Genomic DNA, 114,314 nt, shown 5'->3' with positions numbered 1-114,314 from the left:
ATCTCGGTGATGCTGATTCCGGCGTGGATCGCGGTGTTGTGGGTGGCATTCAAGATGAAGAAGGCGCGCCAGGCTAACTGAGTGGGCTTCTTCGTGGGCAAGCCCGCCCCCACAGGACCGCGCACAGACTGGTTCGAGCGCTGTACCTGTGGGGGTATTTTATCCGCGACTCAGTGTTGGCGGCGCCAGGCGCGAAGCGTCGTGTACAGCAGCACGAGCGCGAGCGCCGGGAGTACGTAGAAAAGCATCAGTCTTTCAAGGCGCCCAGCCAGCGGCAGCCCGGTGGTAAAGGTCACCACGTGCAGGCCGTAGGCCAGGTACAGGCAGAGGAACACTAGGCCTTCGGCTCGGGTGACCCGGTAACCTGAATAGAACACTGGCAGGCACAGCGCGGCGACGCCGAGCATCACCGGCAGGTCGAAGTCCAGCGCGTTGGGTGAGATCGACAGCGGCTCGGGGGCCACCAGGGCAGTCGTTCCCAGCACTGCGAGTAGGTTGAACAGGTTGCTGCCGATCACCGTGCCCACCGCGATCTCGCGCTCACCGCGCAAGGCGGCGATCAGCGCAGCCGCCAGCTCCGGCAACGAGGTGCACACCGCCACGACGGTCAAGCCGATCACCCGTTCGGACAATCCCAGGTCGGTGGCCACTTCCACCGCTGCCTCCAGCAGCAGATGCCCCGCCAGGCTGAGCAGGATGAACCCCAGCAGCACTTGCCCCAGCGTGCCGCTCCAGAAGCGCCAGGCATGCACATGGGCGGCGGGCGCGGCGGGGTAGGTGCGCGCATAGTGGCGCGACTGGTGCCAGAGCATCAGCAGGTAGCCTGCAAGGCCTAGCAGCAGCATTGCACCCTCGAAGCGGCCCAGCAGGCCATTGCTGGCCAGCAGGTAGACCAGCGCGCTGGCCGCGATCATCAGTGGAATATCCAGGCGCACCAGCTGGCGTGATACGCGCAGCGGAATGATCAGCGCTGCCAGCCCGAGAATCACCAGGACGTTGAAGATATTGCTGCCGATCACGCTGCCCACTGCTACGTCTGGCGCGCCCTGATAGGCGGCTTGCAGGCTCACGGTGAGCTGCGGGGCGGTGCTGCCGAAGGCGACCAGGCTCAGGCCGATGATCAGCGGGCGTACGTGCAGGCGGGTGGCCAGGCGCAGGGCGGCGCGCACCAGCAGTTCGGCGCCGATGATCAGCAGCAACAGGCCAGTGCCCAGTTGCAGCAGGCTGAAGGTGGGGAGAGTGGCCAGGTCGAAAATGGCAGGGGCTCCAGTTGGATCAGTCAGACAGACCTTGTACCCGTACGCGCGCGGTTCCGCTACGCAGCATGCCGATTTTTTCTGCGGCAGCACGTGACAGGTCGATCAGCCGGCCGCGGGTATGGGGTCCCCGGTCGTTGATCCGCACCACGACACTGCGTTGGTTGGCGAGGTTGGTGACCAGCAGCCGGGTGCCGAACGGCAGGCTGCGGTGGGCGGCGGTCAGGCCATGCTGGTTGAAGGGTTCGCCGCTGGCGGTGCGCTTGCCGTGGTGGCGTGCGCCGTAATACGAGGCAGTGCCGGTTTCGTCGTAGCCGCGCGGGTCGATGTCATGGCTGGCACAGCCGGCCAAGGTAGAGAAAAGAGCCAGGGTGGCAAGGGACCGTTTTAGCAAGACGGGTGATCTCCAGGGCGGCCATTCGCGGGCAAGCCCGCTCCACAAGAAAGTCGCTGCCAGTGAATGCGCCGCTGTACCTGTGGGAGCGGGCTTGCCCGCGAACGAGGGCAGAGCCCTCGCAGGATTGCAGGGGTGAAACAATCACCCTTCGAGCTTGGCCTTGAGCAATTGGTTCACTTGCCCTGGGTTGGCCTTGCCTTTGGAGGCTTTCATCGCCTGGCCGACGAAGAAGCCGAACATCTTGCCGCGTTTGGCCTCATCGGCGGCGCGGTACTGTTCGACCTGCTCGGCGTTGGCGGCGAGCATCTCGTCGAGCATCTTGTCGATTGCGCCGGTGTCGGTGACCTGCTTGAGGCCTTTGCTTTCGATGATGCTGTCGGCATCGCCTTCACCGGCAGCCATGGCCTCGAACACGGTCTTGGCGATCTTGCCGCTGATGGTGTTGTCGCGAATACGTACCAGCATGCCGCCCAGATGCTCGGCGCTGACCGGCGACTGGTCGATCTCCAGGCCCAGCTTGTTCAGCAGGCTGCCCAGCTCGACCATGACCCAGTTGGCGGCCAGCTTGGCGTCGCCGCCAATCGTCACGACCTGCTCGAAGTAATCGGCCTGTTCGCGGCTGGAGGCCAGCACGTTGGCGTCGTAGGCCGACAGGCCGTATTGGCTCTGGAAGCGCTCGACCTTCTGCGTCGGCAGCTCCGGCAGTGCGGCGCGCACGGTTTCGAGGAAGCCGGGTTCGATGACCACCGGCAGCAGGTCCGGGTCGGGGAAGTAACGGTAGTCGTTGGCTTCCTCCTTGCTGCGCATGGAGCGGGTTTCGTCCTTGTTCGGGTCGTACAGGCGGGTTTCCTGGACCACCTTGCCGCCGTCCTCGATCAGGTCGATCTGGCGCTGGATCTCGCTGTTGATCGCACGTTCGATGAAGCGGAACGAGTTGACGTTCTTGATCTCGCAGCGGGTGCCGAACTCTGCTTGGCCTTTCGGGCGTACCGAGACGTTGCAGTCGCAACGCAGCGAGCCTTCGGCCATGTTGCCGTCGCAGATGCCCAGGTAACGCACCAGGGCGTGGATCGCCTTGACGTAGGCCACCGCTTCCTTGGCGCTGCGCATGTCCGGCTCGGAGACGATCTCCAGCAGCGGGGTACCTGCGCGGTTAAGGTCGATGCCGGTAGCGCCGTTGAAGTCTTCGTGCAGGCTTTTGCCGGCGTCTTCTTCAAGGTGCGCGCGGGTCACGCCGATGCGCTTGAGGGTGCCATCTTCCAGGGCGATGTCCAGGTGGCCCTTGCCGACGATCGGCAGGTCCATCTGGCTGATCTGGTAGCCCTTGGGCAGGTCGGGATAGAAGTAGTTCTTGCGCGCGAACACGTTGCGCGGGCCGATCTCGGCATCGATCGCCAGGCCGAACATACACGCCATGCGCACGGCCTCCTGGTTGAGCACCGGCAGCACGCCGGGCATGCCCAGGTCGACCAGGCTGGCCTGGGTGTTCGGCTCGGAACCGAAGGTGGTGGCGCTGCCGGAGAAAATCTTCGACTGGGTGGCGAGCTGGGTATGAATCTCCAGCCCGATCACAACTTCCCATTGCATGTGTGAATTCCTCAGAAGCCGTTGGGGGCGCGGGTGTGCCAGTCGGTGACTTGCTGGTACCGGTGCGCGACGTTGAGCAGGCGGCCTTCCTGGAAATACGGGGCCAGCAGTTGCACGCCCACCGGCAGGCCATCGACGAAGCCGGCCGGCATCGACAGGCCCGGCAGGCCTGCCAGGTTGGCGGTGATGGTGTAGACGTCTTCCAGGTACGCGGCGACCGGGTCGGCGTTCTTCGAGCCGAGCTTCCAGGCCGGGTTTGGCGTGGTTGGGCCGAGGATCAGGTCGACATCGTTGAATGCGGCCATGAAGTCGTTCTTGATCAGGCGGCGGATCTGTTGGGCCTTGACGTAGTAGGCGTCGTAGTAGCCGGCCGACAGCGCATAGGTGCCGACCATGATGCGCCGCTGCACTTCAACTCCGAAACCTTCGCCACGCGAGCGTTTGTACAGGTCGGTGAGGTCCTTGGGCTCCGCGCAGCGGTGGCCGAAACGCACGCCGTCGAAACGCGACAGGTTGGAGGAGGCTTCGGCGGGGGCGATCACGTAGTAAGCAGGAATTGCGTGCTGCATGTTCGGCAGGCTGATCTGCTTGACCACCGCGCCGAGCTTTTCCAGCTCCTTGACGCTGGCCTGGACCAGTTCGGCGATACGTGGGTCGAGACCGGCGCCGAAGTATTCCTTCGGCAGACCGATGCGCAGGCCTTGCAGCGAGCCGTTGAGCGTGGCGCTGTAGTCCGGTACCGGCTCATCGACGCAGGTAGAGTCCTTGGCGTCGAAACCGGCCATGCCTTGCAGCAGCAGGGCGCAGTCTTCGGCGCTGCGGGCCATCGGGCCGCCCTGGTCGAGGCTGGAGGCGTAGGCGATCATGCCCCAGCGCGAGACGCGACCGTAGGTCGGCTTCAGGCCGGTGAGGTTGGTCAGTGCGGCGGGCTGGCGGATCGAACCACCAGTATCGGTACCGGTGGCCACCGGCAGCAGGCGCGCTGCGACCGCCGCTGCCGAACCGCCTGACGAGCCGCCCGGTACGTGTTCGAGGCTCCATGGGTTCTTGACCGCACCGTAGTGGCTGGACTCATTGGCCGAGCCCATGGCGAACTCGTCCATGTTGGTTTTGCCCAGGGTGACCATGCCGGCTTCGGCCAGTTTGGCGACCACGGTGGCGTCGTACGGGGCGGTGAAACTGTCGAGCATCTTCGAGCCGCAGCTGGTGCGCACGCCCGTGGTGCAGAACAGGTCCTTGTGGGCGATCGGTGCGCCCAGCAGCGCGCCGGTTTCGCCGGCAGCGCGGCGGGCGTCGGCGGCACGCGCCTGTTCCAGGGCCTGTTGCTCGGTGACGGTGATGAAGCTGTTGAGCTGTGGATCGAGCTGCTTGATGCGCGACAGCAGCGCGCCGGTCAGCTCTTCGGAAGAGAACGACTTGTCGGCGAGGCCGCGGGCGATCTCGGCGAGAGACAGTTGGTGCATGGCGGACGCTTTCCCTTAATCGATGACTTTCGGAACCAGGTACAGACCGTTCTCGGTCGACGGGGCGACGGCTTGGTAGCGGTCGCGCTGGTTGCTTTCGGTGACCTGGTCGGGACGCAGACGTTGGGTGGTTTCCAGCGGGTGGGCGAGGGGTTCGATGCCGCTCGTGTCGACAGCCTGCATCTGGTCGACCAGCCCGAGAATACTGTTCAAGGCGTCGGTAATGCGTGGCAGTTCGCTGTCATCCAGACCCAGGCGGGCCAGATGGGCGATCTTTTCCACGTCGGAGCGTTGAAGCGCCATGGGGATCTCCAGGAGAAACGAAAAAGCGCAATGGCTGCGCAATTGAGGAACATGACGGGATTCTGGCGGTCAAAGGGCCGCGATCATCGGCAGGCATGCTCGGAAAAACAGCCAATTTAACATATTGGCTCCTTGCCCAAAATCCCTGCCATTGTTAGAGTTTGCCGCACTTTTTTACCCACGCTTTCCCCAGGGTCACTTTCCCATGTTCAAGAAACTGCGTGGCATGTTTTCCAGCGATCTGTCCATCGACCTGGGTACTGCCAACACCCTTATTTACGTGCGTGAGCGCGGTATCGTCCTGAATGAGCCCTCGGTTGTTGCCATCCGTACCCACGGCAACCAGAAAAGCGTCGTCGCTGTCGGTACCGAAGCCAAGCGCATGCTCGGCCGCACGCCAGGCAACATTGCCGCCATTCGTCCGATGAAGGACGGCGTGATCGCCGACTTCAGCGTTTGTGAAAAAATGCTGCAGTACTTCATCAACAAAGTGCACGAAAACAGCTTCCTGCAGCCCAGCCCGCGCGTGCTGATCTGCGTGCCGTGCAAATCCACCCAGGTGGAGCGCCGTGCCATCCGTGAATCGGCCCTCGGTGCCGGTGCTCGCGAAGTGTTCCTGATCGAAGAGCCCATGGCCGCTGCCATCGGCGCTGGCCTGCCGGTCGAAGAAGCCCGTGGCTCGATGGTCGTGGACATCGGTGGCGGTACTACCGAAATCGCCCTGATCTCGCTCAACGGCGTGGTCTATGCCGAATCCGTACGGGTTGGTGGCGACCGTTTCGACGAAGCCATCGTCACCTACGTGCGCCGTAACTACGGCAGCCTGATCGGCGAATCCACCGCCGAGCGCATCAAGCAGGAAATCGGCACCGCTTATCCAGGCGGCGAAGTCCGCGAAGTGGATGTGCGTGGCCGTAACCTGGCCGAAGGCGTACCGCGTGCCTTCACCCTGAACTCCAACGAAGTGCTCGAAGCCCTGCAAGAGTCGCTGGCAACCATCGTCCAGGCGGTCAAGAGCGCCCTGGAGCAATCGCCGCCAGAGCTGGCCTCGGACATCGCCGAGCGCGGCCTGGTGCTGACCGGTGGTGGTGCCTTGCTGCGTGACCTGGACAAGCTGCTGGCCCAGGAAACCGGCCTGCCGGTGATCGTCGCCGAAGACCCGCTGACGTGCGTCGCGCGTGGCGGTGGCCGTGCGCTGGAAATGATGGACAAGCACGCCATGGACCTGCTCTCCAGCGAGTGATCGCGGTTGCAGTGCAGCGCTCTGGTTTACAGGTAGCACGTGCAGTGCTACCTGTATGCGCTTAGGCGGCGCCGCCTGTGGCGCCGTTTCCGTCAATCCGCAGACAGGCCGGTGCATTGCCCCATGTCCCATGACCTCCTGAATCGTCGTCCACGAGGAACGGCCCATTAAACCGCTTTTCTCCAAAGGCCCCTCGTTGGGCGTTCGCCTGCTGGTGCTGGTGGTGATGTCGATCGCGCTGATGGTGGTCGACTCGCGCTTCGACCTGCTCAAGCCGGTGCGCAGCCAGATGGGGCTGGTGTTGATGGAATCCTACTGGATCACCGACTTGCCCCAGCGCATGTGGCAGGGGGTCGCTGGCCAGTTCGGCAGCCGCACCGAGCTGATCGCCGAGAACGAGAAACTCAAGACCGAAGCCCTGCTGTTGCAGGGGCGCTTGCAGAAGCTGGCGGCCCTGACCGAGCAGAACGTGCGCCTGCGCGAGTTGCTCAACTCCTCGGCGCTGGTCAACGAGAAGGTCGAGGTGGCCGAACTGATCGGCGTCGACCCCAACCCCTTTACCCACCGCATCCTGATCAACAAGGGCGAGCGCGACGGCGTGTTCCTTGGCCAGCCGGTGCTCGATGCGCGCGGCCTGATGGGCCAGGTGGTCGAACTGATGCCGTATACCTCGCGGGTGCTGCTGCTCACCGACTCCACCCACAGTATCCCGGTACAGGTCAACCGCAACGGCCTGCGCGCCATCGCCAGTGGTACTGGCAATCCTGAACGCCTTGAATTGCGCCATGTGGCCGACACGGCTGACATCAAGGAAGGCGACCTGCTGGTCAGCTCCGGCATGGGCCAGCGTTTCCCGGCAGGTTACCCGGTGGCCACGGTCAATGAAGTGATCCACGATTCCGGGCAGCCGTTCGCCATCGTGCGCGCGATCCCGACGGCTGCGCTCAACCGCAGCCGCTACATGCTGCTGGTGTTCAGCGACCGGCGCACGCCTGAGGAGCGCGCCACCGAGGCCGCCATCGCCCAGGAAGAAGCCGACCGTCAGGGTGCCAGCCACGGCCAGGCGCCGACCAGCCCGGCACCTACGCCTGGCGCTGCTGGCGCGCAGCCTGCGCCGGCCACTGCACCTGCGAGCGTCCCGGCGCCTGCCGCACACGGTAGTTCCGCACCGGCGCAGCCGGCCGCCGCGCCAGCCCAACCCCGGAGACAATAAATGGCCAGCACCCGTAGCAGAAACGGCTGGGCCATCTGGCTGTCCTTCGCCATTGGCCTGTTGCTCAGTGTCTCGCCCATGCCGCAGTTCATGGAAGTGTTCCGTCCCATGTGGCTTGCCCTGCTGCTGGCCTTCTGGACTCTCGCGGTGCCGGGCAAGGTGGGCATGACCACCGCCTTCGTGCTGGGCCTGGCCGAGGACGTGCTGTATGGCACGCTGTTGGGGCAGAACGCCTTGATCCTGACCCTGATCACCTTCCTGGTGCTGTCGTTGCAGCAGCGCCTGCGCATGTTCCCGATGTGGCAGCAGAGCCTGGTGATCCTGGTGATCTTCGGCATTGCCCAACTGATCCAACTGTGGCTCAGTGCCCTGACTGGCAACCGCTTGCCCACGCTTGCGCTGGTCTGGTCGGCGGTGATCAGCGCCTTGCTCTGGCCCTGGGTGAGTTACGCCCTGCGCGGTCTGCGCGTGCGCCTGCACATTCATTGACGGCCCATCGCCAACGACAGGGAGATGTCCGCATGCCCCAGCTTTACCTGGCCTCCGGCTCGCCACGTCGGCGCGAACTGCTGACCCAGATCGGCGTGCCGTTCACTGTGGTCAGTGCCCCCATCGACGAAACCCCGCTGCCCGGCGAGGCGCCAACTGCGTATGTCGAGCGTCTGGCCCAGGCCAAGGCGGTCGCCGGCTTTGCCCATACCGATGGCGCTGGCGTGGTGCTAGGGGCGGACACCACGGTGGTGCTTGACGGTGTGATTCTTGGCAAGCCAGAAAACCGCGAGCAGGCCCTGGCCATGCTTGGCGATCTGTCCAAGCGTGAGCATCAGGTGCTCACTGCCGTGGCGCTGACCGACGGCCAGCGCAGTGTCAGTCGTTGCGTCAGTACCACGGTGCGTTTTCGCACCATCTCCTTCGAAGAAGCCTTGCGCTATTGGGACAGCGGCGAGCCTGTCGACAAGGCCGGTGGCTACGCCATCCAGGGCCTGGGCGCGGTATTCGTCAGTGCCATCGAGGGCAGCTACTCGGCGGTGGTCGGCCTGCCCTTGAGCGAGACCGCCGAAATGCTGGAGCAATTCGCCATTGCCGTCTGGCAGTCGCACGAGGACCCAGCAACGCGCTAGCCAGCGCCGCCACCGCGATCCATCATTACCCAAGACCTTTGACGAGAGCCTGCCATGAGTGAAGAGATTCTGATCAACATCACCCCGATGGAATCACGCGTGGCGGTGGTGGAGAACGGCGTCCTGCAGGAAGTGCACGTCGAGCGCACCCAGCGTCGCGGTATCGTCGGCAACATCTACAAGGGCAAGGTCGTGCGGGTGTTGCCGGGTATGCAGGCGGCATTCGTCGATATTGGCCTCGAACGCGCCGCGTTCATCCACGCCTCGGAGATCTCTCAACGCGAAGGCTCGGCGGTGGAGACCATCACCGCGCTGGTGCACGAGGGCCAAGCGCTGGTGGTGCAGGTGACCAAGGATCCTATCGGTACCAAGGGCGCGCGCCTGACCACCCAGCTGTCTATTCCGTCGCGTTACCTGGTGTACATGCCGCGTAGCAGCCATGTCGGCATTTCGCTGAAAATCGAAGAAGAAGCCGAGCGTGAACGCCTCAAGCAGGTCGTCACCGACTGCATGGCCAAGGAAGACATGAAGGATGCCGGCGGCTTCATCCTGCGCACGGCCGCCGAAGGTGCACGGGCCGAAGACATTCTTCAGGATATCCGCTACCTGCGCCGGCTGTGGGAGCAGATCGGCGCGCAGATCAAGACCTGTGGCGCGCCTACGCTGATCTACGAAGACCTGGGCCTTGCCCAGCGCACTTTGCGTGACCTGGTCAACCCGAAGATCGAGAAGATCCGCATCGATTCGCGGGAGAACTTCCAGAAGACCACGCAGTTCGTCGCCGAACTGATGCCGGAAATCGCTGACCGCCTCGAACACTACCCTGGCGAGCGACCGATCTTCGACCTGTATGGCGTCGAGGACGAAATTCAGCGCGCCTTGGAGCGTAAGGTGCCGCTCAAGTCCGGCGGTTACCTTGTGGTCGATCCCGCTGAAGCGATGACCACCATCGATGTCAATACCGGTGCCTTCGTCGGGCATCGCAACCTTGAAGAAACCATCTTCAAGACCAACCTCGAGGCGGCGACCGCCATTGCCCGGCAACTGCGCCTGCGCAACATCGGCGGGATCATCATCATCGACTTCATCGACATGGAAGACGAAGAGCATCAGCGCCAGGTGCTGCGCACCTTGGAAAAACAGCTCGAACGTGACCATGCCAAGACCAACATCATCGGCATCACCGAGTTGGGCCTGGTGCAGATGACCCGCAAGCGCACCCGCGAAAGCCTCGAGCAAGTCCTTTGCGAACCCTGCGCGGCGTGCCAGGGGCGCGGCAAGCTGAAGACCCCAGAGACTATTTGTTACGAAATCTTCCGCGAAATCCTCCGCGAAGCCCGCGCCTACCAGGCCGAAGGCTATCGTGTGCTGGCCAACCAGAAGGTGGTAGACCGGTTGCTTGACGAAGAGTCGGGTAATGTCGCCGAATTGGAAGCCTTCATCGGGCGAACTATCCGCTTTCAGGTCGAGTCCATGTACTCTCAGGAACAATATGATGTGGTGCTGCTCTGACGCTTGAGAAAAGCCGTTGCCCCAAGGACAGGCTGGCAAAGCGCTATTCACCGGCCATAGTTAAGGGACGACTTGGAGGGCCATGGCCATGGAACGTCTGATCCGCGTTCTGGGCGCCTTGACCCGCTGGGGGCTGGCAACGTGCGCCCTGCTGGCGGTGCTGGTGGCGCTGTATGTCAGTCTCGGCCGGCAACTGATACCCCTGGTCGCCGAATACCGTGCGGACGTTGAACTCAAGGCTGAACAGGCGTTGGGCCTGTCCGTGCACGTCGGGGCCCTGGAGGGGCGCTGGAGCGGGCTGGCCCCAGTGCTGCGAGTGCGCGACCTGCAACTGGGCGAAGGAGCCGATGCGCTACGCCTGGATGAGGTCAAGCTGGTGCCGGACCTGTGGGCCAGCCTCAAGGCCCGCGAGGTGCGCCTGGCGCGCATTCAACTGGGCGGCTTGCAATTGATTCTGCGCGAAGACGAGCAGGGCGCATGGGCCCTGGAGGGCCTGCCGCGCAAGGACGACAGCCCGATGGATCCAAGCGAGGCGCTGCAACGCCTGCGCCAATTGGGGCGTATTGATGTGTTCGACAGCCAGGTCACCTTGCACGCCTGGCAGCGTGATCCGTTGACCCTCACCTACGTCAGCCTCGGCTTGCAGGCTGGCGCCTCGCGCCAGAACCTCGATCTGCGCGCCACCTTGCCCGACGGCCAGCCGCTGGCGCTTAACCTGCGCAGTCGCGCCACGCCCAATGACTGGCGCGACGGCAGCGTGCAGGCCTACCTGAGCCTACCTCAGAGCGATTGGGCACGCTGGCTGCCACCGCGTCTACTGGGGGCGTGGCAGGCCGATACCCTACGCGCGGGTGGCGAGTTCTGGGTTGACTGGCGCAAGGGTCGCCTGGAACAGGCGGTGGTTCGTCTGAACGCCCCGCAACTCAAAGGCGCTTACGCGACACGCAAGGCGGTGACGTTGCAGGACCTGGCACTCAATGCCTGGTTCCAGCGGCGTGGCGAAGGTTTCGAGGTGGCCTTGGATTCGCTTGCCGCAAGCTTCGGCAAGGTCCGTTGGGAGTCGCACCTGCAACTGGCGCAGCGCCCAGGCGATACGCCGGCTGAGACGTCGTGGCTGATCCAGGCCGACCGCCTCGACCTGACGCCGCTGACGCCGCTGATCCATGCGCTGGCGCCGTTGCCGGACAAGCTGATGGGCGTGGTCGATGCCCTGAAGGTCACGGGCGGTCTGCGCAACGTACGCGTCGAGCTTCGGCCCGAAGCCGAAGGTGATCAGCGTGTGCAGTTCGCTGCCAACCTGGATAACGTCGGCTTCGACGCCTACCACGGTGCGCCGGCTGCCGGGAATGTCAGCGGTGCCATCAGCGGCGACTTGGGGCACGGTGAACTGCGCCTGGATAGCGACGCGTTCATGCTGCATCTGTACCCGATCTTCGGTAAACCCTGGCATTACCAGAAAGCCAATGCACGCCTGACCTGGACCCTCGACCAACAGACCTTCACGCTGGTCGCACCGTACATCAAGGTGTTGGGCGAGGAGGGCAAGATTGCCGCCGATTTCCTCATCCGTCTGCACCTGGAGCCAGGCCACGAGGACTACATGGACCTGCGTGTCGGCCTTACCGAGGGTGACGGTCGCTACACCGCCAAGTATTTGCCTGAGGTGCTCAGCCCGGCCTTGGACACGTGGTTGCGCAGCGCTATCGTCAAGGGCGATGTCGAGCAGGGATACTTCCAGTACCAGGGCTCGCTCAACCACGGTGCACCGCCCCACGCCCGCGACATCAGCCTGTATTTCAAGGTCCACGACGCGGCGTTGGACTTCCAGCCCGGCTGGCCGTTGGTGCAGCAAGTCGACGGCGAGGTGTTCATCGAGGACACCGGGGTGCGTGTCAATGCCAGTCGTGGTGTGCTGCTCGACACCCAGGTCAGCGATGTACGCGTCGCCATCCCGCATGTCGAGGCGGGCGAACATAGCCATCTGTTCCTCGACGCCGACTTCGACGGCAGCCTGGGCGATGGCCTGAAGATCCTCAAAGAGGCGCCGATCGGCACTGCCGAGACCTTCGCCAGCTGGGAAGGTGAGGGCCCGCTCAACGGCAAGGTCAAGCTGGACATCCCGCTGGCGCGCGGCGAGCGTCCCAAGATACTGGTGGACTTCGCCACCGAAGGGGCGACGCTCAAGGTCGCGCCACCGAGTCTTGAACTCAGCCAGCTCAAGGGCGATTTCAGCTTCGATTTCGACAAGGGTCTGAGCGCCAAGGGCGTTACCCTGCAGGCGTTTGGCAAGCCGGTCACCGCGCAGATCGCCGCCGAGGGCTCAGGCGGGCAGATCCAGAGCCGCATCAGCGCCAACGGTCAGGTGGCGGTCAAGGCACTGACTGACTGGTTGAAGGTCCAGCAGGCGCTACCGGTGTCGGGGGAAATCCCCTATCAGTTGCAACTCATTTTGGGCGGGCGTGATAGCCGGTTGACCGTCGATTCGTCGCTCAAGGGCGTGGTCGTCGATCTGCCGGCGCCGTTCGGCAAGGCCGGCGCCGACGCCCGTGACAGCCGTTTCAGCATGACCTTGCAAGGCCCCGAGCGGCGCATCGACGCAGGCTACGGCGCGCTTGCGCGCTTTGCCTATGCGGCCCCTGCCGACAAGCTCGGCCAGGGCCGTGGGGAGCTGATGCTGGGCAGCGACGAGCCTAGCCTGCCGAGCGGGCAGGGCCTGCGCGTGCGCGGTCGGCTCGATGTACTGGACCTTGCCCCCTGGCAGCAGCAGGTGGCGCGCTTGGCCGGTAACGACCCTGGCGGCAGTGCCCGGCAGAACCTGCAAAGCGTGGATCTAAGCATCGGCCAGCTCAAGGCATACAGTATCGAGCTTAACCAGGCTGTGGTGCGCCTGGCGCGCGGTGGCCCGGCCTGGGACCTGCGCCTGGACAGCAAGGAAGTGATCGGCAACGCGCACATCCCCGATGCCAAGGGCGCGGCCATGAGCATTCGCCTGCAAACCTTGCGTCTGCCACCGGCAGACCCTGCCCAAGGCACGGATGACAACGCCGCCGACCCGTTGGCTGATGTCGATCCGCGCAAAGTGCCAGCGCTGGACCTGAGCATCGACAAGCTGTTGCGCGGCGACGACCTGTACGGCAGGGTCGCGGTCAAGTTGCGCCAGACGCCACGCGGTCTGGCCCTGGATGATATCAACCTGAATCTCAAGGGCCTGCACATCGATGGCAGCGGCGGCTGGGAAGGCGAGGTGGGCAGGACCACGAGCTGGTACAAGGGCCGCCTGGACGGCAAGGACCTGGGGGATGTACTCAAGGCCTGGGGCTTCGCCCCCACCGTTACCAGCCGGGATTTCCGCATGGATGTCGACGGCCGCTGGCCGGGATCGCCAGCCTGGGTCAATCTCAACCGCTTCTCTGGCAACCTCGATGCGGCGCTGCGTTCGGGCCAGTTCGTCGAGGTTGAGGGCAGTGCCCAGGCCTTGCGCGTCTTCGGTTTGCTCAATTTCAACTCGATCGGACGGCGCCTGCGTCTGGACTTCAGCGACCTGTTCAGCAAAGGCCTGGCCTATGATCGGGTCAAGGGCCTGCTGGTGGCCAGCGAAGGGGTCTACGTGACCCGCGAGCCAATCACGGTTACGGGGCCTTCGAGCAACTTCGAGCTGGACGGCACCCTCGATTTCGTTCGCGACCGCATCGATGCCAACTTGTTGGTGACCTTGCCGGTCACCAACAACCTGCCCTTGGCGGCGTTGATCGTCGGCGCGCCGGCGGTCGGTGGTGCGCTGTTCCTGGTGGATCGTCTGATCGGTGACCGGGTGTCGCGCTTCGCCAGCGTGCACTATCGGGTCGAAGGGCCGGTCAAAGAGCCTAAAATCACTTTTGTGAAACCTTTCGACAAATAATCCCGGGGTGGCAATGACGTCAGCAGTGATCCAGATGGTCAGCCAGGACGCTATCCTGGCCAACCTGCAACGCGCCAGTGCCTTGCTTGAACAGGCCGCCGCGGGTGGTGCGCGCCTGGCGGTGCTGCCGGAGAACTTCGCGGCGATGGGCCGGCGTGATGCCGCGGCCATTGGCCGGGCCGAGGCGCTGGGCGAGGGGCCGATACTGCCGTGGTTGAAACGTACCGCCCGTGACCTCAAGTTATGGATTGTCGCCGGGACCTTGCCGTTGCCACCGCTCGGCCGGCCAGAGGCCAAGTCCCACGCCTGTTCGCTGTTGGTGGACGAGCATGGCGAGGTCGCCGCGCGCTACGACAAGCTGCACTTGTTCGATGTGGACGTGGCTGACAACCGTGGTCGCTATCGTGAGTCCGACGACTACGCCCACGGTAATCAGGTGGTGGTAGCCGATACGCCCGTGGGGCGAGTCGGTCTGTCGGTGTGTTATGACCTGCGTTTTCCTGAACTGTACAGCGCGCTGCGTGCAGCCGGCGCCGAACTGATCACTGCGCCGGCGGCCTTCACTGCGGTGACCGGGGCTGCGCACTGGGAGGTGCTGATTCGCGCGCGCGCCATCGAAACCCAGTGCTACTTGCTCGCCGCGGCCCAGGGTGGGTTGCACCCCGGCCCCCGTGAAACCCATGGCCAGGCGGCGATCGTCGACCCTTGGGGGCGGATCGTGGCCCAACAGGCGCGGGGCGAAGCGGTATTGCTTGCCACCCGCGACCGTGACGAACAAGCGTCCATCCGGGCGCGTATGCCGGTGGTCAGCCATCGGCGCTTTTTCTCGCAGGACGCCTTGCGGCCTGCACAGACCTCGGAGTGACTATGAGCCAGATGTTAACCACCGTCAGCGAGCAGCTCCTGGCCCCCGGTGGCCTTGGGTTGGAAAGCCTGCAGGCTGTGCTGGGCGAACTGGCAGGCCCCGGTATCGACGCCGCCGACCTGTATTTCCAGGGCCAAGTCTCGGAGACCTGGGCGCTGGAGGATGGCATTGTCAAGGAAGGCAGTTTCAACCTCGACCAAGGGGTGGGCGTGCGCGCCCAGTCTGGCGAGAAAACCGGTTTTGCCTACAGCAACGCAATCAACCTCGAAGCCCTGACCTCCGCCGCCCGCGCCGCTCGCTCGATCTCCCGTGCCGGCCAGCATGGCACCGTTCAGGCGTTCCGTAGTCAGGACGTGGTTGCCCTTTATGGGCAGGACAACCCGCTGGATGTGCTGACCCGCGCCGAGAAGGTCGAACTGCTCAAGCGCGTCGACAGCGCCACGCGCGCGCTGGACCCGCGTATCCAGCAGGTCAGCGTGAGCATGGCCGGGGTTTGGGAGCGCATTCTGGTCGCCGCTGCCGATGGCAGCCTGGCGGCCGATGTGCGCCCGCTGGTGCGCTTCAACGTCAGCGTGATCGTCGAGCAGAACGGCCGTCGCGAGCGCGGCGGGCAGGGCGGTGGCGGGCGTACCGACTACCGCTATTTCACCGAGGATCGGGTGATGGGCTATGCCCGCGAGGCGCTGCGCCAGGCGCTGGTCAACCTCGAGGCGATTCCGGCCCCGGCCGGTACGCTGCCGGTGGTGCTCGGCCCAGGTTGGTCCGGCGTGCTGCTGCACGAGGCGGTCGGCCACGGCCTGGAAGGCGATTTCAACCGCAAGGGCAGCTCGGCTTTCAGTGGCCGAATCGGTGAGCAGGTGGCCTCCAAGCTGTGCACCATCGTCGATGACGGCACCCTGGAAGGTCGCCGTGGCTCGCTGAGCGTGGACGACGAAGGCACGCCGACCGAGTGCACCACGCTGATCGAGAACGGCGTGCTCAAAGGCTACATGCAGGACAAGCTGAACGCGCGTCTGATGGGCATGGCGGTCACCGGCAACGGCCGGCGCGAATCCTATGCGCATTTGCCGATGCCGCGCATGACCAATACCTACATGCGTGCGGGCGACAGCGACCCGCAGGAGATCATCGCCTCGGTCAAGAAGGGGATCTACTGCGCCAACCTGGGCGGCGGCCAGGTGGATATCACCAGCGGTAAATTCGTGTTCTCCACCAGCGAGGCCTACCTGATCGAAGACGGCAAGATCACCGCACCGGTCAAGGGCGCGACGTTGATCGGCAATGGGCCGGAAGCGATGAGCCGGGTGTCGATGGTTGGCAACGACCTGGCGCTGGACAGCGGCGTGGGCACGTGTGGCAAGGATGGGCAGTCGGTGCCGGTGGGCGTGGGCCAGCCGACGCTCAAGCTGGATGCGATTACCGTCGGTGGGACGGGGGCTTGAGTGCGATGGGGACCGCTTTGCGGTCCTTTCCGGCAGGTCCGGCGTGCCGGCAAGGCCGCTCCTACAGGTGTGCATGATCCCTGTAGGGGCGGCTGCATGCCGCCGCGATGGCCTGACTGCGATGGCTTCAGCGCAAGCCGCGCTGGGCCTCGTCGAGATCGCGAATGTACTTGAACACTTTGCGCGCAGCGGCTGGCGGCTTGTTCCGCGCTTTTTCATGCTGGGCATGGCGGATCAGCGAGCGCAGGTGCTGGCGGTCGGTCTCGGGGAACTCGTTGACGAAACGTTCGAGGTCCTCGTCGTTACCGTCGATCAAGCGGTCGCGCCAGCGTTCCAGGTTATGGAAGCGCTCGTTGTACTGGCGGCTGGAGCTGTCGATCTGCTCGAGCACGGCATGAATGGCGTCCAGGTCCTGCACGCGCATCAGCTTGCCGACGAACGACATGTGGCGTTTGCGGGCACCATGGGCAGTATGCCGAGAGGCCTCGTCCAGCGCCTTGCGCAGTTCGTCGGTCAGCGGCAGGCGGGCAAGGGTGTCGGCCTTGAGGGTAGTCAGGCGTTCACCGAGTTCGACCAGCGCATGCAGCTCGCGCTTGATCTGGGTTTTGCTTTTTTCGCCATCGAAGGCGTCGTCGTAAGAATCAACCATGGGGGCAGTCCGCAGGAAATCGCCGCCATGATAACCAGTCGGGGGCCGCTTGTCCGGCCCGGTCGTAGAATGACCCAAGCCGTACGCAGAATTTTCAGTGGAGAGAACCATGAGTGCAGTCCAGAGCGTAGGCCCCAAGGACCTGCCGGCGTTGCAGGAACAGGTCGAAGCGATCGTCGCCGAGGCGCGCCGTCAAGGCGCCAGTGCCTGCGAAGTGGCGGTATCGCTGGAGCAGGGCCTGTCCACTTCGGTGCGTCAGCGTGAAGTCGAGACGGTCGAGTTCAATCGCGACCAGGGCTTTGGCATCACCCTCTACGTTGGCCAGCGCAAGGGCTCGGCGAGCACCTCGGCCAGCGGCCCGGAGGCCATCCGTGAAACCGTCGCGGCCGCCTTGGCGATCGCCAAGCACACCTCCGAGGACGATTGTTCCGGCCTGGCCGACGCGGCGTTGATGGCCCGCGAGTTTCCCGATCTCGACCTGTACCACGATTGGGACATCGAGCCTGAGAAGGCCATCGAGATGGCGCTGTCCTGCGAGGCGGCGGCGTTCGACGCCGATCCGCGCATCCTCAACGCCGATGGAACCACCCTCAACACCCACCAGGGCGTGCGTGTGTATGGCAACAGCCATGGCTTTATCGGGGGCTATGCCTCTACCCGGCATAGCCTGAGCTGCGTGATGATCGCCGAAGGCGATGGGCAGATGCAGCGCGACTACTGGTACGACGTCAACCGCCAGGGCCCACTGCTGGCCGACCCGCGCAGCATCGGCCAGCGCGCCGCCCAGCGCGCCGCGAGCCGTCTGGGCGCGCGTCCGGTGCCGACCTGCGAGGTGCCAGTGCTGTTCTCTGCCGAGCTTGCCGGTGGGTTGTTCGGCAGCTTCCTGTCGGCGATTTCTGGCGGCAACCTGTACCGCAAGTCGTCGTTCCTCGAGGGCACCCTCGGCCAGCGCCTGTTCCCCAGCTGGCTGACCCTCGATGAGCGCCCGCACATTCCACGTGCGCTGGGCAGTGCCTCCTTCGACGGCGACGGCCTGGCCACTTATGCCAAGCCGTTCGTCGACAAAGGCGAGCTGGTTTCCTACATCCTCGGCACCTACTCGGGGCGCAAGCTGGGGCTGCCGAGTACCGCCAACGCCGGTGGCGTGCACAACCTGTTCGTCACTCATGGCGTCGAAGATCAGGCGGCGCTGATCCGCCGCATGGGCCGTGGCCTGCTGGTTACCGAGCTGATGGGGCATGGGCTCAACATGGTCACCGGAGATTACTCGCGAGGAGCCGCAGGCTTCTGGATCGAGAACGGTGAGATTCAGCACGCCGTCCAGGAAGTGACTATCGCCGGCAATATGAAAGACATGTTCCAGCAGATTGTCGCCATCGGCAGCGATATCGAAACGCGTAGCAACATCCATAGCGGTTCGGTACTGATCGAACGCATGATGGTGGCAGGCAGCTGATACGGCCTGCGCCGACGCCAATCTTTTACCTCGCACAGAAAACCCGGCCATCGCGCCGGGTTTTTTGTTTGTCGCCTTAGGCTTGAAGTGATTCTATTTATCAATTAATAATGAATATCATTATCTAGCAGCGCGGCGATCGATCGTTCATGAAATCCGTCCTCCACGAACTGCCCTACCTGGAAAATTGGCGTTGGCTGAGCCGTCGCATTCGTTGCGCACTCGAACCCGACGAGCCGCGCCTGATCGAGCACTACCTGGCCGAAGGCCGTTACCTGGTGTGCTGCACCGAGACCTCGCCATGGACGGTGGCGCTGACGTCATTCCGTCTGCTGCTCGATACCGCCTGCGACCGCATGCTGCCCTGGCACTGGCGCTGCCTGTGCCTGGATCAGGCCTGGCGCCCGCTGTTGGACCTGCGCAATCTCGATCGCCGGGAGCACAACCAGCGCTGGCAACCCTATGCCATGCAGCTCGCCAACTGCGTGCTGCTGCCGTCGATTTCTTCCGATGAACTGATGCAAGGATTTGAAGATGAGTGAGACCCGTATCGAGCGTGACAGCATGGGTGAACTGCAAGTGCCGGCCCAGGCCTTGTACGGCGCCCAGACCCAGCGCGCGGTCGACAACTTCCCGGTCAGCGGCAAGCCCATGCCGGTCCAGTTCATTCGCGCCCTGTTGCTGGCCAAGGCCGCAGCCGCCAAGACCAACGTTGCGCTGGAGCAGATCAGCGCCGGGCAGGGCGATGCGATCGTCAAGGCGGTGGAGCAATTGCTTGGCGAAGACTTCATCCAGCACTTTCCTGTGGATGTGTTCCAGACAGGCTCCGGCACCAGTTCGAACATGAACGCCAACGAGGTTATCGCGACCCTGGCCAGCCGCGTGCTGGGCGAGCCGATCAACCCCAACGACCACGTCAACTGTGGTCAGAGCAGCAACGACATCATTCCCACCAGCGTCCATGTCAGCGCGGCCCTGGCCTTGCACGAGCAACTGCTGCCGGCGCTGGGTCATCTGGTCGAGGTGATCGATGCCAAGGCTGTCGAAGTGCATCAGTACATCAAGACCGGCCGTACCCACCTGATGGACGCCATGCCGGTGCGCATGAGCCAGGTGCTTGGTGGCTGGGCGGCGCAGATCAGGGCTGCCCGTGCGCATCTCGAAGCCACCTTGCCGGCCTTGCAGGCACTGGCCCAGGGCGGCACCGCCGTGGGCACCGGTATCAACGCCCATCCCCAGTTCGCCGCAGGTTTCGCGCGTGAGCTGAGCAGCCTGACCCTCATCGAGTTCACCCCAGGCCAGAACCTGTTCGCCCTGATCGGCTCCCAGGACACCGCCGTAGCGCTGTCTGGCCAACTCAAGACCACCGCCGTGGCACTGATGAAGATCGCCAACGACCTGCGCTGGATGAACTCCGGCCCGCTGGCTGGTCTGGGTGAGATCGAGTTGCAAGGTTTGCAGCCGGGTTCCTCGATCATGCCGGGCAAGGTCAACCCGGTGATCCCGGAGGCCGCCGCCATGGTTGCCGCGCAGGTGATCGGCAACGATGCAACCATCGCCGTGGCCGGGCAGTCGGGCAATTTCGAGCTGAACGTAATGCTGCCGGTGATCGCGCGCAATCTGCTGGAAAGCATCGAGCTGATGGCCAATGTCAGCCGCCTGCTGGCCGACAAGGCCATCGCCACCTTCAAGGTCAACGAAGCCAAGCTCAAGCAAGCGCTGTCGCGCAATCCGATTCTGGTTACCGCGCTGAACCCGATCATCGGCTACCTCAAGGCAGCGGAAATCGCCAAGACCGCTTACCAGCAAGAACGTCCGATCATCGACGTGGCGCTGGAGCACACCGACCTGTCCCGTGACCAGCTCGAAACCCTGCTGGACCCGGAAAAACTCACCGCCGGCGGCATCTGAGCCAAAACCGCCCAGGAGGCCCGTCATGCAGCACTGGAGACGCACCACGCAAACCGCCAACCGCTTGTTCGAGCAAGGCGAGCTGGTCGATGCCCGAGAACATTACCTGCAAGCGCTGGCACTGGCCCAGGTGCTGTTCGAGCGCTGGCATGACGTCGATGAGGCGGTGGCCGCGTTGGTCATCGCCCACCACAACCTGGCTGACTTGCACCTGCGCCTGAACCAGCCGCACGAGAGCGCGGACTACCTGTGCGCCGCCCACCAGCGGCTGCTCCAGGCCAGCCAGCAGGCGCGCCTGCCCCAGGCGCTGCGCGATGCCGCGCTACGCCACAGCACGCGCACCTACACCCAATTGCTGAGTTTCATCGCCGAGTACGGCCAGTACCCGCGCACCGAACGCTTGCTCAATCGTCAGGCGCCGGCTGCCAGCGAACTGCTCGCACGTACGGACTTCCCTGAACGCACACCCGCCTACGGAATTCACTGACATGCCACACACCTTGCCTGCACTGACCTACGCCTACGATGCGCTCGAACCGCACATCGACACCGCGACCATGGAAATTCACCACACCAAGCACCACCAGACTTACGTGAACGGCTTGAATGCCGCCGTCGAAGGGACCGAGTGGGCCGATTGGCCGGCCGAGAAGCTGGTCGCGGCGGTGAAGTCGCTGCCTGAGCACCTGCGCGGGGCGGTGATCAACCACGGCGGTGGTCATGCTAACCACACGTTGTTCTGGACCGTGATGTCGCCCACCGGCGGTGGCCAGCCGCAAGGCGAGTTGGCCAAGGCCATCGAGGCCAAGCTCGGTGGCTTCGATACGTTCAAGGAGGCATTCACCAAGGCTGCGTTGACCCGTTTCGGCAGCGGCTGGGCCTGGCTCAGTGTCACGCCAGGGAAGCAGTTGGTGGTGGAAAGCAGCGGTAACCAGGACAGCCCGCTGATGCACGGCAATACGCCGATCCTGGGGCTCGATGTGTGGGAGCACGCCTACTACCTCAAGTACCAGAACCGTCGTCCAGAATACATTGGCGCCTTCTACAACGTGGTCGACTGGGCTGAAGTCGAACGTCGCTACCTGCAAGCCTTGAAGTGAGTCGGACCGGTATGCGCAGTGCCGTGATGTCTGTCAGCAGTGTGCGCCTGTTCCGCCAGGCGCTTGGGACCCTGCTGTTGCTGGTCGGCAGCGCCTTGCTGCTGGCTCGCGGCATTGCCTGGCTCGATCTCGAACCCCGCATGCTACGGGCGCTGGAGGGCGGTGCACTGTGCGCGCTGGGCACGGCGTTGGGTGCGGTACCGGTTTTGGTTGTTCGCAGCATGCCGGTGGCATTGGCCGATACCCTGTTGGGCTTCGGCGCCGGGGTGATGCTGGCGGCCACCGCCTTTTCCCTGATCATTCCCGGGCTCGACGCCGCGCAGAGCATCGGCTTTAGCCCGTGGGGCGCTGGGGTGTTGATCAGCAGCGGTTTGCTGTTCGGTGCGCTGTGCCTGTTCCTGATCGACCTGAAAGTCTCCGGGGCCTCGCCTGAGGCGTTGGTGGGCTCGGCGCGGCAGCCGGTGATCGCCGCGCGGATCTGGCTGTTCGTCATTGCCATCATTGCCCATAACATCCCTGAAGGCATGGCAATTGGCGTGTCAGCAGGTGGCGGCATGGCCGATGCCGACAGCCTGGCCATTGGCATCGCCTTGCAGGATGTGCCCGAGGGACTGGTGATCGCGCTAGTGCTGGCAGGTGCGGGTATGCCGCGTTTCAAGGCATTTCTGGTTGGTGCTGCGTCCGGCTTGGTCGAGCCGCTGGCTGCGGTCGTTTGCGCATGGCTTGTGAGCATCGCCCAATTGCTGTTGCCGCTGGGGCTTGCCTGCGCTGCCGGCGCCATGTTGCTGGTGGTAACCCAGGAAATCATCCCGGAATCGCGCAGCAACGGGCACCACCGCCTGGCCAGCCTTGGGTTGTGCGTGGGGTTTTGCCTGATGATGGTGATGGATACGGCGATGTCTTGATGCGGCGCCTTCGAACGATACCGAAAACTTGGGGCCGGTTTGCGGCCCTTTCCGGCCGGTCCGGCAAGGCCTCTACAGGACTGTGCGTTGTCTTGAGCGGCCTGGCGGATTACTCGCCTTCGTCGAAGAAGTTCTCGATCAGCGCGACCAGCGCGTCCATCGCTTCGACATCCTGTTCGCCTTCGGTGAACAGGTGCACCGGGGTGCCCTTGCCTGCGGCGAGCATCATCACGGCCATGATGCTTTTACCGTCCACCAGCTTGTCCGGTGCGCGGCCTACCCGCACCTGGCAGGGGAACCGCCCGGCCACGCCGACGAACTTGGCAGCCGCGCGGGCGTGCAGGCCCAGCTTGTTGATGATGGTGATTTCGCGGGCGGGCATCGTGGGGTGGATCCTGTAGGCTAGAGGTCGCGGTGGCGGACCTGGACGTTTTTCAGGGTAGGCTGGAGCAATTGGCCAAGCCGTTCGGTGATATACACCGAGCGATGATGGCCGCCAGTGCAGCCGATGGCGATGGTGACGTAGGCGCGGTTGCTGGCCGCAAAGCGCGGCAGCCACTTGAGCAGGTAGCTGGAGATGTCCTGGAACATTTCCTCGACGTCCGGTTGGGCGGCCAGGTAGTCGATCACCGGTTGTTCGAGGCCTGAATGGTCACGCAGTTCCGGCTTCCAGTAGGGGTTGGGCAGGCAGCGCACATCGAACACCAGGTCCGCGTCCACCGGCATGCCGCGCTTGAAACCGAACGATTCCACCAGAAATGCGGTGCCTGGCTCAGGTTGGTTCAGCAGGCGCAGCTTGATCGAGTCGCGCAGTTGGTACAGGTTGAGGCTGGTAGTGTCGATCTTGAGGTCGGCAAGGTCGGCAATCGGGCCCAGCAACTCGCTTTCCACGCGGATCGCCTCGGCCAGCGAGCGGCTCTGGTTGGTCAGCGGGTGGCGGCGACGGGTTTCCGAGAAGCGCTTGAGCAGGGTGTCTTCATCAGCATCGAGGTACAACACATCGCACTGGATGTGCCGGGCGCGTGCATCTTCGAGCAGTTCCGGGAAGCGTGACAGGTGGCTAGGCAGGTTACGCGCATCGATCGAGACGGCAACCTTGGGTTGCAGTAACTCGGTGTTGATCAGCGCGTTCTCCGCCAACTGCGGCAATAACCCTGCGGGCAGGTTATCGATGCAGTAGTAGCCGTTGTCTTCCAGCACGTCGAGTGCGGTGCTCTTACCGGAGCCGGAGCGACCGCTGACGATGATCAGGCGCATGGTCAATGCTCGTTCTGTACGTCCAGGACGACCTGGAACAGGGCCTCGCTGCTGTCGGCGGCACGCAAGCGATCGCGGACCTCCTTGCGATCGAGCATGCTGGCGATTTGGCGCAGCAGTTCAAGGTGCGCATCGGTGGCGGCTTCCGGGACCAGCAGAACGAACAGCAGGTCGACCGGCGCACCGTCGATGGCGTCGTAATCGATAGGGGCTTCGAGGTGCAGCAGTGCGCTCACCGGCGCAGTGCAGCCTTCCAGCCGGCAGTGGGGAATGGCGATGCCGTTACCGAAGCCGGTGGAGCCCAGTTTTTCGCGAGCGACCAGCTTTTCGAAGACGTCCTGCATCTCCAATTCGGGCACTTGCTCGGCAATCACGGTGGCGACCTTTTCCAGGGCGCGCTTCTTACTGCCGCCCGGCACGTTCACGAGGGAACGGCCGGGGGTCAGAATGGATTCAAGTCGGATCATGGATGAGGGGGATCAGCGGGCGGCTGCGCCTTGCAGCAGACTTTGCTGTTTTTCCTTGTGTTTTTTCAGTTGACGATCGAGCTTGTCAGCCAAAGCGTCGATCGCGGCATACATGTCTTGGTGTTCAGCGTTGGCGACTACTTCGCCACCGGGAATCTGGAGGGTTGCTTCAACCTTCTGCTGCAGCTTCTCGACTTTCATGATCACCGTGACGTTGGTGATCTTGTCGAAATGCCCTTCCACGCGGGCGAGCTTCTCGAGCACATAATCGCGCAGTGGTTGGGTGACTTCTACATGCTGGCCACTGATGTTGACTTGCATACAGCTTCTCCTTTGTTGCCCGTGCATAAAGAGGCAGGTGTTACACCTGCCACTGAAACGCTGTGGCACATCCCGGGGCTACATCAGCCGCTTGCGTTCGCTCGAAGGGGCGATACCTAAAGACTCGCGGTACTTGGCGACGGTGCGGCGGGCCACCTGGATGCCTTGTGCCTCCAGTAAACCAGCGATCTTGCTGTCACTCAATGGCTTTTTCTGATTTTCCGCTGCGACCAGTTTCTTGATGATTGCGCGGATCGCCGTGGACGAGCATTCGCCGCCTTCGGCGGTGCTCACGTGGCTCGAGAAAAAGTACTTCAGTTCGTAGATGCCACGCGGCGTGTGCATGTACTTCTGGGTGGTGACCCGGGAGATGGTCGATTCGTGCATGCCCACCGCCTCGGCGATGTCATGCAGCACCAGGGGCTTCATCGCTTCGTCGCCGTGATCGAGGAAACCGCGTTGGTGCTCGACGATCTGCGTGGCCACCTTCATCAGCGTTTCGTTGCGGCTCTGCAGGCTCTTGATGAACCAACGCGCCTCTTGCAGCTGGTTGCGCATGAACGTGTTGTCAGCGCTGGTGTCGGCGCGTCGTACGAAACCGGCGTACTGCGGGTTGACCCGCAGGCGTGGAATGGCTTCCTGGTTGAGTTCGACCAACCAGCGATCGCTGTCCTTGCGCACGATCACATCCGGCACCACGTATTCGGGCTCGCTGGACTCGATCTGCGAACCTGGGCGTGGATTGAGCGTCTGGACCAGTTCGATGACCTGGCGCAGCTCGTCTTCCTTGAGCTTCATGCGGCGCATCAGCTGGCTGTAGTCGCGGCTGCCGAGCAGGTCGATGAAATCGGTGACAAGACGCTGGGCCTCGGCCATCCAGGGCGTTGAGGCGGGCAACTGGCGCAGTTGCAGCAGCAGGCATTCGCCCAGGGTGCGCGCGCCGATACCGGCAGGCTCGAATTGCTGGATGCGGTGCAGCACCGCCTCGACCTCGTCCAGTTCGATATCCAGCTCCGGGTCGAAACCTTCGCAGATTTCCTCGAGGGTGTCTTCCAGGTAGCCCTGGCTGTTGATGCTGTCGATCAGGGTGACAGCGATCAGGCGATCAGTGTCGGACATCGGGGCCAGGTTCAGTTGCCACAGCAGGTGGCTTTGCAGGCTTTCGCCGACCGAGGTACGGGTGGTGAAGTCCCACTCGTCATCGTCGTTGCTGGGCAGGCTGCTAGCGCTGGTCTGGTAGATGTCTTCCCAGGCCGTGTCGACTGGCAGTTCGTTGGGAATGCGTTCGGCCCACTCGCCTTCTTCAAGGTTTTCCGTACTGCTGGCGGTTTCCTGGAAGGAGTTGTCCTGGACTTCGGAGGCCGGTTTGTTCTCGACGTTGTCCGCCATCGGATCGCTGTTGTCGAAATCGTCGCCGTCTTCCTGACGTTCGAGCATCGGATTGGACTCCAGCGCTTCCTGGATCTCTTGCTGGAGGTCCAGGGTAGAAAGCTGGAGCAGACGGATGGCCTGTTGCAACTGCGGGGTCATCGTCAGTTGCTGGCCCATTTTTAGGACGAGCGATGGTTTCATGGCAGGGGCTTAATACCTTGTTCGCCGGCGCGCATGCGCCATCTACTACGTAGGGCGCGTGGGCGCCGATTTTAAGCAAGTTATATGCCTGAAAATGCAGCGTTTGCCTAGAGTACTGTAACACTTAAACCCTGATCGGGCGCCTGCGCCAGTGCTCCAGGCGGGCCTGGGTCAGAGGCGGAACTCATGCCCCAAGTAGACTTCCTTGACCAACTGGTTGGCTAGGATGGTCTCGGCATCGCCTTCGGCGATCAACTGGCCGTCGTTGACGATATAGGCGGTCTCGCAGATGTCCAAGGTTTCGCGAACGTTGTGGTCGGTGATCAGTACGCCGATGCCCTTGTTCTTGAGGTGGTGGATGATCTGCTTGATGTCGCCCACGGAAATCGGGTCGACGCCGGCGAACGGTTCGTCCAGCAGGATGAACTTTGGCGCCGTTGCCAGGGCGCGGGCGATCTCGACGCGGCGGCGCTCACCGCCGGACAGGCTCATGCCGAGGTTGTCGCGGATGTGGCTGATGTGGAACTCCTGCAGCAGGCCTTCGAGTTCCTTGCGCCGACCTTCGCGGTCCAGATCCTTGCGGGTTTCGAGGATCGCCATGATGTTGTCGGCCACCGACAGCTTGCGGAAGATCGACGCTTCTTGTGGCAGGTAGCCGATACCCGCTTGGGCACGGCCGTGCATCGGCTGGTGGCTGACGTCATGGTTGTCGATCAGCACGCGGCCCTGGTCGGCTTGGACCAGCCCTACGATCATGTAGAAACAGGTGGTCTTGCCGGCGCCGTTGGGGCCGAGCAGGCCGACGATCTGGCCACTGTCGATGGACAGGCTGACGTCGCGCACGACTTGTCGGCCCTTGTAGCTCTTGGCCAGGTGCTGGGCTTTGAGGGTTGCCATTTACTCGGCCTTTTTCTTCGGTTGGATCACCATGTCGATGCGCTGACGTGGTGCGGTCACGTTGCCACCGCGACCAGCGGTCGCCACCTGGGTCTTGGTGTTGTAGACGATCTTCTCGCCTTCGGTGGTGTTGCCTTCGTTCTCGACTTTGGCGCGATCGGTCAGCACTACCAGGTCTTTCTGGGCCTGGTACTGGATGGTCACGGCCCAGCCTTTCATCTTGTCGGGCTTGGCAGTGCTCTGCTGTTGCTCGAAGTAGGCCAGGTTGCCCACCGAGGTTACCACGTCGATGTCGCCATTGGCGGCGCGGGTCATGGTCACGGTGTTGCCTTTGATCATCATCGAGCCTTGGGTGATGATCACGTCGCCGGTATAGGTGGCCACGCCTTGCTTGTCGTCCAGATGGGCGTTGTCCGCCTGGATGCGAATCGGCTGGTCACGGTCGTTCGGCAGGGCGAAGGCGCTCGCGCTTCCCAGTGCTACGCCCAGGCTGAGCAGAAGGGGGATGGTTTTAACGAGCCTCATACTGTCCTCTTACGTTAGAGAGCAGGTCCATCCTGCCTTCTTTCAAATACGCTTTCATTCCTTTGCCCGTGGTCGTGCCACCGGCGCCGTCGATTCTAACGGCTTGCTCGGTCTGCGCATATTCCTTCTGCGGGAACACGGTCATGCGGGTAGTGGTGATGATGGTTTCGCGTTTTTTCTCATCGGTACGCGCCACGCGTACCGCATCGATCAGCTCGACCTCGGTGCCGTCCGGGTTGACCTCGGCGGTCTTGCTCTGCACGTGCCAGGGGAACTGGGTGCCACGGTACAGGTGCAGGTCGGGCGTGGTCACCACGGTGACTTCGCTGGCCTTCATGTGCTCGACCTTGTCGGCGGTCATCTCGTACTGCAGTTGGCCTTCGGGGGTGAACTGCACGCTATGGGCGTTGATCGCGTAGTAGTCGATGGCGCTTTCGTCGACCTGCGCGGTCGGCTTGTCGAGGAAGCTCTCGGGGCTGACATTCCAGTAGCCGACCGCCACCAGGATGGCAGCGATAGCTGTGAAAAGCGCAATGTTCTTGACCTTCTTGCTGAACATGGGCGGCCTTACAGGTAGTGAGCGTTGGCAGCGTCCAGGGTGCCCTGGGCCTGCATGATCAGTTCGCAGAACTCGCGCGCGGCGCCTTCGCCGCCACGTGCCTGAGTCACGCCATGTGCGTGCTCGCGTACGAACGGCGCGGCGTTGTTTACGGCCATGCCCAGGCCCACCCGGCGAATCACCGGAAGATCTGGCAGGTCGTCGCCCAAGTAAGCGACCTGGTCATAGCTTAGATTGAGTTCGGTCAACAGGCCGTCGAGTACCACCAGTTTGTCCTCGCGCCCCTGGAACAGGTGCGGGATGCCGAGGTTCTTGGCACGGCGCTCGACCACCGGTGTCTTGCGCCCGCTGATGATCGCGGTGGTCACGCCCGAGGCCATGAGCATCTTGATGCCGTGGCCGTCGAGGGTATTGAAGGTCTTGAACTCGCTGCCGTCTTCGAGAAAGTACAGGCGCCCATCGGTGAGCACGCCGTCGACATCGAACACCGCCAGCTTGATGGCCTTGGCGCGTTGAATCAGGTCTTGGTTCATTTACATCACTCCGGCGCGCAGCAGGTCGTGCATGTTCAGGGCGCCGGTGGGGCGGTCGGCCTGATCGACCACTACGAGGGCGCTGATCTTGTGGTCTTCCATGATTTTCAGTGCCTCGGCGGCGAGCATCTCGGCGCGGGCGGTCTTGCCGTGAACGGTCATGACCTCGTCGATGAGGGTCGTGTGCACGTCGATGTTGCGGTCCAGGCTTCGGCGCAGGTCGCCGTCGGTGAAGACGCCGGCCAGGCTGCCGTCCTGCTCCAGTACCACAGTCATGCCCAAACCTTTGCGAGACATTTCAAGCAAGGCGTCCTTGAGCAGGGTGCCGCGCTGTACCTGGGGCAGTTCGTCGCCAGCGTGCATGACGTTCTCGACTTTCAGCAGCAGGCGGCGGCCCAGTGCCCCACCGGGGTGGGAGAACGCGAAGTCCTCGGCGGTGAAACCGCGGGCTTCAAGTAGGGCGATGGCCAGGGCATCACCGAGCACCAGTGCAGCGGTGGTGGAGGAGGTCGGCGCCAGGTTCAGCGGGCAGGCTTCCTGCGCCACGCGGGCGTCGAGGTTGACCTCAGCGGCCTGGGCCAGGGCGGAGTCGGGGTTGCCGGTGAGGCTGATCATCTGGATGCCCAGGCGCTTGATCAGTGGCAGCAGGGTGACGATCTCGGCGGTGCTGCCGGAGTTGGACAGGGCGAGGATCACGTCGTCGCGGGTGATCATGCCCATATCGCCGTGGCTGGCCTCGGCCGGGTGCACGAAGAACGACGGCGTGCCGGTGCTGGCCAGGGTGGCGGCGATCTTGTTGCCGATATGCCCCGACTTGCCCATGCCGACCACCACCACGCGGCCCTTGCTGGCCAGGATCAGCTCGCATGCCTTGACGAAATTGTCGTCGATGCGGGCCAGCAGGCCCTCTACGGCTTCGAGTTCCAGGCGCAAGGTGCGCTGGGCGGATTGGATCAGCTCGCTGGATTGGCTCATGTCGAAAACGCAATGCCTGATGAAAAGGCGGCGATTATAGCCGCAATGTGACGAACGCTCACCTCCTGCATTGATCCAAGCGTGTCAGGCTTGCCTGTCTGCTGACTGAACAGGCCTGTCATGGCCTTGGGGCGGCACCTCAGCGGTGCTATAGTTCGCCGCTATTCGGCCTACCGGGGAACCTGTGTGCCTTCAATAAGGAGGCAGGCGTCCACGGAGCAGGGCTGCACTGCAAGGAGTCTAGATGAGTGTGGATAGCGCCTACGCGGTCGAGTTGAAGGGCGTCACCTTCAAGCGCGGTTCGCGCAGCATTTTCAGTAACGTGGACATCCGCATTCCGCGCGGCAAGGTCACCGGCATCATGGGGCCATCGGGCTGCGGCAAGACTACCTTGCTGCGTCTGATGGGCGCGCAGTTGCGCCCGGCGGGTGGCGAAGTCTGGGTCAACGGGCAGAATTTGCCCGCATTGTCGCGCAGCGACCTGTTCGATGCCCGCAAGCAGATGGGCGTGTTGTTCCAGAGCGGCGCGCTGTTCACTGACCTCGACGTGTTCGAGAACGTGGCCTTCCCGCTGCGCGTGCACACCCAGTTGTCGGACGAAATGATCCGCGACATCGTGCTGATGAAATTGCAGGCTGTGGGTCTGCGCGGTGCCATCGACCTGATGCCCGATGAACTCTCCGGTGGCATGAAGCGCCGGGTGGCGCTGGCCCGCGCCATTGCACTGGACCCGCAGATCCTCATGTACGACGAGCCGTTCGTTGGTCAGGATCCGATCGCCATGGGCGTGTTGGTCCGCCTGATCCGCCTGCTCAACGATGCCCTCGGCATCACCAGTATCGTGGTATCGCATGATCTGGCCGAGACCGCCAGTATCGCCGACTACATTTACGTGGTCGGCGACGGCCAGGTGCTGGGGCAGGGCACACCTGACGAGTTGATGGGCTCGGACAATCCGCGTATCCGCCAGTTCATGAAAGGCGACCCGGATGGCCCGGTGCCGTTCCATTTCCCTGCGCCTGACTACCGCGCCGATCTGCTGGGGGCGCGTTGATGCGCAGAAAATCCATACTCGAACGTATTCGCCTGTTCGGTCGTGCTGCCATCGACGTGCTCGCCGTGCTGGGGCGCTCGTGCCTGTTCCTGGGCCACGCCCTGGGTGGGCGCAGTGGTATCGGCGGTGGTTTCCAACTGCTGGTCAAACAGTTGTATTCGGTCGGTGTGCTGTCGCTGGCGATCATCGTCGTCTCGGGCGTGTTCATCGGCATGGTGCTGGCCCTGCAGGGCTACAGCATCCTGACCAAGTACGGCTCGGAGCAGGCCGTGGGCCAGATGGTTGCGCTGACGCTGTTGCGTGAACTGGGCCCGGTGGTCACCGCGCTGCTGTTCGCTGGCCGTGCAGGGTCTGCGTTGACCGCCGAAATCGGCAACATGAAGTCCACCGAGCAGCTGTCGAGCCTGGAAATGATCGGCGTCGACCCGCTCAAGTACATCGTCGCCCCGCGCCTGTGGGCCGGCTTCGTCTCGTTGCCCTTGCTGGCGCTGATCTTCAGCGTGGTGGGCATTTGGGGCGGGTCGTGGGTCGCCGTGGACTGGCTGGGCGTTTACGAAGGCTCGTTCTGGGCCAACATGCAGAACAGTGTTTCTTTCACCGACGACGTGCTCAATGGGCTGATCAAGAGCCTGGTATTCGCCTTCGTCGTGACCTGGATCGCCGTATTCCAGGGGTATGACTGCGAACCCACCTCAGAAGGGATCAGTCGTGCCACCACCAAGACCGTGGTCTATGCCTCGTTGGCAGTCCTGGGTCTGGACTTTATTCTGACCGCCTTGATGTTTGGAGATTTCTGATGCAAAACCGCACCCTGGAAATCGGTGTCGGCCTGTTCCTGCTGGCCGGGATCCTGGCGCTGCTGCTGCTGGCACTGCGTGTCAGCGGCCTGTCGGCCAGCCCGAGCAACGATACGTACAAAGTTTATGCGTACTTCGACAATATTGCCGGTTTGACTGTCAGAGCTAAGGTGACCATGGCCGGTGTGACGATCGGCAAGGTCACGGCGATCGATCTGGACCGTGATTCGTACACCGGTCGGGTGACGCTGCAACTGGACAAGAAGATCGACAACCTGCCGACCGACTCCACTGCCTCGATCCTGACCGCCGGCCTGCTGGGCGAGAAGTACATTGGTATCAGCGTGGGCGGCGAAGATACGGTCCTCAAGGACGGCGGCACCATCCACGACACGCAGTCGGCGCTGGTGCTGGAAGATCTGATTGGCAAGTTCCTGCTCAACTCGGTGGGCAAGGAACCGAAAGAAGCACAACCGGCTAATTAAGGAGTCTCCATGATTTCTATCCTGCGACGTGGCCTGCTGGTCCTGCTGGCGGCCTTCCCTCTGTTCGTCATGGCGGCACCGCAGTCAGCTCGTGACGTGATCCAGGGCACCACCAACGAGTTGCTGAGTGACCTGAAGGCGAACAAGGAGCAGTACAAGAGCAATCCCCAGGCCTTTTACGATGCACTCAACCGCATCCTTGGCCCGGTAGTGGATGCCGACGGTATTTCCAAGAGCATCATGACCGTCAAGTATTCGCGCAAGGCCACGCCTGAGCAGATGCAGCGCTTTCAGGAGAACTTCAAGCGCAGCCTGATGCAGTTCTATGGCAACGCGCTGCTGGAGTACAACAACCAGGGCATCACCGTTGACCCGGCCAAGGCCGAGGACGGCGATCGCGCCAGTGTCGGCATGAAGGTCACCGGCAATAACGGAGCGGTCTACCCGGTCCAGTACACCTTGCAGAACCTCGGTGGCGAGTGGAAAGTGCGCAACGTGATCGTCAACGGCATCAACATCGGCAAGCTGTTCCGTGACCAGTTCTCCGACGCCATGCAGCGCAATGGCAACGACCTGGACAAGACCATCGACGGCTGGGCCGGCGAGGTGGCCAAGGCCAAGCAAGCTGCCGATAGCTCGCCGGATAAGGAAGTCAAATGACCGAGGCTGTCGTGAGCATGGCCGAGCCAGGTGTTCTGCGTCTGGCCGGTGTGCTGGACTACCGCAGTGGCCCGGCCTTGCGCAAGCAGGGCAAGGCGTTGATCGCCGGCAGTGGCGAGCCACGTCTGGTGCTCGATTGCAGTGCGGTGGCCAAGTCGAGCAGTGTGGGCCTGTCGTTGTTGCTGGCGTTCATGCGTGACGCCCAGGCAGCCGGCAAGACCTGCGAAGTGCGCGGCATGCCCAGCGACATGCGCGAAATCGCCGAGGTCTATGACCTCGATGAAGTGCTGGCAGGCTGATGGCCTGTCGCAAGGTGAAGGCCCCTCGGTCAGCGCGCCCCGTCTTGGGCTTCGCAGGCGAGGGGCTTTTTTGTATGATGGCCGACCCGCGCGCGTTGGGCGCCGATCGAGGTTGAGCATGCAGGCCGTAGAAGTCAAAAGCTTTCTGGAAGAAAAATTGCCGGGAACCCGGGTCGAAGTTGAAGGCGAAGGCTGCAACTTCCAGTTGAACGTGATCAGCGACGAGCTGGCCGGCCAGAGCCCGGTCAAGCGTCAGCAGGCGATCTATGCTCACCTCAATCCGTGGATCGCCAACGGCGCCATCCACGCGGTAACCATGAAATTCTTCAGCAGCGCAGCCTGGGCTGAGCGCATCTGAGCCAACTTGGCGGCGAGACACGAATGGACAAACTGATTATTTCTGGCGGCGCGCGCCTCGACGGCGAGATCCGCATTTCCGGCGCGAAGAACTCGGCGCTGCCGATTCTCTCGGCCACCCTGCTGTGCGATGGCCCGGTCACGGTCGGCAACCTGCCGCACCTGCACGACATCACCACCATGATCGAGCTGTTCGGTCGCATGGGCATCGAGCCTGTGATCGACGAAAAGCTGGCCGTGGAAATCGATCCGCGCACCATCAAGACCCTGGTCGCCCCGTACGAGCTGGTCAAGACCATGCGCGCCTCGATCCTGGTGCTCGGTCCGATGGTCGCCCGCTTCGGCGAAGCTGAAGTCGCGCTGCCAGGCGGTTGCGCTATTGGCTCGCGTCCGGTCGACCTGCACATCCGCGGCCTCGAAGCGATGGGCGCGAAGATCGAGGTCGAAGGCGGCTACATCAAGGCCAAGGCGCCTGAGGGCGGCCTGCGCGGTGCGCACTTCTTCTTCGACACCGTCAGCGTGACCGGCACCGAGAACATCATGATGGCCGCTGCACTGGCCAAGGGCACCAGCGTGCTGCAGAACGCCGCGCGTGAGCCTGAGGTGGTCGACCTGGCCAACTTCCTGATTGCCATGGGTGCGAAGATCCAGGGTGCCGGTACCGACACCATCACCATCGAAGGCGTGGAGCGTCTGCACTCGGCCACCTACCGCGTGATGCCCGACCGTATCGAGACCGGCACCTACCTGGTTGCCGCTGCCGTGACCGGTGGTCGTGTCAAGGTCAAGGACACCGATCCGACCATCCTTGAAGCCGTGCTCGAAAAGCTCAAGGAAGCCGGCGCCGACATCACCACTGGCGAAGACTGGATTGCGCTGGACATGCACGGCAAGCGTCCGAAGGCCGTCAACCTGCGTACCGCACCGTATCCGGCGTTCCCGACCGACATGCAGGCGCAGTTCATCTCGCTCAACGCCATTGCCGAGGGTACCGGCGCGGTGATCGAGACTATCTTCGAGAACCGCTTCATGCACGTGTATGAGATGCACCGCATGGGCGCACAGATCCAGGTCGAGGGCAACACTGCCATCGTGACCGGCGTCAAGGCGCTCAAGGGCGCTCCAGTCATGGCTACCGACCTGCGTGCCTCGGCCAGCCTGGTGCTGTCGGCCCTGGTCGCCGAAGGCGACACCCTGATCGACCGTATCTACCACATCGACCGTGGTTACGAGTGCATCGAGGAAAAGCTGCAGATGCTCGGCGCGAAAATCCGCCGCGTACCGGGCTAAGCGCCCGACGGCGCAGGGACGCGCCCACCGAATTGAACGCGGCCAGCCTCATGGGCTGGCCGGCAGTAGCTGCTTAAGGAACGACGTTTCCCATGTTGACCATCGCGCTATCCAAAGGCCGCATTCTCGACGACACCCTGCCGTTGCTGGCAGAGGCCGGCATCGTGCCGACCGAGAACCCGGACAAGAGCCGCAAGCTGATCATCCCGACCACGCAGGACGACGTGCGCCTGCTCATCGTGCGCGCCACCGACGTTCCGACCTACGTCGAGCATGGTGCCGCCGATCTCGGTGTGGCCGGCAAGGACGTGTTGATGGAGTATGGTGGCCAGGGCCTGTACGAGCCCCTGGACTTGCAGATTGCCCAGTGCAAGCTGATGACGGCGGGTGTCACCGGCGCGCCTGAGCCCAAGGGCCGCCTGCGCGTGGCCACCAAGTTCGTCAACGTCGCCAAGCGTTACTATGCCGAACAAGGCCGCCAGGTCGACATCATCAAGCTGTACGGCTCGATGGAGTTGGCCCCGCTGATCAACCTTGCCGACAAGATCATCGACGTGGTCGACACCGGCAACACGCTGCGCGCCAATGGCCTGGAACCTCAGGAACTGATCGCGATGATCAGCTCGCGCCTGGTGGTCAACAAGGCCTCCATGAAAATGCAGCACGCCCGCATCCAGAGCCTGATCGACACCCTGCGCAACGCCGTCGAATCGCGACACCGCGGCTGACTTCTGCGCGCGACCTTCGCTGTCGCGCCCGTCTATCCGCGTCATAGCCACTTTTCTCGGGTGCCCGCGCGGATGGACTGGTAGCTTAGGGCGCCTGAGCATTTGCCAATCTTTCCGAGGCCCTCGCCATGACCGTGTCCACTGCAATCGCCCGTCTCAATGCCGCTGACCAGGATTTCGCGCGACATCTTGATCATCTGCTGAGCTGGGAGAGCGTGTCCGATGACGCGGTCAACCAGCGTGTACTCGACATCATCAAGGCCGTGCGCGAGCGTGGCGACGCGGCGCTGGTGGAGTTCACCCAGCGCTTCGACGGTGTTGACGCCCAGTCCATCGACGACCTGATCCTCGACCGTGCGCGCCTGGAACTGGCCCTGACCCGCATCACCGCGCCCCAGCGTGAGGCGTTGGAAACGGCCGCCAATCGCGTGCGCATGTATCACGAGCGGCAGAAGCAGGACTCCTGGCAGTACACCGAGGCCGATGGCACCGTGCTCGGCCAGAAGGTCACCCCGCTGGACCGCGCTGGCTTGTACGTGCCGGGCGGCAAGGCATCGTATCCGTCCTCTGTGCTGATGAACGCCATCCCGGCGAAGGTCGCTGGCGTGGCCGAAGTGGTGATGGTCGTGCCGACCCCGCGTGGTGAGGTCAACGAGCTGGTACTGGCAGCTGCCTGCATCGCGGGCGTCGACCGTGTGTTCACCGTCGGTGGCGCCCAGGCCGTTGCGGCCCTGGCCTATGGCACCGAAAGCGTGCCGCAGGTGGACAAGATCGTCGGCCCGGGCAATATCTATGTCGCCACCGCCAAGCGCCATGTGTTTGGTCAGGTGGGTATCGACATGATCGCCGGTCCTTCGGAGATTCTTGTGGTCTGCGACGGCCAGACCGACCCCGACTGGATCGCCATGGACCTGTTCTCCCAGGCCGAGCACGATGAAGACGCTCAGGCCATTCTGGTCAGCCCGGATGCCGACTTCCTCGACCGCGTCGCCGCGAGCATCGACAAGCTGCTGCCGACCATGGAACGTGCCGAGATCATCGAGAAGTCGATCAATGGCCGTGGTGCGTTGATTCAGGTGCGTGACATGCAGCAGGCCATTGAAGTGGCCAACCGCATCGCCCCGGAGCATCTGGAACTGTCGGTGGCTGATCCGCAAGCTTGGCTGGCGCAGATCCGCCACGCCGGTGCGATCTTCATGGGCCGCCACACCAGCGAGGCGCTGGGCGACTACTGCGCCGGTCCCAACCACGTGCTGCCGACGTCCGGCACCGCGCGCTTCTCCTCGCCCCTGGGCGTTTACGATTTCCAGAAGCGTTCTTCGATCATCTTCTGCTCCGAGCAGGGCGCGTCCGAACTCGGGCGCACTGCTTCCGTGCTGGCGCGTGGCGAGTCGCTGACCGCCCACGCCCGTAGCGCCGAATACCGCATCCTCAACGAGAAGGGGAATTGAACATGAGTCGTTTCTGGAGCCCTTTCGTCAAGGACCTCGTGCCTTACGTGCCGGGTGAGCAGCCCAAGCTTGCGAAACTGGTCAAGCTCAATACCAACGAGAACCCATATGGCCCGTCGCCCAAGGCGCTGGAGGCCATGCGTGCCGAACTCAACGACAACCTGCGCCTGTACCCGGACCCGAACGGCGACCGGCTCAAGCAGGCGGTGGCCGAGTACTACGCTGTCACCCCGGCCCAGGTGTTCGTTGGTAATGGCTCGGACGAGGTGCTGGCGCACATCTTCCACGGCCTGTTCCAGCACGACCGCGGCCCGTTGCTGTTCCCGGACGTGAGCTACAGCTTCTACCCAGTGTACTGCGGCTTGTATGGCATTCCCTACGAGCTGGTGGCACTGGATGAGCAGTTCCAGATTCGGGTGGACGACTACAGCAAGCCCAACGCTGGGATCATCTTCCCCAACCCTAACGCACCAACCGGTTGTCTGCTGGCGCTTGAAGCCGTGGAGCAACTGCTGGGGGCCAACCCGGATTCGGTAGTGGTGGTGGATGAGGCGTACATCGATTTTGGTGGCGAGACGGCCATCAGCCTGGTGGACCGCTACGACAACCTGCTGGTGACCCAGACGTTGTCCAAGTCGCGTTCGCTGGCGGGCCTGCGGGTGGGGTTGGCGGTTGGCCACCCGGACCTGATCGAGGCGCTGGAGCGGATCAAGAACAGCTTCAACTCCTATCCTTTGGACCGCGCGGCCATTGCTGGGGCAGCGGTCGCGTTCGAGGACCGGGCGTACTTCGAAGAGACCTGCCGGAAAGTGATCGACAGTCGTGAAGTGCTGGTTTCGGCGCTCAAGGATCGGGGGTTCGAGGTGCTGCCTTCGGCGGCGAACTTCATCTTTGCCCGACACCCATCGCAGGATGCGGCTGGGATTGCTGCTCGGCTGCGGGAGCAGGGGGTGATTGTGCGGCACTTCAAGCAGGAGCGGATTGCGCAGTTCTTGCGGATTACCGTCGGGACACCGGAGATGAACCAGGCTTTGCTGGATGCCTTGGATTGATGGGTTCTTGAGTTATTAGTGTTAGGGGTAAGCTGGAGTTGATCTGGCTTGCCCTTTTTTGTTTTTGGTTGTTTTGATAGGTGTATGCGCATTCATTGGCTTGGTTGACTTTGAGTCACCTTTCCGCCCTTACGGCGGGTCCCTTTTTGAAGCATCAAAAAGGAACCAAAAAATGCTCGCTCCATCATCCGGCCCCTGCGCTGCGCGCAGGGGTTCCCTCGCTCCGGCGCCTTCCGGGCCCGCGCGGCCTCCGACTTGCTACGCAAGTCTACATCTCGCGCCTTCGGCTGCGCCGAAGGGTGCTGCGCACCTTGGGCCCTCCAGTCACCTGCGCTCGGCCTACTGAAGTCGCGAAGTTACGGGTGGCGCCTGTACTTGCGCAGCTAACCGCTAGTTGCAGTTGTGGGAACTCTGGATTACAGGATTGCGCCAAGCCTGAATCCAGCGCTGCACCTGTAGGAGTTCACCCAGCCCTTTGGGCTGCGCTGTCGCGCAGAGAACTGATTTCGCAAGCGCTCCGCGTACCCTGTGGGAGCGGGCTTGCCCGCGAAGCAGGCGACTCGGTGTATGGCACCGGCTTTGCCGGTGTTCGCGGGCAAGCCCGCTCCCACAGATTCCTTCTAAATCAACAAGTTATGTGTAGTTCTATGAGAGCGGGCTTGTCCCGCGAACACCGGCGAAGCCGGTGCCATCCACCGCGCCGCCTGCTTCGCAGTGGTCCGGCACTCTGGTAAACCCGCTGCTCTTGCTCTTGCTTCTAAGCGCGCAATAGCCCAGGCGCCGCCAATTGCGACTTCAGGAGGCCGAGTGTAGGCGTCTGTAGGGCCAGGTGCGCAGCACCCTTCGGCGTAGCCGAAGGCGCGAGATGTAGACTTGCGTAGCAAGTCGTAGGCCGCGCGGGCCCGAAAGGCGCCGGAGCGAGGGAACCCCTGCGCGCAGCGCAGGGGCCGGATGATGGAGCGAGCGGTTTTTGCCTACTTTTGCCCAAGAGCAAAAGTAGGTCGCCGTAAGGGCGAAAGGGTGACTAAAAGTCGACATCAAAAATGAATGCGCATACATCCACAAAAACAAACACCCCTTGCCGCGCGCCCCCAAACCCGCTATCGTCCAAACCCTGAAAATTCATCCGATGACTGGATGTACCGCCAAAAATGCCCCCAATCATCAAACGCTCCCTGGTAGAACAAGCCGTAGACCAACTCCGCTCCCGCATAGCCTCCGGCGCGTGGTCGGTCGGTCAGCGCCTCCCCACCGAACCGGAGCTGGCCTACGACCTGGGCATCAGCCGCAACACCGTGCGCGAGGCCATGCGCGTCCTGGCGTTCAGCGGTTTGGTGGAAATCCGCCAAGGTGACGGTAGCTACCTGCGTACCGTGCAAGACCCGTTGCAGGCTGTGCAGGCCATGGCCCACTGCACCGTCGAGCACGCCCGCGAAACCCGCCATATCCTCGAAGCCGAAGCCATTGCTCTGGCCGCCCTGCGCCGCACCGACGACGACCTCAGCGCCTTGCGCCAGGCACTCAAGCAAAGCGCCGTGCATTTTCACGGTGATGTGGATGCCTATGTCGAGTGCGACATCCAGTTCCACCAACGCTTGGTGGACGCCGCCCACAACCCCGCGCTGAGTGAGTTGTACCGCTACTTCTCAGGCGTGGTCGCCGCCGCCCTGCAGCACAACATGACCACCGTGCCCCGATGCCAGGCCACCTTCGACTTACACGGGCACATCCTCGATGCCCTGGAAAAACGCGATTCGGAGACGGCCAAGCGCCTGAGCCGGACACTCATCGAATCCTGACTGGAAATACGCCATGCCTAGACCCTTGCCCCGCGAAACGCAGATCGACGAACTGTTGATCGACGCCGAGGCTGACGACGAACACGTCCAGCAACAGCCGGTGCTGCTGCGCCGTCCCTGGCTCTTGCTGCTAGGCCTGGTGCTGGTGGCGTTGAACCTGCGCCCGGCGTTGTCGAGCATGGCCCCGGTGCTTGGGCAGGTCAGCCAGACGCTCGGCCTCAGTGCGTCCGCAGCCGGGCTGCTGACCACATTGCCGGTGCTTTGCCTGGGCCTGTTCGCGCCCTGGGCACCGGTGCTCGCACGTCGTTTCGGCAGTGAGCGTGTGATCCTCGGTATCCTGCTGTTGCTGGCCCTCGGCATCCTGGTACGCAGCGCCCTGGGGGTGAGCGGCCTGTTCATCGGTAGCCTCCTCGCTGGTGCGAGTATCGGCATCATCGGCGTGCTGCTGCCAGGTATCGTCAAGCGCGATTTCCCCCAGCATGCAGGCACCCTGACGGGCGTCTATACCATGGCGCTTTGCCTGGGCGCAGCGATGGCCGCTGGCGCGACAGTGCCGCTTACCCAGCACTTCGATGACAGCTGGGCCATGGGCCTGGGCTTCTGGCTATTGCCTGCGCTGCTGGCGATGCTGGTCTGGTTGCCACAGGCTCGCCAAGGCCATGGTCTGCACAAGGCAACCTTCCGTGTCCGCGGCCTTTGGCGCGATCCGTTGGCCTGGCAGGTCACGCTGTACATGGGCCTGCAATCTTCGCTGGCCTACATCGTATTCGGCTGGTTGCCGTCGATTCTCATTGGCCGTGGCCTGACCCCTACCGAGGCAGGCCTGGTGCTGTCGGGCTCAGTCATCGTGCAACTGGTCAGTTCGCTCGCAGCCCCTTGGCTTGCGACCCGCGGCAAGGACCAGCGTCTGGCTATCGTGATCGTGATGCTGGCGACTCTGGCCGGGCTGTTCGGGTGCCTGTACGCACCGATTGGCCAGTTGTGGGGGTGGGCAGTGCTGTTGGGTCTTGGGCAGGGCGGTACGTTCGCCCTGGCGCTGACCCTGATCGTGCTGCGCTCGCGCGACGCGCATGTGGCCGCCAACTTGTCGAGCATGGCCCAGGGCGTCGGCTATACCCTCGCCTCGATGGGGCCTTTCGCAGTGGGGTTGGTGCATGACTTCACCGGCGGATGGCAGGCGCTAGGCTGGATTTTCGCCGTGCTGGGGATCGGTGCTATCGGATTCGGTCTTGGTGCAGGTCGCGCCCGGCATGTGCACGTGCAAAGCGAGAGGGTCTGACGGCGCTCCGGCAACACCGGCTAGCGCCTGCGCAAACGTCCAGATAGCTGGCCAATCGCCATTCATGATGCAAATGGAGATGGCGCAGGCCGGCGCTGCAGATTATCGTGCGCGTTCGACCTTTTCGCAGGACTAGCCCATGAGCGACGCCAACAGCGCCCTGATTACCCGTTTTTACCAGGCCTTCCAGCGCCTGGATGCCGAGGCCATGGTGGCCTGCTACAGCGACGACATCACCTTCAGCGACCCGGTGTTCGGCACCTTGCGTGGCCAGGACGCCAAGGACATGTGGCGCATGCTCACGTCCCGCGCCAAGGACTTCACCCTGACCTTCGACAACGTGCGCAGTGACGAGCGCGGGGGCGGTGCCCACTGGGTCGCAACCTACCTGTTCAGCCAGACCGGGCGAGTGGTGGTCAATGATATCCAGGCGCGTTTCGTGATCCGCGATGGGTTGATCTGCCAACATGACGACAGCTTCGACCTCTGGCGCTGGGCGCGGCAGGCGCTGGGCATGCCAGGCGTACTGTTGGGGTGGACGCCCATGCTACAGAACAAGGTGCGCCAGCAAGCTTTCAAGGGCCTGCGTGCATTCCAGCAAGGGCGCTGAGCGGTTAAGCTGACGAGTCTTTACCGCGTATCGAAGCCTGCCGTGAGCGAGATTCCCCCCACCGTCGAGTGCAAACCCTGGTACGTCTACCTGGTGCGTGCAGCCAATGGCTCGCTCTACTGCGGTATCAGCGATGACCCGCAGCGACGCTTTATCAAGCACCAGAAAGGTCAGGGCGCGCGCTACTTCAAGACCAGCCCGGCGCAGGCGCTGGTGTATGTGGAGCAGTGGCCGGACAAAAGCGAGGCGCTACGTCAGGAGCGGCTGGTGAAGAAGCTGCGCAAGGCGGCCAAGGAGGCGTTGGTGGCCTCCTATGCCCCGCAGCAGGCGTGATAGCCGCTCAGTCCTTGCGCCGTTTGAGCTGATCGATCAACTGCGTCGGCAGGCCTTTGATCACCAGCGTCCCGGCGGCTTCGTCGTACTCGATCTTCGAACCCAGCAAGTGCGCCTCGAAACTGATCGACAACCCTTCGGCTCGCCCGGTGAAGCGGCGGAACTGGTTCAGGGTGCGTTTGTCCGCCGGTATCTCCGGCGACAGGCCGTAGTCACTGTTGCGGATGTGGTCATAGAACGCCTGCGGGCGGTCCTCGTCGATCAGGCTGGAGAGCTCTTCGAGGGTCACCGGTTCGCCCAGCTTGGTCTGGGTGGTGGCGTAGTCGACCAGGGTCTGGGTTTTCTCGCGCGCGGATTCCTCAGGCAGGTCCTCTTTTTCGACATAGTCGCTGAAGGCCTTGAGCAAGGTGCGGGTCTCGCCCGGACCATCCACGCCCTCCTGGCAGCCGATGAAGTCGCGGAAGTAATCCGAGACCTTCTTGCCGTTCTTGCCCTTAATGAACGAGATGTACTGCTTGGAGTTCAGGTTGTTCTTCCACTCCGACAGGTTGATCCGCGCTGCCAGGTGCAGTTGGCCGAGGTCCAGGTGACGTGAGGGGGTTACGTCCAGCTCGGCATTCACTGCGACGCCTTCGCTGTGGTGCAACAGGGCGATGGCCAGGTATTCGGTCATGCCTTGCTGGTAGTGGGCGAACAGCACGTGGCCGCCGGTGGAAAGGTTGGACTCTTCCATCAGCTTTTGCAGGTGCTCGACGGCGATCCGGCTGAAAGCCGTGAAGTCCTGCTCGGCGTCCAGGTACTGCTTGAGCCAGCCGCTCAACGGATAGGCTCCAGATTCGCCGTGGAACAGGCCCCAGGCTTTGCCTTGCTTGGCGTTGTAGCTGTCGTTGAGGTCTGCCAGCAGATTCTCGATGGCGTCGGAGGCGGCCAGCTCGCTGTTACGGGCATGCAGAACGGCGGGGCTGCCATCGGGCTTCTTGTCGATCAGGTGAACGATGCAATGACGGATGGGCATGGAAGTCTCGGTCTGGTGGGCGGTGGTCACCGCGCTGCAAAAGGCGTTCAGTTTACCCCAGGGCAGGGGTGATGCAGTGGCCAGATGTTGGCGTAAATGGCAGTTGTCTGTTTTTTGCGCAAAATCGTGATTTTTTTCCTTAAACCCCCGAAAAACCTGAACAAAATCCCTCTCGGCAGCGGATATTTATCGATTCCTGTGGTAGCTTTGCGCGGTCTTGCGCCCCCTGTGTGGCGCATTGCTGGCCGCTTGCTTGCGGGGTGTCGAACCAAACGCCGATTTGCGTATCTACATACGCGTTCGACGCGGCCTCTGGATTGTCCCGGGCTGGCCCGACCACCGACCAAGCACGCTGCACAACCTCTGATTTGATAGGGAAGGAACACCACCATGGCACTGACCAAAGACCAACTGATTGCCGACATCGCCGAATCGATCGCGCAGCCGAAAGCCACCGCCAAGAACGCTCTGGAGCAACTGGGCCAGATCGTTGCCGACCAGCTGGAAAACGGCGCTGAAATCACTCTGCCAGGCATCGGCAAACTGAAAGTCTCCGAGCGTCCTGCCCGTACCGGCCGCAACCCTTCGACTGGCGCTGCCATCGAAATCGCCGCCAAGAAAGTCGTCAAGTTCGTGCCAGCCAAGTCGCTGACCGACGCCATCAACAAGTAATTGTTGCCGGTTTGACTAAACCGCGCCCGGGGTTGCCTGGCCGCGGTTTTTTCACGCCTGAACTTTGCGTGCGGCGCTCCAGGCCTGGCGCGCGGCCTCGTCTTGGAAGCTCCAGGCGACCATGCGGCTCTGCTTCTGCCCCTGGCCCATCTCGACGATGCGCAGGGCCTTCACCCCGGCCTTGTTCAGCGCCGCCTCGATACCCGGCAGGTTGCTGGCCTTGGACACCAGGCTGGTGAACCACAGCACCTGTGCACCGTAGCGCACGCTTTCGGCGACCATTTGGCTGACGAAGCGGATCTCGCCACCTTCGCACCACAGCTCGTTGTTCTGGCCGCCAAAGTTCAGGATTGGCAGCTTGCGCTTTGGGTCCTGTTTGCCGAGGTTTTTCCACTTGCGTTGGCTGCCACGAGTGGCTTCTTCGCGCGAGGCATGGAAGGGCGGGTTGCACAGGGTCACATCGAAACGCTCGTCGGCCTGCAGCAGGCCTTCGAGGATGTGCTTGGGTGCGGGCTGCAAGCGTAGGCCGATGGCCTTGTCCAGCTTGTTGGCCTGTACGATGACCTTGGCCGAAGCCAGGGCGACCGGGTCGATGTCGGAGCCGATAAAGCGCCAGCGGTAGTCGCTGTGGCCCAGCAGCGGATAAATGCAGTTGGCGCCCACGCCGATGTCCAGCGCGCGCACCTGCGCACCTCGCGGCGCATCACCTGCGTTGTCCTCGGCCAGCAGGTCGGCGAGCACGTGGATGTAGTCGGCGCGTCCGGGGATGGGCGGGCACAGGTAGTCGGCGGGAATGTCCCAGTGCTGGATCCCGTATTGGGCCTTGAGCAGGGCGCGGTTGAACACCCGCACGGCCTCGGGGTTGGCGAAGTCGATGCTGGGTTTGCCGTAGGGGTTGGTGAGGGTGAAGCGGGCCAGGTCCGGGTGGGCCTTGATCAGCGCCGGGAAGTCGTAGCGGCCCTGGTGGCGGTTGCGCGGGTGCAGGCTGGGTTTGTCAGTCATAGTCGGATCCGGTGTTGCAGGCCATGGGGCTGCTTTGCAGCCCTTTCGCGACACAAGGCCGCTCTACAGAGAGCGGCGCCTTTAAATCCGGCGCCGACCTGTAGGAGCGGCCTTGTGTCGCGAAAGGGCCGCAAAGCGGCCCCAACGGTCTATCAGATTGTTACAGCGCAGCAATCCGCGCATGCTGCTCGGTGAAGTTGGCCAGTGCCTGCTCGGACTCGGCAAGCTTGGCGCGTTCCTTCTCGATCACCGCAGGCGGCGCCTTGTCGACGAAGGCCGCGTTGGACAGCTTGCCGCCCACACGCTGGACCTCACCTTGCAGACGCTGGATTTCCTTGTTCAGGCGTGCAAGCTCGGCGTCCTTGTCGATCAGGCCTGCCATCGGCACCAGCACTTGCAGATCGCCCACCAGCGCGGTGGCCGACAGTGGCGCTTCGTCCTGCTCGCTGAGTACGGTGAACGACTCGACCTTGGCCAGCTTCTTGAGCAGCGCTTCGTTTTCTTGCAGGCGGCGCTGGTCGTCGGCGTTGGCGTTCTTGAGGAACAGCGGCAGCGGCTTGCCCGGGCCGATGTTCATCTCGGCGCGGATGTTGCGCAGGCCGACCATCAGCTCTTTCAGCCACTCGATATCGCCTTCGGCAGCGGTATCGATGCGCGACTCGTTGGCCACTGGCCAGGCTTGCAGCATGATGGTTTTGCCGTCGATACCGGCCAGTGGCGCGATGCGCTGCCAGATTTCTTCGGTGATGAATGGCATGAACGGGTGCGCTAGGCGCAGCGCGACTTCCAGCACGCGCACCAGGGTGCGGCGGGTGCCACGGGCGCGTTCGACCGGCGCGTTTTCGTCCCACAGTACCGGCTTGGACAGCTCCAGGTACCAGTCGCAGTACTGGTTCCAGATGAACTCGTACAGCGCCTGGCTGGCCAGGTCGAAGCGGAACTGCTCCAGTTGGCGAGTCACTTCGGCTTCGGTGCGTTGCAGCTGCGAGATGATCCAGCGGTCAGCCAGCGACAACTCGTAAGCCTCGCCGTTCTGGCCGCAGTCCTCGCCTTTGTCCAGCACGTAGCGCGCCGCGTTCCAGATCTTGTTGCAGAAGTTGCGATAGCCTTCGACACGGCCCATGTCGAACTTGATGTCGCGGCCGGTGGAGGCCAGCGAGCAGAAGGTGAAGCGCAGCGCGTCGGTGCCGTAGCTGGCGATGCCTTCGGGGAACTCGGCCTTGGTCTGCTTGGCGATCTTCTCGGCAAGCTTGGGCTGCATCATGCCGCTGGTGCGTTTTTCCAGCAGGGCGTCGAGGGTGATGCCGTCGACGATGTCCAGCGGATCGAGCACGTTGCCCTTGGACTTGGACATCTTCTGCCCCTGGCCATCGCGCACCAGGCCGTGCACGTACACGGTCTTGAACGGTACTTGCGGGGTGCCGTCCTCGTTCTTGATCAGGTGCATGGTCAGCATGATCATGCGCGCAACCCAGAAGAAGATGATGTCGAAGCCGGTCACCAGCACGTCGGTGCTGTGGAACTTCTTCAGGAATTCGGTCTGCTCCGGCCAACCCAGGGTCGAGAAGGTCCACAGGCCCGAGCTGAACCAGGTGTCGAGTACGTCGTCGTCCTGGCGCAGTGTAATGTCGGCACCGAGGTTGTGCTTGGCGCGCACTTCGGCTTCGTCGCGGCCGACGTAGACCTGGCCGGCCTCGTCGTACCAGGCCGGGATGCGGTGACCCCACCACAGCTGGCGGCTGATGCACCAGTCTTGGATGTCGCGCATCCAGGAGAAGTACATGTTCTCGTATTGCTTGGGCACGAACTGGATACGGCCGTCTTCCACGGCTTCGATGGCAGGCTCGGCCAGTGGCTTGGTGGAAACGTACCACTGGTCGGTCAGCCACGGCTCGATGACCGTGCCGGAACGGTCGCCCTTGGGGACTTTCAGGGCGTGGTCGTCGATGCTGACCAGCAGGCCTTGGGCATCCAGGTCGGCGACGATCTGCTTGCGTGCGACGAAACGGTCGAGGCCGGCGTACTGGGCAGGCAGCGAGGTGTCGACCTGGTCGTTGACGCTGCCGTCGAGGTTGAACGCCTGCACGGCGGCCAGCACGGTGGCGTTCTTGTCGAAGATGTTGAGCAGCGGCAGGTTGTGGCGCTTGCCGACTTCATAGTCGTTGAAGTCGTGGGCCGGGGTGATTTTCACGCAGCCGGTGCCGAACTCTGGGTCGCAGTAATCGTCGGCGATGATCGGGATGCGGCGACCGACCAGCGGCAGCTCGACGAACTTGCCGATCAGCGCCTGGTAGCGCGCGTCGGTCGGGTTGACCGCGACCGCGACGTCACCCAGCAGGGTTTCCGGGCGGGTCGTGGCGACGACCAGGTGGTCCTTGCCTTCGGCGGTTTTCGCGCCATCGGCCAGCGGGTAGCGCAGGTTCCACAGGTGGCCCTTCTCGTCGTGGTTTTCCACTTCGAGGTCGGAGATCGCCGTGTGCAGCTTGGTGTCCCAGTTTACCAGGCGCTTGCCGCGGTAGATCAGGCCGTCCTCGTGCAGGCGCACGAAGGCTTCTTTAACGGCTTCGGACAGGCCGTCGTCCATGGTGAAGCGCTCGCGGCTCCAGTCCACCGAGGAGCCGAGGCGACGGATCTGGCGGCTGATGTTGCCACCGGATTGATCCTTCCATTCCCAGACCTTCTCCAGGAACTGCTCGCGGCCCAGGTCGTGACGGCTCTGGCCCTTGGCTTCGAGCTGGCGTTCGACCAGCATCTGCGTAGCGATACCGGCGTGGTCGGTGCCTGGCTGCCACAGGGTATTGCGGCCCTGCATGCGCCGGAAGCGGATCAGCGCGTCCATGATCGCGTTGTTGAAACCGTGGCCCATGTGCAGGCTGCCGGTCACGTTCGGCGGCGGGATCATGATGGTGTAGGAATCGCCAGCACCTTGCGGGGCGAAATAGTTCTCGGACTCCCAGGTGTTGTACCAGGAAGTTTCGATGGCGTGCGGCTGGTAGGTCTTGTCCATGCGCGGCGGGACCCTATGGCATTTGTTCGGGAAAGCCGGGAAGTATAACGAAGCTGGGAGCTTCAAGCGACAAGCTGCAAGCGGGGCATGTTTTTACTGGGCCGGCCTCTTCGCGGGCAAGCCCTGATGCAGGTGCAGCGGCCTTCACTGTGGGCGCTGCGGTGCGCATTGCCCACGCAAGGGCCGCAGCAGAGCGCTACGGCCTACTCGGAGCGCTTGAGCAGGCGCTCGAGCCTGGCGTCGAGCCGACGCTTGATCTCGGTCTCGATGTGCGGGGTGAAGTCGTTGATCACGTCCTGCATGATCAACTGCGCCGCAGCGCGCAGTTCGGCGTCCAGGTGCAGCAGGGTATCCTGGCGGCGGGCCTGGGCATCTTCCTCGGGGGCTGGTGCAGGTGCTGTGGCGGGCGGGTGGTCGTTGCCAACCGGCTCGTCGAGCAGCAGCGGAATCTGTTCCACCGTCTCGGTGAGCAGTGGTGGCTGCAGGTTGGCGTCACCCAGCAGCTCGCGGATCGATTCCAGATCGTCGAGCAGGTGGGCGGAATGAGTGAGGGAGGTCAGCTGCTTGTCCATCGTATTCAGAGTCGCTGTAAGCGGTGATCTTGCAGAGCATAGCCCTGTTCACGGTAGAAACGGAACCGCTCGCGGGCGGCCTGACGAATGCTCGGGTCTTCGACGACGATCTCGGCGATGCGCTCGAACTGGCCGACGAACCCGGGGACATCGGCTCCGAGGTTGATCAGCAGGTCACGGTGCGCGCCGGCATCGCTGCCGATCCCCAACGCAACGCTGGCATCGAGGTGCTGCTCGTGGTGGTCATGGGGCACGAAGGCTTCACCCTTGAACTGCCACAGGCGTTGGTCCAGCTCGTCGCGCTGGGCGGCATCCTGGCAGTGCAGGTAGACCCGGTGGCCGAGGCGCCAAGCTTTTTCGCACAGCTTGCAGGCGAAATCCAGCCGCGCCGACAGTGCGTCGGTGGGCAGGATGTAGAAATCGACTTTGCTCATGGTTCGTATCGCCAGCCGATGGCGCGTGCGCGCCACCGGCTGTACGCCATCAGGCGCCGGCGCGGTCCAGCAGGTACTGGGTCAGCAGTGGCACCGGGCGGCCCGAGGCGCCCTTGTCCTTGCCGCCGCTGATCCAGGCGGTGCCGGCGATGTCCAGGTGCGCCCAGTGGTAGGCCTTGGCGAAGCGCGACAGGAAGCAGCCGGCGGTGATGGTGCCGGCCTTCGGGCCGCCAATGTTGGCGATGTCGGCGAACGGGCTGTCCAGTTGCTCCTGGTACTCGTCGAACAGCGGCAATTGCCAGGCGCGGTCGTCGGCACGCTTGCCGGCGTCCAGCAGTTGGCTGACCAGTTCGTCGTTGTTGCCCATCAGGCCGGAGGTGTGGCTGCCCAGCGCAACGATGCAGGCACCGGTCAGGGTGGCCAGGTCGACCACCGCCTGGGGCTTGAAACGCTCGGCGTAGGTGAGCACGTCGCACAGCACCAGGCGGCCTTCGGCGTCGGTGTTGAGGATTTCGACGGTCTGGCCGCTCATGGTGGTGACGATGTCGCCCGGACGGGTGGCCCCGCCGCTGGGCATGTTCTCGGCGCAGGCCAGCAGGCACACCAGGTTGATCGGCAGTTGCAGTTCGAGCACGGCCTTCAAGGTGCCGAACACACTGGCGGCACCGCACATGTCGTACTTCATCTCGTCCATGCCGGCACCTGGCTTGAGGCTGATGCCGCCGGTGTCGAAGGTAATGCCCTTGCCCACCAGTACGAACGGTTTGTCAGATTTCTTGGCGCCTTGGTAGTTGAGCACGATCAGGCGTGGTGGCTGGTCGCTGCCCTGGCCCACGGCATAGAACGCGCCCATGCCCAGGTCCTTGATCTTCTTCTCGTCCAGCACTTCGACCTTCAGGCCCTTGTGGGCCTTGCCCATGTCCTTGGCCTGTTCGGCGAGGAAGCTTGGGTGGCAGATGTTCGGTGGCAGGTTGCCCAGGTCGCGGGTGTAGGCCATGCCGTTGGCAATCGCGGTGGCGTGCTTGACGGCGCGCTCGGTCTCGGCCTGGCCGGCCTTGGCGGTCAGCAGGGTGACTTTCTTGAGGGCGCGGGGGTCGGCTTTCTTGCTCTTGAAACGGTCGAACACGTAGGCGCCATCGAGCAGGGTCTCGGCCAGCAGGCGGTACTTGCCGTAATGACCGTCGCGGGCGGTCACGGCGATGTCGTCCAGGGCCAGCACGGCGTCCGTGCCACCCAGGCCTTTGAGCACGCCTGCAACGCTGGCCACCAGCTTGCGCCAGGCACGGTCGCCCAGGCTCTCGTCCTTGCCGCTGCCTACCAGCAGCACGCGCTCGGCCTTCAGGCCCGGTAGGCTGTGCAGCAGCAGGGTCTGGCCTGGCTTGCCTTCCAGGTCGCCACGCTTGAGCAGCGCGCTGATGGCGCCTTCGCAGGCCTGGTCGACGGCTTTGGCGAGGGCGCCGAGCTTGCGGCCTTCACCCACCGGCACGACCAACGTGGCGGTTTTTACGGATACAGCGGCTACGCTTTTTACAACCAGTTCCATGTCAGGGGTCCCCGAATGATCTGTGGGTTGGCGCTGTCTTGTGCAGGCGCTCGGAATACCGGCCTGGCTGTCTTTGCAGCCAGTGGAAAAGCTGCCAGTTTGAGCCTGCGGCGTCCTTTATGACAACCCCGACATGCGGCGTCATGCGCGGCCAAGTGACAGGCGCGGTCAATCACAGGATAATGCGCCCACTTTACATGGAGGTTCGCCTTGGCGAACCGGCATTGGCCCCAAGCTTTCCGAATCGTTCGTTTGGCTGTCCGCCCCTGACAACCCAGGAGTGTCTGGTTTGATCGTCTTTCGTTATCTGTCCCGCGAGGTCCTGGTGACCTTGAGCGCCGTCAGCGCCGTGCTGCTGGTGATCATCATGAGCGGGCGCTTCATCAAGTACCTGGCCCAGGCGGCCCAGGGTGTGCTCGACCCGGGCGTGCTGTTTATGATCATGGGCTTCCGCCTGCCGGGCTTCCTGCAACTGATCCTGCCGCTGGGGTTGTTCCTGGGCATTCTGCTCGCCTATGGCCGGCTGTACCTCGAAAGCGAGATGACCGTGCTTTCGGCCACCGGCATGAGCCAGCAGCGCCTGCTGGCGATGACGCTGGCACCGGCGGCGCTGGTCGCTCTGGTGGTCGCCTGGCTGAGCCTGAGCCTGGCGCCCCAGGGCGTGGCGCAGGTGCAGAAGATCATCAACCAGCAAGACGCGCTCACCGAGTTCGATACTTTGGTGCCTGGCCGTTTCCAGACGCTGCGCGACGGTTCGCGGGTGACCTACACCGAACAGCTCTCCGATGACCGAGTGAACCTGGGCGGTGTGTTCATTTCCGAGAAACGCTTCAACCAGGACAAGACCAAGGACCGCGCCCCATCGGTACTGGTCGCCGAAAAAGGCCACCAGGAAGTGCAGGCCGACGGCAACCGCTACCTGATCCTGGAGAACGGCTACCGCTACGACGGTAACCCCGGTCAGGCCGACTACCGCGCGATCAAGTACGACACCTACGGTGTGCTGCTGCCCAAGCCCGAGGTCAGCGAAGAGGTGACCGAGCGCGAGGCGATTCCCACCACCGACCTGTTCGGCCATGACGGTATTCGTGAGCGTGCCGAGCTGCAATGGCGCTTGTCGCTGCCGCTGCTGGTGTTCGTCGTGACCTTGCTGGCAGTGCCGCTGTCGCGGGTCAATCCGCGCCAGGGCCGTTTCCTCAAGCTGTTGCCTGCGATTCTTCTGTACATGGCTTACCTGACAATGCTGATTTCCGTTCGCGGCGCCCTGGAGAAGGGCAAGTTGCCTATCGCCCTGGGCATGTGGTGGGTTCACGCCCTGTTCCTGGCGATCGGCCTGGCCCTGATGTACTGGGAGCCGCTGCGTCTGAAGCGCGCTGCGCGTCGTGCGGAGGTGGCCCATGGCTAAGCTCGATCGCTACATCGGCCAGAGCGTGCTGCTGGCTATCCTGGCGGTGCTGGGAATCATCCTCGGCCTGGCATCGTTGTTCGCCTTCATCGACGAGATGAGCGACCTTAGCACCACCTATACCGTGCTCGATGCGGGTATCTACACCGTACTCACGGCGCCACGTCGGCTGTACGACATGCTGCCGATGGCCGCGCTGATCGGCTGTCTGATCGGCTTGGGCAGCCTGGCCAGCAGCAGCGAGTTGACCATCATGCGTGCGGCAGGCGTATCCATCGGGCGTATCGTCTGGGCGGTGATGAAGCCGATGCTGGTGCTGATGCTGGTGGGTGTGCTTATCGGCGAATACGTAGCACCAGTGACCGAGAACAAGGCCCAGGCCGACCGCTCGTTGGCCCAGGGTGGCGGCGAGGCTCAGAGTTCCAAGCGTGGTATGTGGCACCGTCAGGGTGAAGAGTTCGTGCACATCAACTCGGTGCAGCCCAATGGCTTGCTGCTGGGTGTGACCCGCTATCGTTTCGACGATCAGCGCCAGATCGTCTCCTCCAGCTTCGCCCGCAAAGCGCAGTACCGCGATAACCATTGGGTGTTGAACGATGTGGCCACCACTCACTTCCACGGTGACCGCACCGAGGTGGTCAAGGCGCCTGAGGAGCAGTGGGATGTGTCGGTCACCCCAGAGCTGCTCAACACCGTGGTACTGGCGCCAGAGTCGCTGTCGATCACTGGCCTGTGGGACTATATCCACTACCTGTCCGATCAGGGCCTGAACAACGCTCGCTATTGGCTGGCGTTCTGGACCAAGGTGTTGCAGCCAGCCGTCACGGCGGCGCTGGTGTTGATGGCGATCTCGTTCATCTTCGGTCCACTGCGTTCGGTCACCTTGGGCCAGCGCGTGTTCACGGGGGTGCTGGTGGGCTTCGTGTTCCGCATTGCCGGCGACCTGCTCGGTCCGTCGAGCCAGGTATTCGGCTTCCCGCCGCTGCTGGCGGTGCTGATCCCTGCCGGGATCTGTGCGTTGGCAGGTGTGTGGCTGTTGCGTCGGGCGGGTTGATAGCCTGAGCTGAACCTTGAATTGGGGCCGCACTGCGGCCCCAATTGGTTTTACTCTCTGTGGTCACTTCTTGCGCTTGGGCAAGCGCACCAGCTGGGTTTCGGAGTAGATGTCGTGCCAGCTGCGCTGGCGCTTGTCGAACAGCGACCAGATGAAGCCCAACCCCAGGCACAGCCACGAAGCGATCGATACGACAAAACGCAGCAGTGCCTGCCACAGGCTGATGGCGCTGCCGTCGGGGTTCTGCACGCGTACGCCCCACACCTGCATGCCCAGGGTCTGGCCGCCGTGGGTCCAGAACTTGGCGAAGAAGCCGAACAGGGCGAACAGCAGGATTGTCGACAGTAGCGGGTCGCCGTCCAGCGCACCGGTCTCGGTCAGCTCACGCATGCGCGCCTCGCCGATGATCGCCATCTGGATCATCTTGTAGGCGCCGGCCGTAACGATCAGCAGGGCGGTGCACAGCAAGAAGTCATAGAACATCGCCGCCAGGCGGCGACCCAGGCCGACCGGTGGGAAATCTCCCTGGGGGTTGAGCAGAGGCTTGGACATGCGGTACAGCTCCGAAAGGCGAAGCCGATATTCTACGGGCAAAAAAAAGCCCCTGCACTTGGCAGGGGCTTTCTTTAGTCAGGCGTGGATCAACCCGCGACCTGAACCTTGTCTGCCTGCATGCCTTTTTGGCCTTGCACGGCTTCGAAGGTGACCTTCTGGCCTTCTTTCAGGCTCTTGAAGCCGTTACCTTCGATGGCGCGGAAGTGCACGAACAGATCCGGACCGCTCTCTGGGGTGATGAAGCCGTAACCTTTCTCGTCATTGAACCACTTGACGGTACCGTTCTGACGCTCAGCCATTTTCTTATTTCCTATGAAGCTTGATTTTGGTGACAGTTTCTTTCACATCGAATTGTAGGTGAAAGATTACTGGGCTGGGTTGCAGGAAAGTAAGAGACGTCGAACGGGTTGTAGCAGATTGCGGCTACTGGCCCAGGTCACGAACTGTTGCGACCCATGCAAACACAGTAGAGTGACTCTACGCTAACTCCTTCGGCAAAAACAAGCCCTGCGCAGCGCCTTGAATCAGGCTTTTTCAAGCCACCCCGCAAACGGGTGGAAACGGCATGGCGCCTGGCCTGGCGCCATGTTCAAAAGTTATTGCGCAGGTTCGAAATCGAATATGCCAATGGAGCCTGCGCACTCATTCAGCCACGGTAGTAACGCTGTGCCACGAAAGGCATTTTGCTGACTTTAAGGGCAACTTGCTTGCCGCGCACCACGGCAAACAGCGACGTATCCAGCGCCGCATGCTCGCTCTCGACATACCCCATCGCCACGGGCCCACCCAGTGTCGGGCCAAAGCCTCCGCTGCACACTTTGCCGACCGCCTTGCCGCTGGCATCGATGATGTCTGCGCCTTCGCGTACCGGCGTGCGTTCCTGAGGCAGCAGACCCACGCGTTTGCGTGGCACGCCCTGTTGCTGTTGGGCGAATACCTGTTGGGCGCCGGGGAAGCCGCCAGCGCGTGCACCGTCGGCACGCCGCACCTTGGAAATCGCCCACAGCAAGCTGGCCTCGATCGGCGTTGTGCCGCTGTCCATATCATGGCCATACAGGCACAGACCGGCTTCCAGGCGCAGCGAGTCGCGTGCGCCCAGGCCGATGGGCTGCACTTCGGGTTCGGCCAGCAGGCGGCGGGCCAGGGATTCTGCGGCGGCGGCCGGCACCGAGATCTCGTAGCCGTCCTCGCCGGTGTAGCCTGAGCGGCTGACGAAGCATTCCTGGCCCAGCAACTGCACCGGGCGCAACTGCATGAAGGTCATATGGGCGACTTCCGGTGCCAGGCGTTGCAGCACCTTGACCGCTGCCGGGCCTTGCAGGGCCAGCAGGGCGCGTTCCTCGAACAGGTCAAGGACCTCGCAGCGCGTACCGATGTGTTGGCGCAGGTGAGCCAGGTCCTGGTCCTTGCATGCGGCGTTGACCACCAGGAACAGCGTGTCGTCACCCAGGTTGGCGACCATCAGGTCGTCTAGGATGCCGCCCTGTTCGTTGGTGAACATCGCATAGCGCTGCATGCCCACCGGCAGGTCGACGATATCCACCGGCACCAAGGTTTCCAGGGCGCTGGCTGCGTCGCTGCCGCGCAGGAGGATCTGACCCATGTGCGAGACGTCGAACAGGCCTGCCTGGTCGCGGGTGTGCAGGTGTTCCTTGAGTACGCCCAGCGGGTACTGCACGGGCATGTCATAGCCTGCGAACGGCACCATGCGCGCGCCCAGTTCAAGATGCAGGGCGTGCAGTGGGGTCTTGTGCAGTGTTTCGGACATCGGGGACTCCTTGGTTTTGGTTCGGGTCAGCATTCGATGATGTTGACGGCCAGACCGCCTCGGGCGGTCTCCTTGTATTTGCTTTTCATATCGGCGCCGGTCTGGCGCATGGTACGGATGACCTTGTCGAGCGAGACGTAGTGTTGCCCGTCGCCGCGCAAGGCCATGCGCACCGCGTTGATCGCCTTGACCGAGCCCATGGCGTTACGTTCGATGCAGGGCACCTGGACCAGACCGCCAATGGGATCGCAGGTCAGGCCCAGGTTGTGTTCCATGCCGATCTCGGCGGCGTTCTCGACCTGCTGGGGTGTACCGCCCATCACTTCGCAGAGCGCCCCGGCGGCCATCGAGCAGGCCACCCCCACTTCGCCCTGGCAGCCCACTTCGGCGCCGCTGATCGAGGCGTTTTCCTTGTAGAGAATGCCGATGGCGGCAGCGGTCAGCAGAAAACGCACCACGCCATCCTCGTTGGCGCCGGGGACGAAGCGCATGTAGTAGTGCAGTACCGCTGGCACGATGCCCGCCGCACCGTTGGTAGGGGCAGTGACCACACGTCCGCCATGGGCGTTTTCCTCGTTCACCGCCAAGGCGTAGAGGTTCACCCAGTCCAGGACCGACAACGCATCGCGCAGGTTGGCCTCGGGGTGGCGGCTGAGTTGTCGGTACAGGGCCGGGGCCCGGCGCTTGACCTTAAGCCCGCCGGGCAGGATGCCCTCGTGGCGACAGCCGGCCTCGACGCAGTCCTGCATCACCTGCCAGATCTGCAAGAGGCCCGCGCGGGTCTGGGCTTGCGGTCGCCAGGCCGCTTCGTTGGCCAGCATCACCTGGCTGAACGACAGTTGCTGGGCGAGGCAGTGTTCGAGCAGTTGCTTGCCGGTCTTGAACGGGTAGGGCAGGACGGTGCTGTCTTCGACGATACGGTCTTGGCCAGCGGCGTCCTCGTCGACCACGAAGCCGCCGCCCACCGAGTAGTACTCGCGGCTGCGGATCTGCAGGCCGGCTGCGTCGAAGGCGCGAAAGATCATGCCGTTGGGATGGTACTCCAGCGGCTTGCGGATCATCGCCAGGTGCTGTTTTTCGATGAACGTGATGGGGTGCTCGCCAAGCAGGCGCAGTTGGCCGCTGTCGCGGATCGCTTGCAGGCGCGTGGGGATGGCATCGGTGTCGACGCTGTCGGGGTGCTCGCCTTCGAGGCCTAGTAGCACGGCCTTGTCACTGCCGTGGCCCTTGCCGGTGGCGCCGAGCGAGCCGTACAACTCGACCTTGACGCCCGCCGTACCGGCCAGCAGGCCGTCACGCCGCAAGCCTTCGGCGAAGCGCGCGGCGGCGCGCATCGGCCCAACCGTGTGGGAGCTGGAGGGGCCGATGCCAATCTTGAACAGGTCGAAGACGCTCAAAGACATGCTGACCTCCTGCCAGGTTGGTTGGGCAGATGCTGAACCCTGTGGGAGCGGGCTTGCCCGCGAATGCGTCGGTGTGGCTTACATCGCATTCGCGGGCAAGCCCGCTCCCACAGAGGGACACACCTCAATCAGGGTGCGTGCCGCAGGCTATCAGACGTCCTGATAGCTCTCGATCGACGGGCACGCACAGACCAGGTTGCGGTCGCCGTACACGTTGTCGACGCGGCCGACCGGTGGCCAGTACTTGGCGTCCACCAGGCTCGCCAGCGGGTAAACCGCCTGCTCCCGGCTGTAGCCGTGGGTCCACTCGCCCGCCAGTTCCGCCGCGGTGTGCGGGGCGTTCTTCAGCGGGTTGTCGTCCTTGTCCAGGCTGCCGTTCTCCACCGCACGAATCTCTTGGCGGATCTGGATCATGGCGTCGCAGAAACGGTCCAGTTCCTCTTTCGACTCGCTTTCGGTCGGTTCGATCATCAGCGTGCCAGCCACCGGGAAAGACATGGTCGGGGCGTGGAAGCCGAAATCGATCAGACGCTTGGCCACGTCATCGACACTGATACCGCTGGTGTCCTTGAGCGGACGCAGGTCGAGGATGCACTCGTGGGCCACCAGTCCGTTGCCACCGGTGTACAGCACAGGATAGTGCTCTTCCAGGCGCCGGGCGATGTAGTTGGCGTTGAGGATCGCCATCTGCGACGCACGCTTGAGGCCCGCGCCACCCATCATGCGAATGTACATCCAGGTGATCGGCAGGATGCTGGCGCTGCCGAACGGTGCGGCGCATACCGCGCCAGCCGTATTCTCCAGTGCCGCGTGACCCGGCAGGAACGGCGCCAGGTGTGCCTTGACGCCGATCGGGCCGACGCCTGGGCCACCACCGCCATGCGGGATGCAGAAGGTCTTGTGCAGGTTCAGGTGCGACACGTCGCCGCCGAACTTGCCCGGTGCGCACAGGCCGACCATGGCGTTCATGTTGGCGCCGTCGATATATACCTGGCCGCCGTTGTCGTGGATGATCGCGCAGATCTCGCCAATCGCTTCCTCGAATACGCCGTGGGTCGATGGGTAAGTGATCATGATCGCCGCCAGGCGCTCGCGGTGCTCGATGGCCTTGGCGCGCAGGTCGTCGATATCGACGTTGCCACGTGCGTCACAGGCGGTGACCACCACGCGCATGCCGGCCATGTGCGCGGTCGCAGGGTTGGTGCCGTGGGCCGAAGATGGGATCAGGCAGATATCACGGTGGCTGTCACCACGGCTGCGGTGATAGGCGCGGATCGCCAGCAGACCTGCGTACTCGCCCTGGGAGCCGGCGTTGGGCTGCAGCGACACGGCGTCGTAGCCGGTGGCGGCGCAGAGCATGGCTTCCAGCTCCTGGGTCATCTGCAGGTAGCCTTGGCTTTGCGCCGCTGGGGCGAATGGGTGCAGGTTGCCGAATTCGGCCCAGGTCACCGGGATCATCTCGCTGGCGGCGTTGAGCTTCATGGTGCACGAGCCCAGTGGGATCATGCTGCGGTCCAGCGCCAGGTCCTTGTCGGCCAGGCGGCGCAGGTAGCGCATCAGTTCGGTTTCGCTGTGGTAGCGGTTGAATACCGGGTGTTGAAGGATCGCTGACTGACGTTGCAGTGCCGCGGGCAGTTGTACGCAGGTGGCGGCGGCGAGGTCTGCGAAATCCGGGGTGGCGTCGGCGAACAGCGCCCACAAGGTTTCGACATCTGCCTGGCTGCTGGTTTCGTCCAGCGACAGGCCCAGATGCGTGGCGTCGATCTGGCGCAGGTTGATGCCTTGCGCACGGGCCTTGGCGTGCAGGCTGGCAGTGGCGGCGCCGGTGGCCAGGGTGAGGGTGTCGAAGAACGCCTCGGTGACGACCTTGACGCCCTGTTGTTCAAGGCCAGCCTTGAGGATCGCGGTCAGCGCGTGGGTGCGCTGGGCGATGCGCTTGAGGCCGTCCGGGCCATGATAGACGGCGTACATGCTGGCGATGTTGGCCAGCAGTACCTGGGCGGTGCAGATGTTGCTGGTGGCCTTTTCGCGGCGGATATGCTGCTCGCGGGTCTGCATGGCCAGGCGCAGGGCACTCTTGCCGAAGCGGTCGATCGACACACCGACCAGGCGGCCCGGCATGTCGCGCTTGAACGCATCGCGGGTGGCGAAGTAGGCCGCGTGCGGGCCACCGAAGCCCAATGGCACGCCGAAGCGCTGCGCGCTGCCGATGGCGACATCGGCGTCGAATTCGCCGGGCGGGGTCAGCATGGTCAGCGCCAGCAAGTCGGCCGCCACCGCCACCAGGGCGTTGGCGGCGTGCAAGCGCTGGACCACTTCACGGTAGTCGAACACGTCACCGTTGCTGGCTGGGTATTGCAGCAGGGCGCCGAAGAATGCGCTGACGTCGCTCAGTTCGCGCTCATCGCCGACCACCACCTCGATGCCCAAGGGCTCGGCACGGGTGCGTAGCACGTCGAGGGTCTGTGGGTGGCAATGGATGGAGGCGAAGAACGCGTGGCTGGCTTTGTTTTTCGACAGGCGCTTGCAGAAGGTCATGGCCTCGGCGGCGGCGGTGGCTTCGTCCAGCAGCGAGGCGTTGGCGATCGGCAGGCCGGTGAGGTCGCTGATCAGGGTTTGGAAGTTCAGCAGCGCTTCCAGGCGGCCTTGGGAGATTTCTGGCTGGTAAGGGGTGTAGGCGGTGTACCAGGCCGGGTTTTCCAGCAGGTTGCGCAGGATCGGCGCCGGTGTGTGGGTGTTGTAGTAGCCCTGGCCGATGTAGTTCTTGAACAGTTGGTTCTTGCTGGCGATGGCTTTGAGCGCAGCGAGCGCGTCAGCCTCGCTCTGGCCGTCCTGGCTGCCGAGCACGCTGGTGCCCTTGATGCTGTCGGGGATGACGGCGGCGCTCATGGCTTCGAGCGAGTCGAAACCCAGGGTGGTGAGCATGGCCTCTTCATCAACGGCGCGCGGGCCGATGTGGCGGGCGATGAATTCGTTGGCGGTGCCGAGGTTGCTGGTCATCGGAAGGTTCCTCAGGCGTCGTCGTTGGCTTTGATCAGGCGGTCGTAGGCGTCCTGGTCGAGCAGGGCGGTCACTTCATTGGCATCGGCGGGGATGAAGCGGAAGAACCAACCTTCGCCCAGTGGGTCTTCGTTGACCTGCTCGGGGCTGTCGTTCAGGCCGTCGTTGACCGCGACCACTTCACCGTTCAGGGGCATGTAAACGCCGCTGGCGGCCTTGACCGACTCCACGGTGGAGGCTTCGGCGCCTTTGTCGTAATGCTGCAGTTCCGGCAGTTGCACGTAGACCACATCGCCCAAGGCGTTCTGGGCATAGGCGGTGATGCCCACGGTGACACTGCCGTCGGCTTCGACGCGCAGCCATTCGTGATCTTCGGTGAAACGCAACTCGCTCATGGGAAATCCTCGGGATGCAGGGCGTGTGGCGCGGTTGCGCCGCGCGCTTGGTTCGGATTTCTCTAGCAAGAACGTGGCCAGCCTTATTAATTCCTTTTAAATCAGACAGTTAACGTTTTTTTCGGGCGGGCGTGATTTTGTTTTGGAACGAAATCGCTACAGATGATGCAGGGACAAAAAAAGATGGGGGATCAAACCCTTGCGCAGGCGCCTGCATACGCGCATGTATTGATTTCGATACGGTGTATTTAAATCAATACATATGCGAGGGCAAAACGCTCAGTCGTGAGTTAATTGGTTGAAAGAAATAGAGGCCGTTATCAGGAATAAAAAGGCAGGCTCACTCACGATCAGTGATCCTGCCCCAGGCTACTTCTGAATCGGTACCAAAAGGTCAAAGCTGAAACTTGGCCACCAGCAAGTTGAACGATGTGGCCAGACGCGAAAGCTCCTGACTCGATGCACTGGTCTGGTTGGCACCCGCTGCGCTTTGGGTCGAGAGGTCCTGGATGTTCAGCAGGTTACGGTCCACTTCGCGAGCTACCTGGGCCTGCTCTTCGGACGCCGAAGCAATCACCAGATTGCGCTCGTTGATGGTCGCGACACCCTCGGTAATCTTGACTAGCGCCGAACCTGCACGCTCTGCCTGCTCCTGAGTCTGGGTGGCCAGCAACAGGCTCTTGCCCATGGCCGCAACGGCATCGTCGGCACCGGCCTGGACAGAACCGATCATGTCTTCGACTTCTACAGTCGACGCCTGGGTACGATGGGCCAGGGCCCTTACCTCATCGGCCACCACGGCAAAACCGCGTCCCTGCTCACCAGCACGGGCCGCTTCAATGGCCGCGTTCAGCGCCAGCAGGTTGGTCTGTTCGGCGATGCTGCGTATCACTTCCAGCACCTTGCTGATATCCCGCACATTACCGGCCAGTTGCGCAACCGCCTCGGTCGACTGGGTTATCCCATCGACCATGGTCGTGATGCCCTTGACGGTCTGCTCCACCTGGCCACGACCTTGAACTGCATCGTTGGTAGCGGTTTTCGAGGCTTCGGAGGTCGAAACGGCATTGCGCGCGACTTCCTCCACCGCGGCGGTCATCTGATTGACGGCCGTGGCAGCCTGCTGGATCTCGTCATTCTGGCGCGTCAACCCGCGCGTGCTTTCGTCGGTGACAGCGCTCAGCTCCTCGGCAGCCGAAGCCAATTGTCCCGAAGCACTGGCGATTTCCTGAATGGTGTACTTGAGACCGCCCTGCATATCGGACAGCGCATTGAGCAGTTGGCCTGCTTCGTCACCACGCTCGGAAACGATCGATTGAGTCAGGTCGCCCTTGGCGATGCGCTGGGCACTGGCCACAGCAATGGCCAGGGGACCGGTAATCATCCGGGTAATCAGGATGCCCAGGATGATGGCGACGATAAACGCGATAATCACGCCCGTTGCCAGTATCACAACGGAACTGGACTTGAGTTCGGCAGCTGCAATCGCGCCTTCCTTGATCTGGCGATTGTTGGAGTCGATCATGACCCGCAACAGGCTGCGGGCCTTGGCGAAGTCCTCGCTAGCGAGCAGGTTGAGGCGATTGCGTGCCTCGGTTAGATCACCTGCCGCCATGAGTTCTGCGACCTTGCTGGCACCTGCGATGTAGCCAGGAATGAGCTTCTCGAATTCATCTCCGGCAGCTCGCTCATCCTCCTCCAGAGGTGTTGCGCGATACGTTGCAAACACCTGCTGCATCCGCTCCAGGTCTGACGCGACTGCCAAGCTAAGCCGCTGCTTGTCTGCCTCCGAGACACCACCATCGCGTGCATCGAGCAATCGGTAAAGCCCGCGGTTGTGGGCCGTCAGGCTGGTCAGGGTTTCACTGGTGTTGGACACCGAAACCAGATTGTTGGAAAAGGTCAACGCCAGCGCATCGGCCAATCGACTGATGCCCACCATACCCAGGCTGCCTACAGCCAGGGTAATCAGGGCACAGAAGGTAAAAGCCGCCAGCAACTTGGTGGAAAACTTGGACTGATTCAGAATATTCATGTCGCGAACTCGCAGGCAAGGGAGGGACCCGGATGAAGAAAATTTCAGGAAGCGCTCCTGTGACATCAAATGGCCTTCATTAATTCGCAAAAATTTCACACATTCTGATTGCTTCTGCGTTTTCTGCCTGTGCTAGGTGGATCAGGCTGCGCCGAAGAGCGGTGAGGCAAGCGCGGCCAGGCCCCGCAGCTTGAGCGACATCAGTGCGATCGTCAGGAACAGCGACAGGCTGACATTGCTCAGTACCAAGACCTCGCGTTCGAACAAGTAGTACACGCCAAAGGCAGAAACGCCATTGCGCAGCACGACGCTGGCGGACAGCACGCAAACGAATGTCGGCAGTTCGAATGCAGGCCATTGAGCTGGGGCCCGAGCAATAGGCTGACGGCAATCAGCGCCAACGTTTCGATAAAGGAAAACGGCGTGATCAGCCGCTCAGCAGCCCCATCAGTGAATCCAGTTCCAGCGCCGTGGCTTGGCCGATGCCCATGGCGTTCTGCATCGGCAGCAGCTCGGTCACTGCGACCAGGAAGGTGAAGACCGCGCTCACGTCGATGGTGGCGAAGAAGGCCAGTACCAACTGGTATGTTTTTTTGTGCGGGTATTGTCAAATTTCAATAATCTTAAAGAATCAACTGGTTTCTGTGTAGGCTTTTTCTCTTTTCTGGATTAGTTATCCCTGTCTTAGCGCGATGTATATATTCTTGTCGTGTCAGTGTGCATGAGAAATCCTGCCATCTGGAGCGCCTTTATCTTCTTCGTTCAGAGTTCGAGTTGGCCGTGCGCATGCCCTGATTGGTGTTTGTATATTAGTGTTGGGCAAGCATTTAAGTTGCAAAATCAAGGCATGTCGCGCGAATCCATAAGTTGGACTTGAGGGGGAGTTTATGTCCAGGAAACGCCGGCAAGTATATCTGCCACCCACATATGTAGGTGCGCAACCTCCACCTGGTCCCGGCTCAGGCCCTGCTCTGGTCTGGCCTGCGGGTGATTTGGGGCCGAGAGAGCTTGACATGTTTTATATGAACTTGACCCGCGGACTGATCAGCATTCAGGGCGCGGCCTTGGACGAGTACAACAAGAAACTATCAACGCTGGGGGTAGATCTGGACTCGGAAATAGCGCGAATTCAAAAGCTGGAACTCAGCAGCTCGAAACCAGTTGAGATGATGAAGTCGGGTGTGAGGGTACGCGCCCGCCTGATTGAGCTCAAACGATCGGACATGGACAAGCAGCGGGCGGAGGCAGCGCGCTTTTATGGGGTCAGCCCATTCGACAAAGAGCTGCGGCATTTCATCCCCTTCGTTAACAGCAAGAAATATAAAGGCACTGATCCACTACGAGAGTTCGGCACCTCTTGGCATGCCGCTTATCAGGTGAAGCTGAGAGAGGCTGAGATAGCAAGGCTTGAAGAGCAGATATCGGTGCTTGAGCAAAAGATCCAGCAGGCCGAGATCGAGTCACTTGAGGAGAACGCCCGGCAAGCCATTCGTGCTGCCAACACATACAGGCACGCCCTGTCTGTAGCCTCTATCGCACCACTGATCGTTGCCGCCGCAGGCGCATCGGTAGCGGTGCAGACGGCTGCGCTTAGGGGCTCGATCCGCGCAGGCATTGCGGGCTTGGGCGGTAGCTTGGCGGCACCTCTTGTCGCAGGTGTCGCGGCGCTGTTGTACCCATCCAGCCTTGGCAACGGTGAGCGGCAGGAAAAGTACCTGCTAAGCATGCCGCTGGCGGACCTGAAGCTTGAACTCGACGGCCCGGCTCAGGCTGCCGCTTTGGTCCGGGGAGCGGTTGACCTGCCGTTGCGGATGGGTTTCAGGAGCGAAGTCGATGGTCAGGCCGAGCTGTTCGTTACGCAGTTCGCCGGGTTCAGTCCGAGCGTAAGGGTATTGGCTGCGCAGTTCGATGCCGGGATTGGGGGCTACAGTGTAGCGGTCGGTGATGATGTTTCCAGTACTCTGGTGTGGACGCCGGCTGTCACGCCACCAGGCAATTCGAACACCTCGCCGGTAACGCCGCCTTCGCCGAGCGTTCTCGCAGGCCCGACGCTTGAGGCCATTGAAGGGCGGCTGGATGAGTATCCGGAGCTTGCGGATGTCGGGTTCGATGATTACGTCATCATCTTCCCGGCGGATTCGGGGTTGCCGCCGCTTTATGTGGTGTTCAAGAATCTCCGGTATTTACCGGGAGTTGGGAGTGGTAACGGCTCGGTAGTCGATGGCACATATTTAGTGGAGGGGAATGAAAAGGGGGCTGGCGTTCCTGTTCAAATTGCCAATAATTTGCGGGGGCGTAGATTCAGTAGTTTCAATTCGTTCAGAAAGGCATTTTGGCGATTGGTTGCTGAGGATCCAGTGCTGTCTCTTCAGTTTGATCGATTGGCGCTTGCGTCGATGAAGGCAGGGTTGGCACCGCCTGCGCCAAAGAGCGAATGGGTGGGGGAAAGAGGGAAATATGAGATACACCATGAAGTAAGAATCTCAGACGGTGGTGCGGTCTATGATGTAGATAATCTAGTAATATTATCTCCAAAATTCCATTTATTGAAACATAAAGGGAGCAAAGGCTTATGAGGTCTACGATATCAGATTATACTGAAGGGGAATTTCTGGAGTTTCTGAAAGGTATCTATTATGTGGATGCGCAGCTTTATCCGACGGAAAAGTTACACACCAGAGCACTGCTTGAATTTGAGCGCCTGGTGGAGCACCCGCTAGGGGCTGACTTGATCTGCTTTCCCACCAAAAATGGTATCAAGGATTCTCCAGAGGAATTCATCAGGGTCATCAAGGAATGGCGTGCCGAGCAAGGATTGCCGGGGTTTCGAAATGCCTGAAAAGTTTCTTTCTACCCTGGCGGGTGACGCATTGTTTAACCTGGAGTAAATCCAGCTGGTCTGAGTGAGAGGCCGTTTTTCAATTTGCCTGAAAATCCAGCCGGAGCAGTGTTTCATGTTAATCACTGCTCCGGTTCAGGTTGCATTTACATTCCAACCTACGAGGCCATCAGTCAACGGGTATCGTTCAGAGCGCGCCGAAGAACGGCAAGGCCAGGTACAGCTTGATCACGATGGCGTTGACGATGTCGATGAAGAACGCCCCGACCATTGGCACCACCAGAAAGGCGATCTGCGACGGCCCGTAGCGCTGGGTTACCGCCTGCATGTTGGCGATGGCCGTGGGGGTTGCGCCGAGCCCGAAGCCGCAGTGCCCGGCGGCCAGTACCGCCGCATCGTAGTTGCGGCCCATCACGCGGAAGGTCACGAACACCGCGAACAGCGCCATGATCAGCGTCTGCATCGCCAGCAGCATGAAGAACGGCACCGCCAGCGCGGCCAGGTCCCACAGCTTGAGCGACATCAGTGCGATTGCCAGGAACAGCGACAAGCTCACGTTGCCCAGCACAGACACCTCCCGTTCGAACACGTGATACACGCCGAAGGCGGAAAGGCCATTGCGCAGCAGCACGCCCACGAACAGGACGCAGACGAACGTCGGCAGCTCGAACGCGGTGCCTTTGAGCATGCCATTGAGCAGTGTGCCCAGCAGCAGGCTGACCGCGATCAGGGCCAAGGTCTCGATCAGCGAGAACGAGGTGATCAAACGCTCCTCGTTCGGCTGCTCGAAGCCTTTGGGCAATCTCTGCGCTGTTTGTTCGGTGATCGGTGCGTTGACGCGCTTGATCAGCAGGCGGGCGACCGGCCCGCCGATCAGCCCGCCCAGCACCAGGCCGAACGTCGCCGATGCCATCGCCAGTTCCGATGCCGAGGCCAGGCCGAACTTCTCGCTGAACGTCGCGCTCCACGCCGCCCCGGTGCCGTGGCCGCCGGCCAGCGTGATCGAGCCGGCGAGCAGGCCCATCAACGGATCGAGCCCCAGCGCCGTGGCCAGGCCGATGCCCATTGCGTTCTGCACCAGCAGCAGGCCGGTGACCACCAGCAGGAACAGGGCGACGATGCGCCCGCCTTGTTTCAGGCTGGTGAAGTCGGCGCTCAGGCCGATGGTGGCGAAGAACGCCAGCATCAGCGGTGTCTGTAGCGAGGTATCGAACTGCACCTGGAGGTCGAAGCCGCGCAGCGCCAGCAATGCCAGGGCGACCAGCAAGCCACCGGCGACGGGCTCGGGGATATTGTAGGCACGCAGGAAACCAACGCGTGCGACCAGGCGACGGCCCAGCAGTAACACCAGGGACGCGGCGACCAGGGTCCCGTAGAAATCGAGTTCAAGCATCAGGTGGGCTCTTTGTTGTATCGGAAAAGCGGGCGCATACCCGTGCGTGCCGGGTATGCGAAAGAGGGCCATTCTATGAGGGGCTTGTTTCTCGAAGGATTCGGAAAATTCTGAAAGTTAGGCGTACGGCCTGGCGTTGTGCACGCAGGTCGCGACCTGGGGCAAACGCTCGGAGTGCCCAGGTCGCAGCGTAATCAGGCACCATTGACCAACTGATACGCCAGCTGGTTGTGCCGCTCCAGCACCCTGGGCAAGTCGACCGTGGTGATACGCCCTTCCTGCACCACCACCCGCCCGTTGATCACGCTGGTGTGCACGTGGGTCGGGGTGCAGAACACCAAGGCCGCGAGGGGATCATGCAGTGCTCCGGCGTAGGCTACCTGGCCTAAATCGAAGGCGACGAAGTCGGCCACCATGCCAGGTGCCAGGGCGCCGATATCGTTGCGGTTAAGCACCTTGGCGCCCCCCAGGGTCGCCATCTCCAGGGCTTCGCGCGCGGTCATGGCATCAGGGCCGAAGCCGACCCGCTGCAGCAGCAGGGCCTGGCGCACCTCGCCGATCATGCTCGCGCCGTCGTTGGAGGCCGAGCCATCGACGCCCAAGCCTACTGGCACACCCTGCTCACGCATCTTGCGCACCGGGGCGATGCCCGAAGCCAGGCGCATGTTTGAGCAAGGGCAGTGGGCGACGCCGGTGCCGGTACGCGCGAACAGCTCGATGCCGTGCTGGTCGAGCTGTACGCAATGGGCATGCCAGACATCGTGGCCGACCCAGCCCAGGTCTTCGGCGTACTCTGCCGGGGTCATGCCGAATTTCTCGCGGCTGTAGGCGATATCGTTGACGTTTTCGGCCAGGTGGGTGTGCAGCGAAACACCGTACTGGCGCGCCAGCACGGCGGCTTCACGCATCAGGTCACGGCTCACCGAGAACGGCGAACAAGGGGCCACGACCACGCGCAGCATCGAGCCGTGGCGGGCGTCATGGTAATCCTCGATCAGGCGCTGCGACTCTTTGAGGATGTCGCTCTCCTTTTCCACCACCGCGTCCGGTGGCAGGCCGCCCTGGCTGCGGCCGACGCTCATGCTGCCGCGAGCGGCATGAAAGCGCATGCCGATTTCCTCGGCGGCATGAATGCTGTCGTCGAGCTTGCAGCCGTTGGGGTAGATGTACAGGTGGTCGCTGGAGGTGGTGCAGCCGGACAGTATCAGTTCGGCCATGGCGGTCTGGGTCGACACCGCGATCATCTCCGGAGTCAGGCGCGACCAGATCGGATACAGGTGGGTCAGCCAGTTGAACAGCTCGCCGTCCTGCGCCGCTGGCACCACGCGGGTGAGGCTCTGGTACATGTGGTGGTGGGTGTTGACTAGGCCAGGAATGACCACCTTGCCGGCCATGTCGAGGACCACGTCGGCCTGTTGCGGCAGGGTGTCGCTGGGGCCGACCTGTTTGATCAGGTTGTCTTCGATGTACAGGCCTGCTTGGCGGATTTCACGGCGTTCACCGTCCATGGTAACCAGCAGTTCGGCGTTCTTGACCAGGAGTGTCTTGGGCATGGGTGTTCCTCGCCCCCCAGGGGGCTGAAAGTGGGCTCGATGTCGTGCAGGCGCGGAGCGCGTGGGCGGGCAGCGGGTGCGATCAGTTCGACGGCGGGCGTGGCCAGCCGGCGAGGGGCGTGCAGCGGGTTGGACGATGGCGGCAGGGGACTGGCAAAAGGGTTCGCGCAGCGGCGATGGGATAGGGGTATAGCATGGCTTTAGCCTGTCGCAATACGCAGCGGCGAATGCCGGTGTCGTAGGCGAGGGGGATAATGTAAGCAGGGTTTTGGGTTTTTGTATACAACCGGCATTGTGTGCTTGTCGGCTTGTCTGACCAGCGAGAAGCACGTGATGTGATGGATGGCACCGGCTGCGCCGGTGTTCGCGGCTGAAGACGCTCTCACAGAACTGCACATAACTTGTTGATTTAGCAGGGACCTGTGGGAGCGTTGGATTCAGGCCTTGCGCAGTCATGTGGTGGCTTGCCCGCGAAGGGCTGCCCACAGCATTGCCCGCTGGCAGAGCATGCTTTCAGGCCTTCGCGCCAATCCCGTACTTGCGCAAGCGTTGGGCGATGGCGGTGTGCGAGGTCTGTAGGCGCCCGGCCAGCAGGCGCGTGGACGGATAGCTGGCATACAACCGCTGCAATAGCTCGCGTTCGAAATCCCCCACCGCCTGCTCCAGGCTCGCCACCTCGCCGTCCTGGCCACGGGCCACCGAGGTGCCGGCGATGTCCAGGTCGCCGATGTCCACCAGGTTGCCCTCGCAGATCGCGGCGGCGCGGAAGATCACGTTCTGCAACTGGCGCACGTTGCCCGGCCAGGGGTTGGCCAGCAGCGCCGAATGGGTTGCCGGGGTCAGTCGGCAGGCTGGGCGCTGGATTTGCGTGCAGGCTTGCTGCATGAAGTAGTGCGCCAGCATGAGGATGTCCTGGCCACGCTCGCGCAGCGGCGGCACCTGCAAGTTGAGCACGTTGAGGCGGTAGAACAGGTCTTCGCGGAACGTGCCTTCGGCGACCATGCGCTCCAGGTCGCGGTGGGTGGCGCTGATGATCCGCACATCGACCTTCACCTCACGGTCGCCACCGACTCGACGAAAGCTGCCGTCGCTCAGAAAACGCAGCAGCTTGGCTTGCAGGTAAGGCGACATTTCGCCGATTTCGTCGAGAAACACCGTGCCTTGGTTGGCCAGTTCCATCAGCCCCGGCTTACCGCCGCGCTGGGCACCGGTGAAGGCGCCGGGGGCGTAGCCGAACAGTTCGCTCTCGGCCAGGCTTTCGGGCAGGGCAGCGCAGTTCAGGGCCAGGAACGGTGCGCCCTGGCGGCTGCTGATGGCATGGCAGGCGCGGGCCACCAGCTCCTTGCCGGTACCGGTTTCGCCGTGCACCAGCAGCGGCGCGTCGAGTGCTGCCACGCGCAGGGCGCGTGCCTTGAGGGTGCGAATCGCCGGGGAGTCGCCAAGCAGGGCATCGAAGCCTTCGGCATGGTCGTGGTGCAGCGCCGAGAGGCGTTCGCCCATGCGCTTGGGAGGGTACAGCGTCAGCAGGCCGCCGGCGTTGGTGATCGGCGTTGCGTCCAGCAGCAGGCTCTGGCCATTGAGCTGCATCTCACGCATGGGCAGGTGGAAGTTGTTGTCACGCAGGGTTTGCAGCAGTCCGGGGTCGCCGAACAGCTCATCGACCGAGCGCCCGGCCGACTCGCGTCCGCACAGGGCGATCAGCGCGGGGTTGGCCAGTAGCACCTTGCCGGCGCTGTCGACCGCCAGCACCGGGTCGCTCATGGCCGCCAGCAGGGCGTCGAGTTGCAGGTGACGGCGCTGCCCTGGGAGGATGTCGACGACCTCCACCGACTGCACGCCGCGCACCTCGAACAGCGCATCGTGCAGCTCTTCGAGCACGGCAGGGCTCAAGGTCGGGGCGTCGATGTAGACGTTCGGCGGCACCATTTCCACGGCATCGAGGTTGAGGTTGCGGGCACCGAGCAGCGCCAGGACTTCCTGGGTGATGCCGACGCGGTCGATGAAGCTGACGTGGATGCGCATGGACGAAGGCTATGGCCGTGAAGGTCGCCAGTATGCCTGGGTAGCGGTTCAAACCCAATCGCAGGACAAGACTGCCCCACGAGCGGCGTGAGCGCTGCGTGGGGTGCACTGATCACTGCAGATGTTCAGGCTTGATCGGGTCGCCCGACTTGACGTCCAGCTTGCTGCGAATGTCTTCGAACATGTGGTCATACAGCTTGTGCGGCGAGGCCAGGCTCTCGAACTTCTTCGGCGGCGGCAGATAGGCCTGGGCCTTGCGGCTCAAGTGCATCAGAAAACTGGGCAACACCTGGTCCTTGGCCAGGAAGAAGTGTTCATCAACGTGCTTGCCCTCGATGCTGCCGTGCATGCGGAACTGGATGCCGCGGCCTTGCTGGGGGTCGGATGTGGCCTCGTACTCGATGTTCAGGTCGTAGCTGTGGTCGTGGTTGTTCAGCGCGGTGCGCATGATGTGGACATGCCCGGGATGATACTGGGCCATGGCGATTCCTCCGCAGGTTCAAAGGGCCGGTGTCGAGCACCGGCGATGCGCATTCAACGGTAGCTTATGCCGGGGTTGGCGGTGCTGACACGGGTGCCGGCAGTGCCCTTGACGATGTCCTGGATGTTCTCCAGCGAGCTGATCACCGCCACCTTGCCGGTGTGGCGGGCAAAGTCGCAGGCCGCTTGTACCTTCGGCCCCATGGAGCCAGCAGCGAAGCCGAGTTTTTCCAGTTCGTCAGGATGGGCCTGGGCGATGGCCTGTTGGGTCGGCTTGCCGAAGTCAATGTACGCGGCATCGACGTCAGTGGCGATTATCAGAAGGTCGGCATCGAGCTGTTCGGCCAGCAGGGCCGAGCACAGGTCTTTGTCGATCACTGCCTCGACACCCTTGAGCTTGCGGTTTTCGTCATACATCGTGGGGATGCCACCGCCACCTGCGCAAATCACGATGCTGCTTTTTTCCAGCAGCCACTGGATCGGGCGGATCTCGAAAATCCGCTTGGGTTTGGGGCTGGCCACCACGCGGCGGTACTTGGCGCCGTCGGGCTTGACCACCCAGCCTTTTTCCTTGGCCAGGCGCTCGGCTTCATCCTGGGTGTAGACCGGGCCGATGAATTTGCTCGGGTCCTTGAAGGCGGGATCGTTTGCGTCCACTTCCACTTGCGTCAGCAGGGTGGCGAAGGGCACCTCGAAGTCCAGCAGGTTGCCCAGTTCCTGTTCGATCATGTAGCCGATCATGCCTTCGGTTTCGGCGCCCAGCACATCCAGCGGATAGGCCTCGTCGGGCTTGTAGGCCAGGCCTTGGAGCGACAGCAGGCCGACCTGTGGGCCGTTGCCGTGGGCGATCACCAGCTCGTTGCCGGGGTGGATCTTGGCGATCTGTTCGGCGGCGGTGCGGATATTGGCGCGCTGGTTGGCGGCGGTCAGTGGTTCGCCGCGACGCAGCAGGGCGTTGCCGCCCAATGCAACAACGATACGCATGGGGAATGTCCTTGTTGGGGCAAGCTGCGAGCTGGAGGCTTCAAGCGTCGAGCTTCAAGCTTCAAGCAAGAGCAGGCCGGCGCAGGGCTCGCTTTTTCTTGCAGCTTGCAGCTCACAGCTCACAACTTGCCGCTTTCAGTTAAAGGTCAGCCAGCGTCGAAACCAGGATCGCCTTGATCGTGTGCATGCGGTTTTCCGCTTGCTCGAAAGCGATGCAGGCCGGCGACTCGAACACGTCGTCGGTCACCTCGATGCCGTTGGCCAGGTCCGGGTACTGCTCGGCGATCTGCTTGCCGACCTTGGTCTCGGCGTTGTGGAATGCCGGCAGGCAGTGCATGAACTTGGTGCGCGGGTTGCCGCTGGCCTTCATCAGCTCCTTGTTCACCTGATACGGCTTGAGCAGCTTGATGCGCTCGCCCCAGGCCTCGATCGGCTCACCCATCGACACCCAGACATCGGTGTGGATGAAGTCCACACCCTTGACCGCTGCACGCGGATCCTCGGTCAGAGTGATGCGCGCGCCACTTTCCTCGGCGTATTTCTGGCAGCGTTGTACCAAGTCATCATGTGGCCACAGATCCTTGGGCGCGGCGATGCGCACGTCCATGCCCAGCTTGGCGCCGATCAGCAGCAGCGAATTGCCCATGTTGTTGCGTGCATCGCCCAGGTAGGCGTAGCTGATGTCGTGCAGCGGCTTGTCGCTGTGCTCGCGCATGGTCAGCACGTCAGCGATCATCTGCGTGGGGTGGTACTCGTCGGTCAGGCCGTTGAACACCGGCACCCCGGCGAACTTGGCCAACTCCTCTACGATCTCCTGCTTGAAGCCGCGATACTCGATGGCATCGTACATGCGCCCGAGCACCCGCGCGGTGTCCTTCATGCTCTCCTTGTGACCGATCTGCGAGGAGTTCGGGTCGATGTAGGTCACGTTGGCGCCCTGATCGTACGCGGCGACCTCGAAGGCGCAGCGGGTACGGGTGGAGGTCTTCTCGAAGATCAGCGCGATGTTGTTGCCTTTGAGGTGCTGCTGCTCGGTGCCGGTGTACTTGGCGCGCTTGAGGTCGCGGGACAGGTCCAGCAGGTACTTCAGCTCGCGGGTGCTGTGGTGTTCGAGGCTTAGCAGGTTGCGGTTGTGGATGTTGAACGCCATGACGGTTCTCCTTGGATTCGGTGAGGTGCCCGGCCGCTACCGGGTGGGTGCCGCCGGGGGACGATGGGCGTTGTTTTTAGTAGTCGATAGGGTCGCGTATGATCGGGCAGGTCATGCAGTGGCCGCCGCCCCGGCCCCGGCCCAGTTCGCCGGCGCTGATCGTGATGACCTCTATTCCGGCTTTGCGCAGCAGGGTGTTGGTGTAGGTGTTGCGGTCGTAGCCGATGACCACGCCGGGCTCCAGGGCTACCACGTTGTTGCCGTCATCCCATTGTTCGCGTTCGGCAGCGAAGCTGTTGCCGCCGGTCTCCACCACCCGCAGCTTGACCCCCAACTGCTCGCCCACCACGTCGATGAACGACTTGTTGATGCGGCGTACATCCATGCCGTAGGGCTTGCTTTCGTCCGGGCGGATGATGAACGGCACGATCTCGTTGACCACCTCGGGGAAGACCGTGACCAGGTCGCGGTCGCAGAAGCTGAACACAGTGTCCAGGTGCATCGCTGCACGGGATTTGGGCAGGCCGGCGACGATGACCTCCTTGACTGCCCCCTTGGCGAACAGGTTGCGCGCCAGCTGGCCGATGGCTTGGCGCGAGCTGCGCTCGCCCATGCCGATCAACACGATGCCATTGCCGATCGGCATCACGTCGCCGCCTTCGAGAGTGGACTGGCCATGCTCCTTGTCCGGGTCGCCGTACCACACCTGGAAGTCTGCTTCGGTGAACTGCTTGTGGAACCTGTAGATGGCCGTCGTCAGCAAGGTTTCCTGGCGGCGCGCCGGCCAGTACATCGGATTGAGCGTCACGCCGCCGTAGATCCAGCAGGTGGTGTCGCGGGTGAACTGGGTGTTGGGCAGCGGCGGTAGGATGAAGCTGGAGTGGCCCAGGTAGTCGTTGTACATCCTGACCACCTCGGCGCCTTCGCTCTGCGGCAGGTCCTGGCCGGCCACGCCGCCGACCAGGAACTCGGCCAGCTTGCGTGGTTCGAGGCCTTCGAGCCAGCTGCGCACTTCGTTTTTCAGGCCCACACCGACGGTGTCATCGGTGATCTTGCGGTCGAGGATCCACTTCAGGGCCTCGGGCTGCTGGACGATGTCTGTAAGGAGGTTGTGCATCTCCAGCACATCCACGCCGCGCTCGCGCATCTTGGTGACGAAGTCGAAGTGGTCGCGCTTGGCCTGGTCAACCCAGATCACATCGTCGAACAGCAGTTCGTCGCAGTTGCTTGGGGTTAGGCGTTTATGCGCAAGGCCTGGGGCGCATACCATCACTTTGCGCAGCTTGCCGGCTTCGGAGTGGACACCGTATCGCGGTTTCTCAAGGGGCATGGTCGATTCCTCCAGTGAGCTTGGGTCAGAGGGTCAGGAAGCCGTCGTAGAGGCCATAGGCAGCCACCAGGGCGCCCACCACCACAGCGGCGAAGATCAGTTTTTCGAGGCGCGTGAAGATCGGCTTGCCGACTTCGCGCTTGGCTTTGGCGAACAGGATTGCGCCGGGGGCGTAGAGCAGCGCCGAGAGCAGCAGGTATTTCACGCCCCCCGCGTACAACAGCCAGATGGCGTAGAGCAGGGCGATGCCGCCGATGAGCAGGTCTTTCTTGCGCTCGGCCAAGGCTTGCTCGTACGTCTCGCTGCGCCAGGCGAGCAGGAAGGCATAGGCCGCCGACCACAGGTAGGGCACCAGAATCATCGAGGTGGCGAGGTAGATCAGCGACAGGTAGGTGCTGTTGGAGAACAGCGTGATCACCAGGAAAATCTGCACCATCGCGTTGGTCAGCCACAGCGCGTTGGCCGGCACCTGGTTGGCGTTCTCGCGGCGCAGGAACTCCGGCATGGTGTGGTCCTTGGCGGCGGCGAAGAGGATCTCGGCGCACAGCAGCACCCACGACAGCAGTGCCCCCAGCAGCGAGATGATCAGGCCTACGCTGATCAGCACTGCGCCCCAGTGACCCACCACATGTTCGAGCACCGCCGCCATCGAGGGGTTCTGCAGCTTGGCCAGCTCCGGTTGGGTCATGACCCCCAGCGACAGCACGTTGACCAGCACCAGGAACAGCAGCACGGTGATGAACCCGATGACCGTGGCCTTGCCCACGTCAGCGCGTTTTTCCGCCCGCGACGAGAATATGCTCGCACCCTCGATGCCGATGAACACCCAGACGGTGACCAGCATCATGTTGCGCACCTGATTCATCACGCTGCCCAGCTCCGGTGTGCCCAGCGCCCAGATGTCGGCGCTGAACACATCGAGCCTGAACGCGAACAGGCAGATCAGGGCGAACAGCAGCAGCGGCACGACCTTGGCCACGGTGGTCACCAGGTTGATGAACGCCGCTTCCTTGATACCGCGCAGTACCAGAACATGCACTGCCCACAGCAGCAGCGACGCGCCGATCACCGCAGCGGGCGTGTTGCCTTCGCCGAACACCGGGAAGAAGTAACCCAGGGTGCTGAACAGCAGGACGAAATACCCCACGTTGCCCAGCCACGCGCTGATCCAGTAGCCCCAGGCCGAGGAGAAGCCCATGTAGTCGCCGAAACCGGCCTTGGCGTAGGCGTACACCCCACCGTCCAGATCGGGCTTGCGGTTGGCCAGGGTCTGGAACACGAAGGCCAGGGTGAGCATGCCCACCGCAGTGATGGCCCAGCCGATCAGCACGGCGCCGACACCCGCACTGGCGGCCATGTTTTGTGGTAGCGAAAAGATCCCGCCACCAATCATCGAACCCACCACAAGTGCGACCAGCGCACCCAGTTTGAGTTTTCCGGGAGAATCAGACATTTATCGACTCCGTGCCAGGAGAAAGTTGACATCAGATTAAATCTGACGCCTTGTCCATTCGCTGATATGGATCAGTTCATGGCCATATGAAGGGGTGGAAATATCCCTTCACGACCCTCCTGGAGGATACCGACAGCTCTACCGCAGGCCTTGTGTGCTGGCACCTCCATGCCTTTCGGGGGCGGCCCCCGGATTGCCTGCGAACTCTCAAACTAGTCGCTTTTGAATATTTGGCAACTTTTTCGGTGCAATCCGCGAACCGCACCACAGGTGCCGCATTTATTGGGTAATAATCGAAATTCTCGCGGTATTTGGATAGACGGCTCTGTTATGTACGGCGCAACTTTGAGCACCGCAATGAATATAAATAAACGGTTACATTCAAACGCTGTTGTGGCCTGTTTCGCCGTGGCGGGCATACCCACAGAGGAGGGGCGATGAGCGAACCCGGACAGAAACTGCGCCTTGGCGCGCTGGTTGCCTTGGTGGTGGGGTCGATGATCGGTGGCGGGATCTTTTCGTTGCCGCAGAACATGGCAGCGCGTGCCGAAGTCGGCGCCGTGCTGATCGGCTGGGCGATCACCGCCGTGGGTATGCTGGCGCTGGCCTTCGTGTTCCAGACCCTGGCCAATCGCAAACCTGAACTGGACTCTGGGGTGTACGCCTATGCCAAGGCAGGCTTCGGTGAGTACATGGGGTTTTCCTCGGCCTGGGGCTACTGGATCAGCGCCTGGATGGGCAACGTCGGGTATTTCGTGCTGCTGTTTAGCACCCTGGGGTTCTACTTCCCGGCATTTGGCCAAGGCAACACGCCGTTGGCCATCGGCTGTGCGTCGCTGCTGCTGTGGGCAGTGCACGTTCTGGTGCTGCGCGGCATCAAGGAGGCTGCGTTCATCAACCTAGTGACCACCGTGGCCAAGGTGGTGCCGCTGCTGATGTTCATCGTGATCGCCGCGTTCGCCTTTCGCGCCGACATCTTCACCCAGGATGTCTGGGGTTTCGCCAACCCACGGTTGGGCAGTGTGCTGGAGCAGGTACGCAACATGATGCTGGTGACGGTGTTCGTGTTCATCGGTATCGAGGGGGCCAGTGTGTATTCGGGCCGGGCGCAGCGCCGCGCGGATGTTGGCAAGGCCACGCTGATTGGTTTTCTCGGGGTGCTGGCGTTGTTGGTGTTGGTCAACGTGCTGTCGCTGGGCGTGATGACCCAGCTGCAACTGGCGGGTTTGCAGAATCCCTCGCTGGCCTCGGTGCTGGAGCATATCGTCGGGCCGTGGGGCGCTTTGCTGATCAGCCTGGGGCTTGCGGTGTCGTTGCTGGGGGCGTTGCTGTCGTGGGCGCTGCTGTGCGCCGAGATCCTGTTCGCCACGGCTCGCGACGGCACCATGCCGCGCTTCCTGGCTCGGGAAAACGCTAGGCATGTGCCGGCCAACGCGTTGTGGCTGACTAACACGATGATCCAGGCTTTCTTGCTGATTACGCTGTTTGCGGCAAGCACCTACACCAGCTTGATCTACCTAGCCTCGTCGATGATTCTGGTGCCGTACTTCTGGTCGGCGGCCTACGCGATGCTGCTGGCGCTGCGCGGTGAGACTTACCAGGGCCAGGCGGGCGTGCGGCGCAAGGACTTGCTGGTGGCGATGATTGCGCTGGTCTATGCGATCTGGCTGCTGTATGCCGGCGGACTCAAGTACGTGTTGCTGTCGGCATTGTTGTATGCGCCGGGGGTGATTTTGTTCGCGCGGGCCAAGCATGAGCAGGGGCAGCGGCTGTTCACGGGATGGGAGACGCTGATCTTCGCTGCCGTGCTGCTGGGCGCCGGGGTTGCGGCTTATGCCTTGCACGCGGGGATTTTGAGCCTCTGATCCCTAGGATTGCGCAAAACGTTGCCCCGTGTAGGAGCGGCCTTGCGCCGCGAATGGGCCGCTCCTACACAAGGCGGGTGTTACCAACTGGGCTTGCTTGAGCCCAGCTCGCAAGCCCCGTGGTCCCACGCCATCAGCGCCTCGCCGACCTTCAACGGCCCCTTGAGCCGATGTGCAGGGCCCCAGGGCGTATGTTCGAGCGACGGGTCGATGTCATCCGCCGACTCGGCGGCCAACGGCAGGTCTTCTTCCACCGTGCCGCGCTCGACCAGCAACCGCGCAGTGCGCGCCAGTGACAGCCGCGCTCGGCAGCTCTGGCCACTGCGCAGCCGCTCACCCAGCGCGCGGATCGCCTCGGCGGCCATCAGGTAGCCGGTGGCGTGATCCAGTGCCTGCACCGGCAGCGGTACGGGGCGCTCGGTTTGTTGCCAGCGCTGACCTGCGTGGGCGATACCGCTGCTCATCTGCACCAGGCTGTCGAAGCCGCGACGGTTCTGCCATGGGCCGCTCCAGCCATAGGCGTTCAGGCTGATATCGATCAGCCCAGGGTTGAGCAGGCGACGCTGCGCAGCGCCCAGCCCGAGGCGCTCCAGAGCGTCGGCGCGGTAGCCATGCACCAGTATGTCGGTGTCGGCGAGCAAGGCCTGGAAGATAGCCTGGCCTTCGCTACTGCGCAGGTCCAGGCGGGCGCAGCGTTTGCCCAGGGTGACTTCGGCGACGGCCGCGGGCTCGTTCCACTCGGGTGGGTCGATACGCAGCACCTGCGCTCCAAAGCCTGCCAGCAGGCGTGTGGCGATGGGGCCGGCGAGGATGCGGGTCAGGTCGAGTACCTTGATGCCGGCCAATGGCCGTGTCTCGCTGCCGTGCCAGGCCAGTGGCACGGCGGTAAACGTGTCGCGCAGCACCAGCGGCTCGGCACCGACCGCCCGGCCTTGGGGGTGCTCGCACCAGTCCAGCTCGTTGCGCATACGTGCCGCGCAGCCGCCAGCGGCCACCACGGCGCTCTCCAAGGTATCGGCGTCCCACTGCGCGACCTGCTTTGCCACGCTTTCGCGCTGAGCCTGGCAGCCGAGTACCTGCAAGGCAGCGGCGCGGTGATGCGGTGCATTGGTGTGCAGGCGAATCCAGCCGTCGCGCGCGGCATAGTCACCTGCAATGGCGTCCCATACCGGCGGTGGCGACCAGCCTTGTGGGCGCAGGCTGCTGGCGAACCAGCACGAGGCCAGGCGGCGGTCGACGCGGACCAGCGGACAGCGTTCCAGCGGGGCTTCGAGCAGGTGCGCCAGGGCCAGGCCACAGGCCGCGACGCTGGCCGCGGCAAGCTCGGTGACGGCGAACGCCGAGGGCAGCGCGCCGATACCTTGCCAGCGCACGGCGTCGGTATCGAGGTTCAGGGCCTGGGCGATGGGGGTGAGCAATGTCTGCATGCAGGATCCTCCTGGGTGGCTCCATTGCAGTACAGCTTCTTCGCGGGTGCAACCCTGGCGTCGTTGCCGTTCGACGTCACCCCAGTGCGCGGGCGCTCGGGGCGCGACCAGATCCACAGGTTGCCCAAGGTCATCCCGGCGATGGCCAGGAACACCGGCCAGTGGTGATCGAGGACGCTCAGCATCAGGCCTGCGCACAGCAGCATGCTGAGGGTCGCGCTGAGCTTGGCGCGGCGCTGGATCACCTTGCCGTTACGCCAGTTGTGCAGGATCGGCCCGAACAATCGGTGCTGTTCGAGCCAGGCTGACAGGCGCGGCGAACTGCGGGTGGCTGCCCAGGCCGCGAGCAGGATGAACTCGGTGGTCGGCAGCCCTGGGATGACGATGGCCACCAGGCCAATGCCCAAACTCACGTAGGCGAGGATCGCGTAAAGTAGGCGGGACAGCTTGGAGCGGGCGATTTGGGTCATGGTCTCACTGCAAACGGTGCGGTCGCCCGCAGGCGACCGGGTAACGCGTGTCAGGCCAGCGCGGCGTCGGCCGCGTAGGCATGCTTGAGCAGTTCGGTGAAGCGCTCGAAGGCTGCGACTGCGCCGCGTTCGGCGGCGGCGTCTTCGGCCGGCGACAGCGCCAGGCTGTCGAGCATACGGGTGAACTGCTTCCAGCCTTCGGCACGGCCACCGGCCGGCTCGCCAAGGTGACGGGCGCCAAAGTTATCGGACAATCCCAGGGCCACGGCGCGCTTGATCAGGAAGGCAGCACCCAGTTTGGAGCCTTCTGAGACGAAGATCCAGCCCAGCGCTTCACCCAGGCTCGGCGCTTGCAGTGCGCCGGGGATCGGCGCGGGTACTTCGGTGTCGAGGTCGCTCAGGTCCAGGCGGGCCTGTTCGGCGCGGCAGCGGGCGGCCAGGTCAGGCACCAGGGCGATCAGTTGCGGGTCGTTGTAAAGCGCTTGCAGCTCGGATTGGAACAGGTACTGGGCGACCACGAAACGAGCGAAGGCTTCGCGGCTGTCGAACGGTTTGTGGGATTTGACCAGGGCGTCCAGCGCGGTATGCGGGGCGTGGGTAACCTGGTTCAGGCGCTGGGAGCGCAGGGCTGGGCGATCGCTCATGAGAAGTCCTTGAGTGGTGAGGGCGTCTAGTGACAAGACGAAGAAGGCGGCGCAGGAGCGTAAAAAAACACCTGCGCCAGGCGCCGCATCGCGGGGCGAGGCCGCTCCCGCGAGGGCGCAAGCGTGATCGGATCAGATATCCCACACCACGTTGATGGCGAAGTTGCGCCCTGGCATGGTCAGGCGGTCCAGGTTGGCCGGCTGGGTGGCACCGGCTTCGCCGATGGCGTCGTAGCCGCGTACGTCATCCCACTGCCAGTATCGCTTGTCGGTCAGGTTGTACAGGCCAGCATTGACGGTGATGTCGTCGGTCACCTTGTAGAAGCCAGTCAGGTCCAGCACACCATAGCCTGGGGTCTTGAACTGCGAACTGGTGCCGTCGGGGGCAAAGAAGGTGGTGTCGTCGACACGGTTCTTGCGCTTGACCAGAGTCCAGCTCAGCAAACCGCCGTAGTGCTGCTGCTCGTAGCCCAGGCCGAGCACTGCGGTCAGCGGGTTGACGCTGTTCAACGGCTGCCCGTTGTCGTCGTTGCGACCGTGGGCATAGGCCAGCGAGCCCTGGGTGTACAAGCCTGGCGCAGCACCGAAGGCGTCGAGGTTCAGGCGACCCTTGAACTCGGCACCTTTGATGGTCGCGCGCTTGATGTTGCTGGCTTGGAAGGTCGAGGTCAGGTTGGCCGATTGCACGGCGTCTTCGTTGATGAAGTCGCGGTACTTGTTGTAGAACACCGCCACATCGAAGTTGCCGCTCTCGAAGTTGCCGCGCAGGCCGGTTTCGTAGCTCTTGCTCTTCTCCGGCTCAAGGCCTGGGTTGGGCTTGACGCTGTAGCCGACAGTGGAGTTCTCGAAGCGGCCGTACATCGACTTGGCGGTTGGCGTGCGGAAACCTTCGGCGTACTGGCCGTACCAGGTGTAGTGGTCGTTGAAGGCGTAGGTCACACCGAACTTGGGTGAGACGCGGTGCCACTTCTTGGCCGAATCATCCAGATCGTCCAGGGTGCCGCCGTTGGCTGCCGCGCCGCGCAGGAAGGCGTCGGTGAATGTCGGGTCGAGCTTGGTGTAGTCGTAGCGCGCGCCAGGCAGGAAGGTCCAGTTGTTCCAGCGGATCTCGTCCTGCACGAACAGGCTGTAGGTGTCGATGGTTGGATCGGGGAAGTCGCTGACCAGCGCCTGGCCATCGGTCGGCCGGTTGGCGCCCACACTCGGGCAGCCGATGCCCACGGCCAGGCACGTGCCGGTACCGCTGCGGGTGCCGGTGACCTTCTCATGCTTGACGGTGGTGCCATAGGTCAATGTGTGATCGGTGGCGCCGATGCTGAACGCTTTGTCGAACTGCGTGTCGAGCACCCATTGGCGATCCTTGTAGGTGGTATCGCGGGTGCGCAGTACGGTGCGAGTGAAGGGCGAATACACCTCTTCGGTGTACTGATCGGTCTTGGCGATCTGGTAGTTCAAGCTCCACTTCACGTGGTCGGCCACCGACGATTCCAGGCCGAATTCGTGGTTGATGCCGAAGCGCTCGCGGGTGACGCTGTCGTTGCCGCTGCGCGCCTTGTACATGCCCACGCCGACACCGTTGCCGAACGGCCCGCCGACAACGCTGAGCAGGTTCTGGTCGCGGTCATCCTTGTAGCGTTCGTAGGTGAAGCCCAGGCGGGCGTCGTCGGCGTAGTTCCAACCCAGCTTGGCCAGCACGTTGGTGGTGCGTACGTCCTCGGGGTTGGCCTGGGTGCGGGCAAGGCCGGTGCCGCCGGTTTCGCCGTATGACTCGGTCTCGTGGCCATTGCGCTGGCTCAGGTGCAGCAGGCCGTCGAAGTCGCCCTGGCGGCCGGCGACGGTGGCGGAGGTCAGCCAGCTTTCGTCGGCGGAGCTGTAGCCGGTCTTCAGGCGCGCGCCGACATCCTTGCCGGGCTTGATGATGTCCTCGGGGTCGAGGGTGAAGTAGCTGACCGCACCGCCAATGGCGTTGCTGCCGTACAGCACCGAGGCCGGGCCGCGCAGGATCTCGACGCGCTTGACGATTTCAGGGTCGACATAGTTGCGCTGGGTCTGGGCGAAGGGGCCGTAGAAGAAGCTATCCGGGATCGAAACCCCATCGACCTGGGTCAGGATGCGCTCGCCGTCGATACCGCGGATGTTGTAGCCATTCAGGCCACTACGCTGGCCTACACCGCCCACCGACACGCCTGGTTCGTAGCGCACCAGCTCCTTGATGCTGTTGACGTTCTGCCGGTCGAGCTGCTCGCGGCTTTGTACGCTGACGGTACTGGGTACCTGGCTGATGTCCTGGGCGTTGCGGGTGGCGCTGACGGTCATCTGTTGCAAGGCGATGGCGTTGCCAGCGGCTTGGCGCTCCAGCACCACGTTGCCATTACCGATCGTGCGATAGCGCAGTCCGGTGCCGTGCAGCAGGCGCTGTAGGGCGGCCTCCGCCGTCAGCGAACCTTGCACGCCCGGCGAGGCGATGCCCTCGGCCAGTTCGGCGCTGAAACCGACCTGCCAGCCGGTGACCTGACTGAACGCGTTGATGGCTTGCACCAGCGGCTGCTGGGCAATGGCGAAGCGGTAGTCGCCCATCCGCGGGCTGCTCGCCTGGGCCGGTTCCATGGCCAGCGCCGGCAGGCTGCCGGCGCTGGCGAGTAGCGCCAGGGTCAGCAGGGACAAAGGGCCGCAACGGCGGGAAGAAATGGAGGGGCGGAAAGGACCTGAGGACATCGAAAGCGCTCCCTGTCGCGCAAGGTTATAGGCAGTGGCTGTTCTCGGTTTCGAAGTTTCGAACGAGAATCAATCGTATTGGCTATAACGAGACGGATGGGGTGTGCGATTCGCGTAAAAAAACTGTCGGTCAGTTCAGGATGACCAGGGCGGGGTACTCGTGTAGCTGCGCGGAGGTGATGTGCGCCAGCGCGCGTAGCGTCTCCAGGGGTTGATCCAGGCGGTAGTTACCGGTGACTGCAACCTGTTCGAGGGCGGTGTTGCGGTTGATGATCCAGCCGGGGTAGTAACGGCGGACTTCGGCCAGGACCTGGCTCAACGGACAGTTCTCGAATACCAGGCGGCCGTCGATCCAGGCCAGGTCCTGGCGCAGGTCCGGGCGTTGACGTGGGCCAAAGCCCTTGGGGCCTAGGCTGATGCTCTCGCCTGCGCTGAGGCGGATGCGCTGGTCGGTGGCGGCTAGGACATCGACATCGCCGCGCTGCACCCGCACTTGTGCCTCGCCGTCCAGGTAGCGCACGGCAAAATCGGTGTCGCGCACGCTGGCGCGCAGGGGGCCGGCCTGGACCTCCAGCGGCGTGTGGTCGCTGCCAGCGACCTGGAAATACGCCTCGCCCTGCAGCAGCCGGGCAACCTGGTGCCCATCGCGCACATCGCTGGCGAACGCCGAGTTGGTGTTGAGCAGCACCTTGGCGCCGCTGTTCAGCTCCAGGCGCTGGCGCTCGCCGACCACGGTCAGGTGGTCGGCTTGCAGGCGCACCGGCAGGTTGCCGAAGGTGAACAGCCCGACCAGCAGCACGGCGGCGGTGGCCAGGGGTTTCCAGTGGCTGCGCAGGCGCCCGCCCAGGGAGCGGCGGCGGACCACGTGCAGGGTGCTGGCGGTATGGCGCAACGCTGCCCCGTTCCACAGCGCCTCGACTTCGATATACGCCTCGGCGTTTTGCGCAGCCGCGCCCAGCCACTGTTCGAAGGCTGCGGTGTCCTGCGCGCTGGCGCATTGCAGGCGGATCAGCCAGTCCATCGCCTCTTCGCGAGCACGAGCGCGGGCGTCAGGCTCGGCGGGTGTCGGGCGCGAGGAGGGCAGGTCGGTCACGGGGAGTCCTTGGGGCGATTTCTTGCGCATGATCAGCGCTGGCCCGGTGCAAGGCAAGGGCTTTGCGCGCCGTCGCGGCCAGTTGCCGAGTCACTGGTGACGATCGGCCACGCCCATGCAAATGGCCATGATCAGTTTCAATTCCTTTTGCACCGTGCTTGCCGAGACTTGCAGTTGTTCGGCGATTTCCAGGTAGCTGGCGCCGTGCAAGCGGCTCTGGATGAAGATGCGTTGCTGGCGTTCGGTCAACTGGCCAAGACTTGCGCTCAAGTGCCTGAGCAACTGCTCGGCGTGGGCTGCGTCCTCACTGTTGCCCACAGGCGCCGCGACGTTGTGCAGGACCTGCTCGGGTACATCGTCGACCAAGGTGCGCGCTTGCACCCGACGGGCGCGCAGATGGTCCAGGGCGAGGTTGCGTGCGGTCTGGAAAACGAACGGTTCGAGGTGCTCGATGGGGCGTTCGCCCAAGGCACGGGTGACCCGCAGGTAGGTCTCCTGCAACAGGTCCTCGGCGGTGCTCGGGTTGCCCACCATGCGCTGCAGCGTGCGCAGCAGGCTCAGGCGCTGGTTGAGGAAGACGGAATTGAACCGGGACTGACTCACGAAGAAACCTGGTGGACTGAGAAGAGAATGATAATGCTTATCATTAATGCTCAAGGTCAAGCGCGCAAATGTCACCGTCAGGTAAAGATTGGGCTGTGCAGGGGCTTGCCGGGACGCCGCAACGGGCCGCAGGGCGGCCCCGGCAATATTCAAGTCAGTCGCATGATGTTCAAGCGCCCTGTTACTTGGCGCGCAACAGTGCCAGGCAGCTGTCCAGCATGCGGTTGGAGAAGCCCCACTCGTTGTCGTACCAGGCCAGCACCTTGAGCATGCGCCCGTTGGCGCGGGTGTGGTTGGCGTCGAAGATCGACGACAGCGGATTGTGATTGAAGTCGCACGACACCAGTGGCAGGGCGTTGTAACCGAGCACCGGCGAGTGGCGGCTGGCCTCGAGGAACGCCTGGTTGACCGCCTCGGCGGACACCTCACGCTTGAGATTGACCGTCAGGTCCACCAGCGACACGTTGATCACCGGTACGCGCACCGCCATGCCGGTCAGCTTGCCGGCCAGCTCCGGCAGCACCAGCCCTACCGCTTCGGCCGCGCCGGTCTTGCTGGGGATCATGGATTGGGTGGCCGAGCGGGCGCGGTAGGGGTCGCCGTGGTAGACGTCGGTAAGCACCTGGTCGTTGGTATAGGCGTGGATGGTGGTCATCAAGCCTTGTTCGATGCCGAACTCGCGGTGCAGCACCTGGGCCACGGGCGCCAGGCAGTTGGTGGTGCATGAGGCGTTGGAGATGACCTGATGCGAGGCGCGCAGCACGTCATGGTTGACCCCATACACCACCGTTGCGTCGGCGCCTTTGGCCGGTGCGCTGATGATCACCTTGCCCGCGCCTGCGCTCAGGTGTGCGGCTGCCTTGGCGCGCTCGGTGAACAAGCCCGTGCACTCGAACACCACATCGATCGCCAGGGCCTTCCAGGGCAGCTCGGCCGGGTTGCGAATGGCGCTGACGGCGATTCTATCGCCATTGACGGTGAGGCTTTCATGGTCGGCCTCGACGTTGGCGTCGAATATACCGTGGACGCTGTCGTACTTGAGCAAGTGGGCGTTCATCGTGCTGTCGCCCAGGTCGTTGATGGCGACGACCTGCAGGTCCTGACGATAGCCTTGCGTGTACAGTGCGCGCAGGACATTGCGCCCGATACGGCCGAATCCATTGATGGCGATGCGAAGGGTCATGGCGTTACCTCTGGCAGTCGGGTGAAGCCTGTGGCACAAAGAGCAGCTTCACTGAAACGGTTTTGTTATTGGAATTACAAGATTATTCACTGTCGGATAGAAAACAAGCCTTTTTAGTGGCAGTATTTTGTTAAATCTACAACGAGTGGTCGGAAAGCCGCTCCACGCTTGCCCTCAGCGCCCTTCACATGAGCCTAGGCCGCAATCGTTTGGAGGGGAAATGCCGCAAGCCACCCTTACCGTTAGCCTGGAGTCCAGTACATGCACCCGCGCATCCTTGAGGTCACCGAACGGCTGATCGCCCGCAGCCGCCGCACCCGTGAACGCTACCTTGAGCTGATCCGTGGCGCGGCCAGTGACGGCCCCATGCGCGCCAGCCTGCAATGCGCCAACTTCGCCCATGGCGTGGCCGGCTGCGGCGGCGAGGACAAGCAGACCTTGCGCCTGATGAACGCCGCCAACGTGGCCATCGTCTCGGCCTATAACGACATGCTCTCGGCGCACCAGCCCTATGTGCATTTCCCGGACCAGATCAAGCAGGCGCTGCGCGAAGTCGGCTCGGTCGGCCAGTTCGCCGGGGGCGTGCCAGCCATGTGCGACGGCGTGACCCAGGGCGAGCCGGGTATGGAGCTGGCCATCGCCAGCCGTGAAGTGATCGCCATGTCCACCGCCATCGCCCTGTCGCATAACATGTTCGACGGTGCGCTGATGCTCGGCATCTGCGACAAGATCGTCCCTGGCCTGATGATGGGCGCGCTGCGCTTTGGTCACCTGCCGACCGTGTTCGTGCCTGGCGGGCCGATGGTCTCGGGCATTTCCAACAAAGAGAAGGCCGACGTACGGCAGCGCTATGCCGAGGGCAAGGCCACCCGTGAGCAACTGCTCGAGTCGGAAATGAAGAGCTACCACAGCCCCGGCACCTGCACGTTCTACGGCACCGCCAACACCAACCAACTGGTGACCGAGGTGATGGGCCTGCATTTGCCGGGAGCCTCGTTCGTCAATCCGTACACACCGTTGCGTGATGCGCTGACCGCCGAAGCGGCGCGCCAAGTCACGCGCATGACCAAGGCCAGCGGCAGCTTCATGCCAATTGGCGAGATCGTCGACGAAAAAGCCTTGGTCAACGCCGTGGTCGCACTGCACGCCACGGGCGGTTCGACCAACCACACCCTGCACCTACCGGCCATCGCGCAGGCCGCCGGCATCCAGCTTACCTGGCAAGACATGGCCGACCTCTCCGAAGTGGTGCCGACACTGTCCCACGTCTACCCCAACGGCAAAGCCGACATCAACCACTTCCAGGCCTGCGGTGGCATGGCGTTGCTCATTCGCGAGCTGCTCGACGCCGGGCTGTTGCACGAGGACGTCAATACCGTGGCCGGCCCTGGGCTGCGCCGCTACACCCAGGAGCCGTTCCTCGACGACGGCCAGCTGGTATGGCGCGAAGGCCCGACCCAGAGCTTGGACGAAAACATCTTGCGCCCGGTGGCGCGGCCTTTCTCGGTCGAAGGTGGACTGCGGGTGATGGAAGGCAACCTGGGGCGCGGGGTGATGAAAGTGTCTGCCGTGGCACTGGAGCACCGAGTCGTAGAGGCCCCGGCACGGGTGTTCCACGACCAGCAGTCGCTGGCCGATGCGTTCAAGGCCGGCGAGCTGGAGCGCGACTTCGTTGCGGTGGTGCGCTTCCAGGGACCGCGCTGCAACGGTATGCCCGAGCTGCACAAGCTCACGCCGTTCCTCGGTGTGCTGCAAGACCGCGGTTTCAAGGTGGCGCTGGTCACCGACGGGCGCATGTCGGGTGCCTCGGGCAAGATCCCGGCGGCCATCCACGTCTGCCCGGAAGCTTTCGACGGTGGGCCGCTGGCACGTGTGCGCGATGGTGATATCGTGCGTGTCGATGGTGTCGAAGGCACGCTGCGGGTCATGGTCTCGGCCGAAGAGCTGGCCAGCCGTGAGCTGCCCACCCCGCCTACAGGGAACGACCTGGGGTGCGGGCGCGAGCTGTTCGGCTTCATGCGTGTGGCGTTCAGTCCGGCGGAAAAGGGCGCGAGCGCCTTCACCTCGGCGTTGGAGACCCTCGAATGAAGGCTTTGCTGGTCGGAGATATCGGCGGGACCAATGCCCGCTTCGCCCTTTGGCGGGACAACCGGCTGGAGGCGGTGCAGGTGTTCGCCACCGCCGACTACACCAGCCCCGAGCAGGCCATCGAGGCGTATCTGGCCGACCAGCACATCAGCCGCGGCGGCCTGGCGGCAGTATGCCTGGCGGTGGCGGGGCCGGTGGAGGGCGATGAGTTCCGTTTCACCAACAACCACTGGCGCCTGAGCCGCACGGCGTTCTGCCAGGCATTGCAGGTACAGCAGCTGCTGCTGATCAACGATTTCACCGCCATGGCCCTGGGCATGACCCGCCTGGACGCGGGCGAGTACCGCGAAGTGTGCCCAGGCCAGGCCGATCCGGCACGCCCGGCGCTGGTGATCGGCCCGGGCACCGGCTTGGGGGTGGGCAGCCTGCTGCGCCTGGGCGAACAACGCTGGATGGCGCTACCCGGCGAGGGCGGGCATGTTGACCTGCCGGTGGGTAATGCCCGCGAGGCCGCGATCCACCAGCACATTCATCGCCAGATCGGCCATGTCAGTGCCGAGACCGTGCTCAGCGGCGGCGGCTTGGTGCGCTTGTATCAGGCCCTGTGTGCGCTGGACGGTCATCACCCGATTCACAAGACCCCGGCGCAGATCACCGATGCGGCCCTGGCGAACGAGCCCCAGGCGCTGGCGGTGATCGAGCAGTTCTGCCGTTTCCTCGGGCGGGTGGCGGGCAACAATGTGCTCACCCTGGGCGCGCGCGGTGGGGTCTATATCGTCGGTGGGGTGATTCCGCGTTTTGCCGAACTGTTCCTCAGCAGCGGTTTTGCAGCAAGCTTCGCCGAAAAAGGCTGCATGAGTGGCTATTTTGCCGGGGTGCCGGTATGGCTGGTTACCGCTGAATTTTCCGGGTTGTTGGGGGCCGGGGTGGCGTTGCAGCAGGCGCTGGATCACTGATCGCCAGGGCTGCATGGCAGCCCTAGTACAGCAGGCATTAAGATCTGCGACAGACCAAAGGAAGGACCATTGTGAGCACTGCCGGTAAATCGATCCTGATGGTCGACGACGACCAGGATATTCGCGAACTTTTGCAGACCTACCTCAGCCGCTGTGGCCTGCACGTGCACGCCGAACCCGATGGCCAGGGGTTTCGCCGTGCTCTGGAAGCAGCACCTTACGACCTGGTGATCCTCGATGTGATGCTGCCTGACGAGGACGGCTTCAGCCTGTGCCGATGGGTGCGCCAGCATCCGCGTCAGGCGCAGGTGCCGATCATCATGCTCACCGCCAGCTCCGATGAAGCGGATCGGATCATCGGCCTTGAACTGGGCGCCGATGACTACCTCGGCAAACCCTTCAGCCCGCGCGAATTGCAGGCGCGGATCAAGGCGTTGCTACGTCGCGCCGATTTTACCCAGGTCGCATCTCCCAGTGCCGTGCTGGCCTTCGATGACTGGCGCCTGGACACGGTCAGCCACCGACTGTTCCACCGCGACGGTGAAGAGGTGATCCTGAGCGGTGCGGACTTTGCCTTGCTCAAGCTGTTCCTCGACCACCCTCAGCAGATTCTTGACCGTGACACCATCGGCAACGCCACCCGTGGGCGCGAGCCGATGCCGCTGGACCGCATCGTCGACATGGCGGTCAGCCGTCTGCGCCAGCGCCTGCGTGACACCGACAAACCGCCGCGGCTGATCCGTACCGTGCGTGGCAGCGGCTACCTGTTGGCGGCGCATGTCTGCCCGGTCTAGCGAGCGGCGCCGGCGTCTGCTGCCACGCTCGCTATTGGGGCGCATGCTGCTGCTCACCCTGCTGGTGGTGGTGTTGGCCCAAGGCCTGTCGAGCCTGATCTGGGTCGCGCAACTGCGTGCCAGCCAGTTGCAGGGCCTACGTGCCAGTGCCAGCAGCCTGGCCCACTCGATGAGCGCCAGCGTCAGCTACTTTCGCTCGCTGCCGGTCGCCTACCGGCCCATGGTGCTGGACCAGTTGCGCAGCATGGGCGGCACGCGGTTTTTCGTGTCGCTCAACGTCAAGCCCCTGGACATGCCGGTGTTGCCGGTCACCCCGCGCAAGCAGGCGGTGATCGCGGTGTTCGAGCAGGTGCTGCATGAGCGCTTGGGGTCACAGGTCGAGGTGGATGTGGCGTTCGTGCGGCCCGATGACCTGAGGATTTTCAATAGCGGCCTGAAGCTCGACGAACTGCCGCGTTCGTGGGCGCATTATTCGTTGACCCTGGAACCGCTCAACCCGCCGGTACTGGTTACCCAGATCCGCCTGGGCGAGGGCGAGTGGCTGTACATCGCTTCGCTGTTGCCCGAGCCCTACACCAGCCTGGAGACCGAGCGCCTGCCACGCCAGCAAATCGGCTTCATCGCCCTGACCACGGCGATGCTGCTGGTGTTCATCGGCCTGCTGGTGCACTGGCAGAGCCGGCCGCTCAAGCGCCTGGCCCGTGCGGCGCGAGAGATGTCGCTGGGCGCCAACGTGGCGCCGGTGGCCGAGGGCGGTGGCAGCGAGGTGGAGGATGTCGGGCGGGCTTTCAACAGCATGCGCGAGCGCATCAGCCGCTATCTCACCGAGCGCGCCCAGCTGTTCAGCGCGATTTCCCACGACTTGCGCACGCCGATCACGCGTCTGCGCCTGCGCGTCGAGCTGCTGGAGGATGAGCAGTTGCAAGCGCGTTTCAGCCGCGACCTCGACGAGTTGGAGTTGCTGGTCAAGGGTGCGCTGCAATGCGTGAAGGACACCGACATCCACGAAAACATCGAGCCGATCGACCTCAACCAGGTCCTGCACATGCTTGCCGAACCGTACCTGGAGGATGGCCGCATCACTGTCGAGGGCTCGGCGCTGGCGCCGTATCCGGGCAAGTCGCTAGCCCTGCGCCGCTGCATCGGCAACTTGATCGATAACGCCATCAAGTACGGTGAACGCGCGCGCTTGCGCATCATCGACAGCCCGCAGAGCTTCGTGCTGCAGGTCGACGATCAGGGGCCGGGAGTGCCGGAACAGCGTCTTGAGCAGGTGTTCGAGCCGCATTTTCGTCTGGCCGGACAACAGCAGGGCTACGGGTTGGGGCTCGGTATCGCGCGTAACATCGCGCACAGCCACGGCGGCGAGGTGAGTTTGCTCAACCTGCGTGAAGGGGGCTTGCGGGTGACCCTGTACCTGCCGCGCTCAGTGGAATAAGCGACGCCTGTAGGAGCGGCCTTGTGTCGCGAACGGGTCGCAAAGCGGCCCCAGGATTTCAGCCACGGCACATACCGTCGGGGCTGCTACGCAGCCCTTTCGCGGCACAAGGCCGCTCCTACAGGGATTCATGTCACGGCTTGGTGACAATCCTGCCAGCCTTCGTGACATCCAGCCCACGACGGCTGGCTAGACTCGGCTGACAACAACAAGGACGCCCACGCCCCATGACCCACCGTTGGCTCGACTCTCCCACGCATCACGCCTGGCTCACCCAAGAAGCCCTGCGCTTGCTGGCTTTCGCCCGTTCTGCGCGCTTGCCCGAAGGCTTTGGCAACCTCGATTACGAGGGCCGCCTGCCGCGTGGCGCCAGTGCCGAGACCCTGAACACGGCGCGCATGACCCACAGCTTCGCCCTGGCCCACCTGCACGGCATCCCCGGGTGCAAGGACCTGGTCGAGCATGGTGTGGCCGCCCTGCAAGGCCCGCTGCACGATGCCCAGCATGCAGGCTGGTACGCCCGACCCGGCGGGCGCGGCGAGGACGCCAAGACGGCCTATCTGCACGCCTTCGTCGCCCTGGCGGCCAGCTCGGCGGTGGTCGCCGGGGTGGACGAGGCGCGGGCGCTGCTGCGCGATGCCATCGAAGTCATCGACAGGCGCTTCTGGAGCGAAGAGGAGGGCGCCTTGCGCGAGGCCTTCAGTCGTGACTGGCACACCTGCGAGGCTTACCGGGGCGCGAACAGCAACATGCACGGTGTCGAGGCCTTTCTCGCCCTGGCCGATGTCACCGGCGATACGCGCTGGCTGGAGCGCTCGCTGCGTATCGTGCAGCGGCTGATCCTGGCTCAGGCAGCCGCTGATGGCTACCGCGTGACCGAGCATTTCAATGCGCATTGGCAAGCCCTGCCGGAGTACAACCACGACCAACGCGCGGACGGGTTTCGCCCCTACGGCACCACGCCTGGCCACGCCTTCGAGTGGGCGCGTCTGCTGTTGCACCTGGAGGCTGCGCTGCAACGCGCCGGCCTGGGCGCGCCTGGCGAGCTGTTGGTCGCTGCCCGCGGCCTGTTCGACAGTGCCTGCCGCCACGCCTGGCAGGTCGATGGTGCTCCAGGGTTGGTCTACACCCTCGACTGGCACAATCGTCCGGTGGTGCGCGAACGCCTGCACTGGGTTCATGCCGAGGCCTGCGCCAGCGCCGCGGCGTTGTTGCAGCGCACCGGCGAAGCGCAGTACGAGCGGTGGTATCGCGGCTTCTGGGATTTCATCGCCGAGCACCTGATCGATCATGCAGGCGGCAGTTGGCACCACGAACTTGACCCTGACAACTGCCCCAGTGCGCGCATCTGGGGCGGTAAGCCAGACCTCTACCACGCCTTGCAAGCGGTACTGGCACCTCGCTTGCCGCTGGCCCCGAGCTTCGCCTGCGCGTTGGTTATGTAACCAAGTGATGACATTCGCGCATCCGTTCGTTACCTGATCGGCTGCGCGGCTTACTTACACTCCATTGCAATGCAAGCGACAGTCTTGCCACGCATAACAACAAGAAAGGTATTTCCCATGTATTCGACGCTTCGTCTCGCCGCCGCGATTTCTCTCGCATCCATGTGTTCCCTCAGCGCCCATGCCGCCGATTCCAAAGGCAGCGTGGAAGTGGTCCATTGGTGGACCTCCGGTGGCGAAAAGGCTGCGGTCGAGGTGCTCAAGGCCCAAGTCGAAAAGGACGGCTTCACCTGGAAAGACGGTGCTGTGGCCGGTGGCGGCGGTGCCACCGCCATGACCGTCCTCAAAAGCCGCGCCGTGGCCGGTAACCCGCCAGGCGTCGCGCAGATCAAGGGCCCGGACATCCAGGACTGGGCGGCCACCGGCCTGCTCGACAGCGAGGTGCTCAAACCAGTCGCCGAGCAGGAGAAGTGGGACAGTCTGCTGGACAAGAAAGTCGCCGATACCGTCAAGTACGACGGCGACTACGTGGCAGTGCCGGTGAACATTCACCGCATCAACTGGCTGTGGATCAACCCGCAGGTGTTCCAGAAGGCCGGTATCGCCAAGGCGCCGACCACCCTCGATGAGTTCTACGCCGCCGCCGACAAGCTCAAGGCCGCAGGCTTCATCCCGCTGGCCCATGGCGGGCAGCCGTGGCAGGACAGTACGGTGTTCGAAAGCGTGGTGCTGTCGGTGATGGGGGCTGAGGGCTACAAGAAGGCCCTGGTCGATCTCGACCCGCAGGCCCTCACCGGCCCTGGCATGGTCAAGTCGCTCACCGAGCTGAAAAAGGTCGCCACCTACATGGACCCGGACGGCAAGGGCCAGGACTGGAACCTCGAAGCGGCCAAGGTCATCAACGGCAAGGCCGGCATGCAGATCATGGGCGACTGGGCCAAGAGCGAATGGACCCTGGCCAAGAAGACTGCTGGCACCGACTACCAGTGCGTGCCGTTCCCTGGCACCGAAAAAGCATTCCTCTACAACATCGACTCGCTGGTGGTGTTCAAGCAGAAGAACGAAGGCACAGCGGCTGGCCAACAGGACATCGCCCGGCAGGTGTTGGGTGAGAACTTCCAGAAGGTATTCAGCATCAACAAGGGCTCGATCCCGGTGCGTAACGACATGCTCGCGGACATGCGCAAATACGGCTTCGACGCCTGCGCCCAGACCGCTGCCAAGGACTTCCTGGCGGATGCCAAGTCCGGTGGCTTGCAGCCGAGCATGGCGCACAACATGGCGACCACGCTGGCTGTACAGGGCGCGTTCTTCGATGTGGTGACCAACTACATCAACGACCCGAAAGCGGATCCAGCGGATGCGGCCAAGAAGCTCGCCGCAGCGATCAACGCCGCCAAGTAGCCACTGGCGAGCCCGCCCCCGCAGGTGATGTGGGGGCCCTATCTTCGGGTATTCGAGCATGACCACACTGACCGCCCCTTTGCGGGCCTCCCCCCTGGACGCGCTCCAGCGCTGGCTACCCAAGCTGGTGTTGGCACCGAGCATGTTCATCGTACTGGTGGGGTTCTACGGCTATATCCTGTGGACGTTCGTCCTCTCCTTCACGACGTCCACCTTCCTGCCTACCTATAAATGGGCAGGGCTGGCGCAGTATGCGCGGCTATTCGACAACGACCGCTGGTGGGTGGCGAGCAAGAACCTGCTGGTGTTCGGCGGCCTGTTCATCGGCGTCAGTCTGGCCATTGGGGTGTTGCTGGCGGTGCTGCTGGATCAGCGTATCCGCCGCGAAGGGTTCATCCGCACGATCTACCTGTACCCGATGGCGCTGTCGATGATCGTCACCGGTACCGCCTGGAAGTGGCTGCTCAATCCCGGCATGGGCCTGGACAAGTTGCTGCGCGACTGGGGGTGGGAGGGCTTTCGCCTTGACTGGCTGATCGACCCTGACCGGGTTGTCTATTGCCTGGTGATCGCTGCCGTGTGGCAAGCCTCGGGCTTCATCATGGCGATGTTCCTGGCAGGCCTGCGCGGCGTCGATCAGTCGATCATTCGCGCCGCCCAACTCGACGGCGCCAGCCTGCCACGCATCTACTGGACGGTGGTACTGCCCAGCCTGCGCCCGGTGTTCTTCAGTTCGCTGATGATCCTTGCGCACATCGCCATCAAGAGCTTCGACCTGGTGGCGGCGATGACCGCTGGCGGCCCGGGCTATTCCTCCGACTTGCCGGCGATGTTCATGTACGCCTTCACCTTCAGCCGCGGGCAGATGGGCATGGGCTCGGCCAGCGCGATCCTGATGCTTGGCGCGATCCTGGCGATCCTGGTCCCCTACCTGTACTCCGAACTGCGGGGCAAGCGCCATGACTAGCGTGACTGACAAACCTGCGCTGAATCTCAGCCGCATCGCCATCCATGCCGTGCTGCTGCTGGCGGTGTTGCTGTACCTGGTGCCACTGGTGGTGATGCTGCTGACCAGCTTCAAGACCCCTGAAGACATCGGTACCGGTAACCTGCTGAGCTGGCCGACCACGTTCACCACCCTTGGCTGGAGCAAAGCCTGGGCCACGGTCAATGGCTATTTCGTCAACTCGGTGCTGATCACCGTGCCGGCGGTGCTGATCAGTACCGCCATCGGTGCGCTGAACGGCTATGTGCTGTCGATGTGGCGTTTTCGCGGCTCGCAGCTGTTCTTCGGACTGTTGTTGTTCGGCTGCTTCCTGCCGTTCCAGACCGTGCTGCTGCCGGCTTCGTTCACCCTCGGCAAGCTGGGCCTGGCCAGCACTACCAGCGGCCTGGTGTTGGTCCATGTGGTGTATGGGCTGGCCTTCACCACGCTGTTCTTTCGCAACTACTACGTGAGCATTCCCGATGCGTTGGTCAAGGCGGCGCGGCTGGATGGCGCCGGCTTCTTCACCATCTTCGGGCGGATCATCCTGCCGATGTCCACGCCGATCATCATGGTCTGCCTGATCTGGCAGTTCACCCAGATCTGGAACGACTTCCTGTTCGGGGTGGTGTTTTCCAGCGGCGACTCGCAACCGATCACCGTGGCCCTGAACAACCTGGTCAACACCAGCACCGGGGCCAAGGAATACAACGTCGACATGGCCGCAGCGATGATCGCCGGGCTGCCGACGCTGCTGGTCTATGTGATTGCGGGCAAGTATTTCGTGCGCGGGCTGACCGCCGGCGCGGTCAAGGGGTAAGTCATGGCAACACTCGAACTACGCAATGTGCACAAGACCTATGGCACTGGCCTGCCTGACACGCTAAAGGATATTCAGCTGGCGATTAAGGATGGCGAGTTCCTGATCCTGGTAGGCCCCTCTGGGTGCGGCAAGTCCACGCTGATGAACTGCATCGCCGGTCTTGAGAGCATCAGTGGCGGCGCGATCCTCATCGATGATCAGGACGTCAGCGGCATGAGCCCGAAGGATCGCGACATCGCCATGGTGTTCCAGTCCTACGCGCTGTACCCGACTATGAATGTGCGTGACAACATCGCCTTCGGCTTGAAGATCCGCAAGCTGCCCCAGGCGGCCATCGATGAAGAAGTGGCGCGGGTGGCCAAGCTGTTGCAGATCGAGCACCTGCTGGGGCGCAAGCCGGGGCAACTGTCGGGCGGCCAACAGCAGCGCGTGGCCATGGGCCGGGCGCTGGCACGCCGGCCGAAGATCTATCTGTTCGATGAGCCGTTGTCGAACCTGGACGCCAAGCTGCGGGTGGAGATGCGCACCGAGATCAAGTTGATGCACCAGCGCCTGAAGACCACCACGGTGTACGTCACCCACGACCAGATTGAGGCCATGACCCTGGGCGACAAGGTGGCCGTAATGAAGGACGGCATCATCCAGCAGTTCGGCACCCCGCAGCAGATTTACAACGATCCGGCCAACTTGTTCGTCGCAAGTTTCATCGGCTCGCCACCGATGAACTTCATCCCGGTACGCCTGGCGCGCCAGGACGGACGCATGCTGGCCTTGCTCGACAGTGGCCAGGCCCGCTGCGAGCTGCCGTTGGGGGCGGCCAGCGATGCACTGGAGGGGCGCGAGATCATCCTGGGCATTCGCCCGGAGCAGATCAGCCTTGGCGCCGCCGAGGGCAATGGCCTGCCGGGCATTCGTGCCGAGGTGCAAGTCACCGAGCCCACCGGCCCCGATCTGCTGGTGTTCGTCACGCTCAACCAGACCAAGGTCTGCTGCCGCCTGGCGCCGGATGTGGCGTGCCGGGTCGGCGACAGCCTCAACCTACAGTTCGATCCGGCGCGAGTGCTGCTATTCGACGCCGCCAGCGGCGAGCGCCTTGATCAAGCTGCCACCACCGTGAAGGACAACGTGGCCCGCTTCAAAGGCCGTTAAACCCGCGCGGTCTCTGTGTAGGAGCGGCCTTGCGCCGCGAACGGGCTGCGAAGCGGCCCTAACAATGCTGAAAGCTGCCAATACCCCGGGGCCGCTTCGCAGCCCTTCGCGGCACAAGGCCGTTCCTACAGACGGCCGCCGTCAAACCGTTCTGTCAATAACAAGAAAAGAGGATGCAAAGGAATGGAACAGCGCAATCGCATCAGAACGTTGGGCTCGCTGGCCTTGTTGGCCGCTGTGGGCAGCAGCGGCGTTCAAGCTGCCGAGGCTTTTTCGTCGGACTCGAAATGGATGACCGGCGACTGGGGCGGCACCCGCACCGAGCTGCTGGAGAAGGGCTACGACTTTACCCTCGACTACGTCGGCGAAGTGGCCGGCAACCTGCATGGGGGCTACAACGACGACAAGACGGCTCGCTACAGCGATCAGTTCGCCCTGGGCGCGCACCTGGACCTTGAGAAGATCTTCGGCTGGAAGGATACCGAGTTCAAGCTGGCGATCACCGAGCGCAGCGGGCGCAACCTGTCCAACGACCGCATCAGCGACCCGCGTGCCGGACAGTTCAGCTCGGTGCAGGAAGTGTGGGGGCGTGGCCAGACTTGGCGCCTTACCCAGATGTGGATCAAGCAGAAGTACTTCGACGGCGCACTGGACGTGAAGGTTGGGCGCTTCGGCGAGGGCGAGGACTTCAACAGCTTCCCCTGCGACTTCCAGAACCTGGCGTTCTGCGGCTCCCAGGTCGGCAACTGGGTCGGTGGCATCTGGTACAACTGGCCGGTCAGTCAGTGGGCGCTGCGGGTCAAGTACAACCTCAGCCCGGACTTCTTCGTGCAGGTGGGCGCCTACGAGCAGAACCCCTCCAACCTGGAAACCGGCAATGGCTTCAAGCTCAGCGGCAGCGGTACCAAGGGCGCGATCCTGCCGGTGGAGATGGTCTGGTCGCCCAAGGTCAATGGTCTGCCGGGCGAGTACCGGCTGGGCTACTACTACAGCACCGCCAAGGCCGACGATGTGTATGACGACGTCAATGGCAACCCGCAAGCGCTCACCGGGGCTGACTTCAAGTCGCACTCGAGCAAGCATGGCTGGTGGGTCGTGGCCCAGCAGCAGGTGACCGCGCATGCCAGCGACGCTAGCCGTGGCTTGAGCGTGTTCGCCAATTTTACCGTGCACGACAAAGCCACCAACGTGGTCGACAACTACCAGCAGGTAGGCCTGGTGTACAAAGGCGCCTTCGATGCACGGCCCAAGGACGACATCGGTTTCGGCATCGCGCGTATCCATGTCAATGACGATGTGAAAAAGCGTGCCGAACTGCTCAATGCCGCCAGTGGCATCAATGACTACGACAACCCAGGTTTCGTCCCGCTGCAACGTACCGAATACAACGCCGAGCTTTATTACGGCTTCCATGTCACCAATTGGCTGACCGTACGACCGAACCTGCAATACATCAAGAGCCCAGGGGCGGTGGATCAAGTCGACAACGCGCTGGTCGCGGGCTTGAAGATTCAGTCGTCATTCTGAGAACAATTGTTGTAAATTTACGCCATCCATTTTCGGCCCTCCGCTAACCACTGGTCTGCAGTGGTTAGCGGGCAAGGGGCGAGACAGCGCTATCTCGAACAACAAAGAGCCTGGAACCATGCCTGAACATCCGCTACACCGCTTCTTCACGACGCAACGGCCACGGCCGACCTTCGAGTGGGAGCGTTACCAGCAGCGTGATGTCCTGATCATCGATCACCCACGTTGCCAGGCGGTGTTCAGCCGCCAGGGCGCGCAACTGCTGCATTTTCAGCCGGCCGGCGAGAAGCCCTGGCTGTGGTGCGCCGAACAGTGGCCGCAGGTGGGCGCGATCCGTGGTGGAGTGCCGGTGTGCTGGCCCTGGTATGGACGCCATCCCAGCGAAGACCTGTGGCCGGCCCACGGCTGGGCGCGCCTGTTGGACTGGAAACTGGTCGACAGCCTTGAAGACGAGCAGGGCGTGACACTCAAGTGGCGCCTGGACCTGTGCGACTGGCAGGTAGACTTGCACGCGCGCCTAGGCGCGAGCATGGAGCTGAGCTTGAGTACCGAACACCAGGACAGCGAACCGTGCCAACTGAGCCATGCGCTGCTGGCCTACTGGCGCATCAGTGACGTATCGAAGGTAGCGCTGTCTGGGCTTGAAGATATCGAGGGCTACGACCGTCTGAATCGCCAGGCCTGCCGTGAAGATGGGGCGCTCAAGTTGCGTGGCGGTTGTCAGAAAGTCTTTCCGGGTACGCCCCGCGTACAACTGCAGGATCCTGCCTGGCAGCGCGAGCTGTGCATCGATACCGGCGACAGCGACGACACCGTGGTCTGGCACCCTGGCAGGCGGCCGCTGATGGGCGTGAGCGGGCGCGAGTGCCAGGGTTTCGTCTGCGTCGAGGCGGCCAGCGGCAGCGATGCCGGGCTGAGCCTGGCGCCGGGGGAGCGGGCGCACCTGCGTTTGCAGGCGCACCGGCTCAGTTGAGGTCGTCGTCCTCGATGGGGTAGCGGCTGGCGTTGAGGCTTTCCTTGATCTTGCGCAGGTGCGGCTGGAAGTCCACGCCACGGCGCAGGGTCATGCCGGTGGCCAGCACGTCGAGCACGGTTAGCTGGATGATCCGCGAGGTCATCGGCATGTAGATGTCGGTGTCCTCGGGCAGCGGGATGTGCAGGCTCAGGCTGCAAGCCTGGGCCAGCGGCGAGCCGGCTGCGGTCAGGCCGAGTACCGAGGCGCCGTTGTCCCGGGCCAGGCGTGCGACTTCCACCAGCTCGCGCGTGCGCCCGGTGTAGGAAATGATCACGAACAGGTCGCCAGTGTGGGCTACCGAGGCCAGCATGCGCTGCATCAGCACATCGGCGTGGGCCGACACGGCCAGGTTGAAGCGAAAGAACTTGTGCTGGGCATCGAGGGCCACGGGTGCTGAGGCTCCCAGGCCGAAGAAGTGGATCTGCCGGGCCTGGATCATCATGTCTACGGCGCGGCTGACCTGCTGTGGATCAAGCTGCTGGCAGGCGCTGTCCAGCGAGGCGATGGCACTGCCGAAGATCTTCTGGGTGTAGGCGGCTGGATCATCGTCGGCCTCCACCGCACGGCTCACGTAGGCCGCGCCGCTGGCCAGGCTTTGCGCCAGTTGCAGCTTGAGTTCGGGATAGCCGCTGACGCCGAACGAGCGGCAGAAGCGGTTGACCGTGGGCTCGCTGACCTTGGCTGCCTGAGCCAGGGCGGCGATGCTGAAACGAGTGGCTTGTTGCGGGTTGAGCAGGATGACTTCGGCGACCTTGCGCTCGGCCTTGTTCAGCTCGTCCAGGCGGCCCTGGATTTGTTCGAGGAGGTTTCGCACGCGGTCCATGGGGTGTCCTTGGGTCGTTGAGTCGGTGCTGGCAGACAGCCGGCTGGCGAAACAGCAGGCTTTTTGCAAAGTTGTCTATCGTACTGTCGCTGAGATTACCGCACCACTTGTCTGTAAGGCTTGTACATGATGTTGTTGTTTTTACTACATTGGCCCTTGAAAAACAGGGCTGAAACCGGTATTCCTAGCTTAACTTTATAAAAGAACCAACATTTATGGCCGCGATCAGTGTTGAACCTTGCACCTTTGCCCTGTTTGGCGCCCTTGGCGACCTGGCATTGCGCAAGCTGTTTCCGGCGCTCTACCAGCTCGACCGCGCCAATTTGTTGCACCCGGACACCCGCCTGCTGGCCCTGGCACGCGAAGCGGGCAGCGCCGAGCAGCACCTGGAGGCCATCGAGGCGCACTTGCGCCGCCACGTCCCTGAGAGCGATATCGATCCACTGACGCTGCGCCGCTTCTTCGCCCGCCTTGGCTACCTGCACCTGGACTTCGTCCAGCCCGAGGGTTACCAGGCCCTGGCTGAGCAGGCCGCGCCAGAGCTGCCGCTGATCGCCTACTTCGCCACGGCGGCGGCGGTGTACGGTGCGATCTGCGAGAACCTCGACAAGGCCGGCCTGGCGCCGCGCACCCGCGTGGTGCTTGAAAAACCCATCGGCCATGACCTGGAGTCCTCACGCCGGGTCAACGACGCCGTGGCGCGGTTCTTTCCGGAAAACCGGGTCTATCGCATCGACCACTACCTGGGCAAAGAGACGGTGCAGAACCTGATCGCCCTGCGCTTTGCCAACAGCCTGTTCGAAACCCAGTGGAACCAGAACTCTATCTCCCACGTGGAAATCACCGTGGCCGAGCAAGTCGGTATCGAAGGCCGCTGGGGTTACTTCGACAAGGCCGGGCAACTGCGCGACATGATCCAGAACCACCTGCTGCAACTGCTTTGCCTGATCGCCATGGACCCGCCCAGCGACTTGTCCGCCGACAGCATCCGCGATGAGAAGGTCAAGGTGCTCAAGGCCCTGGCACCGATCACCGGCGAGGGCCTGAGCACCCGCGTGGTGCGCGGCCAGTACATCGCCGGCTACAGCGAGGGCAAGCCGGTACCGGGTTATCTGGAAGAAGACAACGCCAACGCGCAGAGCGACACCGAAACCTTCGTCGCCCTGCGCGCCGACATTCGCAATTGGCGCTGGTCGGGGGTGCCGTTCTACCTGCGCACCGGCAAGCGCATGCCGCACAAGCTGTCGCAGATCGTCATCCATTTCAAGGAAACGCCGCACTACATCTTTGCGCCGGAACAGCGCTTGCAGATCGGCAACAAGCTGATCATCCGCCTACAGCCGGACGAAGGTATTTCGCTACGCGTGATGACCAAGGAACAGGGTCTGGACAAGGGCATGCAGCTACGCAGCGGCCCCCTGCAACTGAATTTCTCCGACGCCTGGCGCAGCGCGCGCATCCCGGATGCCTATGAGCGCTTGTTGCTAGAAGTGATGCGTGGCAACCAGAACCTGTTCGTGCGCAAGGATGAAATCGAATACGCCTGGACATGGTGCGACCAGCTGATCGCCGGCTGGAAGAACAGCGGCGACGCGCCCAAGCCTTACGCGGCGGGGTCGTGGGGGCCGATGAGTTCGATTGCACTGATTACACGAGATGGGAGGTCCTGGTATGGCGATATCTGAACTGCAACTGCCAGCGAGCGTGCACACCCACGCGCTGGCCGATGCCAACGCACTGGCCAAGGCCCTCGCCGAGGAGGTGGCCGAGCGCCTGCGTCAGGCTATCGCCAGCAAGGGCCAGGCCTGCGTAGTGCTGTCCGGCGGGCGTAGCCCGGTGCCGTTCCTCGAACAGCTTGCCCGGCAGGTGCTGGACTGGTCGAAGGTCACCGTGAGCCTGGCCGACGAGCGCTGGGTGCCGGTCGAGCACGAGGCCAGCAACGCCGGCCTGATCGCCCGACACCTGTTGCACGGCGCGGCAGCCAAGGCGCGTTTCATCGGCCTCTACCAACCCTCTCCGACCCTGGAAGCCGCTGCCGAGCTGGCCGATCAGCTCCTGGGCGAGCTGCCGCCGATCGATGTGCTGGTGCTGGGCATGGGCGACGACGGTCACACCGCTTCGCTGTTCCCGGCCAGTCCCAATCTGCGCCAGGGGCTGGCCAAGGTCAGCGAGCGCCGCTGCCTGGCGATGCTGGCGCCAGCGGTGCCGCACCAGCGCCTGAGCATGACCCGTGCATTGCTGGCAAGCGCAGGCTTTATCGCCCTGTCCGTGCAAGGCGCGGGCAAACTCGCTACGCTGCGCGCCGCGCTGGCGGCCGAAGACCCCACCGAAATGCCGATTCGCGCTTTTCTTCACGACCCCCTGGACATCTACTGGTGCCCATGAGCCAAGGATCCTCAGTCATGACCACCCTCGAACGCCCACAGCCTTTGCTCTCGATGGCCGAGAAAGCCGACCGGATCGATGCGATCTGCGGCGCGGCGCGCATCTTGCCGGTGATCACCATCGCCCGTGAGGAAGACATTCTGCCGCTGGCCGACGCGCTGGCCAGCGGTGGCATCCGCACCCTGGAGGTGACGTTGCGCTCCAAGCATGGCCTGAAGGCCATCGAAGTGCTGCGCGCGCAGCGCCCGGAGTTGTGCGTTGGTGCCGGCACCGTGCTCGACCGCAGCATGTTCGCCGCGGTCGAAGCCGCAGGTGCGCAGTTCGTCGTCACGCCAGGCATCACCCAGGACATTCTTGAAGCGGGCGTACAAAGCGATATTCCGCTGCTGCCTGGCATCAGCACACCGTCGGAAATCATGCAGGGCTACGCCCTAGGCTACCGGCGCTTCAAGCTGTTTCCGGCCGAGATTAGCGGTGGGGTGGCGGCGATCAAGGCCTTCGCCGGCCCGTTCGGTGACATTCGCTTCTGCCCAACGGGCGGTGTGAATCCGGCCAACGTGCGCAACTACATGGCGCTGCCCAACGTGATGTGTGTCGGCGGCACCTGGATGCTCGACAGCAGCTGGATCAAGAACGGTGACTGGGCGCGCATCGAGGCGTGCAGCGCCGAGGCGATGGCACTGCTGGACTGACAGATTTCGTTGTGTGCTGCACGGTTATTAGGGCGCTTGGTCAGCGCCCTTTTTTTGTGCGCCGGATCAGAAGCTGGCGGTGATGTACTGGCTGGCTTCGGCTGGGTTGTCGAAGCGACCGCCACGCTGGACGCGTTTGTCGAACACGCGCTTGAGGCTGTAGGCCTGCTTGCTGCCGATCGCCGGGTTGTCGATCTGGCCGCTGGCCTGCTTGGCCTGCTGTGCCTTGAGGTACTCGGCACGGCTGACCTGTACGCCGTATACCTCGGCAAGGGCTATTTTGCCGGTGGCGGGATCGACCATCGGCATCGTCACCCGTTGTCCTTGTGCATTGCGTGCCTGGAATGTCAGGAACCACGCCTTGCCGTCTTCCGTACCGGCCTGGCACGCGGCCTGGGTGCAGCGCTCGTAGCCAGACATCTGGTCGGCGCCGGGGACTTCCAGGTGTAGCGCCGAGGCGGTGTAGTCGCTATACACCTGTAGCTCATGCAGCGCCTCATCGGCCTTGGCCGGAGCATGTTCACTCACCACGTTGCCTAGGGTGTGAGCCCACGGCAGCAGCTTGGCGCGCACGTCCTCCGGCAGCGGCATGGCCTCGAGCTTGCCGATTAACTGCCGGTACTGTTCCAGGCGGGCGTACTGCTCGGCTGGGGCCTGGGGCGCTGCTGGCGGCGTTGCCGCCAGGTGCCCAGCGTTGCTCGGAACAGAGGGTGCACGGGGCGTGTCCAGGTACTTCGCGAGCAGGCCGCCCCCGCACAGCAGGACCAGTACCAGCAGGTAAGGCAGAATGGCGCGATGGAAGCATACGTCTGCCAGCCAGCGCTGCCACCAGGGCAGGGCAGGGGCCTCGAAGACCAGGCGGCGGGCGAAGAACGCGCGCACCCCCTGGTCGATCAACGCATCGTCGCAGGTCGTACCTTGGTGGCGGTAGTGGTCGCGGATGCGCGCGGCGACCTCGGCACGGCGCTGCGGCAGGTCCAGATGTTCCTGCAACTGACGTTGTTGCAGGCGCAACGCGTCGACGATGGCGATTGCCCCCATCTGTTCGCTGAGCGAGCCTGGTCTCATTGTGCGGCTTTGGTCAGCAATGCGGAGAACGCGCGTTTGGCCTCTTCCACCGCGTCGGAAATTTCCTGGGCCGCCTTGGTCGACTCGGCGCGGTAAGTGGCAGTCAGGCCTTTCATGTCGCTCTGGAAGTCCAGGGTAGCCTGGGCCAGGGCGCGTACCGATTCGACGCGAAGGGTCGAGCCGTAGCTGGCTTTCATCGCAGCACCGAGCTGCTTGTTGCCCAGCTCGCCGAGCGCTTCGAGGCCCTTGTTGATGCCTGCGGTTGTTGCGTTGAGCGTGTGGGTGGCTTCGGCCATGCCTTGATTGGCGGTGAACGATACCGCCAGGCTGGTGAGCACGACTTCGTTGGTGGCGAAGAACGACACCATGCGCTGGTACTGGCGCTCCTTGACCACGTGCACCTGGCTGATGCGTGCGAAGACCATTTCCGCAGTGTTGTAGCCGACCCGCAGGTCGTCGGCGATATCCTTGACGATCTGGTAGCTCTTGTCTTCGTTCTGCAGTGCACGCACGGCCTCATCGCGGCTCAACTCCAACGCAGCCAGGCGTGCCGGCTCTTCGTGCCCGGCAGCCGCGACGCTGGCATTGGCGGCATCCAGAGCCTGGGTGCGTTGTTGCAGGGTCTGGCCGGCCAGGCTCAGCACTTGCTGGGCATCCACTTCGGCGGTCTTCATGGCCAGGCGGAAGTCCATGTACGACTCGAGGATCAGGCTCTCGCGGCTGATTTGGTCACTGGCGGCTGCGCACACCTCCAGGTAGTGCTTGCGGATATCTTCGAAGCGGCTTGGGATGGAGCCGCGCATCATGTGCATCCAGGCCAGTTTCAGGCGTTCGAGCGTGTCCAGGCGACCGTCGTCCATCCATGTCGCCATGGCGGCGGCATCCTCGCGGATCGAGGTGAACCGATCGGTGATGTTCATGTAGCGGTCGGAGATGTCCATGCCGGCGATCTGCTCGCGCACGGTCTGGTTGAACAGGCTTGCCTGTTGTAGCACGGCGGCAATACCGGTGATGCGCCGGTTATCGTAGTGCGCGACCTTGTCCAGCAGCATCAGTACCGGTGCCGGCTGGGCCGGTTGGCCGAAGGAGATGCCGAGTTTGCGCAGGCCTTCGAGGGCGCGTTCGAGGTATTGGCTCATGGGAGTCCTTGCATGAGTGGGGCTGGTAAAGGGAACGGGTCAGAAGCTGCTGGAGGTCGTGAAGCCACCGCCACCGGAACTGCCGGAGGTGCTGAAGCCACCGCCGCCGATGCTGCCGGTGCTGGAGAAGCCACCTGGGGTGTGGCTCGAAGACGTACCCCAACTGTGGTTCCTGGGGTCGTCACGTCGGTGCAACGGCACGAACTGACGGCCTTCGTCGAGCAATCGCTGCACGCCCTGCTGGTCGAGCAGGCTGTTCATGTAGTCATCAAGGATCTGCTCGATCGGTTGGCGCAGTTCGTACCCATGGCTCGGATCTTTGTAATGGTCATCGCGCAGGGCGTATTCGAGGGTCTTGGCGCGGTCGTACAGGCGGCGCTTGTCGCTGGCCTCGAGCTGTACGCCCTTCATGCGCTGCTGGAGTTCTCGCAAACGTGCATGCAGCAGTTGCAGGTCGCTCACCAGCAGGTCGTCGTGGGGCGACGGGGTCTTCGCCGCCTCGACGATCAGCTCGGCCAGCGGGCGTGCCTTGAGTCGGTCCGCGATGCCTTGGCGAATCTGGTGCAGGTGAGGGTCGCGCTGCTGGGCAAAAGCGCTCAGTTGTGCATTCAAGCGGCTGGCATGCGCCTTGGACTGCGCCAGCAGGGTATCCAGGTTCGCTTGCTCGTCCTTCAGGGCCTTTAGCTCGGCAGTGGAGCCGATGTTATCCAGGCATTGCTGGTGTTGTGCCTGCAACTGCGCCAGCGCCTCACCGAGGGCCTGGCGCTGGCTCTCGTTACGCGCCTGCATGGCCAGGAGGACCTGTTCGTTGGCGTGGTTGCGCTCGAAGTTCACGACCATGGCCAGGTAACGGTCCATGGCACGCGACAGCAGGATCCCGCGGTACTGCTCGGTGCCGTAGTGACGGTCCTTGAGGAAGCGGTACAGCCGGTTGCTGCGGTAGCCTTGCAGCTTGGTGGCGCACTCTTCGCGAATTTCCTCGTAGCCTGCATGGGCTTGCTGCTCGGCTTGCTGTGTCGCTTCCAGTTGCTCCAGCAACTGGCGATACGATGGGTCTTGTTCCAGCCGGTCTCGCGCCTGGGCGGCCTGGCCTTGGAGTGCCAGGTGCAGCTGCTGGCGCCTATCCAGGCGCTCGGCGATCAACTGCTCTACGGTCTGGAGTTCCTGTTCCAGGGCGGCACGGGCACGTTCGCGCTGCTCCAGCAAGGCATGAGCCTGTTGGCTATGCGAGGGGTCGAGCGTCAGTTGCAGGCTGGCGATTTCAGTCAGTTTCGAGCTGATCAGGTGTTCGAGCCGGGTTTCCTGTTCGGACTCGACGCACAGCGCCTGCTCGGCTTCGCGTAGCCGGCGCTCGGCCTGGCGCGAGTTATGTTCGAGCGCGTTGACGAGGGCGGTCGGTGTCATGGCGTTACCACTCAAGGATCATGTCGGGGTTGGCGCTAGTGCGTTGGCTGAAGCGTAGTTCCAAGCTATTGGCGGCTTTTTCGCCGATATAGCGCTGGCTGATGTGGCCATCGTCGAGCTTGTCCTGGCGTACCCGCCGATATTCGTCGCGGCTGACCCGCACGCCAAACACCTTGGTCCAGCGCGCCTGGTTGTCTTCCACGCTGGTAACCGGCACGTAGACGGGGTTGCCGGCGCTGTCCAAGGCTTCGACGATCAGGTACCAGCTCTTGCCGCGGCTGCTGCCTTTGCTACAGCCGCTGGGCTCGTAGCAGCGCTCTACGCCGGATTGGGTGCCGGGACGGTCGACCAGCGCGAGGGTCAGGGGTTGGCTTGCGTAATTCAGGTAACTTTCCACATTTTTCAGGGTTTTGTCCGCCTTTTCCAGGCGCAGCGAGGCGATCTGCTCGCCTGCCTTGTCGATCCAGTCCGCCATTTCCTGGTGTTCGGGGGACGCCAGGTGCATGCCCAGCAGGCGTGCGAGCAGTTGTTGCTGTTGTCCGAGGCTGGCGTACAGGTGGTCGATACGGTTAAGCCGTTTGCGCACACTGTCGAGGTTCTGACGAGTGTTGCTCAGGGTGATCTGGGCTCTGGCCAGTTGCGCCTTGAAGGCATCGCGGTCGGCGAAGTCGGCCGGGTTCAAGTTCACCGCAGGTGCGGCGCTGGGCAGCAGAGGTTCGGCCTTGGCCAGCAAGCGCTCGACCGTGGCGTTGGGCTGGCGTTTGAGGCGCAGCTTGGTCTGTTCCAGGCGCAGGCGTTGCGTCGCGATTGCATCTTGCAGGGTTTGGCTGTCGGCCATGAGCCGTTCAGCCTTTGCATCGACCTTGGTTTCCATTTGCCAATGGGCGAACAGTGCCATGAACAGGCTCACCAGGGCGGCGGCGGTATAGTTGACCAGCTTGGCACGGCCCATGAAGAGGCGGGACAGCACGCGCTGAGGGCGGCTCAGGGCGGGTGCTTCGAATTGCAGGCGGCGCGAGAAGAACTGCCGTACGCCTTCATCGATGACCGCGTCGTCGAAGATGATGCCGTTGTTCTGGTAGTACGCGCGGATGCGCTCGGCCACCTCGATGCGGCGTCGGGGTAGGTCGAGGTGCTCCTGGATTGCCATCTCGCGATGGCGAAGCTGGTCGACCAGTGTCATGGCCCCCATCTGTTCGTTCAGCGAGACACTCATCGCTTCTGATCCGTGGCAGGGCTGCGCAGTTCGCGCTCCGGGCGATGGCTCATGTGGGTCCTTGCATGAGTGACTGGGCGTTGCAGTATATCCAGAGTTGCAGGCGAAATGATGGCTCGACTTTGTGCCCGAGAAAAATAAAGGGCCGCCCTGCGGCCCATCGCCAGTTGCTCGGCGATGGACCGCAGGGCGGCCCTCAGGTCAGCGCTGGACGACTCAGGCGGCTTTGGCCTGCTGCTGGCTCAGCGAGCGGTTGAGCGCGCTGAACAGCGCCTTGAAGCTGGCGGTGGTGATGTTCTCGTCGATACCTACGCCGTGCACCGGGCGGCCACCGGCCACGCGCAGTTCGATGTAGGCCGCTGCCTTGGCGTTGGTGCCAGCACCGATGGCGTGCTCGTTGTAGTCCATGATCTCGACCGCGACTGGCAGGCCGGCGACCAGGGCTTCCAGGGCGCCATTGCCCTTGCCACGCCAGTGCAGGTTGGTCTCGCCTTCACCGGCGACTTCCACTTCCACATTGCTGTGGCCGTTTTCTTCTTGCAGGCGGTGGCTGACCAGCGCGTACGGCGCGTTGGCTTGCAGGTATTCCTTGTGCAGCAGCTTGTAGATCTGCTGGGCGGTCATTTCCAGGCCCAGGCGGTCGGTTTCGCCCTGAACCACCTGGCTGAACTCGATCTGCATGCGGCGCGGCAGGCTGATGCCGTATTCCTGCTCGAGCAGGTAGGTGATGCCGCCCTTGCCAGACTGGCTGTTGACGCGGATCACCGCCTCGTAGCTACGCCCGATATCGGCCGGGTCGATCGGCAGGTAAGGCACTTCCCACAGCTCGCCTTCCTGTTGCTTGGCGAAGCCCTTGCGGATCGCATCCTGGTGCGAGCCGGAGAAGGCGGTGTGCACCAGGTCGCCCACATACGGGTGACGTGGGTGCACCGGCAGCTGGTTGCACTCCTCGACCACCTTGCGTACGCCGTCAATGTCGGAGAAGTCCAGTTGCGGGTCGATGCCTTGGGTGTAGAGGTTCAGCGCGAGGGTGACCAGGTCGACGTTGCCGGTACGCTCGCCGTTGCCGAACAGGCAGCCTTCGGCGCGGTCGGCGCCGGCCATCAGGCCCAGCTCGGTGGCAGCGATGCCCGTGCCACGGTCGTTGTGGCAATGCAGGCTGATGATCACGCTGTCGCGGCGGTTGACGTTACGGCAGAACCATTCGATCTGGTCGGCGTAAATGTTCGGCGTGGCGACTTCGACAGTGGCCGGCAGGTTGAGGATGATCTTGTGCTCAGGCGTCGGGTTCCACACCTCGATCACCGCATCACACACCTCTTTGGCGAACTCAAGCTCAGTGGCGCTGAAGGTTTCCGGCGAGTACTGGAAGGTCCACTGGGTTTCCGGCTGCTGCGCGGCATATTTGACGAACAGTTTGGCGGCGTTGACGGCGATGTCCTTCACGCCCTGCTTGTCCTGGTTGAAGACGATGCGGCGGAAGGCCGGGCAGGTGGCGTTGTACAGGTGGACGATGGCCTTCTTGGCCCCGCGCAGCGACTCGAAGGTGCGCGCGATCAGGTCTTCACGGGCCTGGGTGAGCACCTGGATGGTGGTGTCGTCCGGGATGTGGCCGTCTTCGATGAGCATGCGCACGAAGTCGAAGTCGGTTTGCGAGGCCGATGGGAACGAGGCTTCGATCTCCTTGACGCCGACTTGCACCAGGGTCTTCCAGAAACGCAGCTTCTTCTCCGAGTCCATTGGCTCGATCAAGGACTGGTTGCCATCACGCAGGTCCGAGCTGCACCAGATCGGTGCTTGGGTGATGGTCTTCGACGGCCAGGTACGGTCAGGCAGGTCGATGGTCGGGAAGGCGCGGTACTTCTTCGAAGGGTCTTTGAGCATGGTCATGGAAGCAATCCTTTTGTGTGCGGCCGAAATCGGGCCTGCCGGGCAATAACGAGATGAAAGGGCGAGGCGGCGGGATTCAGCCTGGTAGTCGGGCGCTGACCAGGCAGAGGCTGCGATGTTGTCGGAGCAAAATGAGGGTACTGAAGGTTTTCATGTGCTCAACCCTAACCAGTGGGGTGGGGGATGGCAAGCACTGCGAAAAAATTGAGAGGAATGCTTAAAAATTGCTTTGGGGCGAGATTTTATGTCTGACCTTTTGGGTTTTTGCTAAAAACTTTGCGCGGTATTTAGCGTGGGCGCAACCCGGTGAAAGCGATGTCACGCGCTGCGCCGCTTCGCGGTGGTTTGGCATTCCGGCAAGCCCGCTCCACAAGTGCTGCGCCGCGAATCAGGCGGCGCGCGCTCAGGGCTGGAACGCGCCGATGAAGATTGCCGGGTCCACGCGAGCATCGTTGAGGCTGACGTTCCAGTGCATGTGCGGCCCGGTCGCGCGTCCGGTCGAGCCGACGCGCCCGACTACCTCGCCACGGCGCAGCGCCTGGCCGACCTTCACATCGATCTTGGACATGTGGCAGAACATGCTGATGAAGCCTTGCCCATGGTCGACGAACACCGTGCGGCCATTGAAGAAGTAGTCGCCGACCAGAATCACCTTACCGTTGGCTGGGGTCTTGATCGGCGTACCGGCCGGCACGGCGAAGTCCAGGCCGGCGTGGGGGTTGCGTTCTTCGCCGTTGAAGAAGCGGCGCACGCCGAACTTGCTCGACAGTGGGCCATTGACCGGCTTGTCGAGGATCAGGTTGCTCGGCAGGGTCGGGCTGAAGCTGCGGTACGCCTTGATCTGCTCGGCCAGTTCGCGGTCGATGCGCTTGAGGTCGTCCGGGTTGGGGTTGACCTGACGGGTGTTCTTCAAGGTGATGTGCTGCTCGGGGTATTTCTTGCTGCCCACGTTGAAGGGCAGGTTGCGCCCACCTTGGCTCAGCACTGCGCTGCCGGGTTTTTGGGTGAGCGGGATACCGACGATTGCCAGCCAGGTGTCCTGCTCCTTCACTACCAGCACCGGCTTGCCATCGAACCGCGCACTGGGGGCGCTGGCCGCGGGCCCCAGGTCGATCACCGCCACGCCGCCGGGCACGGGTTTGTTAAGGGCACGGGTGATGTAGCTGGCCTGGGCGGCAGTGATCGGCAGCAGCAGGGCGAGGGCGAGCAGGGGCGCGAGCAGGCGGGGCATGTGTCAGTCCAGTAGCGAGAGGGTGACCGGGGTCTGGTGGTTGTCTTCGACCCGCACTTTCAGCTCGCCCTCGTTGAGGCGGGCGGTCAGGCGCTGGCCGTTGTGGGTCTGCGCGGCGCTGCGCACGGCCTGGCCGCGTTCGTCGAGCAGGATGCTGTAGCCGCGTGCCAGGGTGGCCAGCGGGCTGACCACCTGAAGCGTCTGCAATTGCGCCTGGAAGCGCTGGCGGCGGTCCTTGAGGACCTCGCGCATCGCCCGTGGCAGGCGCTCGCTCAGGCTGTCCAGACGCTGGCGCAGCAGCGTGAGGTTACGCCCCGGGTGCTGAGCGGCCAGACGCATGTCGAGGCGGCCGAGCTGCTCGCGGCGTTGCTGCATGGCGAACTGGAAGGCGCGGCGCAGGCGCATGTCCAGGTCGTCCAGGCGCTGCGCCTGCTGACGCAACCGCTCGCCAGGGTGGCGCAGGCGCCGGGCCAGGCCATCCAGGCGCAGGCGGTCGTGGGCCAGGCGATTCTGCATGCGTAGCAGCAGACGTCGCTGCAAACCGTCCAGGCGCAGTTGCAGGCCGCTGCTGTCGGGTGCGAGCAGTTCGGCGGCGGCGGACGGCGTGGGTGCGCGCACATCGGCGACGAAGTCGCTGATCGACACGTCGGTCTCATGGCCCACCGCACTGACGATGGGCGTCACGCAGGCGGCCACGGCACGTGCCACGGCCTCTTCGTTGAAACACCACAAGTCTTCCAGGGAGCCACCGCCACGCGCCAGGATCAGCGCGTCGAAGCCTTGCCGGTCGGCCATGTGCAGGGCGTGGACGATCTGCTTGATCGCCTCGCGGCCCTGCACGGCAGTGGGAATCAGGTTCAGCTCGACTTGCGGTGCACGGCGGCGAAACACACTGATGATGTCGCGGATCACCGCGCCGGTGGGCGAGGTGACGATGCCGATACGCTGTGGGTGAGCGGGCAGTGGCTGCTTGCGTTCGGTGCTGAACAGGCCTTCGGCGCCGAGTTTTTCCTTCAGCGCTTCGAAGGCCAGGCGCAGGGCGCCGTCACCGGCAGGCTCTACGGTGTCGAGGATCAGCTGGTAGTCACCACGCCCTTCGAACAGCGAGACCTTGCCGCGCACGCGCACAGCCAGGCCGTCGCGCAGGGCTTGGCGCACCCGTGCGGCGTTCTGACGGAACAGCGCACAGCGGATCTGCGCACCGCTGTCCTTGAGGGTGAAGTACAGGTGGCCGGAGGCCGGGCGCGCGAGGTTGGAAATCTCGCCTTCCACCCAGACGCTGCGGAACACGTCCTCCAGCAGCACTCGGGCGCGGCCGTTGAGCTGGCTGACGGTGAGGACCTCGCGGTCCAGGCCGAGTCGTTCGAAGGGGTCTTTGATCATGTCGGGCATCATAAAGGACATGCTGGTGGGTTGTCTGTCCTGGTCCTCAAACGCCGCATGCTGAATCGGCGAATCGTGATGAGGTCGGGCAGGGTGTGCGGGTCTGCGGAAAGGCTACTCAACCCCCATGGACGCCGCGAACTGGCGCACCAGTTCCCCTGCATCCTGCCGGCAGGCCAGCGCTACGGTACTTTCGCAGGCTTCGGCCAGCGGCACGAAACACACCGACGCCGGAGCGATCTCGCGCATGCTCTGCGGCAGCAGCGCGACCCCGAACCCGGCTTGGATCAGTTGCAACTGGGTGGTCTTGCGCGACACCACCTGCGCAGCCTGGGGAAAGAACCCTGCATTCATGCACAGCGACGCCGACAGGTAACTCAGCCCGCCACGCTGACGGTGGGGAATGGAAATGAAGCGCTCTTCGCGCAGTTGCTCCAGCCGCACACTTCGCGCCGAAGACAACCGATGATCTGCCGCCACTGCCAGCAGCAGCGGCTCGGTGAACAGCTCATGCAGCGACACCCCCTCGTGCTGGCGCAGCACCGGCAAACGTAGCAGGCCGATCTCCAGGCGCCCTTCGGCGATATCTTGCAGTTGCGCTTCAGAGGATTGCTGGGCAATTTCCAACGCCACGCCGGGGTTGGCGTACAGGTAGCCGCCCAGGCGTTCGAGCAGTCGGCCAGTCAGTGGGACGGTGCTGGAATGGTTCAAGCGCAGGCTGCCGCGTAGGCCCTGCCCGACCTCCCGGACCAGTTGCTCGGCTTTGTCCAGGTCGGTCAGCAGGCGTCGAGCACGGCCCAGGAAGGCTTGGCCTGCGGCCGTGAGGCGAGGTTGCCTGGCGGTACGCTCGAACAACGCCGTGCCCAACTGCGTTTCCAGCTCCTTGATCTGCCGGCTCAGCGCCGACTGGGCGATATAAAGCCGCTCGGCGGCGGCGCTGAAACTGCCGCACTCGGCGATTTCGACGAAGTAACGCAATTGGCGGGTTGACGTCATGGCATGCCTTTTCGAGATAGCTTGTGGCGCAAAGGCATATTAGTCGGCATGGCTCGTCGATGGCTAACCTCTACAGGTCTTCCCTGGAATCGCGTCGATGCTCGCTCAACTGTCTTTTACCGGTGTTGATTGGTTGCTCATCCTGCTCGCCGTTGGCGCCGCCTACGTCGTCTTCGGCATCGCCGGCTTCGGCACGGCGTTGGTCGCAGGCCCGGTGTTGATCCACTTCATGCCGTTGTCGCGGATCATTCCGTTGCTGGTGCTGCTGGACTTCGTCGCCGCGTTCGGCAACCTGCTGCCCTCGCGCCGCGATGTGGTGCGTGGCGAACTGCTGCGACTGCTACCGTGCATGGCCGTGGGCTGCACACTGGGCGTGGTGTTTCTGTTGCACCTGAAGTCCGACCTGCTGCTGTTGCTGATGGGCCTGTTCGTCACCGCCTACGCGATCTATGGCCTGGCGGTGAAGGTGCGCCCGGCGCAACTGTCCGGCCTGTGGGCCGTGCCGATGGGCACGCTGGGCGGGCTGTTTGGCGCGCTGTTCGGCAGTGGCGGATTCTTGTATGCCATCTACCTGAGCGCACGCTTGCAGGCCAAAGAGCAGGTTCGCGCTACCCAAAGCGCGTTGATCAGTTGCAGCACGATCGTGCGCTTGTCGCTGTTCCTGATCGCCGGGGTCTACGCCGACAGTCGCTTGTTGCTGCTCGCGGTATGCTTGTTGCCGGTGATGGGCCTGGGTCTGTGGGTTGGCCGACGCCTGACCCTCAAGCTATCGCGCGAGGCCTTCGTGCGGCTGGTCACCTGGTTGGTGCTGGCCAGCGGGCTGGCGCTGATCGGTCGCTATCTGAGCGGCTGAGCAGGCGGTAGAATTGCCCGATTACCGAAGTTCGCAGGCCCGTCCCGTTCATGAACACGCAAAGCATCATCGTCCCCAAACTGTCCACCGTGCCGGTCCACGAAGCCCGTGCCCGTGCGATCTTGCGCTGGCTGGTGCGTGAGAAGGTCGTCGAAGAGCAATTGACCACCTGCGGGCGCACTGGCAACCGCATGGGGCATGCCTTGGCCGAGGGCGCGCGCAAGATCGCCTTGCACCCCGAGAAGCTGCCGTTCGGCGAGTCGGTCAACGGCCTGGAGGTGATGCTCAAGCGCTGCATCTATACCCCCACCGCAGGTTTTCTGGAGGAGGCCGGCTGCCCGGAGTGTCGGCGCGAGGTGGGCGAGCCGCTGTTCGAGAGCCTTGAGGAGTGGATGCCGGCGGTGAGCGACAACTTCACCTGCCCGCTGTGCGGCTTCGAAGACGACATCAATGGCTTTCTCTACTTGCAGCCATGTGCCTTTTCCAACCTTGGGTTCATCTTCAACAACTGGGGCGAGGCCGGGTTCACCCAGGCCTTTCTCGACAGCTTCGCCGACTGGCTCGATCAGCCGGTGGCGGTAGTGCAGGTCAGCTGCAAGCCCTGAGCCGCAAGCTTCACGTAAAAGCGGCACGCAAGGCGTGTGCGAATTCTTGTCGCTTGCCGCTTGTAACTTGACCCTTGATTTACATTGAGCGGCGCGCCGTGCATGAGTATAATGGCGCGCTTCCATTTTTCCCGCCCGGGAGCCCCCGCGATGCTGCGTATCAGCCAAGAAGCCCTGACCTTCGACGATATCCTCCTTGTACCTGGCTACTCCGAGGTACTGCCCAATGAAGTCAGTCTCAAGACCCGTTTGACTCGTGGCATCGAGCTGAACATCCCTCTGGTTTCCGCTGCCATGGACACCGTCACCGAAGCGCGCCT

General features: G+C 63.2%; 104 protein-coding genes and 2 pseudogenes (2 of these 106 cut by a window edge). 52 read left to right on the top strand and 54 right to left on the bottom strand.

Translation table 11 applies throughout. From position 1 onward, the window contains the following. Positions 1-81 carry the end of an amino acid permease gene (locus FEM01_RS07845; protein WP_138218862.1) on the top strand. 1,278 nt of this gene lie to the left of the window's left edge, so 81 of the gene's 1,359 nt are visible here — the last part of the coding sequence; its start codon lies beyond the left edge, outside the window; it ends in the stop codon at positions 79-81. An 89-nt stretch (positions 82-170) separates the two neighbouring features. Here the strand turns inward: FEM01_RS07845 and FEM01_RS07840 are convergent, their stop codons facing one another. The 5 genes from FEM01_RS07840 to gatC form a co-directional block, all read right to left on the bottom strand. Continuing rightward, on the bottom strand, positions 171-1,214 hold the full coding sequence (locus FEM01_RS07840) for a calcium/sodium antiporter (protein WP_138219113.1): 1,044 nt from the start codon (positions 1,212-1,214) through the stop codon (positions 171-173). 61 nt (positions 1,215-1,275) lie between these two features. Continuing rightward, the gene (locus FEM01_RS07835) at positions 1,276-1,650 is read right to left on the bottom strand and encodes a septal ring lytic transglycosylase RlpA family protein (RefSeq protein WP_138218861.1); all 375 of its coding nucleotides are present in this window, start codon (positions 1,648-1,650) and stop codon (positions 1,276-1,278) included. 144 nt (positions 1,651-1,794) lie between these two features. Continuing rightward, positions 1,795-3,240, bottom strand: a complete 1,446-nt coding sequence (gatB, locus tag FEM01_RS07830; RefSeq protein WP_138218860.1) for an Asp-tRNA(Asn)/Glu-tRNA(Gln) amidotransferase subunit GatB — start codon at positions 3,238-3,240, stop codon at positions 1,795-1,797. 11 nt (positions 3,241-3,251) lie between these two features. Beyond that, positions 3,252-4,703: an Asp-tRNA(Asn)/Glu-tRNA(Gln) amidotransferase subunit GatA gene (gene gatA / locus FEM01_RS07825; protein WP_138218859.1), complete on the bottom strand. Its 1,452-nt coding sequence runs from the start codon at positions 4,701-4,703 to the stop codon at positions 3,252-3,254. 15 nt (positions 4,704-4,718) lie between these two features. Then, a complete protein-coding gene (gatC, locus tag FEM01_RS07820) occupies positions 4,719-5,006 on the bottom strand; it encodes an Asp-tRNA(Asn)/Glu-tRNA(Gln) amidotransferase subunit GatC (protein ID WP_138218858.1) in 288 nt (95 codons plus the stop codon). Positions 5,007-5,211: 205 nt separating this feature from the next. On the opposite strand from gatC, the gene mreB reads away from it, so the two are divergent. The 8 genes from mreB to tldD all read left to right on the top strand — a co-directional run bounded on the left by mreB (position 5,212) and on the right by tldD (position 16,300). After that, on the top strand, positions 5,212-6,249 hold the full coding sequence (gene mreB / locus FEM01_RS07815; protein WP_003255163.1) for a rod shape-determining protein MreB: 1,038 nt from the start codon (positions 5,212-5,214) through the stop codon (positions 6,247-6,249). Positions 6,250-6,445: 196 nt separating this feature from the next. Continuing rightward, positions 6,446-7,462, top strand: coding sequence for a rod shape-determining protein MreC (mreC, locus tag FEM01_RS07810; RefSeq protein WP_240791735.1), 1,017 nt, complete (start codon positions 6,446-6,448; stop codon positions 7,460-7,462). Then, on the top strand, positions 7,463-7,951 hold the full coding sequence (mreD, locus tag FEM01_RS07805) for a rod shape-determining protein MreD (RefSeq protein WP_138218856.1): 489 nt from the start codon (positions 7,463-7,465) through the stop codon (positions 7,949-7,951). A gap of 32 nt (positions 7,952-7,983) precedes the next feature. After that, entirely contained in the window at positions 7,984-8,583 is a 600-nt protein-coding gene (locus FEM01_RS07800) for a Maf family protein (RefSeq protein ID WP_138218855.1), read from the top strand. Between the two features lie 54 nt (positions 8,584-8,637). Continuing rightward, on the top strand, positions 8,638-10,095 hold the full coding sequence (gene rng / locus FEM01_RS07795; protein ID WP_138218854.1) for a ribonuclease G: 1,458 nt from the start codon (positions 8,638-8,640) through the stop codon (positions 10,093-10,095). An 82-nt stretch (positions 10,096-10,177) separates the two neighbouring features. Continuing rightward, positions 10,178-13,993 (top strand): YhdP family protein, encoded by a 3,816-nt coding sequence (locus tag FEM01_RS07790; RefSeq protein ID WP_138218853.1) that lies wholly within the window; start codon positions 10,178-10,180, stop codon positions 13,991-13,993. A gap of 13 nt (positions 13,994-14,006) precedes the next feature. Further along, a complete protein-coding gene (locus FEM01_RS07785; RefSeq protein WP_138218852.1) occupies positions 14,007-14,858 on the top strand; it encodes a carbon-nitrogen hydrolase family protein in 852 nt (283 codons plus the stop codon). 2 nt (positions 14,859-14,860) lie between these two features. After that, complete coding sequence (gene tldD / locus FEM01_RS07780; protein ID WP_138218851.1) at positions 14,861-16,300, top strand: metalloprotease TldD; 1,440 nt, start codon at positions 14,861-14,863, stop codon at positions 16,298-16,300. Positions 16,301-16,427: 127 nt separating this feature from the next. Here tldD and yjgA read toward each other — a convergent pair whose 3' ends face one another. Further along, the gene (yjgA, locus tag FEM01_RS07775; RefSeq protein WP_138218850.1) at positions 16,428-16,949 is read right to left on the bottom strand and encodes a ribosome biogenesis factor YjgA; all 522 of its coding nucleotides are present in this window, start codon (positions 16,947-16,949) and stop codon (positions 16,428-16,430) included. Positions 16,950-17,058: 109 nt separating this feature from the next. Here yjgA and pmbA point away from each other — a divergent pair, with 109 nt between their 5' ends. The 6 genes from pmbA (at position 17,059) to FEM01_RS07745 (ending at position 22,321) form a co-directional block, all read left to right on the top strand. Then, the gene (gene pmbA / locus FEM01_RS07770; RefSeq protein ID WP_138218849.1) at positions 17,059-18,405 is read left to right on the top strand and encodes a metalloprotease PmbA; all 1,347 of its coding nucleotides are present in this window, start codon (positions 17,059-17,061) and stop codon (positions 18,403-18,405) included. A gap of 149 nt (positions 18,406-18,554) precedes the next feature. Then, positions 18,555-18,947 (top strand): FagA protein, encoded by a 393-nt coding sequence (locus FEM01_RS07765; RefSeq protein ID WP_138218848.1) that lies wholly within the window; start codon positions 18,555-18,557, stop codon positions 18,945-18,947. Then, entirely contained in the window at positions 18,940-20,316 is a 1,377-nt protein-coding gene (locus FEM01_RS07760) for a class II fumarate hydratase (RefSeq protein ID WP_138218847.1), read from the top strand. Before FEM01_RS07765 ends, FEM01_RS07760 begins: the two co-directional genes overlap by 8 nt. 25 nt (positions 20,317-20,341) lie before the next feature. Further along, positions 20,342-20,803 carry a hypothetical protein gene (locus FEM01_RS07755; protein ID WP_138218846.1) on the top strand — a complete coding sequence of 154 codons (462 nt, stop codon included), beginning with the start codon at positions 20,342-20,344 and terminating at the stop codon, positions 20,801-20,803. 1 nt (position 20,804) lies between these two features. Then, positions 20,805-21,416: a superoxide dismutase gene (locus tag FEM01_RS07750; RefSeq protein ID WP_138218845.1), complete on the top strand. Its 612-nt coding sequence runs from the start codon at positions 20,805-20,807 to the stop codon at positions 21,414-21,416. 11 nt (positions 21,417-21,427) lie between these two features. Then, the gene (locus tag FEM01_RS07745) at positions 21,428-22,321 is read left to right on the top strand and encodes a ZIP family metal transporter (protein WP_138218844.1); all 894 of its coding nucleotides are present in this window, start codon (positions 21,428-21,430) and stop codon (positions 22,319-22,321) included. A gap of 109 nt (positions 22,322-22,430) precedes the next feature. Here FEM01_RS07745 and FEM01_RS07740 read toward each other — a convergent pair whose 3' ends face one another. From FEM01_RS07740 to FEM01_RS07695, 10 genes are all read right to left on the bottom strand, one after another. After that, on the bottom strand, positions 22,431-22,703 hold the full coding sequence (locus tag FEM01_RS07740) for an HPr family phosphocarrier protein (protein WP_138218843.1): 273 nt from the start codon (positions 22,701-22,703) through the stop codon (positions 22,431-22,433). Positions 22,704-22,723: 20 nt separating this feature from the next. After that, positions 22,724-23,578 carry an RNase adapter RapZ gene (gene rapZ / locus FEM01_RS07735; RefSeq protein ID WP_138218842.1) on the bottom strand — a complete coding sequence of 285 codons (855 nt, stop codon included), beginning with the start codon at positions 23,576-23,578 and terminating at the stop codon, positions 22,724-22,726. Between the two features lie 2 nt (positions 23,579-23,580). Continuing rightward, positions 23,581-24,045, bottom strand: coding sequence for a PTS IIA-like nitrogen regulatory protein PtsN (ptsN, locus tag FEM01_RS07730; protein WP_138218841.1), 465 nt, complete (start codon positions 24,043-24,045; stop codon positions 23,581-23,583). 12 nt (positions 24,046-24,057) lie between these two features. Further along, positions 24,058-24,366: a ribosome hibernation-promoting factor, HPF/YfiA family gene (gene hpf / locus FEM01_RS07725; RefSeq protein ID WP_138218840.1), complete on the bottom strand. Its 309-nt coding sequence runs from the start codon at positions 24,364-24,366 to the stop codon at positions 24,058-24,060. A 78-nt stretch (positions 24,367-24,444) separates the two neighbouring features. Then, the gene (locus FEM01_RS07720) at positions 24,445-25,938 is read right to left on the bottom strand and encodes an RNA polymerase factor sigma-54 (RefSeq protein ID WP_138218839.1); all 1,494 of its coding nucleotides are present in this window, start codon (positions 25,936-25,938) and stop codon (positions 24,445-24,447) included. Positions 25,939-26,109: 171 nt separating this feature from the next. Further along, positions 26,110-26,835: an LPS export ABC transporter ATP-binding protein gene (gene lptB, locus FEM01_RS07715; RefSeq protein WP_138218838.1), complete on the bottom strand. Its 726-nt coding sequence runs from the start codon at positions 26,833-26,835 to the stop codon at positions 26,110-26,112. Next, positions 26,836-27,360: a lipopolysaccharide transport periplasmic protein LptA gene (gene lptA / locus FEM01_RS07710; protein WP_138218837.1), complete on the bottom strand. Its 525-nt coding sequence runs from the start codon at positions 27,358-27,360 to the stop codon at positions 26,836-26,838. Beyond that, complete coding sequence (gene lptC, locus FEM01_RS07705) at positions 27,347-27,919, bottom strand: LPS export ABC transporter periplasmic protein LptC (protein ID WP_138218836.1); 573 nt, start codon at positions 27,917-27,919, stop codon at positions 27,347-27,349. Before lptC ends, lptA begins: the two co-directional genes overlap by 14 nt. Before the next feature lie 8 nt (positions 27,920-27,927). After that, on the bottom strand, positions 27,928-28,452 hold the full coding sequence (locus FEM01_RS07700) for a KdsC family phosphatase (protein ID WP_138218835.1): 525 nt from the start codon (positions 28,450-28,452) through the stop codon (positions 27,928-27,930). Further along, entirely contained in the window at positions 28,453-29,427 is a 975-nt protein-coding gene (locus FEM01_RS07695) for a KpsF/GutQ family sugar-phosphate isomerase (RefSeq protein WP_138218834.1), read from the bottom strand. 244 nt (positions 29,428-29,671) lie between these two features. On the opposite strand from FEM01_RS07695, the gene FEM01_RS07690 reads away from it, so the two are divergent. The 14 genes from FEM01_RS07690 (at position 29,672) to FEM01_RS07625 (ending at position 41,621) form a co-directional block, all read left to right on the top strand. Beyond that, a complete protein-coding gene (locus FEM01_RS07690) occupies positions 29,672-30,481 on the top strand; it encodes an ATP-binding cassette domain-containing protein (RefSeq protein WP_138218833.1) in 810 nt (269 codons plus the stop codon). After that, complete coding sequence (gene mlaE, locus FEM01_RS07685; RefSeq protein ID WP_138218832.1) at positions 30,481-31,278, top strand: lipid asymmetry maintenance ABC transporter permease subunit MlaE; 798 nt, start codon at positions 30,481-30,483, stop codon at positions 31,276-31,278. Before FEM01_RS07690 ends, mlaE begins: the two co-directional genes overlap by 1 nt. Beyond that, complete coding sequence (gene mlaD / locus FEM01_RS07680) at positions 31,278-31,763, top strand: outer membrane lipid asymmetry maintenance protein MlaD (RefSeq protein ID WP_138218831.1); 486 nt, start codon at positions 31,278-31,280, stop codon at positions 31,761-31,763. The genes mlaE and mlaD overlap by 1 nt, the downstream gene beginning before the upstream one ends. A gap of 9 nt (positions 31,764-31,772) precedes the next feature. Next, on the top strand, positions 31,773-32,423 hold the full coding sequence (locus FEM01_RS07675; protein WP_138218830.1) for an MlaC/ttg2D family ABC transporter substrate-binding protein: 651 nt from the start codon (positions 31,773-31,775) through the stop codon (positions 32,421-32,423). Next, positions 32,420-32,722, top strand: coding sequence for an STAS domain-containing protein (locus tag FEM01_RS07670; RefSeq protein ID WP_138218829.1), 303 nt, complete (start codon positions 32,420-32,422; stop codon positions 32,720-32,722). The genes FEM01_RS07675 and FEM01_RS07670 overlap by 4 nt, the downstream gene beginning before the upstream one ends. Before the next feature lie 118 nt (positions 32,723-32,840). Then, positions 32,841-33,080: a BolA family protein gene (locus FEM01_RS07665; protein WP_138218828.1), complete on the top strand. Its 240-nt coding sequence runs from the start codon at positions 32,841-32,843 to the stop codon at positions 33,078-33,080. 23 nt (positions 33,081-33,103) lie between these two features. Next, entirely contained in the window at positions 33,104-34,369 is a 1,266-nt protein-coding gene (murA, locus tag FEM01_RS07660) for a UDP-N-acetylglucosamine 1-carboxyvinyltransferase (RefSeq protein ID WP_138218827.1), read from the top strand. A gap of 92 nt (positions 34,370-34,461) precedes the next feature. Beyond that, complete coding sequence (gene hisG, locus FEM01_RS07655) at positions 34,462-35,097, top strand: ATP phosphoribosyltransferase (protein ID WP_138218826.1); 636 nt, start codon at positions 34,462-34,464, stop codon at positions 35,095-35,097. Between the two features lie 128 nt (positions 35,098-35,225). Further along, a complete protein-coding gene (gene hisD / locus FEM01_RS07650; protein ID WP_138218825.1) occupies positions 35,226-36,548 on the top strand; it encodes a histidinol dehydrogenase in 1,323 nt (440 codons plus the stop codon). Between the two features lie 2 nt (positions 36,549-36,550). Beyond that, a complete protein-coding gene (hisC, locus tag FEM01_RS07645) occupies positions 36,551-37,600 on the top strand; it encodes a histidinol-phosphate transaminase (RefSeq protein WP_138218824.1) in 1,050 nt (349 codons plus the stop codon). 1,151 nt (positions 37,601-38,751) lie between these two features. Then, positions 38,752-39,399 carry a FadR/GntR family transcriptional regulator gene (locus FEM01_RS07640; protein WP_138218823.1) on the top strand — a complete coding sequence of 216 codons (648 nt, stop codon included), beginning with the start codon at positions 38,752-38,754 and terminating at the stop codon, positions 39,397-39,399. Positions 39,400-39,412: 13 nt separating this feature from the next. Further along, on the top strand, positions 39,413-40,678 hold the full coding sequence (locus tag FEM01_RS07635; RefSeq protein WP_138218822.1) for a CynX/NimT family MFS transporter: 1,266 nt from the start codon (positions 39,413-39,415) through the stop codon (positions 40,676-40,678). 139 nt (positions 40,679-40,817) lie between these two features. Further along, entirely contained in the window at positions 40,818-41,288 is a 471-nt protein-coding gene (locus FEM01_RS07630) for a nuclear transport factor 2 family protein (protein WP_138218821.1), read from the top strand. Between the two features lie 42 nt (positions 41,289-41,330). Continuing rightward, positions 41,331-41,621, top strand: a complete 291-nt coding sequence (locus FEM01_RS07625) for a GIY-YIG nuclease family protein (protein WP_138218820.1) — start codon at positions 41,331-41,333, stop codon at positions 41,619-41,621. Between the two features lie 7 nt (positions 41,622-41,628). Here FEM01_RS07625 and yejK read toward each other — a convergent pair whose 3' ends face one another. Beyond that, positions 41,629-42,636, bottom strand: coding sequence for a nucleoid-associated protein YejK (yejK, locus tag FEM01_RS07620; RefSeq protein WP_138218819.1), 1,008 nt, complete (start codon positions 42,634-42,636; stop codon positions 41,629-41,631). 390 nt (positions 42,637-43,026) lie between these two features. On the opposite strand from yejK, the gene FEM01_RS07615 reads away from it, so the two are divergent. Then, entirely contained in the window at positions 43,027-43,308 is a 282-nt protein-coding gene (locus FEM01_RS07615; RefSeq protein WP_012316055.1) for an HU family DNA-binding protein, read from the top strand. Positions 43,309-43,359: 51 nt separating this feature from the next. Here the strand turns inward: FEM01_RS07615 and rlmF are convergent, their stop codons facing one another. From rlmF to FEM01_RS07590, 5 genes are all read right to left on the bottom strand, one after another. After that, positions 43,360-44,310, bottom strand: coding sequence for a 23S rRNA (adenine(1618)-N(6))-methyltransferase RlmF (rlmF, locus tag FEM01_RS07610; protein WP_138218818.1), 951 nt, complete (start codon positions 44,308-44,310; stop codon positions 43,360-43,362). A 160-nt stretch (positions 44,311-44,470) separates the two neighbouring features. Next, positions 44,471-47,317 carry a valine--tRNA ligase gene (locus FEM01_RS07605; protein WP_138218817.1) on the bottom strand — a complete coding sequence of 949 codons (2,847 nt, stop codon included), beginning with the start codon at positions 47,315-47,317 and terminating at the stop codon, positions 44,471-44,473. Positions 47,318-47,520: 203 nt separating this feature from the next. Further along, positions 47,521-47,889 (bottom strand): DNA polymerase III subunit chi, encoded by a 369-nt coding sequence (locus FEM01_RS07600; protein WP_138218816.1) that lies wholly within the window; start codon positions 47,887-47,889, stop codon positions 47,521-47,523. Between the two features lie 5 nt (positions 47,890-47,894). After that, complete coding sequence (locus FEM01_RS07595) at positions 47,895-48,323, bottom strand: DNA polymerase III subunit chi (protein ID WP_138218815.1); 429 nt, start codon at positions 48,321-48,323, stop codon at positions 47,895-47,897. A 49-nt stretch (positions 48,324-48,372) separates the two neighbouring features. Further along, the gene (locus FEM01_RS07590; protein ID WP_138218814.1) at positions 48,373-49,866 is read right to left on the bottom strand and encodes a leucyl aminopeptidase; all 1,494 of its coding nucleotides are present in this window, start codon (positions 49,864-49,866) and stop codon (positions 48,373-48,375) included. A gap of 289 nt (positions 49,867-50,155) precedes the next feature. Between FEM01_RS07590 and lptF the strand changes: the two genes are divergently transcribed. Together lptF and lptG are read left to right on the top strand one after the other, a co-directional pair. After that, positions 50,156-51,271, top strand: coding sequence for an LPS export ABC transporter permease LptF (gene lptF, locus FEM01_RS07580; protein ID WP_138218813.1), 1,116 nt, complete (start codon positions 50,156-50,158; stop codon positions 51,269-51,271). Beyond that, positions 51,264-52,325 (top strand): LPS export ABC transporter permease LptG, encoded by a 1,062-nt coding sequence (gene lptG, locus FEM01_RS07575; protein ID WP_138218812.1) that lies wholly within the window; start codon positions 51,264-51,266, stop codon positions 52,323-52,325. The genes lptF and lptG overlap by 8 nt, the downstream gene beginning before the upstream one ends. A 63-nt stretch (positions 52,326-52,388) precedes the next feature. On the opposite strand, the gene FEM01_RS07570 is transcribed toward lptG, so the two are convergent. The 8 genes and pseudogenes from FEM01_RS07570 to FEM01_RS07530 form a co-directional block, all read right to left on the bottom strand. Continuing rightward, entirely contained in the window at positions 52,389-52,877 is a 489-nt protein-coding gene (locus FEM01_RS07570) for an RDD family protein (RefSeq protein ID WP_138218811.1), read from the bottom strand. An 89-nt stretch (positions 52,878-52,966) separates the two neighbouring features. Next, entirely contained in the window at positions 52,967-53,179 is a 213-nt protein-coding gene (locus tag FEM01_RS07565; RefSeq protein ID WP_003257941.1) for a cold-shock protein, read from the bottom strand. Between the two features lie 347 nt (positions 53,180-53,526). Continuing rightward, positions 53,527-54,648 (bottom strand): glycine cleavage system aminomethyltransferase GcvT, encoded by a 1,122-nt coding sequence (gene gcvT, locus FEM01_RS07560; protein WP_138218810.1) that lies wholly within the window; start codon positions 54,646-54,648, stop codon positions 53,527-53,529. 26 nt (positions 54,649-54,674) lie between these two features. After that, entirely contained in the window at positions 54,675-56,051 is a 1,377-nt protein-coding gene (locus tag FEM01_RS07555) for an L-serine ammonia-lyase (RefSeq protein WP_138218809.1), read from the bottom strand. Between the two features lie 150 nt (positions 56,052-56,201). After that, the gene (gcvP, locus tag FEM01_RS07545; protein ID WP_138218808.1) at positions 56,202-59,051 is read right to left on the bottom strand and encodes an aminomethyl-transferring glycine dehydrogenase; all 2,850 of its coding nucleotides are present in this window, start codon (positions 59,049-59,051) and stop codon (positions 56,202-56,204) included. 11 nt (positions 59,052-59,062) lie between these two features. Beyond that, positions 59,063-59,446, bottom strand: coding sequence for a glycine cleavage system protein GcvH (gcvH, locus tag FEM01_RS07540; RefSeq protein WP_138218807.1), 384 nt, complete (start codon positions 59,444-59,446; stop codon positions 59,063-59,065). Positions 59,447-59,840: 394 nt separating this feature from the next. Beyond that, on the bottom strand, positions 59,841-61,481 hold the full coding sequence (locus FEM01_RS07535) for a methyl-accepting chemotaxis protein (RefSeq protein ID WP_138219112.1): 1,641 nt from the start codon (positions 61,479-61,481) through the stop codon (positions 59,841-59,843). Positions 61,482-61,634: 153 nt separating this feature from the next. After that, positions 61,635-62,061: pseudogene (locus FEM01_RS07530) on the bottom strand (sodium/glutamate symporter); the annotation flags it as partial. Between the two features lie 433 nt (positions 62,062-62,494). Here FEM01_RS07530 and FEM01_RS07525 point away from each other — a divergent pair. Then, positions 62,495-64,057 carry an S-type pyocin domain-containing protein gene (locus tag FEM01_RS07525; protein WP_171030918.1) on the top strand — a complete coding sequence of 521 codons (1,563 nt, stop codon included), beginning with the start codon at positions 62,495-62,497 and terminating at the stop codon, positions 64,055-64,057. Next, entirely contained in the window at positions 64,054-64,320 is a 267-nt protein-coding gene (locus FEM01_RS07520) for a bacteriocin immunity protein (protein WP_138218805.1), read from the top strand. The genes FEM01_RS07525 and FEM01_RS07520 overlap by 4 nt, the downstream gene beginning before the upstream one ends. Positions 64,321-64,507: 187 nt before the next feature. Here the strand turns inward: FEM01_RS07520 and gltS are convergent, their stop codons facing one another. The 8 genes from gltS to arcD (FEM01_RS07480) all read right to left on the bottom strand — a co-directional run bounded on the left by gltS (position 64,508) and on the right by arcD (FEM01_RS07480) (position 74,685). Continuing rightward, positions 64,508-65,713, bottom strand: coding sequence for a sodium/glutamate symporter (gene gltS / locus FEM01_RS07515; protein ID WP_138218804.1), 1,206 nt, complete (start codon positions 65,711-65,713; stop codon positions 64,508-64,510). 194 nt (positions 65,714-65,907) lie between these two features. Further along, positions 65,908-67,266 (bottom strand): 8-oxoguanine deaminase, encoded by a 1,359-nt coding sequence (locus FEM01_RS07510; protein WP_138218803.1) that lies wholly within the window; start codon positions 67,264-67,266, stop codon positions 65,908-65,910. A gap of 513 nt (positions 67,267-67,779) precedes the next feature. After that, complete coding sequence (locus FEM01_RS07505) at positions 67,780-69,288, bottom strand: sigma-54-dependent transcriptional regulator (protein ID WP_138218802.1); 1,509 nt, start codon at positions 69,286-69,288, stop codon at positions 67,780-67,782. Between the two features lie 112 nt (positions 69,289-69,400). Next, complete coding sequence (locus FEM01_RS07500) at positions 69,401-69,769, bottom strand: DUF5064 family protein (RefSeq protein WP_138218801.1); 369 nt, start codon at positions 69,767-69,769, stop codon at positions 69,401-69,403. 53 nt (positions 69,770-69,822) lie between these two features. Next, positions 69,823-70,752, bottom strand: coding sequence for a carbamate kinase (arcC, locus tag FEM01_RS07495; protein WP_138218800.1), 930 nt, complete (start codon positions 70,750-70,752; stop codon positions 69,823-69,825). Between the two features lie 139 nt (positions 70,753-70,891). After that, on the bottom strand, positions 70,892-71,902 hold the full coding sequence (locus tag FEM01_RS07490; RefSeq protein WP_138218799.1) for an ornithine carbamoyltransferase: 1,011 nt from the start codon (positions 71,900-71,902) through the stop codon (positions 70,892-70,894). A 76-nt stretch (positions 71,903-71,978) separates the two neighbouring features. Further along, positions 71,979-73,232 carry an arginine deiminase gene (gene arcA / locus FEM01_RS07485; RefSeq protein ID WP_138218798.1) on the bottom strand — a complete coding sequence of 418 codons (1,254 nt, stop codon included), beginning with the start codon at positions 73,230-73,232 and terminating at the stop codon, positions 71,979-71,981. A 25-nt stretch (positions 73,233-73,257) separates the two neighbouring features. Then, positions 73,258-74,685 (bottom strand): arginine-ornithine antiporter, encoded by a 1,428-nt coding sequence (gene arcD, locus FEM01_RS07480; protein ID WP_138218797.1) that lies wholly within the window; start codon positions 74,683-74,685, stop codon positions 73,258-73,260. A 437-nt stretch (positions 74,686-75,122) separates the two neighbouring features. On the opposite strand from arcD (FEM01_RS07480), the gene arcD (FEM01_RS07475) reads away from it, so the two are divergent. Next, positions 75,123-76,550 carry an arginine-ornithine antiporter gene (gene arcD, locus FEM01_RS07475; RefSeq protein WP_138218796.1) on the top strand — a complete coding sequence of 476 codons (1,428 nt, stop codon included), beginning with the start codon at positions 75,123-75,125 and terminating at the stop codon, positions 76,548-76,550. Between the two features lie 80 nt (positions 76,551-76,630). Here arcD (FEM01_RS07475) and FEM01_RS07470 read toward each other — a convergent pair whose 3' ends face one another. The 7 genes and pseudogenes from FEM01_RS07470 to gap all read right to left on the bottom strand — a co-directional run bounded on the left by FEM01_RS07470 (position 76,631) and on the right by gap (position 84,685). Next, positions 76,631-77,977 (bottom strand): CoA transferase, encoded by a 1,347-nt coding sequence (locus tag FEM01_RS07470; protein WP_138218795.1) that lies wholly within the window; start codon positions 77,975-77,977, stop codon positions 76,631-76,633. A gap of 74 nt (positions 77,978-78,051) precedes the next feature. After that, positions 78,052-78,447: pseudogene (locus FEM01_RS07465) on the bottom strand (YbaN family protein); the annotation flags it as partial. A 50-nt stretch (positions 78,448-78,497) separates the two neighbouring features. After that, positions 78,498-79,091, bottom strand: a complete 594-nt coding sequence (locus tag FEM01_RS07460; RefSeq protein ID WP_138218794.1) for a biliverdin-producing heme oxygenase — start codon at positions 79,089-79,091, stop codon at positions 78,498-78,500. Between the two features lie 132 nt (positions 79,092-79,223). Continuing rightward, positions 79,224-81,806, bottom strand: a complete 2,583-nt coding sequence (locus FEM01_RS07455) for a TonB-dependent receptor (RefSeq protein ID WP_138218793.1) — start codon at positions 81,804-81,806, stop codon at positions 79,224-79,226. A 130-nt stretch (positions 81,807-81,936) separates the two neighbouring features. Beyond that, the gene (locus FEM01_RS07450; protein WP_138218792.1) at positions 81,937-82,899 is read right to left on the bottom strand and encodes a FecR family protein; all 963 of its coding nucleotides are present in this window, start codon (positions 82,897-82,899) and stop codon (positions 81,937-81,939) included. A 90-nt stretch (positions 82,900-82,989) separates the two neighbouring features. Further along, entirely contained in the window at positions 82,990-83,502 is a 513-nt protein-coding gene (locus tag FEM01_RS07445) for an RNA polymerase sigma factor (protein WP_138218791.1), read from the bottom strand. Between the two features lie 181 nt (positions 83,503-83,683). Then, entirely contained in the window at positions 83,684-84,685 is a 1,002-nt protein-coding gene (gene gap, locus FEM01_RS07440) for a type I glyceraldehyde-3-phosphate dehydrogenase (RefSeq protein WP_138218790.1), read from the bottom strand. Between the two features lie 261 nt (positions 84,686-84,946). Between gap and edd the strand changes: the two genes are divergently transcribed. The 11 genes from edd to FEM01_RS07385 all read left to right on the top strand — a co-directional run bounded on the left by edd (position 84,947) and on the right by FEM01_RS07385 (position 98,267). Beyond that, positions 84,947-86,773 (top strand): phosphogluconate dehydratase, encoded by a 1,827-nt coding sequence (edd, locus tag FEM01_RS07435; protein WP_138218789.1) that lies wholly within the window; start codon positions 84,947-84,949, stop codon positions 86,771-86,773. Next, complete coding sequence (locus FEM01_RS07430) at positions 86,770-87,729, top strand: glucokinase (RefSeq protein ID WP_138218788.1); 960 nt, start codon at positions 86,770-86,772, stop codon at positions 87,727-87,729. The genes edd and FEM01_RS07430 overlap by 4 nt, the downstream gene beginning before the upstream one ends. Before the next feature lie 71 nt (positions 87,730-87,800). Beyond that, on the top strand, positions 87,801-88,523 hold the full coding sequence (locus FEM01_RS07425; RefSeq protein WP_138218787.1) for a response regulator: 723 nt from the start codon (positions 87,801-87,803) through the stop codon (positions 88,521-88,523). After that, positions 88,507-89,961, top strand: a complete 1,455-nt coding sequence (locus tag FEM01_RS07420) for an ATP-binding protein (RefSeq protein WP_138218786.1) — start codon at positions 88,507-88,509, stop codon at positions 89,959-89,961. The genes FEM01_RS07425 and FEM01_RS07420 overlap by 17 nt, the downstream gene beginning before the upstream one ends. 227 nt (positions 89,962-90,188) lie before the next feature. Beyond that, positions 90,189-91,406: an AGE family epimerase/isomerase gene (locus FEM01_RS07415; RefSeq protein ID WP_138218785.1), complete on the top strand. Its 1,218-nt coding sequence runs from the start codon at positions 90,189-90,191 to the stop codon at positions 91,404-91,406. Positions 91,407-91,523: 117 nt separating this feature from the next. Next, a complete protein-coding gene (locus tag FEM01_RS07410; protein WP_138218784.1) occupies positions 91,524-92,810 on the top strand; it encodes an ABC transporter substrate-binding protein in 1,287 nt (428 codons plus the stop codon). Between the two features lie 58 nt (positions 92,811-92,868). Beyond that, entirely contained in the window at positions 92,869-93,777 is a 909-nt protein-coding gene (locus tag FEM01_RS07405) for a carbohydrate ABC transporter permease (protein ID WP_138218783.1), read from the top strand. Next, entirely contained in the window at positions 93,770-94,615 is an 846-nt protein-coding gene (locus FEM01_RS07400) for a carbohydrate ABC transporter permease (protein ID WP_138218782.1), read from the top strand. The genes FEM01_RS07405 and FEM01_RS07400 overlap by 8 nt, the downstream gene beginning before the upstream one ends. 3 nt (positions 94,616-94,618) lie before the next feature. Then, positions 94,619-95,767: an ABC transporter ATP-binding protein gene (locus tag FEM01_RS07395; RefSeq protein ID WP_138218781.1), complete on the top strand. Its 1,149-nt coding sequence runs from the start codon at positions 94,619-94,621 to the stop codon at positions 95,765-95,767. A gap of 183 nt (positions 95,768-95,950) precedes the next feature. Continuing rightward, on the top strand, positions 95,951-97,294 hold the full coding sequence (locus FEM01_RS07390; protein ID WP_138218780.1) for a carbohydrate porin: 1,344 nt from the start codon (positions 95,951-95,953) through the stop codon (positions 97,292-97,294). Between the two features lie 118 nt (positions 97,295-97,412). Next, positions 97,413-98,267 carry a D-hexose-6-phosphate mutarotase gene (locus FEM01_RS07385; protein ID WP_138218779.1) on the top strand — a complete coding sequence of 285 codons (855 nt, stop codon included), beginning with the start codon at positions 97,413-97,415 and terminating at the stop codon, positions 98,265-98,267. On the opposite strand, the gene hexR is transcribed toward FEM01_RS07385, so the two are convergent. Next, positions 98,260-99,123, bottom strand: coding sequence for a DNA-binding transcriptional regulator HexR (gene hexR, locus FEM01_RS07380; RefSeq protein ID WP_171030927.1), 864 nt, complete (start codon positions 99,121-99,123; stop codon positions 98,260-98,262). The genes FEM01_RS07385 and hexR overlap by 8 nt on opposite strands. A 224-nt stretch (positions 99,124-99,347) precedes the next feature. Here hexR and zwf point away from each other — a divergent pair, with 224 nt between their 5' ends. The 3 genes from zwf to FEM01_RS07365 are packed head-to-tail and all read left to right on the top strand — an operon-like array spanning position 99,348 to position 102,209. After that, a complete protein-coding gene (zwf, locus tag FEM01_RS07375; RefSeq protein ID WP_138218777.1) occupies positions 99,348-100,817 on the top strand; it encodes a glucose-6-phosphate dehydrogenase in 1,470 nt (489 codons plus the stop codon). Continuing rightward, on the top strand, positions 100,804-101,517 hold the full coding sequence (pgl, locus tag FEM01_RS07370; RefSeq protein ID WP_138218776.1) for a 6-phosphogluconolactonase: 714 nt from the start codon (positions 100,804-100,806) through the stop codon (positions 101,515-101,517). Before zwf ends, pgl begins: the two co-directional genes overlap by 14 nt. A 17-nt stretch (positions 101,518-101,534) precedes the next feature. After that, complete coding sequence (locus FEM01_RS07365) at positions 101,535-102,209, top strand: bifunctional 4-hydroxy-2-oxoglutarate aldolase/2-dehydro-3-deoxy-phosphogluconate aldolase (protein ID WP_138218775.1); 675 nt, start codon at positions 101,535-101,537, stop codon at positions 102,207-102,209. A gap of 66 nt (positions 102,210-102,275) precedes the next feature. Here FEM01_RS07365 and FEM01_RS07360 read toward each other — a convergent pair whose 3' ends face one another. The 8 genes from FEM01_RS07360 to FEM01_RS07325 all read right to left on the bottom strand — a co-directional run bounded on the left by FEM01_RS07360 (position 102,276) and on the right by FEM01_RS07325 (position 112,536). Continuing rightward, entirely contained in the window at positions 102,276-103,277 is a 1,002-nt protein-coding gene (locus FEM01_RS07360; protein ID WP_138218774.1) for a DUF6384 family protein, read from the bottom strand. Then, on the bottom strand, positions 103,274-104,416 hold the full coding sequence (locus FEM01_RS07355) for a merozoite surface protein 3b (RefSeq protein ID WP_138218773.1): 1,143 nt from the start codon (positions 104,414-104,416) through the stop codon (positions 103,274-103,276). The genes FEM01_RS07360 and FEM01_RS07355 overlap by 4 nt, the downstream gene beginning before the upstream one ends. Positions 104,417-104,455: 39 nt before the next feature. Next, positions 104,456-105,820 (bottom strand): hypothetical protein, encoded by a 1,365-nt coding sequence (locus tag FEM01_RS07350; RefSeq protein WP_138218772.1) that lies wholly within the window; start codon positions 105,818-105,820, stop codon positions 104,456-104,458. A gap of 4 nt (positions 105,821-105,824) precedes the next feature. Beyond that, positions 105,825-107,036 (bottom strand): DUF6384 family protein, encoded by a 1,212-nt coding sequence (locus tag FEM01_RS07345; protein ID WP_138218771.1) that lies wholly within the window; start codon positions 107,034-107,036, stop codon positions 105,825-105,827. 216 nt (positions 107,037-107,252) lie between these two features. Next, a complete protein-coding gene (gene leuA, locus FEM01_RS07340; RefSeq protein ID WP_138218770.1) occupies positions 107,253-108,926 on the bottom strand; it encodes a 2-isopropylmalate synthase in 1,674 nt (557 codons plus the stop codon). A gap of 403 nt (positions 108,927-109,329) precedes the next feature. Then, a complete protein-coding gene (locus tag FEM01_RS07335) occupies positions 109,330-110,157 on the bottom strand; it encodes a M23 family metallopeptidase (RefSeq protein ID WP_138218769.1) in 828 nt (275 codons plus the stop codon). A 3-nt stretch (positions 110,158-110,160) separates the two neighbouring features. Next, entirely contained in the window at positions 110,161-111,540 is a 1,380-nt protein-coding gene (gene xseA, locus FEM01_RS07330; protein WP_138218767.1) for an exodeoxyribonuclease VII large subunit, read from the bottom strand. A gap of 114 nt (positions 111,541-111,654) precedes the next feature. Continuing rightward, positions 111,655-112,536, bottom strand: a complete 882-nt coding sequence (locus FEM01_RS07325; protein ID WP_138218765.1) for a LysR family transcriptional regulator — start codon at positions 112,534-112,536, stop codon at positions 111,655-111,657. 97 nt (positions 112,537-112,633) lie between these two features. Between FEM01_RS07325 and FEM01_RS07320 the strand changes: the two genes are divergently transcribed. The 3 genes from FEM01_RS07320 to guaB all read left to right on the top strand — a co-directional run. Next, on the top strand, positions 112,634-113,389 hold the full coding sequence (locus FEM01_RS07320; protein WP_138218763.1) for a sulfite exporter TauE/SafE family protein: 756 nt from the start codon (positions 112,634-112,636) through the stop codon (positions 113,387-113,389). Positions 113,390-113,439: 50 nt separating this feature from the next. Continuing rightward, positions 113,440-113,994, top strand: a complete 555-nt coding sequence (locus FEM01_RS07315; protein WP_138218761.1) for a sugar ABC transporter ATPase — start codon at positions 113,440-113,442, stop codon at positions 113,992-113,994. 150 nt (positions 113,995-114,144) lie between these two features. After that, positions 114,145-114,314, top strand: partial view of an IMP dehydrogenase gene (gene guaB / locus FEM01_RS07310; protein ID WP_138218759.1) — the 5' portion only. Its footprint extends 1,300 nt past the window's final position; the window shows 170 of its 1,470 coding nt (coding positions 1-170); its start codon is at positions 114,145-114,147; its stop codon lies beyond the right edge, outside the window.

The sequence above is a fragment of the Pseudomonas mosselii genome, assembly GCF_005796105.1.
GTDB lineage: Bacteria > Pseudomonadota > Gammaproteobacteria > Pseudomonadales > Pseudomonadaceae > Aquipseudomonas > Aquipseudomonas mosselii_C.
The sequence above is the reverse complement of the archived record's forward strand: the minus strand, read 5'-3'. Positions and strand labels throughout refer to the sequence as shown.

Bases quoted from the DNA above. Each gene is read 5' to 3' on its own strand.
- gatB (WP_138218860.1), bottom strand. From the start codon at position 3,240: ATGCAATGGGAAGTTGTGATCGGGCTGGAGATTCATACCCAGCTCGCC.
- gatA (WP_138218859.1), bottom strand. From the start codon at position 4,703: ATGCACCAACTGTCTCTCGCCGAGATCGCCCGCGGCCTCGCCGACAAG.
- gatC (WP_138218858.1), bottom strand. From the start codon at position 5,006: ATGGCGCTTCAACGCTCCGACGTGGAAAAGATCGCCCATCTGGCCCGC.
- mreB (WP_003255163.1), top strand. From the start codon at position 5,212: ATGTTCAAGAAACTGCGTGGCATGTTTTCCAGCGATCTGTCCATCGAC.
- mreD (WP_138218856.1), top strand. From the start codon at position 7,463: ATGGCCAGCACCCGTAGCAGAAACGGCTGGGCCATCTGGCTGTCCTTC.
- FEM01_RS07800 (WP_138218855.1), top strand. From the start codon at position 7,984: ATGCCCCAGCTTTACCTGGCCTCCGGCTCGCCACGTCGGCGCGAACTG.
- rng (WP_138218854.1), top strand. From the start codon at position 8,638: ATGAGTGAAGAGATTCTGATCAACATCACCCCGATGGAATCACGCGTG.
- FEM01_RS07790 (WP_138218853.1), top strand. From the start codon at position 10,178: ATGGCCATGGAACGTCTGATCCGCGTTCTGGGCGCCTTGACCCGCTGG.
- FEM01_RS07785 (WP_138218852.1), top strand. From the start codon at position 14,007: ATGACGTCAGCAGTGATCCAGATGGTCAGCCAGGACGCTATCCTGGCC.
- tldD (WP_138218851.1), top strand. From the start codon at position 14,861: ATGAGCCAGATGTTAACCACCGTCAGCGAGCAGCTCCTGGCCCCCGGT.
- yjgA (WP_138218850.1), bottom strand. From the start codon at position 16,949: ATGGTTGATTCTTACGACGACGCCTTCGATGGCGAAAAAAGCAAAACC.
- pmbA (WP_138218849.1), top strand. From the start codon at position 17,059: ATGAGTGCAGTCCAGAGCGTAGGCCCCAAGGACCTGCCGGCGTTGCAG.
- FEM01_RS07765 (WP_138218848.1), top strand. From the start codon at position 18,555: ATGAAATCCGTCCTCCACGAACTGCCCTACCTGGAAAATTGGCGTTGG.
- FEM01_RS07760 (WP_138218847.1), top strand. From the start codon at position 18,940: ATGAGTGAGACCCGTATCGAGCGTGACAGCATGGGTGAACTGCAAGTG.
- FEM01_RS07755 (WP_138218846.1), top strand. From the start codon at position 20,342: ATGCAGCACTGGAGACGCACCACGCAAACCGCCAACCGCTTGTTCGAG.
- FEM01_RS07750 (WP_138218845.1), top strand. From the start codon at position 20,805: ATGCCACACACCTTGCCTGCACTGACCTACGCCTACGATGCGCTCGAA.
- FEM01_RS07745 (WP_138218844.1), top strand. From the start codon at position 21,428: ATGCGCAGTGCCGTGATGTCTGTCAGCAGTGTGCGCCTGTTCCGCCAG.
- FEM01_RS07740 (WP_138218843.1), bottom strand. From the start codon at position 22,703: ATGCCCGCCCGCGAAATCACCATCATCAACAAGCTGGGCCTGCACGCC.
- rapZ (WP_138218842.1), bottom strand. From the start codon at position 23,578: ATGCGCCTGATCATCGTCAGCGGTCGCTCCGGCTCCGGTAAGAGCACC.
- ptsN (WP_138218841.1), bottom strand. From the start codon at position 24,045: ATGATCCGACTTGAATCCATTCTGACCCCCGGCCGTTCCCTCGTGAAC.
- hpf (WP_138218840.1), bottom strand. From the start codon at position 24,366: ATGCAAGTCAACATCAGTGGCCAGCATGTAGAAGTCACCCAACCACTG.
- FEM01_RS07720 (WP_138218839.1), bottom strand. From the start codon at position 25,938: ATGAAACCATCGCTCGTCCTAAAAATGGGCCAGCAACTGACGATGACC.
- lptB (WP_138218838.1), bottom strand. From the start codon at position 26,835: ATGGCAACCCTCAAAGCCCAGCACCTGGCCAAGAGCTACAAGGGCCGA.
- lptA (WP_138218837.1), bottom strand. From the start codon at position 27,360: ATGAGGCTCGTTAAAACCATCCCCCTTCTGCTCAGCCTGGGCGTAGCA.
- lptC (WP_138218836.1), bottom strand. From the start codon at position 27,919: ATGTTCAGCAAGAAGGTCAAGAACATTGCGCTTTTCACAGCTATCGCT.
- FEM01_RS07700 (WP_138218835.1), bottom strand. From the start codon at position 28,452: ATGAACCAAGACCTGATTCAACGCGCCAAGGCCATCAAGCTGGCGGTG.
- FEM01_RS07695 (WP_138218834.1), bottom strand. From the start codon at position 29,427: ATGAGCCAATCCAGCGAGCTGATCCAATCCGCCCAGCGCACCTTGCGC.
- FEM01_RS07690 (WP_138218833.1), top strand. From the start codon at position 29,672: ATGAGTGTGGATAGCGCCTACGCGGTCGAGTTGAAGGGCGTCACCTTC.
- mlaE (WP_138218832.1), top strand. From the start codon at position 30,481: ATGCGCAGAAAATCCATACTCGAACGTATTCGCCTGTTCGGTCGTGCT.
- mlaD (WP_138218831.1), top strand. From the start codon at position 31,278: ATGCAAAACCGCACCCTGGAAATCGGTGTCGGCCTGTTCCTGCTGGCC.
- FEM01_RS07675 (WP_138218830.1), top strand. From the start codon at position 31,773: ATGATTTCTATCCTGCGACGTGGCCTGCTGGTCCTGCTGGCGGCCTTC.
- FEM01_RS07670 (WP_138218829.1), top strand. From the start codon at position 32,420: ATGACCGAGGCTGTCGTGAGCATGGCCGAGCCAGGTGTTCTGCGTCTG.
- FEM01_RS07665 (WP_138218828.1), top strand. From the start codon at position 32,841: ATGCAGGCCGTAGAAGTCAAAAGCTTTCTGGAAGAAAAATTGCCGGGA.
- murA (WP_138218827.1), top strand. From the start codon at position 33,104: ATGGACAAACTGATTATTTCTGGCGGCGCGCGCCTCGACGGCGAGATC.
- hisG (WP_138218826.1), top strand. From the start codon at position 34,462: ATGTTGACCATCGCGCTATCCAAAGGCCGCATTCTCGACGACACCCTG.
- hisD (WP_138218825.1), top strand. From the start codon at position 35,226: ATGACCGTGTCCACTGCAATCGCCCGTCTCAATGCCGCTGACCAGGAT.
- hisC (WP_138218824.1), top strand. From the start codon at position 36,551: ATGAGTCGTTTCTGGAGCCCTTTCGTCAAGGACCTCGTGCCTTACGTG.
- FEM01_RS07640 (WP_138218823.1), top strand. From the start codon at position 38,752: ATGCCCCCAATCATCAAACGCTCCCTGGTAGAACAAGCCGTAGACCAA.
- FEM01_RS07635 (WP_138218822.1), top strand. From the start codon at position 39,413: ATGCCTAGACCCTTGCCCCGCGAAACGCAGATCGACGAACTGTTGATC.
- FEM01_RS07630 (WP_138218821.1), top strand. From the start codon at position 40,818: ATGAGCGACGCCAACAGCGCCCTGATTACCCGTTTTTACCAGGCCTTC.
- yejK (WP_138218819.1), bottom strand. From the start codon at position 42,636: ATGCCCATCCGTCATTGCATCGTTCACCTGATCGACAAGAAGCCCGAT.
- FEM01_RS07615 (WP_012316055.1), top strand. From the start codon at position 43,027: ATGGCACTGACCAAAGACCAACTGATTGCCGACATCGCCGAATCGATC.
- rlmF (WP_138218818.1), bottom strand. From the start codon at position 44,310: ATGACTGACAAACCCAGCCTGCACCCGCGCAACCGCCACCAGGGCCGC.
- FEM01_RS07605 (WP_138218817.1), bottom strand. From the start codon at position 47,317: ATGGACAAGACCTACCAGCCGCACGCCATCGAAACTTCCTGGTACAAC.
- FEM01_RS07600 (WP_138218816.1), bottom strand. From the start codon at position 47,889: ATGGACAAGCAGCTGACCTCCCTCACTCATTCCGCCCACCTGCTCGAC.
- FEM01_RS07595 (WP_138218815.1), bottom strand. From the start codon at position 48,323: ATGAGCAAAGTCGATTTCTACATCCTGCCCACCGACGCACTGTCGGCG.
- FEM01_RS07590 (WP_138218814.1), bottom strand. From the start codon at position 49,866: ATGGAACTGGTTGTAAAAAGCGTAGCCGCTGTATCCGTAAAAACCGCC.
- lptG (WP_138218812.1), top strand. From the start codon at position 51,264: ATGGCTAAGCTCGATCGCTACATCGGCCAGAGCGTGCTGCTGGCTATC.
- FEM01_RS07570 (WP_138218811.1), bottom strand. From the start codon at position 52,877: ATGTCCAAGCCTCTGCTCAACCCCCAGGGAGATTTCCCACCGGTCGGC.
- FEM01_RS07565 (WP_003257941.1), bottom strand. From the start codon at position 53,179: ATGGCTGAGCGTCAGAACGGTACCGTCAAGTGGTTCAATGACGAGAAA.
- gcvT (WP_138218810.1), bottom strand. From the start codon at position 54,648: ATGTCCGAAACACTGCACAAGACCCCACTGCACGCCCTGCATCTTGAA.
- FEM01_RS07555 (WP_138218809.1), bottom strand. From the start codon at position 56,051: ATGTCTTTGAGCGTCTTCGACCTGTTCAAGATTGGCATCGGCCCCTCC.
- gcvP (WP_138218808.1), bottom strand. From the start codon at position 59,051: ATGACCAGCAACCTCGGCACCGCCAACGAATTCATCGCCCGCCACATC.
- gcvH (WP_138218807.1), bottom strand. From the start codon at position 59,446: ATGAGCGAGTTGCGTTTCACCGAAGATCACGAATGGCTGCGCGTCGAA.
- FEM01_RS07535 (WP_138219112.1), bottom strand. From the start codon at position 61,481: ATGAATATTCTGAATCAGTCCAAGTTTTCCACCAAGTTGCTGGCGGCT.
- FEM01_RS07525 (WP_171030918.1), top strand. From the start codon at position 62,495: ATGTTTTATATGAACTTGACCCGCGGACTGATCAGCATTCAGGGCGCG.
- FEM01_RS07520 (WP_138218805.1), top strand. From the start codon at position 64,054: ATGAGGTCTACGATATCAGATTATACTGAAGGGGAATTTCTGGAGTTT.
- gltS (WP_138218804.1), bottom strand. From the start codon at position 65,713: ATGCTTGAACTCGATTTCTACGGGACCCTGGTCGCCGCGTCCCTGGTG.
- FEM01_RS07510 (WP_138218803.1), bottom strand. From the start codon at position 67,266: ATGCCCAAGACACTCCTGGTCAAGAACGCCGAACTGCTGGTTACCATG.
- FEM01_RS07505 (WP_138218802.1), bottom strand. From the start codon at position 69,288: ATGCGCATCCACGTCAGCTTCATCGACCGCGTCGGCATCACCCAGGAA.
- FEM01_RS07500 (WP_138218801.1), bottom strand. From the start codon at position 69,769: ATGGCCCAGTATCATCCCGGGCATGTCCACATCATGCGCACCGCGCTG.
- arcC (WP_138218800.1), bottom strand. From the start codon at position 70,752: ATGCGTATCGTTGTTGCATTGGGCGGCAACGCCCTGCTGCGTCGCGGC.
- FEM01_RS07490 (WP_138218799.1), bottom strand. From the start codon at position 71,902: ATGGCGTTCAACATCCACAACCGCAACCTGCTAAGCCTCGAACACCAC.
- arcA (WP_138218798.1), bottom strand. From the start codon at position 73,232: ATGCCCCTTGAGAAACCGCGATACGGTGTCCACTCCGAAGCCGGCAAG.
- arcD (WP_138218797.1), bottom strand. From the start codon at position 74,685: ATGTCTGATTCTCCCGGAAAACTCAAACTGGGTGCGCTGGTCGCACTT.
- arcD (WP_138218796.1), top strand. From the start codon at position 75,123: ATGAGCGAACCCGGACAGAAACTGCGCCTTGGCGCGCTGGTTGCCTTG.
- FEM01_RS07470 (WP_138218795.1), bottom strand. From the start codon at position 77,977: ATGCAGACATTGCTCACCCCCATCGCCCAGGCCCTGAACCTCGATACC.
- FEM01_RS07460 (WP_138218794.1), bottom strand. From the start codon at position 79,091: ATGAGCGATCGCCCAGCCCTGCGCTCCCAGCGCCTGAACCAGGTTACC.
- FEM01_RS07455 (WP_138218793.1), bottom strand. From the start codon at position 81,806: ATGTCCTCAGGTCCTTTCCGCCCCTCCATTTCTTCCCGCCGTTGCGGC.
- gap (WP_138218790.1), bottom strand. From the start codon at position 84,685: ATGACCCTTCGCATCGCCATCAATGGATTCGGCCGTATCGGGCGCAAT.
- edd (WP_138218789.1), top strand. From the start codon at position 84,947: ATGCACCCGCGCATCCTTGAGGTCACCGAACGGCTGATCGCCCGCAGC.
- FEM01_RS07430 (WP_138218788.1), top strand. From the start codon at position 86,770: ATGAAGGCTTTGCTGGTCGGAGATATCGGCGGGACCAATGCCCGCTTC.
- FEM01_RS07420 (WP_138218786.1), top strand. From the start codon at position 88,507: ATGTCTGCCCGGTCTAGCGAGCGGCGCCGGCGTCTGCTGCCACGCTCG.
- FEM01_RS07415 (WP_138218785.1), top strand. From the start codon at position 90,189: ATGACCCACCGTTGGCTCGACTCTCCCACGCATCACGCCTGGCTCACC.
- FEM01_RS07410 (WP_138218784.1), top strand. From the start codon at position 91,524: ATGTATTCGACGCTTCGTCTCGCCGCCGCGATTTCTCTCGCATCCATG.
- FEM01_RS07405 (WP_138218783.1), top strand. From the start codon at position 92,869: ATGACCACACTGACCGCCCCTTTGCGGGCCTCCCCCCTGGACGCGCTC.
- FEM01_RS07400 (WP_138218782.1), top strand. From the start codon at position 93,770: ATGACTAGCGTGACTGACAAACCTGCGCTGAATCTCAGCCGCATCGCC.
- FEM01_RS07395 (WP_138218781.1), top strand. From the start codon at position 94,619: ATGGCAACACTCGAACTACGCAATGTGCACAAGACCTATGGCACTGGC.
- FEM01_RS07390 (WP_138218780.1), top strand. From the start codon at position 95,951: ATGGAACAGCGCAATCGCATCAGAACGTTGGGCTCGCTGGCCTTGTTG.
- FEM01_RS07385 (WP_138218779.1), top strand. From the start codon at position 97,413: ATGCCTGAACATCCGCTACACCGCTTCTTCACGACGCAACGGCCACGG.
- zwf (WP_138218777.1), top strand. From the start codon at position 99,348: ATGGCCGCGATCAGTGTTGAACCTTGCACCTTTGCCCTGTTTGGCGCC.
- pgl (WP_138218776.1), top strand. From the start codon at position 100,804: ATGGCGATATCTGAACTGCAACTGCCAGCGAGCGTGCACACCCACGCG.
- FEM01_RS07365 (WP_138218775.1), top strand. From the start codon at position 101,535: ATGACCACCCTCGAACGCCCACAGCCTTTGCTCTCGATGGCCGAGAAA.
- FEM01_RS07360 (WP_138218774.1), bottom strand. From the start codon at position 103,277: ATGAGACCAGGCTCGCTCAGCGAACAGATGGGGGCAATCGCCATCGTC.
- FEM01_RS07355 (WP_138218773.1), bottom strand. From the start codon at position 104,416: ATGAGCCAATACCTCGAACGCGCCCTCGAAGGCCTGCGCAAACTCGGC.
- FEM01_RS07350 (WP_138218772.1), bottom strand. From the start codon at position 105,820: ATGACACCGACCGCCCTCGTCAACGCGCTCGAACATAACTCGCGCCAG.
- FEM01_RS07345 (WP_138218771.1), bottom strand. From the start codon at position 107,036: ATGAGTGTCTCGCTGAACGAACAGATGGGGGCCATGACACTGGTCGAC.
- leuA (WP_138218770.1), bottom strand. From the start codon at position 108,926: ATGACCATGCTCAAAGACCCTTCGAAGAAGTACCGCGCCTTCCCGACC.
- FEM01_RS07335 (WP_138218769.1), bottom strand. From the start codon at position 110,157: ATGCCCCGCCTGCTCGCGCCCCTGCTCGCCCTCGCCCTGCTGCTGCCG.
- xseA (WP_138218767.1), bottom strand. From the start codon at position 111,540: ATGATCAAAGACCCCTTCGAACGACTCGGCCTGGACCGCGAGGTCCTC.
- FEM01_RS07325 (WP_138218765.1), bottom strand. From the start codon at position 112,536: ATGACGTCAACCCGCCAATTGCGTTACTTCGTCGAAATCGCCGAGTGC.
- FEM01_RS07320 (WP_138218763.1), top strand. From the start codon at position 112,634: ATGCTCGCTCAACTGTCTTTTACCGGTGTTGATTGGTTGCTCATCCTG.
- FEM01_RS07315 (WP_138218761.1), top strand. From the start codon at position 113,440: ATGAACACGCAAAGCATCATCGTCCCCAAACTGTCCACCGTGCCGGTC.